Origin of the sequence: Paenibacillus sp. FSL R7-0333 (assembly GCF_038000365.1) — a bacterium.
In the GTDB taxonomy this organism is placed as follows: Bacteria; Bacillota; Bacilli; order Paenibacillales; family Paenibacillaceae; genus Paenibacillus_AQ; species Paenibacillus_AQ silagei.
Genome location: NZ_JBBOBZ010000001.1, coordinates 5,477,343 through 5,592,685 on the forward strand (window position 1 = coordinate 5,477,343; position 115,343 = coordinate 5,592,685).

The 115,343-nt window shown below is 52.2% G+C and carries 93 protein-coding genes and 1 pseudogene (2 of these 94 cut by a window edge); 30 read left to right on the forward strand and 64 right to left on the reverse strand.

The features are described from left to right. On the forward strand, nt 1–876 hold the 3' portion of the coding sequence (locus tag MKY86_RS23125; protein ID WP_076082622.1) for a sugar kinase. 78 nt of this gene lie to the left of the window's left edge; the window shows 876 of its 954 coding nt (coding positions 79–954); its start codon lies off the left edge, out of view; its stop codon occupies nt 874–876. A 459-nt stretch (nt 877–1,335) separates the two neighbouring features. On the opposite strand, the gene MKY86_RS23130 is transcribed toward MKY86_RS23125, so the two are convergent. The 5 genes from MKY86_RS23130 to MKY86_RS23150 all read right to left on the reverse strand — a co-directional run bounded on the left by MKY86_RS23130 (nt 1,336) and on the right by MKY86_RS23150 (nt 5,637). Next, on the reverse strand, nt 1,336–2,196 hold the full coding sequence (locus MKY86_RS23130; protein WP_340827831.1) for an IS3 family transposase: 861 nt from the start codon (nt 2,194–2,196) through the stop codon (nt 1,336–1,338). 11 nt (nt 2,197–2,207) lie between these two features. Further along, nucleotides 2,208–2,525: a transposase gene (locus tag MKY86_RS23135; RefSeq protein WP_076086950.1), complete on the reverse strand. Its 318-nt coding sequence runs from the start codon at nt 2,523–2,525 to the stop codon at nt 2,208–2,210. Nucleotides 2,526–2,731: 206 nt separating this feature from the next. Next, complete coding sequence (locus tag MKY86_RS23140; RefSeq protein WP_076082069.1) at nt 2,732–3,757, reverse strand: LacI family DNA-binding transcriptional regulator; 1,026 nt, start codon at nt 3,755–3,757, stop codon at nt 2,732–2,734. A gap of 192 nt (nt 3,758–3,949) precedes the next feature. After that, the gene (locus MKY86_RS23145) at nt 3,950–5,104 is read right to left on the reverse strand and encodes a hypothetical protein (protein ID WP_076082071.1); all 1,155 of its coding nucleotides are present in this window, start codon (nt 5,102–5,104) and stop codon (nt 3,950–3,952) included. Further along, complete coding sequence (locus tag MKY86_RS23150; RefSeq protein WP_076082073.1) at nt 5,101–5,637, reverse strand: RNA polymerase sigma factor; 537 nt, start codon at nt 5,635–5,637, stop codon at nt 5,101–5,103. The genes MKY86_RS23145 and MKY86_RS23150 overlap by 4 nt, the downstream gene beginning before the upstream one ends. Nucleotides 5,638–6,252: 615 nt before the next feature. On the opposite strand from MKY86_RS23150, the gene nrdI reads away from it, so the two are divergent. The 4 genes from nrdI (at nt 6,253) to MKY86_RS23170 (ending at nt 10,935) form a co-directional block, all read left to right on the forward strand. After that, complete coding sequence (nrdI, locus tag MKY86_RS23155; RefSeq protein ID WP_076082075.1) at nt 6,253–6,612, forward strand: class Ib ribonucleoside-diphosphate reductase assembly flavoprotein NrdI; 360 nt, start codon at nt 6,253–6,255, stop codon at nt 6,610–6,612. After that, the gene (gene nrdE / locus MKY86_RS23160; RefSeq protein WP_076082078.1) at nt 6,599–8,683 is read left to right on the forward strand and encodes a class 1b ribonucleoside-diphosphate reductase subunit alpha; all 2,085 of its coding nucleotides are present in this window, start codon (nt 6,599–6,601) and stop codon (nt 8,681–8,683) included. Before nrdI ends, nrdE begins: the two co-directional genes overlap by 14 nt. Nucleotides 8,684–8,719: 36 nt before the next feature. Then, the gene (nrdF, locus tag MKY86_RS23165; RefSeq protein WP_076082090.1) at nt 8,720–9,679 is read left to right on the forward strand and encodes a class 1b ribonucleoside-diphosphate reductase subunit beta; all 960 of its coding nucleotides are present in this window, start codon (nt 8,720–8,722) and stop codon (nt 9,677–9,679) included. Nucleotides 9,680–10,155: 476 nt separating this feature from the next. After that, entirely contained in the window at nt 10,156–10,935 is a 780-nt protein-coding gene (locus tag MKY86_RS23170) for an alpha/beta fold hydrolase (RefSeq protein ID WP_076082092.1), read from the forward strand. 22 nt (nt 10,936–10,957) lie between these two features. Here MKY86_RS23170 and MKY86_RS23175 read toward each other — a convergent pair whose 3' ends face one another. The 8 genes from MKY86_RS23175 to MKY86_RS23210 all read right to left on the reverse strand — a co-directional run bounded on the left by MKY86_RS23175 (nt 10,958) and on the right by MKY86_RS23210 (nt 20,589). Next, a complete protein-coding gene (locus MKY86_RS23175; RefSeq protein ID WP_076082095.1) occupies nt 10,958–11,722 on the reverse strand; it encodes an ABC transporter permease in 765 nt (254 codons plus the stop codon). Then, nucleotides 11,715–12,641 carry an ABC transporter ATP-binding protein gene (locus MKY86_RS23180; RefSeq protein WP_076082097.1) on the reverse strand — a complete coding sequence of 309 codons (927 nt, stop codon included), beginning with the start codon at nt 12,639–12,641 and terminating at the stop codon, nt 11,715–11,717. Before MKY86_RS23180 ends, MKY86_RS23175 begins: the two co-directional genes overlap by 8 nt. Nucleotides 12,642–12,721: 80 nt before the next feature. Further along, nucleotides 12,722–13,423: a response regulator transcription factor gene (locus tag MKY86_RS23185; RefSeq protein ID WP_076082099.1), complete on the reverse strand. Its 702-nt coding sequence runs from the start codon at nt 13,421–13,423 to the stop codon at nt 12,722–12,724. Further along, nucleotides 13,404–14,354 (reverse strand): sensor histidine kinase, encoded by a 951-nt coding sequence (locus MKY86_RS23190; protein WP_076082101.1) that lies wholly within the window; start codon nt 14,352–14,354, stop codon nt 13,404–13,406. The genes MKY86_RS23185 and MKY86_RS23190 overlap by 20 nt, the downstream gene beginning before the upstream one ends. A gap of 338 nt (nt 14,355–14,692) precedes the next feature. Next, on the reverse strand, nt 14,693–15,025 hold the full coding sequence (locus tag MKY86_RS23195; RefSeq protein ID WP_036732281.1) for a PASTA domain-containing protein: 333 nt from the start codon (nt 15,023–15,025) through the stop codon (nt 14,693–14,695). A gap of 637 nt (nt 15,026–15,662) precedes the next feature. Continuing rightward, on the reverse strand, nt 15,663–18,377 hold the full coding sequence (locus tag MKY86_RS23200) for a ComEC/Rec2 family competence protein (protein WP_083685530.1): 2,715 nt from the start codon (nt 18,375–18,377) through the stop codon (nt 15,663–15,665). Nucleotides 18,378–18,536: 159 nt separating this feature from the next. Further along, a complete protein-coding gene (locus tag MKY86_RS23205; RefSeq protein ID WP_076082103.1) occupies nt 18,537–19,055 on the reverse strand; it encodes a deoxycytidylate deaminase in 519 nt (172 codons plus the stop codon). Between the two features lie 631 nt (nt 19,056–19,686). Beyond that, entirely contained in the window at nt 19,687–20,589 is a 903-nt protein-coding gene (locus MKY86_RS23210; RefSeq protein WP_076082106.1) for a ComEA family DNA-binding protein, read from the reverse strand. A gap of 138 nt (nt 20,590–20,727) precedes the next feature. Between MKY86_RS23210 and comER the strand changes: the two genes are divergently transcribed. Then, nucleotides 20,728–21,579: a late competence protein ComER gene (gene comER / locus MKY86_RS23215; protein WP_076082109.1), complete on the forward strand. Its 852-nt coding sequence runs from the start codon at nt 20,728–20,730 to the stop codon at nt 21,577–21,579. Nucleotides 21,580–21,710: 131 nt separating this feature from the next. On the opposite strand, the gene leuS is transcribed toward comER, so the two are convergent. Together leuS and MKY86_RS23225 are read right to left on the reverse strand one after the other, a co-directional pair. Continuing rightward, nucleotides 21,711–24,140 (reverse strand): leucine--tRNA ligase, encoded by a 2,430-nt coding sequence (leuS, locus tag MKY86_RS23220; RefSeq protein WP_076082112.1) that lies wholly within the window; start codon nt 24,138–24,140, stop codon nt 21,711–21,713. Nucleotides 24,141–24,918: 778 nt separating this feature from the next. Beyond that, nucleotides 24,919–25,986, reverse strand: coding sequence for an AI-2E family transporter (locus MKY86_RS23225; protein WP_076082115.1), 1,068 nt, complete (start codon nt 25,984–25,986; stop codon nt 24,919–24,921). Nucleotides 25,987–26,214: 228 nt separating this feature from the next. On the opposite strand from MKY86_RS23225, the gene bglS reads away from it, so the two are divergent. Next, the gene (bglS, locus tag MKY86_RS23230) at nt 26,215–26,904 is read left to right on the forward strand and encodes a beta-glucanase (RefSeq protein ID WP_076082211.1); all 690 of its coding nucleotides are present in this window, start codon (nt 26,215–26,217) and stop codon (nt 26,902–26,904) included. 280 nt (nt 26,905–27,184) lie between these two features. On the opposite strand, the gene MKY86_RS23235 is transcribed toward bglS, so the two are convergent. Then, on the reverse strand, nt 27,185–28,765 hold the full coding sequence (locus MKY86_RS23235) for an extracellular solute-binding protein (protein ID WP_076082118.1): 1,581 nt from the start codon (nt 28,763–28,765) through the stop codon (nt 27,185–27,187). A gap of 84 nt (nt 28,766–28,849) precedes the next feature. Here MKY86_RS23235 and MKY86_RS23240 point away from each other — a divergent pair, with 84 nt between their 5' ends. Both MKY86_RS23240 and MKY86_RS23245 read left to right on the forward strand, forming a co-directional pair. Beyond that, nucleotides 28,850–30,598, forward strand: coding sequence for a sensor histidine kinase (locus MKY86_RS23240; protein ID WP_340827525.1), 1,749 nt, complete (start codon nt 28,850–28,852; stop codon nt 30,596–30,598). Next, on the forward strand, nt 30,576–32,183 hold the full coding sequence (locus MKY86_RS23245) for a response regulator (RefSeq protein WP_036732293.1): 1,608 nt from the start codon (nt 30,576–30,578) through the stop codon (nt 32,181–32,183). Before MKY86_RS23240 ends, MKY86_RS23245 begins: the two co-directional genes overlap by 23 nt. A 5-nt stretch (nt 32,184–32,188) precedes the next feature. On the opposite strand, the gene MKY86_RS23250 is transcribed toward MKY86_RS23245, so the two are convergent. The 6 genes from MKY86_RS23250 to MKY86_RS23275 form a co-directional block, all read right to left on the reverse strand. Continuing rightward, a complete protein-coding gene (locus MKY86_RS23250) occupies nt 32,189–35,161 on the reverse strand; it encodes a GH36-type glycosyl hydrolase domain-containing protein (RefSeq protein ID WP_340827526.1) in 2,973 nt (990 codons plus the stop codon). 208 nt (nt 35,162–35,369) lie between these two features. After that, nucleotides 35,370–39,923: a carbohydrate binding domain-containing protein gene (locus tag MKY86_RS23255; RefSeq protein ID WP_076082121.1), complete on the reverse strand. Its 4,554-nt coding sequence runs from the start codon at nt 39,921–39,923 to the stop codon at nt 35,370–35,372. Between the two features lie 256 nt (nt 39,924–40,179). Continuing rightward, a complete protein-coding gene (locus MKY86_RS23260) occupies nt 40,180–40,389 on the reverse strand; it encodes a hypothetical protein (RefSeq protein WP_036690502.1) in 210 nt (69 codons plus the stop codon). Between the two features lie 14 nt (nt 40,390–40,403). Further along, the gene (locus tag MKY86_RS23265; RefSeq protein WP_076082124.1) at nt 40,404–40,925 is read right to left on the reverse strand and encodes a PRC-barrel domain-containing protein; all 522 of its coding nucleotides are present in this window, start codon (nt 40,923–40,925) and stop codon (nt 40,404–40,406) included. An 89-nt stretch (nt 40,926–41,014) separates the two neighbouring features. Then, the gene (locus MKY86_RS23270; protein WP_076082126.1) at nt 41,015–42,166 is read right to left on the reverse strand and encodes a cysteine desulfurase family protein; all 1,152 of its coding nucleotides are present in this window, start codon (nt 42,164–42,166) and stop codon (nt 41,015–41,017) included. A gap of 131 nt (nt 42,167–42,297) precedes the next feature. Continuing rightward, nucleotides 42,298–42,768 (reverse strand): DUF523 domain-containing protein, encoded by a 471-nt coding sequence (locus MKY86_RS23275; RefSeq protein ID WP_036732298.1) that lies wholly within the window; start codon nt 42,766–42,768, stop codon nt 42,298–42,300. Between the two features lie 113 nt (nt 42,769–42,881). On the opposite strand from MKY86_RS23275, the gene MKY86_RS23280 reads away from it, so the two are divergent. The 3 genes from MKY86_RS23280 to MKY86_RS23290 all read left to right on the forward strand — a co-directional run bounded on the left by MKY86_RS23280 (nt 42,882) and on the right by MKY86_RS23290 (nt 46,060). Beyond that, nucleotides 42,882–43,580 (forward strand): SOS response-associated peptidase, encoded by a 699-nt coding sequence (locus MKY86_RS23280; protein ID WP_076082129.1) that lies wholly within the window; start codon nt 42,882–42,884, stop codon nt 43,578–43,580. 110 nt (nt 43,581–43,690) lie between these two features. After that, nucleotides 43,691–45,505, forward strand: coding sequence for an alpha amylase N-terminal ig-like domain-containing protein (locus MKY86_RS23285; protein WP_083685538.1), 1,815 nt, complete (start codon nt 43,691–43,693; stop codon nt 45,503–45,505). A 150-nt stretch (nt 45,506–45,655) separates the two neighbouring features. Continuing rightward, complete coding sequence (locus tag MKY86_RS23290; protein ID WP_076082141.1) at nt 45,656–46,060, forward strand: GNAT family N-acetyltransferase; 405 nt, start codon at nt 45,656–45,658, stop codon at nt 46,058–46,060. A 5-nt stretch (nt 46,061–46,065) separates the two neighbouring features. Here the strand turns inward: MKY86_RS23290 and MKY86_RS23295 are convergent, their stop codons facing one another. Genes MKY86_RS23295 through MKY86_RS23305 form a run of 3 tightly spaced genes read right to left on the reverse strand, consistent with a single transcriptional unit; the run spans nt 46,066 to nt 47,994 of the window. Then, the gene (locus tag MKY86_RS23295; protein WP_076082143.1) at nt 46,066–46,548 is read right to left on the reverse strand and encodes a hypothetical protein; all 483 of its coding nucleotides are present in this window, start codon (nt 46,546–46,548) and stop codon (nt 46,066–46,068) included. Beyond that, on the reverse strand, nt 46,545–47,804 hold the full coding sequence (locus tag MKY86_RS23300; RefSeq protein ID WP_076082145.1) for a DNA polymerase IV: 1,260 nt from the start codon (nt 47,802–47,804) through the stop codon (nt 46,545–46,547). Before MKY86_RS23300 ends, MKY86_RS23295 begins: the two co-directional genes overlap by 4 nt. Continuing rightward, nucleotides 47,797–47,994 (reverse strand): hypothetical protein, encoded by a 198-nt coding sequence (locus MKY86_RS23305; RefSeq protein ID WP_340827527.1) that lies wholly within the window; start codon nt 47,992–47,994, stop codon nt 47,797–47,799. Before MKY86_RS23305 ends, MKY86_RS23300 begins: the two co-directional genes overlap by 8 nt. Before the next feature lie 359 nt (nt 47,995–48,353). Between MKY86_RS23305 and MKY86_RS23310 the strand changes: the two genes are divergently transcribed. The 6 genes from MKY86_RS23310 to MKY86_RS23335 all read left to right on the forward strand — a co-directional run bounded on the left by MKY86_RS23310 (nt 48,354) and on the right by MKY86_RS23335 (nt 54,292). Then, on the forward strand, nt 48,354–49,238 hold the full coding sequence (locus MKY86_RS23310) for an ABC transporter ATP-binding protein (protein ID WP_076082147.1): 885 nt from the start codon (nt 48,354–48,356) through the stop codon (nt 49,236–49,238). Beyond that, nucleotides 49,222–49,833: an ABC-2 transporter permease gene (locus tag MKY86_RS23315; RefSeq protein WP_076082149.1), complete on the forward strand. Its 612-nt coding sequence runs from the start codon at nt 49,222–49,224 to the stop codon at nt 49,831–49,833. Before MKY86_RS23310 ends, MKY86_RS23315 begins: the two co-directional genes overlap by 17 nt. 49 nt (nt 49,834–49,882) lie before the next feature. After that, a complete protein-coding gene (locus MKY86_RS23320) occupies nt 49,883–50,041 on the forward strand; it encodes a hypothetical protein (RefSeq protein WP_340827528.1) in 159 nt (52 codons plus the stop codon). Between the two features lie 311 nt (nt 50,042–50,352). Beyond that, on the forward strand, nt 50,353–51,888 hold the full coding sequence (locus tag MKY86_RS23325; RefSeq protein WP_076082151.1) for a radical SAM protein: 1,536 nt from the start codon (nt 50,353–50,355) through the stop codon (nt 51,886–51,888). Further along, on the forward strand, nt 51,885–53,141 hold the full coding sequence (locus tag MKY86_RS23330; protein WP_076082153.1) for a radical SAM/SPASM domain-containing protein: 1,257 nt from the start codon (nt 51,885–51,887) through the stop codon (nt 53,139–53,141). Before MKY86_RS23325 ends, MKY86_RS23330 begins: the two co-directional genes overlap by 4 nt. Next, on the forward strand, nt 53,138–54,292 hold the full coding sequence (locus MKY86_RS23335) for a S41 family peptidase (RefSeq protein WP_076082155.1): 1,155 nt from the start codon (nt 53,138–53,140) through the stop codon (nt 54,290–54,292). The genes MKY86_RS23330 and MKY86_RS23335 overlap by 4 nt, the downstream gene beginning before the upstream one ends. 415 nt (nt 54,293–54,707) lie before the next feature. Here MKY86_RS23335 and MKY86_RS23340 read toward each other — a convergent pair whose 3' ends face one another. Continuing rightward, nucleotides 54,708–55,115, reverse strand: a complete 408-nt coding sequence (locus tag MKY86_RS23340; protein WP_143803828.1) for a hypothetical protein — start codon at nt 55,113–55,115, stop codon at nt 54,708–54,710. A gap of 227 nt (nt 55,116–55,342) precedes the next feature. Here MKY86_RS23340 and MKY86_RS23345 point away from each other — a divergent pair, with 227 nt between their 5' ends. Beyond that, a complete protein-coding gene (locus tag MKY86_RS23345) occupies nt 55,343–56,344 on the forward strand; it encodes a VanZ family protein (RefSeq protein WP_076082173.1) in 1,002 nt (333 codons plus the stop codon). Between the two features lie 147 nt (nt 56,345–56,491). On the opposite strand, the gene MKY86_RS23350 is transcribed toward MKY86_RS23345, so the two are convergent. The 6 genes from MKY86_RS23350 to MKY86_RS23375 form a co-directional block, all read right to left on the reverse strand. Further along, a complete protein-coding gene (locus MKY86_RS23350) occupies nt 56,492–56,980 on the reverse strand; it encodes a DUF4358 domain-containing protein (protein WP_076082175.1) in 489 nt (162 codons plus the stop codon). A 22-nt stretch (nt 56,981–57,002) separates the two neighbouring features. Then, nucleotides 57,003–58,151, reverse strand: coding sequence for a DHHW family protein (locus MKY86_RS23355; protein ID WP_340827529.1), 1,149 nt, complete (start codon nt 58,149–58,151; stop codon nt 57,003–57,005). Between the two features lie 114 nt (nt 58,152–58,265). Then, nucleotides 58,266–59,672 (reverse strand): MBOAT family O-acyltransferase, encoded by a 1,407-nt coding sequence (locus MKY86_RS23360; protein ID WP_076082177.1) that lies wholly within the window; start codon nt 59,670–59,672, stop codon nt 58,266–58,268. 35 nt (nt 59,673–59,707) lie between these two features. Next, on the reverse strand, nt 59,708–60,394 hold the full coding sequence (locus MKY86_RS23365) for a GDSL-type esterase/lipase family protein (protein WP_340827530.1): 687 nt from the start codon (nt 60,392–60,394) through the stop codon (nt 59,708–59,710). 171 nt (nt 60,395–60,565) lie between these two features. Continuing rightward, nucleotides 60,566–62,383, reverse strand: coding sequence for a sensor histidine kinase (locus MKY86_RS23370; protein ID WP_076082181.1), 1,818 nt, complete (start codon nt 62,381–62,383; stop codon nt 60,566–60,568). After that, nucleotides 62,380–63,057, reverse strand: coding sequence for a response regulator transcription factor (locus MKY86_RS23375; protein ID WP_076082183.1), 678 nt, complete (start codon nt 63,055–63,057; stop codon nt 62,380–62,382). Before MKY86_RS23375 ends, MKY86_RS23370 begins: the two co-directional genes overlap by 4 nt. 348 nt (nt 63,058–63,405) lie before the next feature. Between MKY86_RS23375 and MKY86_RS23380 the strand changes: the two genes are divergently transcribed. After that, complete coding sequence (locus MKY86_RS23380; protein WP_143803829.1) at nt 63,406–64,377, forward strand: hypothetical protein; 972 nt, start codon at nt 63,406–63,408, stop codon at nt 64,375–64,377. A 37-nt stretch (nt 64,378–64,414) separates the two neighbouring features. Here the strand turns inward: MKY86_RS23380 and MKY86_RS23385 are convergent, their stop codons facing one another. After that, entirely contained in the window at nt 64,415–64,666 is a 252-nt protein-coding gene (locus tag MKY86_RS23385; protein ID WP_076082198.1) for a helix-turn-helix domain-containing protein, read from the reverse strand. A 749-nt stretch (nt 64,667–65,415) separates the two neighbouring features. On the opposite strand from MKY86_RS23385, the gene MKY86_RS23390 reads away from it, so the two are divergent. Both MKY86_RS23390 and MKY86_RS23395 read left to right on the forward strand, forming a co-directional pair. Further along, nucleotides 65,416–65,664, forward strand: a complete 249-nt coding sequence (locus MKY86_RS23390) for a helix-turn-helix domain-containing protein (protein ID WP_076082200.1) — start codon at nt 65,416–65,418, stop codon at nt 65,662–65,664. A gap of 470 nt (nt 65,665–66,134) precedes the next feature. Continuing rightward, complete coding sequence (locus MKY86_RS23395; protein WP_076082202.1) at nt 66,135–66,377, forward strand: helix-turn-helix domain-containing protein; 243 nt, start codon at nt 66,135–66,137, stop codon at nt 66,375–66,377. A gap of 65 nt (nt 66,378–66,442) precedes the next feature. Here the strand turns inward: MKY86_RS23395 and cymR are convergent, their stop codons facing one another. Continuing rightward, nucleotides 66,443–66,862 carry a cysteine metabolism transcriptional regulator CymR gene (cymR, locus tag MKY86_RS23400; protein WP_036732323.1) on the reverse strand — a complete coding sequence of 140 codons (420 nt, stop codon included), beginning with the start codon at nt 66,860–66,862 and terminating at the stop codon, nt 66,443–66,445. Nucleotides 66,863–67,138: 276 nt separating this feature from the next. On the opposite strand from cymR, the gene mnmA reads away from it, so the two are divergent. Further along, a complete protein-coding gene (gene mnmA, locus MKY86_RS23405) occupies nt 67,139–68,260 on the forward strand; it encodes a tRNA 2-thiouridine(34) synthase MnmA (RefSeq protein ID WP_340827531.1) in 1,122 nt (373 codons plus the stop codon). A gap of 216 nt (nt 68,261–68,476) precedes the next feature. Here the strand turns inward: mnmA and MKY86_RS23410 are convergent, their stop codons facing one another. From MKY86_RS23410 to MKY86_RS23420, 3 genes are all read right to left on the reverse strand, one after another. Next, nucleotides 68,477–71,377 carry a glycoside hydrolase family 48 protein gene (locus tag MKY86_RS23410; protein ID WP_083685542.1) on the reverse strand — a complete coding sequence of 967 codons (2,901 nt, stop codon included), beginning with the start codon at nt 71,375–71,377 and terminating at the stop codon, nt 68,477–68,479. 30 nt (nt 71,378–71,407) lie between these two features. Continuing rightward, nucleotides 71,408–74,143, reverse strand: a complete 2,736-nt coding sequence (locus MKY86_RS23415; protein ID WP_076082207.1) for a glycoside hydrolase family 9 protein — start codon at nt 74,141–74,143, stop codon at nt 71,408–71,410. Between the two features lie 870 nt (nt 74,144–75,013). Then, entirely contained in the window at nt 75,014–76,318 is a 1,305-nt protein-coding gene (locus MKY86_RS23420) for a replication-associated recombination protein A (RefSeq protein WP_076081663.1), read from the reverse strand. A 184-nt stretch (nt 76,319–76,502) separates the two neighbouring features. Between MKY86_RS23420 and MKY86_RS34205 the strand changes: the two are divergent. Together MKY86_RS34205 and MKY86_RS23430 are read left to right on the forward strand one after the other, a co-directional pair. Further along, nucleotides 76,503–76,895: pseudogene (locus tag MKY86_RS34205) on the forward strand (IS1595 family transposase); the annotation flags it as partial. Between the two features lie 210 nt (nt 76,896–77,105). After that, on the forward strand, nt 77,106–77,576 hold the full coding sequence (locus MKY86_RS23430) for a GNAT family N-acetyltransferase (protein ID WP_076081665.1): 471 nt from the start codon (nt 77,106–77,108) through the stop codon (nt 77,574–77,576). Nucleotides 77,577–77,743: 167 nt separating this feature from the next. On the opposite strand, the gene MKY86_RS23435 is transcribed toward MKY86_RS23430, so the two are convergent. Further along, nucleotides 77,744–78,034: a CD3324 family protein gene (locus MKY86_RS23435; protein WP_036690524.1), complete on the reverse strand. Its 291-nt coding sequence runs from the start codon at nt 78,032–78,034 to the stop codon at nt 77,744–77,746. Between the two features lie 610 nt (nt 78,035–78,644). On the opposite strand from MKY86_RS23435, the gene MKY86_RS23440 reads away from it, so the two are divergent. Further along, nucleotides 78,645–80,660: a methyl-accepting chemotaxis protein gene (locus tag MKY86_RS23440; protein WP_076081666.1), complete on the forward strand. Its 2,016-nt coding sequence runs from the start codon at nt 78,645–78,647 to the stop codon at nt 80,658–80,660. A 447-nt stretch (nt 80,661–81,107) separates the two neighbouring features. Here the strand turns inward: MKY86_RS23440 and MKY86_RS23445 are convergent, their stop codons facing one another. The 10 genes from MKY86_RS23445 to MKY86_RS23490 form a co-directional block, all read right to left on the reverse strand. Next, on the reverse strand, nt 81,108–83,318 hold the full coding sequence (locus MKY86_RS23445; protein ID WP_076081667.1) for a HelD family protein: 2,211 nt from the start codon (nt 83,316–83,318) through the stop codon (nt 81,108–81,110). A 138-nt stretch (nt 83,319–83,456) separates the two neighbouring features. After that, nucleotides 83,457–84,758, reverse strand: coding sequence for an NCS2 family permease (locus MKY86_RS23450; protein WP_076081668.1), 1,302 nt, complete (start codon nt 84,756–84,758; stop codon nt 83,457–83,459). Nucleotides 84,759–84,950: 192 nt separating this feature from the next. Further along, nucleotides 84,951–85,709 (reverse strand): tRNA threonylcarbamoyladenosine dehydratase, encoded by a 759-nt coding sequence (locus MKY86_RS23455; RefSeq protein ID WP_076081669.1) that lies wholly within the window; start codon nt 85,707–85,709, stop codon nt 84,951–84,953. 76 nt (nt 85,710–85,785) lie between these two features. Then, nucleotides 85,786–87,564, reverse strand: a complete 1,779-nt coding sequence (gene aspS, locus MKY86_RS23460; protein ID WP_076081670.1) for an aspartate--tRNA ligase — start codon at nt 87,562–87,564, stop codon at nt 85,786–85,788. 50 nt (nt 87,565–87,614) lie between these two features. Continuing rightward, nucleotides 87,615–88,874: a histidine--tRNA ligase gene (gene hisS, locus MKY86_RS23465; RefSeq protein WP_076081671.1), complete on the reverse strand. Its 1,260-nt coding sequence runs from the start codon at nt 88,872–88,874 to the stop codon at nt 87,615–87,617. Between the two features lie 1,029 nt (nt 88,875–89,903). After that, the gene (locus MKY86_RS23470) at nt 89,904–90,365 is read right to left on the reverse strand and encodes a hypothetical protein (protein WP_036732344.1); all 462 of its coding nucleotides are present in this window, start codon (nt 90,363–90,365) and stop codon (nt 89,904–89,906) included. A 59-nt stretch (nt 90,366–90,424) separates the two neighbouring features. Continuing rightward, nucleotides 90,425–90,931, reverse strand: coding sequence for a type 1 glutamine amidotransferase domain-containing protein (locus MKY86_RS23475; RefSeq protein WP_036732345.1), 507 nt, complete (start codon nt 90,929–90,931; stop codon nt 90,425–90,427). A 258-nt stretch (nt 90,932–91,189) separates the two neighbouring features. Continuing rightward, nucleotides 91,190–91,345: a hypothetical protein gene (locus MKY86_RS23480; protein ID WP_340827532.1), complete on the reverse strand. Its 156-nt coding sequence runs from the start codon at nt 91,343–91,345 to the stop codon at nt 91,190–91,192. A 182-nt stretch (nt 91,346–91,527) separates the two neighbouring features. Further along, entirely contained in the window at nt 91,528–91,971 is a 444-nt protein-coding gene (gene dtd, locus MKY86_RS23485; protein ID WP_076081672.1) for a D-aminoacyl-tRNA deacylase, read from the reverse strand. Nucleotides 91,972–92,000: 29 nt separating this feature from the next. Beyond that, complete coding sequence (locus MKY86_RS23490) at nt 92,001–94,184, reverse strand: RelA/SpoT family protein (protein ID WP_036732347.1); 2,184 nt, start codon at nt 94,182–94,184, stop codon at nt 92,001–92,003. A gap of 312 nt (nt 94,185–94,496) precedes the next feature. Here MKY86_RS23490 and uraA point away from each other — a divergent pair, with 312 nt between their 5' ends. After that, a complete protein-coding gene (gene uraA / locus MKY86_RS23495) occupies nt 94,497–95,807 on the forward strand; it encodes a uracil permease (RefSeq protein WP_076081673.1) in 1,311 nt (436 codons plus the stop codon). Nucleotides 95,808–95,919: 112 nt separating this feature from the next. On the opposite strand, the gene MKY86_RS23500 is transcribed toward uraA, so the two are convergent. The 6 genes from MKY86_RS23500 to MKY86_RS23525 all read right to left on the reverse strand — a co-directional run bounded on the left by MKY86_RS23500 (nt 95,920) and on the right by MKY86_RS23525 (nt 102,667). Next, nucleotides 95,920–96,438: an adenine phosphoribosyltransferase gene (locus MKY86_RS23500; protein ID WP_036732465.1), complete on the reverse strand. Its 519-nt coding sequence runs from the start codon at nt 96,436–96,438 to the stop codon at nt 95,920–95,922. An 82-nt stretch (nt 96,439–96,520) separates the two neighbouring features. Then, on the reverse strand, nt 96,521–98,923 hold the full coding sequence (gene recJ / locus MKY86_RS23505; protein WP_076081674.1) for a single-stranded-DNA-specific exonuclease RecJ: 2,403 nt from the start codon (nt 98,921–98,923) through the stop codon (nt 96,521–96,523). Nucleotides 98,924–98,952: 29 nt separating this feature from the next. Next, entirely contained in the window at nt 98,953–99,918 is a 966-nt protein-coding gene (locus MKY86_RS23510; RefSeq protein WP_076081675.1) for a cation diffusion facilitator family transporter, read from the reverse strand. 121 nt (nt 99,919–100,039) lie between these two features. Further along, nucleotides 100,040–100,939: a protein translocase subunit SecF gene (secF, locus tag MKY86_RS23515; RefSeq protein WP_076081676.1), complete on the reverse strand. Its 900-nt coding sequence runs from the start codon at nt 100,937–100,939 to the stop codon at nt 100,040–100,042. After that, nucleotides 100,929–102,182: a protein translocase subunit SecD gene (gene secD / locus MKY86_RS23520; protein WP_076081677.1), complete on the reverse strand. Its 1,254-nt coding sequence runs from the start codon at nt 102,180–102,182 to the stop codon at nt 100,929–100,931. Before secD ends, secF begins: the two co-directional genes overlap by 11 nt. 233 nt (nt 102,183–102,415) lie before the next feature. Further along, complete coding sequence (locus tag MKY86_RS23525; RefSeq protein ID WP_036690543.1) at nt 102,416–102,667, reverse strand: post-transcriptional regulator; 252 nt, start codon at nt 102,665–102,667, stop codon at nt 102,416–102,418. 214 nt (nt 102,668–102,881) lie between these two features. Here MKY86_RS23525 and spoVB point away from each other — a divergent pair, with 214 nt between their 5' ends. Beyond that, complete coding sequence (gene spoVB / locus MKY86_RS23530) at nt 102,882–104,483, forward strand: stage V sporulation protein B (RefSeq protein ID WP_076081678.1); 1,602 nt, start codon at nt 102,882–102,884, stop codon at nt 104,481–104,483. Here the strand turns inward: spoVB and MKY86_RS23535 are convergent. Further along, nucleotides 104,480–105,289, reverse strand: coding sequence for a YetF domain-containing protein (locus MKY86_RS23535; protein ID WP_076081679.1), 810 nt, complete (start codon nt 105,287–105,289; stop codon nt 104,480–104,482). The genes spoVB and MKY86_RS23535 overlap by 4 nt on opposite strands. Before the next feature lie 200 nt (nt 105,290–105,489). Between MKY86_RS23535 and MKY86_RS23540 the strand changes: the two genes are divergently transcribed. Further along, nucleotides 105,490–105,882 carry a TIGR04086 family membrane protein gene (locus MKY86_RS23540; protein WP_076081680.1) on the forward strand — a complete coding sequence of 131 codons (393 nt, stop codon included), beginning with the start codon at nt 105,490–105,492 and terminating at the stop codon, nt 105,880–105,882. Between the two features lie 99 nt (nt 105,883–105,981). Then, a complete protein-coding gene (locus tag MKY86_RS23545; RefSeq protein ID WP_235218327.1) occupies nt 105,982–106,821 on the forward strand; it encodes a phosphatase PAP2 family protein in 840 nt (279 codons plus the stop codon). A gap of 89 nt (nt 106,822–106,910) precedes the next feature. Here MKY86_RS23545 and yajC read toward each other — a convergent pair whose 3' ends face one another. From yajC to MKY86_RS23590, 9 genes are all read right to left on the reverse strand, one after another. Continuing rightward, on the reverse strand, nt 106,911–107,225 hold the full coding sequence (gene yajC, locus MKY86_RS23550; RefSeq protein WP_036732365.1) for a preprotein translocase subunit YajC: 315 nt from the start codon (nt 107,223–107,225) through the stop codon (nt 106,911–106,913). A gap of 45 nt (nt 107,226–107,270) precedes the next feature. Then, nucleotides 107,271–108,407 carry a tRNA guanosine(34) transglycosylase Tgt gene (gene tgt / locus MKY86_RS23555; RefSeq protein WP_036690552.1) on the reverse strand — a complete coding sequence of 379 codons (1,137 nt, stop codon included), beginning with the start codon at nt 108,405–108,407 and terminating at the stop codon, nt 107,271–107,273. Between the two features lie 21 nt (nt 108,408–108,428). Further along, nucleotides 108,429–109,457, reverse strand: coding sequence for a tRNA preQ1(34) S-adenosylmethionine ribosyltransferase-isomerase QueA (gene queA, locus MKY86_RS23560; RefSeq protein WP_076081681.1), 1,029 nt, complete (start codon nt 109,455–109,457; stop codon nt 108,429–108,431). Nucleotides 109,458–109,474: 17 nt separating this feature from the next. Beyond that, the gene (locus tag MKY86_RS23565) at nt 109,475–111,577 is read right to left on the reverse strand and encodes a SpoIID/LytB domain-containing protein (RefSeq protein WP_076081682.1); all 2,103 of its coding nucleotides are present in this window, start codon (nt 111,575–111,577) and stop codon (nt 109,475–109,477) included. A gap of 95 nt (nt 111,578–111,672) precedes the next feature. Then, nucleotides 111,673–112,680, reverse strand: a complete 1,008-nt coding sequence (gene ruvB / locus MKY86_RS23570) for a Holliday junction branch migration DNA helicase RuvB (RefSeq protein WP_036732369.1) — start codon at nt 112,678–112,680, stop codon at nt 111,673–111,675. A gap of 26 nt (nt 112,681–112,706) precedes the next feature. Then, a complete protein-coding gene (gene ruvA, locus MKY86_RS23575; protein WP_076081683.1) occupies nt 112,707–113,330 on the reverse strand; it encodes a Holliday junction branch migration protein RuvA in 624 nt (207 codons plus the stop codon). After that, nucleotides 113,327–113,830 (reverse strand): crossover junction endodeoxyribonuclease RuvC, encoded by a 504-nt coding sequence (gene ruvC, locus MKY86_RS23580; RefSeq protein ID WP_036690559.1) that lies wholly within the window; start codon nt 113,828–113,830, stop codon nt 113,327–113,329. The genes ruvA and ruvC overlap by 4 nt, the downstream gene beginning before the upstream one ends. A gap of 205 nt (nt 113,831–114,035) precedes the next feature. Then, entirely contained in the window at nt 114,036–114,782 is a 747-nt protein-coding gene (locus MKY86_RS23585) for a BofC C-terminal domain-containing protein (RefSeq protein ID WP_076081684.1), read from the reverse strand. A gap of 88 nt (nt 114,783–114,870) precedes the next feature. Then, nucleotides 114,871–115,343, reverse strand: the 3' end of a protein-coding gene (locus MKY86_RS23590) for a serpin family protein (protein WP_076081685.1). It continues 769 nt past the right edge of the window; the window shows 473 of its 1,242 coding nt (coding positions 770–1,242); its start codon lies beyond the right edge, outside the window — the gene reads right to left on this strand; its stop codon occupies nt 114,871–114,873.

Sequence of the window (115,343 nt, forward strand, 5' to 3'; positions counted from 1 at the left end):
GAGGTCACTTCCTTCTCCAAGGCGCTGGCAGGTGCGGAGAGTAATGTAGCCACCGGATTATCACGCCTGGAGCATCTGACCGGTTATGTGACCAAGCTTGGCGAAGACAACTTTGGCCAGTTCATCACCTCGGCGCTGAACAAGGAGAAGATCGATACCGCGAGCATCACAACGACCAAGGAATTCTCCACGGGCATGCTGATCAAATCCAAGGTACTCACTGGAGATCCCAAGGTGGAATATTTCCGCAAAAATTCCGCCGCCTCCAAGCTGAGTCTCGCCGACTTCGATGAAGATTACTTCGCTTCCGCAGGCCATCTGCATGTGACCAGCATCTCTTCCGCACTCTCGGCTTCGTGTCACGAGTTCTCGCTGCATGCCATGGAGTTCATGAAGCAGCGCGGCAAGACCGTATCACTGGACCCGAATCTGCGCCCGACCCTGTGGCCAGACACCGAAACTATGGTTAATACGATCAACGATCTGGCTACCCGCTGCGACTGGTTCCTGCCCGGACACGGAGAAGGTAAGATTCTCACCGGTCTTGAGACTCCGGAGGAGATTGCCGGGTACTATCTGGAGCGCGGCGTATCTCTTGTAGTGATTAAGCTCGGTCCTGAGGGCGCTTACTACAAGACCTCCACGGGTGAAGAGGGTTATGTGGACGGCTTCAAGGTCGAGCAGGTTGTCGATACAGTCGGCGCCGGAGACGGCTTCGCGGTTGGGGTGATCAGCGCCATGCTGGAGAAGCTCAGCGTAGCAGAAGCCGTGAAGCGCGGCAATGCGATCGGCGCACTCGCCGTGATGTCGCCTGGCGATATGGACGGCCTTCCCACCCGCGCCCAGCTGGAGGAGTTCATGAGCGCAGGCGTATAGCCAATGAGCAGGTGCTCTGCTGCCGGCAGCGCCAGGCTTCAGCATGAACACACATTAGCACAGCAAAAAGGGTGTCCCTGAGCCGGCAGACGGCTGGGACACCCTTTTGCATATGTAGCGTGAGAAAGGTGTGGCTGAATTGCAGGTAGTACAGCATGGTTATGGCTCAGTTACAGCTCAGTTACGATAAGTCAGTTTCATCCGAGCATTGTTCCTGCGAACCGGCAAGTCGTCATTCCCAGCAGTTCGCGCGGCAGAGTACATAGTCTTGCTCAATGTACATAATCCTGCTCTCAAACTATAGACTTACGGACTGGAGAGCCGTTATTTGGGGAATTGCTAAACTATAGCAAGCCTAACGGACTCAGATGACGTTAAGCCGCACTTTTCGTGCCATCCAGCGCCCTAAATAGCAATTTAACGGCTCCTGTGCTCTTCTGTCAATAAAGTGGACGCCAATTAAACGACTGTCTGGTAGTAAAGTTGCTCAAAACGCACTGGCGACATGTATCCCAGAGTACTGTTGGAACGCTTGCGGTTGTAAAACAACTCCAAATACCAGTATAGCTTTTGGTAGGCCTCTTCCTTGGTTTTAAACTTCGGATGACTGTAGATCAACTCGCGCTTCAGAATGCTGTGGAACGCTTCTATACAAGCATTATCGTAGCAGTTGCCCCTGCGGCTCATACTCGCTTTCATGCGATAGGTTTGGAGCTGTTTCCGGTAGTCCTTGGAGGCATACTGAGATCCTCGGTCGGAGTGGTGTATCAGGTCCTTCCCAGGCTTTTTCGCCTTGTAGGCCTGCTGGAGGGCGCCTAGAACCAGATCCGTGGTCATCCGGTCACTGAGCTTCCACCCGACAATCTGTTTCGTATACAGGTCCAGAATACTCGCCAAATAGAGTTTGCCTTGACGACACGGAATGTACGTAATATCGGCCACCCATTTTTCATTTGGCCTTGTGGCCGAAAAGTCTTGCTGGAGTTCATTGGGCGCAATCGGCAGATCGTGATTCGAGTCCGTGGTCGTGACCCGGTATTTACGGGCCATACACGAACGTATCCCTTGCTCGCGCATGAAGAGGCCGACGGTACGCTCGGAGACCTTCCAGCCCTCCCTTTGGAGTTCCCGATGAATCCTTGGGCTGCCGTAGGTGCCCCCTGAATCCTGGTGATACCACCGAATACGCTGAATCAGCTTCTCTTTTCGCTCGAGTCGTACCGGCTGCTCTGCCGTACGCCATTTGTAGTACCCGCTTCGGGATACCTTGAGGACCTTGCACATCTTCTCCAATCGAAAATCCGAGCGGTGATCTTCGATAAACTGGAACCTTAGTTCTTTTCTTTGCTGAAGATGTGCAGCGCCTTTTTTAGAATGGCCAGCTCTTCTTTCAGGTCCTCGATTTCACGTTCTTTGCGGTGATTCTCCGCTTCGGCATCCTTAAGCGTCTGTTCGATCTGACGCATTTTCTCCGGGTGGTGAATGGCCTCCTGGTCGAATTGGCGGTACTGAGAGATCCATTGGTGAATCGTACTCTTGGGGATATTCAGCTCCTCACAGATATCCCCAATACTCTTGGTCTGCTCCTGCACATATTTCACCGTCTGCTTCTTGAATTCTTCATTGTATCGTTGCCGTCGTTCCCCCACATTGGACACCTTCCTTCGTTAAGCCTATTATCCAGTGTCTCTTAACGTGGCGTCCACTTTTTATTCTAATTGCACTGAGTCCGTAAAACTTACAAAACCCTTCTTTTCCGCACAATAACGTTCCCTGGGTCCGTAAAGCCGTGGATTCCTGAGCAGATTTCCTATATGTTGTCACCACGATGGACCTTTCGCCGCCCCGACCTGCTCTATTCCGGCTTAGCCGGCGGCTGCACCGACTCCCCCTGCTGCAAGGAAGGCGGGAACCTGTAGGTGATGGGCATCGCGCTGTCCGCATCGTTGATCAAAGAGAGCATGATCTTCGCCGCCTGCATCCCCATCTCGTAAGCCGGCTGGCGGATCGTTGTAATATCAGGATTATAGATCCGGGCGAATTCGGCATCGTCGATGCCGATGACCGACAACTGGCCGGGGATCGCAATGGCATTGCGGTTCGCATATTTAAGAATTTCGCCCAGCACCAGATCATTGGCGGCAAGCAGCGCTGTTGGAGGCTCGGGAAGCTGTAGCAGCTCGTCCAGTGCAGATGCGATGTCTTCGCGTGACACACTTCGCATATACGAACCCAGCAGCGGCAGACCCGCTTCCTCCATCGCTTTTTTGTACCCGCTCATTCGCTCCTTGCGCGGGGTAATCGCATGTACGCCAAGCGGCAGGGATAGAATAGCAATCGCTTCATGGCCGTGGCCGGTCAGCTCCCGGATAGCGGTCTTCACCGCCATCTCGTTATCCAGCAGCAGGCTCTGGGTCGTGATCCCGTCAACCAGCCGGTCCATGAAGACCAGCGGATATTCCGCTTCAATTAATCTAGTGTAAGGCGTAGGCTGATCTCCCGCCGGAAAAATAATCAGGCCATCCACCTGACGGGCGACCAACGTCTCCACATAAGTATTCTCCTTATCGGCATTCTCGTCCGAGTTGCAGATGATCACCTGAATCCCATGGCGCTGCAGCTCATTCTCGATCGCCCGGATACACTGGATGGATAGCGAATAATCAATATTGGCTACAATAATGCCAACCATATGCGTGCGGTTCTGCTTGAGACTGCGGGCAAGCCCGTTGGGCTGGTAATTCAACTCATCGATAACCTCGGCAATGCGGTTTTTGGTCGCCTCACTCATATACTTGAACCGTTTATTTAAAAATTGCGAGACTGTGCTTTTCGATACGCCCGCTTTCTTAGCCACATCCTCAATAGTCAGCTTCTTCATTGATCCCGCTCCACTCTTCGATATCGAACTCCAGAAGTAAACACAAATCACGTTTACTTAGAGATATTATCAAAAAGTATAGCTTTTTTTTAGTAAATTATCTATAGGGAATGGAATGAAGCAGCAGACAGAAAAAGAGAACCCCGTAGCCTCACCAGGATTCCTCTATTAGATGCTGCAAACACTGAACGCTCACTTCCCTGTCTTAGCGGGATCAATCTGCTGTCCGTGTTCCTGATAAAACCATTCATAATACCACTGCTGGCCGAGGAGCAAGACGATATCCGCTTTCCGCTTCTTACCGTTCACTTCATAAATAGCTGTCTGCTGCTGACCTTGAACGTCGATGCCGATTTTGCTGCTTATATTCTGTATCGCTCCAGTAGCAATATCGTACAGACTGCCATGAACGTCAAAACCATTCTTTTTATCATCACTGTAATATACAAGCAGCATCTCACTATTATATTTATCAAAAGCAATAAAGGATCTGTACAAGGAATATTTGTCACCTAAACTGCTTAAATCCAGCAGTTCCTGCGGGGCTACTGTTTCTCCAGCTGCGGCTGCTTTTAAATTCAAAACGGATAACTTTTCAGGTGTCATTCCTACCCCTTTACCCAAAGTGATCGTTCCGATACCCAGCACTACATAGTCCCCTCCGTCACAGATCCCCGTAAGTTCATAATAACGCTGCGAGCCGCCAGCATAAAGCGGTAAGGTATAGATCCGTTTTGCCGTTGCTTCAGATAGCTCAGACTGCCCCTTTGGAGACAGATACAATGTGTAAGGTTCCGTAGGATGGGTATATTTGGGCTTGCTGTAATTGACCATCGGCGGCGGCGGCGACCAGACAATCCCGGCGTTAGTCTCAACAGCACGCGCACGCGTCTTGTCTCTGTCCAGCGATAAGGGCATGTAATACTTCCTTCCGCCAAGCTCAAACTCTGCAGAACCAACCGGCGGGTTGTAGGCTTGCGGCGATGCGGGTGAAGCTGCGTTCTGCGTAGCCGAAGGAGATGCCGACGGCGTAACCACAGCCGCTCCCGAGCCAGGCTTAAAGACCGCTGCCAGCCTCCCTGCCGGATCAAGCCCGGCCCCTGGGCCAAACGGCCAGACCAGCGCGCCAAGCAGCAGGATGGCTGCCAGTCCGCCGAGAGCGGTCATACGGCTGAAGCGGCGGCCGCTTGTACGATGATTAGAGGATTCATGGGCAGCCTCTTCAATCCGCGCCATGAGCTGTGGCGTGAATCCCGGCTCTGTAAGCGGGTTCCGCCCGGCTTGCTTATACCAATCCTTCTCCCCGCTCATCACCTTCACTTGTTCAAGCTCTTGTCTTGTCTTCACAGGTCTTCCTCCTTCATCGCTGCTCTCACTTTCATTCTGGCCCGCCCGAGCCTGGATTTGACCGTTCCCTGCGCAATCCCAAGCAGCGCGGACAGCTCAGCGACTGACAGATCCTGCTGAATGTCCAGCACCAGCACCTCCCGGTACTTGTCCGGCAGCTCCATAATGATCTCCCAGATGCGGTTCGCGTACTGATTGCCGATAGCCTCTTGTTCTGCGGACAAGGCGCCTCCCTTATCCTGATGGCTGCCCAGAGGAACGAACCTCCGCCAGAAGCTATTGCGCCGTAAGCTGAACGCGGTGTTGCGGGTAATGGTGAGCAGCCAGGTTTTCAGAGTGGACTGCCCCCGGTACTTGCTCATGCTCTTGTAGGCCTTAAGGAATACCTCCTGGCTGATATCATTCGCCTGCTCCCGGCTGCGGGTTAAGAAAAAAGCATAATTCCATACGTCCTGGCCGTAGGTCTCCATCATCTCGCGAAGCGATACCGATGAGGCACAGGTCATGCTATACGTTAGTTCTTTACTCTGCATGTTCTCTCCCCTCTCACCTAATAAGACTCCTGCCGGCGGATATGGTTCCCTGTTATTGTAAAACTGAATATGCGGATTGCACTTTCTGCAATAGAATTGCCGATATTTTCCGTTAATCTCCATTCTATTGCATTTCCTGCATTAGAATTTGAAGAATCTGCTCCATTAGCCCCTGTTAGCTGAAATCAAGTGTACAAAATACAACAGAGCTGATTTCCTCCTGAATTTAAGGAGCATCTAATGTACGAAGTGCAATGAAATCCAGATCCCCCGAAGGCTAAACGCTTTCAAAAATCACAGCCGTTTCCCCTTCCCGCAAGCCCCTGTCTGCACCATTCCGCAGCCCCGCAAATTGCTTAAAAAAAATACTAATTAATTATAAGAGAATAGAATGCAGGCGGGGCGTGGGATTGGCGGTTTTAAGCTCTGTTTTGAGGGGACGCAGAAGTCTGTCTGTCTCTTGACTTTTCAATATATGGTATATAAAATGATTAAGCATTACTAAATATAGTGTATATAAGAGCTAAGCCCATAAATCTAGTGATTTCGCCCAAGTTCATTTGTCAAGTAGAAAGAGCTGTAGAATGGGCAACATGTTATAGGAGGTTAGGAGCCATGTTGATTGCTTACGATTCCAAGACCGGCAACGTCAGAAGATTCATTAATAAACTGAAGCTTCCGGCGGTTCAAATCGAAGAGCATATGACGATCGACGAGCCTTACGTGCTTGTTACATACACTACCGGATTTGGACAGATTCCAGCGAAGGTGTCAACATTCCTTGAACGAAACCATTCCAGGCTCAAAGGCATCGCCGCGAGCGGCAACAAAAACTGGGGTGAGCTATACGCGCACAGCGCAGACTTAATTGCACAGCGTTACAACGTACCGGTGGTCGGCAAGTTTGAATTGTCGGGAACCTTCGGGGATGTACAGCGCATAAAACAGGAGGTGGACCGGGTTGCGGCATATTGAATTGAACAACATGTTGATGAAGAGAGACGAAAGCGGCTTTTTCCAATTGGATAAGGACCAGGAAGCAGTAGCCGAGTTCATGCAGGATGTGGAGCGGCGTAGCCTGACCTTCACGGATACGAAAGCCAAGATTGATTATATGATTGCCAATGACTACTACGAGGACCTGTACGACCGCTACTCCGCTGCTGAGATGGAGGATGTCTACCGGATCGCCCATGAATATAATTTCCGCTTCCCTTCCTATATGGCGGCTTCCAAGTTCTATACCGACTATGCCGTCAAAAGCAATGACCGTAAGCAGTACCTGGAGCATTATCCGGACCGCGTAGCGGTAGTGGCTCTGCATCTGGGACGGGGTAACGTAGAGACTGCCCGTACACTGGCCCGCTCGATGATGGAACAGCGCCTGCAGCCGGCGACACCAACCTTCCTTAATGCCGGTAAAAGCCGCCGCGGCGAGATGGTCTCCTGCTTCCTGCTGGAAATGGACGACTCACTCAATTCGATCAACTATGTGCTGAACACCTGCATGCAGCTGTCGAAAATCGGGGGCGGCGTTGCCGTCAATCTGTCCAAGCTGCGCTCGCGCGGCGAGACGATTAAAGGTGTCGAGGATGCGGCCAAAGGCATCATGCCTGTCCTGAAGCTCATGGAAGACGGCTTCTCCTATGCGGACCAGATGGGTCAGCGTAAGGGTTCGGGGGCGGCTTATTATAATATTTTTGGCTGGGATGTACTGGAGTTCCTGGACAGCAAGAAGATTAACGCCGACGAACGGACACGCCTGAAGACGTTGTCTATCGGCCTGATCGTGCCTAACCGCTTCTACAAGCTCGCACAGGATAATCAGCCGCTGCATGTGTTCGCTCCTTACACGGTCTACCAGGCGTACGGTACGCATCTGGATGACATGGATCTGGACGTCATGTATGATACCCTGCTTGCCGATCCGCGCGTGAAGAAAAGAATCGCGATGAGCGCACGCGACATGTTGACCAAGATCGCCATGATCCAGCTTGAATCGGGCTATCCGTATATTATGAACAAGAGTAATGCCAATAACGCCCATGCCCTGCGTAATGTGGGCCAGATCAAGATGTCCAACCTGTGCACCGAGATTTTCCAATTGCAGGAGACTTCAGAGATTAACGACTACGGTCAGCAGGACGAGATCCGCCGCGATATCAGCTGCAACCTGGCTTCCCTCAACATTGTGAACGTGATGGAGCACGGCAAGATCCGTGAATCGGTACATGAGGGCATGCTGGCACTGACGGCTGTCAGCGATATGACAACTGTCTCCAACGCTCCAGGCGTGGCTAAGGCGAACAAAGAAATGCACTCCGTAGGTCTGGGTGTAATGAACCTGCACGGCTATTTCGCCAAGAACAAGGTGGCTTATGAGAGTGAGCAGGCCCGTGATTTCGCACGCACCTTCTTCATGACCATGAACTATCACTCGATTGAGAAAAGTATGGAGATTGCCGCTGAGACTGGCGAGACCTTCTATGGATTCGAGCAGTCCGACTATGCCAGCGGCGTGTATTTCGACCGTTATATAACTACAGACTACCGTCCGGTTACGGCAAAAGCCCAGGAACTCTTCGAAGGGATCTACATTCCTACAACTGAGGACTGGAAGCAGCTGCGTGACAAGGTGATGAAGCACGGCCTGTACCATGCTTACCGTCTGGCAATTGCGCCGACCGCAAGCATCTCGTACATCCAGAATGCGACCTCCAGCGTCATGCCGATTGTAGAGCAGATCGAAACCCGCACGTATGCTAACTCGACCACCTACTATCCGATGCCTTACCTGCGTCCGGACAATGTGTTCTACTATAAATCCGCCTACCAGATGGACCAGTTCAAGGTGATTGATCTGATTGCGGAGATTCAGCCTCATATCGACCAGGGTATCTCAACGGTTCTCCATGTGAACAGTGATGTTACAACCCGTGAGCTGGCCCGCTCTTACCTGTATGCGGCGCACAAAGGGCTGAAATCCCTGTACTACACCCGGACCAACAAATTGTCTGTCGAGGAATGCCTGGCCTGCTCCATCTAAGAGGGGCACAGGTACAGAAAGGGAGAATATACGATTATGAGCGCAATCCAAGCCGTGAACTGGAACCGTCCCGACGACGATTTCTCGCTGATGTTCTGGAACCAGAATATTATGCAGTTCTGGACCGACGACGAAATTCCATTATCCGATGACAAAATGTCCTGGCTCACGCTGAGTGAGATTGAAAAGGACTCTTATATGAAGGTGCTGGGCGGACTGACCCTGCTGGATACGATCCAGGGCGGTGTAGGGATGCCACAGATTATGGAGCATGTGGACGGCTTGCAGCGCAAGGCGGTCCTCGGCTTCATGGGCATGATGGAGCAGATTCATGCGAAGTCGTACAGCAGCATTTTCACCACACTGGCTTCCACCGAGCAGATTGACGGGATTTTCCGCTGGGTGGAGGACAATACGTTCCTGCAGTTCAAGGCCCAGACGATCTCGGAGTATTATCAAAAGATTGAGACCAAGAAAGACCTCTATCTGGCGATGTCCGCATCGGTTCTGCTGGAGAGCTACCTGTTCTATAGCGGCTTCTTCTACCCGCTCTATCTGGCCGGACAAGGCAAAATGACCTGCAGCGGCGAGATCATCGACCTGATCCTGCGTGATGAGAGCATCCACGGCGTCTATGTCGGCGTGCTGGCCCAGGAGATTTTTGAGGAGCTGTCCGAAGAAGACCAGAGCGATGTCTACGAGACCCTGGTTGGCCTGCTGCGTCTGCTCCACGCGAACGAGGAGCAATACACCGAGCAGATCTACGCACCGATCGGTCTGGTGGAGGAAGTGAAGACCTTCCTGCGCTACAATGCCAATAAGGCGATGATGAACCTCGGCCATGATCCGCTGTTCGATGAGGAAGAGATTAACCCGATCGTCCAGAACGGAATCAGCACCCACACGAAGCAGCATGACTTCTTCTCGAAGAAGGGGAATGGGTATGTGCGGGCGATGAATGTTGAGCCTTTGCGGGATGTAGATTTTAAGTTTTAAACTTGTACATTCCGATTCCGGGATAGTCGTGGCTCCAGAGAAGTTTTGGACTTCCGGCCGCTGTTAGGTTTGGATTTCCTGATTTTATACCGCTGTTCGCGGTAGAAATCCAAACCAAGCATATGCTTCCGATGCGAGCTTTCCTACGGAAAGCTTTCAGGCGGACGCTATCGCTCCTACAGTTCCAAAATTCCCTTCCACCACTCACCCTTTATTTGTAATTGACAAGTTCAATTTATTGGATTGTATGCAGAATAAGTACCCGGTCGCTTGGACAAGCTGCCGGGGCTTTTTTTGTGATACACCTTTTCAGTTCCCTCAAAGGTTCTGAATAAACATCGAAACCCAAGCTTCACTTTTCACTGAAACGGTACCGTCCCGAAAAGGAAGACAAAGCCGGTTCTACTTATGAGACCATATTGTTACTGGGACGTAGGAGTAGGAGTGGCTATTTTACAAGAAAGAGGTGTAACGGGATGGCGATACATATTCAGGAGTACGGAGACCCGGATGGGGCTTGTCTGATGGTCTTCCTGCATGGCGGGGGCGTGAGCGGGTGGATGTGGGAGAAGCAGGTGGCGGCGTTCGCCGGGTATCATTGTCTGGTCCCGGACCTGCCGGGGCACGGGTTCAGCCGGGAGGATACGGAGTTCACGATCCGCAGCAGTGCGGAGGAGCTTCTGTTGCTCATTGAGGAGCGGGCTCAGGGACGAAAGATCGTTGTCACCGGCTTCTCGCTGGGCGCACAGGTGTTGGTTCAGATGCTGGGGTTAAGACCGGAGCTGATCGATTATGCCATCATCAACAGCGCGTTAGTGCGGCCCATTCCCTCCGCCAGCAAGCTGATCGGGCCGGCGGTCAGACTGTCTTTTCCGCTGATTAAGTACAGATGGTTCGCGAAGCTACAGGCTAAGACGCTCTATCTGGGCGAGGAGTACCTGGAACGGTATGTTGAAGAGAGCCGGCAGATGGAACTGAAGACGCTGATCCGGGTGCTGGAAGAGAATATGTCGTTCCGCATTCCAGCCGGGTTCAGTGAGGCCACAGGCAAGATACTGGTTACTGTAGGTGAACGTGAGAAATCTGTCATGAAGCAATCCGCCCGGGACCTTGTAGCTGTGAATCCCCGCTGCATGAGCGTGGTGATTCCCCTGATGGGACATGGCCTCTCTCTGGCGAAGCCAGAGCTGTTCAATAAGCTGGTCGAGGCATGGATTCAGGGCGGGGAGCTGCCCGGGGAATGCAGAAGAATCTGATTCCCTCAGGCGCGAAGTGAAGCTAGTTCAGATCCTCCCTGATTTTGTAGCGGACAGCAAGATAGCTTAGTATTAGAATCGCTGCAACCGCTACTCCGAATGTATGAATAAGGTCAGCCGTGCTGCCTAGATCCTTGACCCGTACGAGCGTGTTGATCAGCAGATATTGCGTCAGATGAGTGCCTGTGAACTGATTCTCCAGCGCCCCCAGTACCATCCCGATCACATTCAGGGCCAGAACGAAGCCGGCGCTCAAGCTGATGAGCAAGTTCTTAGTCATCATAGCAATGCAGAGAACAAGCAGGGAGAACGCCCAGTGCAGCAAGAATTGGCTGGCCAGCAGAGTAATGAGCGTGCCTGGCTCCCCCATATCCGTCTGGTCAAAAAACATCCTTCTCCCGATCCCATCCGCAATTAACAGTGTCAGGAACAGCATGGCCACGAATAGGGCGAGAATCGCCATTTTGGAGAAGACGGAGTGGATTCTTGCCTGTCTCATGGAGATATAATTCTTGTGGAAGCCGGAATTCCATTCGCTCATATAGAAATAGATCGTGAATACGGCGATATAGATCAGCATCCAGGAAGGCGGCTGTGAGATCGTGTACTGGATGAAGTCTATCTCCGTTAAATTTCCGATCTGAACACCGCCTTCCTCCACAGGCTGCGCGTATTGCTTCATCATATAGATGCCGAAGATCTGAAAGGCACAGAACAAAAGCAGCAGCAAGTACATAATCTTGTTTCGCGTGAAGCGGTAAGAGTCCATTTTGAACAGATTAATCATGGCGTTCACCTGCACTTTCCGTGCGTTCCAGGAAATACTGCTCCAGGCTCTGCTTATGTCTTGAGATGGAATCTACCATTATCCCATGTTGCGCCAGCTCCTGGACGATCTGCCGGATGCGGATATGCTCGTCGTATACATACACCGTACGGCTGTCCACCACTTTATATTGTGTAATCTTCAGCTCGCGCTCCAGCACCGGGAGAGCCTCCCTGGCTTCCTCCACGCTAATCTCGATCCGTTCCTCACAGCGCTGCTGTAATTCTTCCTTGGAGATGACCTCGGCGAATTCACCCTGATGGATAATGGCATACTTGGTGGCGATTTTGGAGAGCTCCTCCAGAATGTGGCTGGAGATCAGAATCGTCAGACCCGCTGCGTTCAGCTCCAGGATGAGCTCCCTGATCTCTACAATCCCCTGCGGATCAAGCCCGTTAATCGGCTCATCCAGAATCAGCACATCGGGACTTCCAAGCAAGGCCACCGCGATCCCCAGCCGCTGCTTCATGCCCATGGAATAGCTTTTGACTTTGGCGGCATTCTTAGGGTCCAGTCCTACGAGCCTCAGCAATTTCTCTATCGTGGTAACCCTGTCACTTAGACCATATGCGATGGCGAGCAGCTTCAGGTTCTCATAGGCCGAGATGTTCGGGTATAACCCGGGCTGTTCAATCAGCACCCCCATCCGCTCGAAAAAAGACTGGTCTCCCGCCGCCGCACGGTTGAAAAAATGCAGCTCTCCCGAGGTTGGATACACGTGTCCGCTGATCATTTTGAGCAGGGTCGATTTGCCCGCCCCGTTCTTACCGATGATGCCGACAATCTCTCCTCTGTAGATTTTGAGATTGGCATTCCGTACTGCCGCTTTCGATTGGTACATCTTGGTCAGTCCGCATAGTTCAATAATGCAATCTGTCATGTCTGCCACCTCCTTACCCTAAGTTAACAGGATGAAGACTAATAGTTCGCCAACAAAAGGTTAAGAAAGTTCAAAGTTCATCATGGACTCAGCCGGAAGCCGATGCCCCAGACCGTATCGATATAGGCTTCGCTGTCGTGCGTTTTGATTTTATTGCGAATATTGCTGACATGTACCGTTATCGTCTTGTCCTCGCCCAGATAGATCTCCTCCCAGGCCAGCTCATAGAGATCCTGCTTCGTGAATACGCGGGAGGGATTCCGGACCAGCAGCTCTACAATCCGGTATTCCTGGCGGGTCAGAGCAAGCAAGCTGCCATGAATCCTAACACTGTAGGCCGTGCAGTCCAGCACCAGATTCTTATGCCTGAATTCCTTCACCGGCTCACCGGCAGCTGTCCGCTGGATATGGACATGGATGCGGGCAATCAGCTCCTCCAGCTCAAAAGGCTTGGTCACATAATCATCAGCGCCAAGCGTGAACAGATCCAGCTTATGATCCAGCTGATCCTTTGCCGAGAGGACAATTACCGGAATCCGGGACTTCAACTCCTCACGCAAACGGTGCATGAACCCTTCGCCGGACAATCCGGGCAGCATCAGGTCTAAGACAATGAGGTGGTACTCCTGCTCTGCCAGATTCAGCATCCCTTCACTGCCTGAATAGGCCCGGGTACACTGAAAGCCTGAGGCGGTAAGCCCGTCATGCAGAATTGCGTTAATATGCTCATCATCCTCAACGATGAGAATTCTTTTGCTGTTACTATTGAGAGGGATGCCCATGGGGGTGCTCCTTTCCCGCTTTTGCGAATTCGATATCAATGCTGAAGATGCCGCTGGCGGAATTGGCCTCTGCATCCCCGTTCATTTTCTCCATCAGCGCCTTCACAATCGAGAGTCCAAGACCTGAGGAATGCCGGGTACGCGACGGATCTTCTCTGTAAAAGCGGGTAAAGATCTTCTCCGTATCCACCCTGCTGCCTGGCTTAAGCCGATTAGTGAAGCGTATACACAGCATCTCCTGCCTGTCTTCAACCTCTACGGTCAACGGGCCTTCGCCGTGGATGAAATAGTTGCCGATGATATTGGTAAAGATTCGTTCCAGCGCATGGATATCCCCCATCACCCGGGGAGAACGCTCCGGCAGCCGAAGCTCAGGCTCATTCCCGGACCGGGTAAAATCATCAATGAACGTGAACAGGTTCCGCTTCAGCACCTCCACCACATCAACCGCCTGCAGCTCCAATTCATACTCGGGATTCTGCAGCTTGGTATAGAGGAACAGTTCCTCTACCAGCTTAATAATCTGCTGTATTCTCGACTGGGCAAGCGTTACGTACCGCCCCTTCTCCTGCTCCGCCTCTGTCCGCAGCGCCAGCTGAAGGTACCCATCCAGTGAAGTGAGCGGCGTGCGGATATCATGCGACAGACTGGTAATCGCCAGATTCATCTCCTGATTCTTGCGGCTGAACTGTTCTCCCATCGCTTGCTGGCGGCTTAACAGGTTATTGCACTCCCTCACCAGCCTGCCGATCTCCTTTGGCTTCAACTGGGTCGCTACCAGCTTACGGGACTCATGCTCCATAATAAAAGACAGCTGGCTGCTGATCTGACCGACCTGTCTCCGGTAGTTCAGCAGGTACACAGTCTGGGCAATCAGCAGCAGCAGCAGGAGTCCTGCCAGAACAATAAGGATACGATCAACTCCTCTCATATGGTTTTATTATATACGATTGAGAGAGGCTTAATAGTAACACAAAAAGCTACGCTTATACCCAAACTATTTGGGGTAGCGTAGCTTATTTCAATGGCCTTCATCATCCCAGCGCTAACTCATAAACAAATAGAATAATATCTCCGATCTAAACGGTATTGATGTGCTGAGTTCTGGAGATTAATAGAATCGGGTAAAACGGATTGGTACATAGAAGACAGTACTCTGGATTCAAGAGCGAATACCCCGTCCTGATGATTATTAAATAAACTCTTGTGATTCTTTTAGTGTGTTGACTTAAGGAGTTATGGCAATCCGCCATATCCAATTATAAAAATTTATTTATTATTTTTCACACTTATCGTTACAATTTCATTTTTAGCAATTTGAGTATTCTCAATAGGAGATTGGCCAGTTACTATTCCATTCTCTACAAGATAATTATTGGCATCTTCTTTTATGTTTACACGCAAATTAAGATTTTCTAATAGTGTTACGGCTTCTTGCTCAGAAAGCCCTACTAGGAATGGGACATTGGATTTTTTTGGATTTTCTCTGTAAGCAAAAACTATACTAATTGCAATAACTATAACTCCAATAGTAGTTAGCAAATAAACTCTCCTAAATCTCAAGTTAATTTCAAACGATGAAAGTAACCACTTTTTAATCATTTTTAACCTCCTTGAATATTTAGTTCTTATAGGTTTACTCAAATCTCTCCATTACCTTAAAAAGGATTTATTATTATATTTTACCCGTTGATTCGAAAGCTGTTAAATCTTCAAATGATTTTTCAATACAAAGCGTGACCCCTTTAAGCAGTCACACCATTCCACAAGGCGTAAAAATGATTTATTCCAGATCTGATGGTCAGCCGTGGACGGTAGCTACCACTACTCTTGTTAGTATGAGTTTTTCCACTAATCAAACAAGTCCAACAACTATGCAATATGGACATTTCAATACTGACAATGGACAAACTATACAGAGTTTTACTGACACATCTAACTATGCTTATGCCCATTATGCTGGTGCAACTCATATTAGATTCTTTATAACTAATTTATCGGCAGGTTCAGTTATTGTTAGTGGACAAATATCATTCTAAAAACTCAACGCGGTTTGTTTATTACGGTGCTTCAATTTTTATAAGTTTTAATATGACTGCAAGCCCCTCTCCTGAATATCGGAGAGTGGGCTTGTTTTTTGTATTCCAAATTTTATTCGATACAATTACTTGCTCAATAGCTAAAGGGAGTTGAAACAAGCATAAAGAAGTATAGTTTAAACTCTAAGGCTATTTACACACTAATTGAGCTTGTGGCGTATAGAGATTCCCTCCTTGCTCACTCTAAGCTGAATCTCCCCTTGCTGATCGGTCCGGTAGATCTCAGTATTTGCGTCAGCCAACCGGTCCAGTACACCGCCATTGGGATGCCCGTACAGGTTATTCACACCGGCTGAGATTACAGCGGTCCCGGGGTTCCAGAAAGCGAGCCAACCTGCACTGGTGGCGGTTTTGCTGCCGTGATGGGCGACCTTGAGGGCATCGATGGGTCTGCCTTGCTTAATCCCGGATTGATTTGCGGACCGCAGGATCGCTTCCTCTGCAGCCTGATCCATATCTCCTGTGAAAAGAAAGCTCCGGCCGTTCATCTCCAGCCGGAACACCACCGATTCGTGGTTCTGATCCTCCACTTCCTCTGGCAGGATCTGTCCGTCCGTGGGCGGCTCCGGCCAGAGGAAGTTCAGCCGCGCGGCCTCGTCCGGGGCCAGCGTCATACCCTGCTGCACCGGGTACAGCCGGACACCCGCGTCCAATGCGGTCGTCATCAGCTTGGTGTACGGCTCTGTGTCAACTAATGTTCCGTTGAACAGCAGCGCCGATACCGGCATCCCTTCCAGCACCGCCTGCAGCCCTCCGGCATGGTCCTGATCGCCATGCGTCAGGATAACCGCATCCAACCGGTGGATGCCCCGCTGTTTGAGGAGCGGCAGCAGCGTCTTCGCTCCGACCTCGAATGGGCTGCGGCGGATACGCCATGCCTCCCGGTTGCCGAAGCTCACGGTCCCGCCGCCGTCCACCAGGATGTGGGCTCCGCCCGGCGTGGTGATCAGGCTGCTGTCCCCCTGGCCTATATCAAGGTAGCTGATGGAACCGGAGCCGTCGCGTATAGCCTCAGCGTTATAGCCCTTATAGAGCAGAATGGTCAGGCTTACAGCGCACAATATCGCTGCGAAATTGCTCCAGCGTGCTGAACCCGATCGCGGATAGGCTTGAAAGGCCAGCGCCGCTCTTCTGCTGTTCGCAGTGGATGGCAAATCTGGCTGGTTGGTGGTGTTTCCACTTTTGCTATTGGCGTTTCTGCCGATCTTCCACCGGCCGTTTCCCGGCGGTTCCGGTCTAACCAGCTCCGCCAGCGGACGGGTCTCATCATCCATGAACTGGGGAACAAGCATGGCCTCAGTCCTCCGTTTCAACGCGTGTAACAAACCATATAACAGACCGTAATAGAGGCAGATCCACAGGAAGGAAGGCGAAGCCCAGATCAGCACCCCGGCGGTGAATCCGTTCACCCACTCTACTGCTGCGAATGTAATATTATTCAGGAACTCTGCAAGCTGCGCCGTCAGTAGTGATGCTGCATTCCATACCCTCCCAAGGAGCAATGCCAGTGTTCCCAGGGGCAGCACCAGGAAGGTGATGAAGGGAACCAGCAGCAGATTAGCAGCAACGGACAACAATGAGAATTGGTTGAAATAATAAATCGTCAGCGGAAACGAGACCAGTTGAGCAATAATCGTTACAGAGAGGCTGCTGCCCAGCCAGCCCGGTAACCGCCTGAACAGCGGCGCAGCGAGCGGTGTGTACACCATGAGTCCTGCCGTCACCAGAAAAGACAGCTGAAAGCTGACACTAAGCAGCAGATAAGGATTCCAGACCAGCATCATCAGAGCGGATGCAGCCAGAATATTTAGTCCATCCTTGAGCATACCCAGCCTTGCCGCCAGCAGGGCAATCATGCTCATGATCCCGGCGCGGATCACAGACGGTCCTGCCCCGGACAACAGCACATAGACCGGAACCAGCAGCAGGGTCACCGTCAGTGCGGTTTCTCTGGTCAAGCGGCAGCGGCGCAGAAGAACCAGGATTACTCCGACGTACACCGCTACATGCATCCCCGAAATGGCCAGGATGTGGGTGAGCCCGAGCTGCGAGAACTGTCTGAAGGTCTCCGGGTCCAGCTCCTTTTGGATGCCGATGACGAGGCCCTTCATATAACCCGCATGAGGCTCCTGAAATAAGCGGCTCATTTCTGCACCGAGCGCAGATCTTGCCTTATCATTCCAGCGGAGAATAGTGGACGGCTCCCACGAGACTTGGGGGTTAACCGTTACACTGGCTGTTCCCGTTCCTTTGAGCAGCCAGTGTATCTTTTGAGTGAGCAGATAGGCACGGTAGTCGAATCCGCCGAAGTTGCGCGCTATCTGGGGCTGTATCAATTCCCCCTCAATGACCACCCGGTCTCCCCGCTGCCACAAGGCAGCCTCAGCGATCTCATTCTCCTCCTGAAGCTTGATCTGTACAGTTACACGTTCACCTTCAGGATCACTCCCCACTGCTCCCGCTGCGGCAGACTGTTCCCCTTGCTGGTGTAGTCTGACACTGGACAGCTTCACGACAAAATCAACCCTGTCCCCGTCCCGCTCCACCGGAGAAGCAATAACGCCAGCGGCTGTTACATAAGCCTCATTCAGTTCGCTCACCGGGTGCCCCAGCGCCTTAGGCAGCAGACTCACATTGCGTACCTCGCTGTACTCCCAGTATAGGGCTGCCACGATCAGCGCTGTCACCAACACTCCAGCCGTCCTCCAGCGTATTCTGCCGCTCACCGCCCAGACTACAGGCAGCAACAGCAGCCCTGTGAGGCAGAACAGCAGACTGCGGCCAGAGAACAAACATCCTGCGGCACTTCCCGCTACCCAGCAGACCGTAAAGCTTAAGAGCGGCCTTCTGTTCATAATCATCTCTCCTTCCTAATTAGCACTAGACGCCAAAGAACCCCTGCATACGCATACAAATGCGTGTACAGAGGTTCTTCCCCTGGAGCCCGTCACTATTCTTTTCGCGGCTCGTTCAGCCAACTATGTTAAGCCCGTCAGCCCATCCGTAGATGCTGGTTATTCAGATACCGAAATCATCGTTTCCTTAGGCGGCTCGTAGTTCTCCAATTGACGGAACACGATTCCTTTGGAGGAGAGCATCGCCTGTACCTTCTCCATGTCTTTCTTGTAAGGACGCAGGTAGACAATCTCCACGATTCCGCTGTTAGCCAGCATATTGGCACAGGTCCAGCACGGCTCATCCGTAACGTAGACCGTACTGCCTTCCCGGTCGCTCCGGTCTGTGAACAGCAGCAGATTCTGCTCGGCATGGATTGTACGGATACAGCGCTGCTTTTTGACCATTGTCTCTACACCGTCTATCATCTCACGCTCGTATTGCTCAGAGACCATACAGCCTGCTTCCGAGCAGTCAGGAACGCCCATCGGCGCACCGTTATAGGCCGTACCCAGCAGCTTCTTCCCCTGCACCAGCACCGCGCCGACATGGCGGCGGGGACAGCGCGAACGGGTGGAGACCATGCAAGCAATATCCATGAAGTATGTATCCCAGTTCTTGCGGTAAGCCACAGTCATCAGTAATCTCCACTTTCTCTTCAATAGTTGTTCATTATTGTAGCATACCTGTCTGCGTTTTCACTAGGATATTGATAGCCCGCAACAACCTACATTTCGCCTATCCCTCGCTCAGATCTCCCGTCCCGCCACTTCTACACCTCATTTGCTCATCCGTAAAGTGGGGTGTGATTGCACTTCATACAGTAGAAATTGCATTCTCAGCGCCTAAGTAACGTTCTGCTGCACTCTGTACAATTGATTTTCTTATTTGTCCTCAAAAGACCTGCTTTTGTAAAATTCTAATGTACGAAGTGCAGCAGCTTCAGTTATCAGGCGGATTGTGGGCTAATCTAATGTACTGAGTGCAATTGCAGCTTACTGTGCCTCTGTCCATGCTCAGAGTATAGAGCCCGCTAAGTGGAAAAACTACAACTGTTACTGGTGAAAGCGCCGAATGTAAGCTAGTAGTTGGAAAAATGACACTTAATTTATTGCAAATTGCTGATTCAGCGCATTCAGGCTAATTTAGATGCCCTAAATCCACTTACTGTTCGTCAAGGTAGCATTTAAGATTTATTAAGTGGAGGAAATCCAACTGCTTCCCCGACAGACGGGTTGTTCGGAGACGGAGACATTCAGGACGGCGGCCTTAAAATGCCACCAGCGGCTTCAACTTCTCCAGCAGCTTGGGGCCGATGCCCTTCACCTTGCCCAATTCCTTCACGCTGCGGAAGGCTCCCTTACTGGTGCGGTAGTCGATAATCGCCTGTGCTTTCTTCTCTCCGATGCCCGGCAGATCCATAAGGGCTTTGGCATCGGCTGTATTCACATTGATCCGGCCGTCAGCCGCTGCCGGGGCTGCAGTGCCAGCGGCTCCACCAGTTCCAGCTGTTGCAGCCGCCGTTCCACTTGCACCGCCGCTTCCCGCCGCTCCTCCGGGTCCTCCTGAGTCCGCCGCACCCGCACCCGATATCCCGGCACTCGCCGCTCCAGCGCCAGCTGTTCCATCACCGGTGGCCGCACCGCCAACAACTCCGCTACCCGCCTCGCCTACGACATTCGCGCCAGCAACTCCATTACCAGTCACACTCCCGCCAGCTCCTGTCCCCACTGTTGCACCACCCGTGGCTGCGTTGCCAGTTACTCCACTACCCGCCGTACCGCCACCAGCTACCTCGCCACCTGCCTCTCCACTACCCGCCGCACCTGCAACACTCCAGACAACTGCCCCGTCCCCCACCGCACTCCCGCTAGCCACTCCATTACCCGCCACACTCCCTCCAGTTACTCCACTCCCCGCCGTACCGCCGCCAGCTACCTCGCCACCTTCCGCTCTGCTCCCTGCTGCACCAACCGTACTCCCGCCATTAGCCCCGGCGGCTGCACTGCCACCCTCACCTTCAGCCGCTACTCCCAGCGCCTGCGCCATCCCTGTGTTCAGCGTCTTCCATCCGGCGATGCCGGCGTCCTGTGCTCTATGGTCTGCGGCCCATACCAGGCTGCCGCCCAGCAGCGCGGCGGTGATGGCGCAGATGATCATTCTTTTATCCATCAGGTTGTCCTCCCTCATCGAACTGGAATTTTATTCAAAAATCCGATTAAAACCTGTCATTGGTCCAAGTCTGGTGTGCATACATTTAACGAAGAGTATCACTGTAAGCCAGCAGCATAAGAAAGGAGGTACCACAGGATGAAAGTGGGATTTATCGGAACAGGCAGCATGGGAAGTCTGCTGATCGACACCTTCCTTCGGTCGGGAGCCCTTGAGCCATGTGATGTGATGGCCAGCAACCGCAGCCCGGGCAGGCTGATGGAGCTGAAGAAGCTTCATCCCGGAATTACGATATGCTCCGGCAACATCGAAGCCGCCTCGGAGAGCGACCTGGTGTTCCTGTGTGTCAAGCCTTTGCAGTTCAAGCGGGTAACCGATGAGATCGCCCCTTATCTGCGCAGCGACCAGATCGTTGTATCGATTACAAGCCCTGTGCAGCTCTACCATCTGGAATCGGCCCTGCCCTCCAAGGTCGCCAAAATCATTCCCAGCATCACCCATTCCGTCAGAGGCGGAAGTTCGCTGTGCATCTTCGGTAGCCGATTAAATAAAAAAGACAGGCTGCTGCTGCTCCAGCTATTCTCCTGCATTGGAGTTCCTGAGGAAATTCCTGAGGGTCATACGCGGATTGCCTCAGATTTCTCCAGCTGCGGTCCGGCCTTTCTGAGCTATTTCCTGGAGCGGTGGATTGAAGCGGCTGTAGAAGCAACCGGCATCGATGAAGCCCTGGTCACCCGGCTGGCCGGTGAGATGCTGCTGGGTACAGGCAAGCTGCTGACCGAAGGCTCGTTCACCCCGCAGGAGCTGCAGGAACGGGTTGCCGTCCGCGGGGGTATTACCGCGCAAGCCCTGAATCACTTGCAGACCAGTCTGGAAGGGGTATTCGAACGCCTGATCACCACCACACACGACAAATACGATGAGGATGTGGAAAAGCTCGACGAGCTGTTCGGCCTCGGCAGCATCGCCCAGAGCCGCTTAGACCGTTAAGCCATCCTGCCCCCTGCCTTGGCCCTGTCCCCTCCCATGCTGGCAGTCGTCACGCTTCACAGGCCGCCCAAAACCAAGAAAGCCCGCAGCACGGAAACCTCCGTTGCTGCGGGCAGAATTGCGTTCTTCGCTTAACCCACTACGATATTTACCAGCTTGCCGGGAACGGCAATGATTTTGCGTACGGTTTTGCCTTCGACGGCCGCCTTCACATTCGGCAGGGCCAGGGCGTGGTCCTGCATCTCCTGCTGGCCCATATCCGCCGGAATCAGCGCGCGCTGGACGATTTTACCGTTGACCTGCACCACGATCTCAACCTCAGCATCTACGGTCCAAGCTTCATCATAGGATGGCCAGGCGACATAGCTGATGCTTCCTTCATGGCCCAGCAGCTCCCACAGCTCTTCGGCAATATGCGGTGCCAGCGGGGACAGCATCTGTACGAACTGTTCTGCCGCTTCCTTAGACAGGCTCTCCTGCTTGTAAGCGTCATTGATGAAAATCATCAGCTGGCTGATTGCCGTATTGAAACGCAGATGCTCGAAGTCTTCGGTTACCTTCTTCAGCGTCTTGTGCCAGGTGCGTTTGAATTCATCCGTGCCGCCGCCCTCTGTAATCTTCGCGCTGAGGCTGCCGTCTTCATTCACGAACAGGCGCCATACGCGGGAGAGGAAGCGGTGAATGCCTTCGACACCCTTCTCGTTCCAAGGCTTGGTGGCCTCCAGCGGCCCCATGAACATCTCATAGACGCGCAGGGTATCTGCCCCGTAGGCTTCCACGATCTCATCCGGGTTAATGACATTGCCGCGTGATTTACTCATCTTCTCATTGTTGTTCCCCAGGATCATTCCCTGGTTGACCAGCTTGTGGAACGGCTCCTTGGTATCGACTACGCCGATATCATAGAGTACCTTATGCCAGAAGCGGGCATACAGCAGGTGAAGCACTGCATGCTCGGCTCCGCCGATGTACAGGTCAACCGGCAGCCATTCCTTCTGCTTCTCCGGTGAACACAGCTCCTGATCATTGTGCGGATCAATATAACGCAGGTAGTACCAGCAGCTGCCGGCCCATTGCGGCATGGTGTTAGTCTCGCGGCGGGCTTTCATGCCAGTCTCGGGATCAATTGTCTCCACCCACTCGGTCACATTCGCCAGCGGGGATTCACCAGTGCCCGAAGGCTTGATAGCATCCACATCCGGCAGAACCAGCGGCAGCTGATCCACAGGCACAGTCTTCATCGTGCCGTCTTCCAGGTGCAGAATCGGAATCGGCTCGCCCCAGTAACGCTGGCGGCTGAACAGCCAGTCGCGCAGGCGGTAGGTTACTTTGCCCTTACCGCTGCCCTTCTCTTCCAGCCAGGCGATCATCTGAGCCATCGCTTCAGTATTGGACAGGCCGTCGAGGAATCCCGAATTGACATGCGGACCGTCACCGGAGTAGGCTTCTTCTTCGATATTGCCGCCCTGCACCACTTCGATGATGTTCAGGCCGAACTGCTTGGCGAACTCCCAGTCACGGGCATCATGGCCCGGAACGGCCATAATCGCTCCGGTTCCGTAGCCGGCCAGCACGTAGTCGGCAATCCAGATGGGCACCTGCTCGCCGTTCACCGGATTAATCGCATACGCGCCGGTGAATACACCGCTTTTCTCCTTAGCCAGATCCGTACGTTCCAGATCGCTCTTGCGGGAAGCCTTGTCGCGGTAGTCCGCAACTGCTGCCTTCTGCTCATCCGTGGTAATGACATCCACCAGCTTATGCTCCGGTGCGAGTACGCAATAGCTTGCTCCGAACAGGGTATCGGGACGGGTAGTGAACACTTCAAGCACAGCCTCATGCCCCTCAATCGCGAAGGTCACCTCAGCGCCGGTCGATTTGCCGATCCAGTTGCGCTGCATATCCTTGATGCTCTCTTCCCAGTCCAGCTCCTCCAGATCCTCCAGCAGGCGGTCGGCGTATTCGGTAATCTTCAGAATCCACTGGCGCATCGGTCTGCGGACCACGGGATGGCCGCCGCGCTCGCTTTTGCCGTCGATGACTTCTTCATTCGCAAGAACCGTTCCCAGCGCCTCACACCAGTTCACCGATACTTCGGCCACATAAGCCAGTCCACGATTGTACAGCTGGATGAAAATCCACTGCGTCCACTTGTAGTACCCCGGATCTGTCGTACTGATCTCACGGTCCCAGTCGTAGGAGAAGCCCAGCGACTTGATCTGGCGGCGGAAATTGTCAATGTTCTTGAAGGTAATGTCACGCGGATGCTGGCCGGTATCCATGGCATACTGCTCTGCCGGAAGTCCGAAGGCATCCCAGCCCATCGGGTGCAGCACGTTGTAGCCGCGCATCCGTTTGAAGCGGGACACGATGTCGGTGGCGGTATAGCCTTCCGGATGGCCTACGTGCAGCCCTGCGCCGGAAGGATACGGGAACATATCCAGGGCGTAGAATTTCGGCTTGCCTGATTCTTCAATTGTCTTGAAGGTCTTGTTCTCGTCCCAGAATTTCTGCCATTTCGGCTCGATGGTCTGGGCGCGGTATCCAATATTATCGCTCATCTTGTGCTCCTCCTTGGAGTGTTGCTGTATTAGGTAACTCTATTGTAAAAAAATACTGTAAATAAGGGTCACTGCAGAAAGTTTTGGGCTTCCGCCCGCTGTTATACTCGGATTTCTGAATTATAAGCTTCAAGGTAGAAATCCGAGTATAAAGGCGGCCACTAACGTTGCTACAGCTCCAAAATTTCTTTCCGTTCCTTTATATTTACATAAAATCTGTAATAACCAATTCACTTACCCAGTGCAACAGCAAAGCCCAAGAGCCGCCCATGATTCACTGGGCCGGGAGCCGGAGCGAGTCAACATAATCGCTCGGGCCAGCTCAGGACACGCCGTTCCCCCGGGCCAACCGCAAAAAAACCTCCCATCCCTAGCGTATAATCGCTAGGGACGAGAGGTATGAATTCCCGTGGTACCACCCTAGTTAGCGGCGGACATTCTTTGTCCGGCACTCACTTTGACACCCTGTATCGGGGGTGAGGCGACGGCGGTTCACACGCTGGTCCTCCATAGAACCTGCGGCTTGCGCCATTACTCGGAGGTGAGTTCACTGCGGTCCGTTAACCGGCTCGCACCTGGGGTGCCGGCTCTCTGCAATAACGGTCTCACGAATTAATACTCCTCTTCATCGCACTGCTATGATAACTCTTCTTATCGTAATATTCACCACATTATAACCAAAAGATACATGTACCGTCAATCCTTTCATCCGAAGTCACTGCGAAGAAGCCGCCATTGCCCACATGCCTGAAGCGGCGGGGAGAAACGGCTGCTGCTTCTATGCCGGCCTTCTGCGGATATAATAGCCGATGATATGCTGAATGACCACCTTGGCGGCAGCGAAGAAAGGAACGGCCAGAATCAGTCCGATCATTCCGGCAATCTCCCCGCCGACCAGCAGCGCGAAGATGATCAGCAGCGGATGCAGATGCAGCTTCCGCCCTACAACCTGCGGAGAGATCACGTTGCTCTCCAGCATTTGGCACAGGGTGTTCACCACCGCCACCAGCAGGACAAGGCGCCACGACAAGGTTGAGGCCATTATAATGGCCGGGGCCGCCCCCAGAAACGGACCCATATAAGGAATAATGTTGAATACCGCGACAACACAGGCGAACAGCAGCGCATAAGGCATGCCGATAATCGCATAGCCGATATAAGCGAGCACGCCGATGATGATGCAGACGAGAAACTGTCCGCGGATATAGTTGCCGAGCGCTTCATCAATGTCTTTTAACAGCATCACAATCGACTTGCGGCGCGAACGGGGCAGACAGGATACCACCATCCGTTCGAATACCTCGAAGTCCTTCAGAATATAGAACACGAGAAAAGGCACAATGAATGCGTTGAACAGCACGCCAATGGTCGAAGCGATATTATTAAGGAAGTGGGAGATGCCTTCGGCCAGGCGGTTCTCCAGCTGATAGAACCAGTTATTCATTCCCGTCTCCACCCCGGGCGGAATCAGTCTGGAATTCATGCCCTTCATCAGCCCCTGCGCGTGCAGCGTCATCTCCGGCAGATGCTCGTTCAGCTCCTCCAGCTGTTCAATGAACATAGGGATCAGATTGATCAGAATCACCGCAAGCGAGGTCAGGAACACTGCATAGATCAGCAGGACGGCTACGCTGCGCGGCATTTTTCTCCGGGAGAGCATAGTGACCACCGGATTTAGTACATATGAGATAATCATGGCGGCCAGGAACGGGGCCAGGATCGCTTTTAGAAACAGGAATACCCCATTCAGCATCGGACGGAGCAGCCAGACGAAATATAGAATAATCAGTGAGAGCAGCACGCCGATCATCCAGCGGAGCCATTTACTGCGGAACCACTCCTCCATAATCTCCCTCCTGAACGTGTACAGCCCTTAACCATCATGCATATTAGTATGTGTGGGAGGGGAATGAAATACTCTGCTCTGCAAAAAATTGGTTTTTTGTTATTTTAGTTCGCAGGTTGGTATAGTGGCCGGGTTCAAGGTTCGCTACAATCATAGTGTAAAGCGCTTACATTATTGAGGAGGGTATTGTATATGAGGAGAACGCTACACAAGCTATTCGGTGCAGGAATGACCCTGCTGCTTGCCGGTCTGCTGACAGGAGCTCCGTCCGTTTCGGCGGCCACCGTCTTTGATGAGCCACTGACCTACTTCAACCCCGCAACCTGGCAAAAAGCAGACGGCTACTCGAATGGCTCCATGTTCAACTGTACCTGGCGTGCGAATAACATCTCTTTCACCAGTGGCGGACAGCTTCGTCTCGCCCTGACCAGTCCCAGCAATAATAAATTTGACGGCGCAGAGTACCGCTCTGTGTACAAGTACGGCTACGGCAAATACGAGGTCAGTATGAAGCCGGCCAAGAACAGCGGGATTGTCTCCTCCTTCTTCACCTACACCGGGCCTTCAGACGGGACACCTTGGGACGAGATCGATATTGAGTTCCTCGGCAAGGACACCACCAAGGTCCAATTCAACTATTACACGAACGGCGTTGGCGGTCACGAGAAGATTGTCAATCTCGGCTTCGATGCTTCCCAGAGCTATCATACGTACGCCTTCGACTGGCAGCCGGGTTATATTAAATGGTATGTAGACGGGGTCTTGAAGCATACGGCCACCAGCAACATCCCCTCCCGGCCCGGTAAAATCATGATGAACCTCTGGAACGGAATCGGTGTGGATTCCTGGCTCGGTTCCTATAACGGGGCAAACCCGCTGTACGCCTATTACGATTGGCTGAAATTCACAGGCAACTAACTTGCAGGCAGGAGATGGACCCCGGCGATGCGCAAGCGGCATCCGCCGGGGTCCTTTTGTCTATGCGGATCATGGCGGCTCATCTTCAATATTTGTTATTCCAATCGCCACATTGGTATGGCGGCTGCTGCCGTCCTTCTGTACGATATATAGCAAGAATACAGCACAGGAGGAACAGATTCGGGTGGGGCCGCCGCCAGGTAAATAGGCAGAAGCACCCAAGCGTATCTACGACAAGAAACCGCCTTATTATAGAGGCGGTTTCTTGTCCCTGCGTTATTTAGCGGCTGCTGCGGTCCCAGGCATTGACTTCCATGGTTTCGGTAAGTCCGCCGTAGGTGTTCCACTTGTGCACGAATTCGTCGAATTCTTCAAGCGGGCTGTCCGCGAAGATGATTTTGATGAAGCTTTTCTGCTCCAGCTTCTTCAGCAGCTCGCCGTCACGCTTCATCGTCGCTGTCGGAGGTCCCGTGAACTGCTCCTTACGGGAAGCCTCCTTCTGGCCCAGCAGCACAGGGGCAATGTCCTTCGGAATCTCCCGGATGACCCCGGAGGGAATCCGGGCCCCGTCGAAGGTTAGCGTGTACGAGGCTACCCGGATGCCGCCCAGCGGCAGCGCCGAAGATTGGGCGCTCGGCTGGCCGCCCGCCATGGACCAGTCATAGCCCTCCGCAAGGCCATGGGCGAACTCGCCGGTCGAAGTAGCGTATGAATCGAACAAATAATTCTGATACGTAAAAAAGATTTCAGGGTGCTTCATCTGCTTATTAATCAGAATGGCCCCATTGACAGGCAGGGTCCCTCTTCTCATGGTGAGGCCGCCCGGCCCCGAAGGGATGGCAATTGCCCGGACACGCGCCTCAGCGTCACGCTTGGTCAAGGAGGACAGGGGCCAGCCGCGCATCCAATAGGGTCCGGCAATGATGCCCGCCTTGCCGGAGATGAACTGGTTCGCCGCTCCCTCTTCATCCAGCCAGGCACTGTCAGCGCTCAGATAACCGCGCTGTACCCATTGCTTCATGAGCTGGACAGCCTTCCTTGCCCCGGGCTGGATGGAGCCGTATTCCAGGGTGCCGTCACTCCGGCGGTTCCACTGCTCAGGAACCGTACCGTAGGCGCCGAACACCCAGCTGCTGTCTCCCATCCAAGTGCTGGGGCCGTTGCGGAATCCAACCGACAGACCGTAGGTATCCTTGATTCCGTTACCGTCCGGGTCCCGGTTGACGAAGGCATCCATGACCTGCTCCAGCTCATCCAGGGTCTGCGGGGCTTTCAGATGAAGCTTGTCTAGCCAATCCTGGCGGACCCAGAGCAGCGGATCGGAGTTATATTCATAATCCATAATGGGAATGGCATACCTGTGTGCGCCGCGCATGAAGGGGTTCCATGCGGAAGCATCCTCGGCAACAGCCTTCTTCCACACCTCGGACGCATGCTGCTCGAACAGGTCACCGACTTCCATGAATTGCCCTGAATCAATCAGCTCCTGGATAATAGCGGCATCTCTGGTCGTTACGATGTCGGGCATATTGCCTTTGGCCAGCTCCAGCCTCAGCTTGTTGGCGTAAGTCTCTGAGGTCCCGGAGATCGTCCAGAGATAACGGATGCGGATGCCAAGCCGCTTCTCGGCCCAGGCCGTATGTACGTTATGCTCCAGGCTCTCCCCTTTGATAAAGTTCAGATTGGGGTTCACGGAGCCTACGGTATACAGGTCTACCGGAGGATCATATTTGCCTTCCTTAACATCGAAGTAAGGGGCTGTACTCTGCGGTGAAGCGGGCGGCTGACTATATTCGGTGCTGCCCCAGGAGCAGCCCGACAACATCAGGAGCAGCAGAAACAGCGGTGAACGGACTTTCATGTAACCACCTGCTTTTCGTAGAGTTCATAATCTTATGATACACTTCTCCATATTACAGCAAATGTCTTGCAAAGGATGATCTTTATGGTGGCATGGCGTCCCAACCTGTTCATTAAAATGGTGGCAATCCTGCTCTCGCTGATTGCCGCCACACTCTTATTCTACGGATCATCCTACCGTAAGGATGTCGGAGTCATTACAAGTCAGATCAAAACCACCGACCTGAACCATCTGGAATTTCTGACCCAGCAGATGGATAACAACATCAACCAGCTGGCGGGCAGCATGTATGCCCTGCAGAGAGATCCCACCATCCGCGATTATGAGCAGATTACGCAGCTGGGCCATCTTATTGATCCCGCCCAGACGATTATGACGGTGCTGGAGAAGCTGTCCCTCCAGACCAGCTCCAGTACGTGGGAGAACCGGATTGTCTTGTACAAGCCCTTCAGCGGAGAAACCTTGGGCTCGGACTCTTCGCTGTCCTTCGATGTCTCTGTCCTGCACAAGCCGCTCCCGGCGGGCTGGGAGTATATCTCGGCGGACAGGGCCGGCGCGGAGGCAGGCTTCCGGCTGCTCTTATCGGACCCTGCCCAGGCAACAAGCCGGCCGCGCGAGGCCCAGCTGCTGATGTCCATGTATTTACCGGTCTCCAATATTGAACGGATGTTCGATGCCTACCAGTCGCAGAACACGGGGGACACCTTCCTTTACCATCCGTCATTCGGCGTCATCCTCTCGCGGAGTTCGGACCGGCAGATGGCGGAGCAAGTCACCGCGGCACTGAATATCACGGCCGGGAAGAGTACCTCCGGCATCTTCGATCTTAAGCAGGGCAGCTTCCTGGTCAGCTCGGTGCCCTCCTCGGCCATCGACTGGCAGGTTGTGCATTATTCACCGCTGAAGGAGATTCTTAAGCCGATCCGCAGCAGCCGCTCTTCCTTCCTGACAGGATCGGCTATCCTGCTGGTGATGAGCCTGCTGTTCTCCTTGCAGCTCTACCGCCAGGTGCAGCGTCCGGTGAGCCTTCTGCTGCGTTCGCTCAACCGGATGAAGGAAGGGCGCTGGTCTACCCGTATCCATACCCGGACCAACCCGGAGTTCACGCTGCTTAATGAAGAATTTAATGACATGGCCGAGAAAATTCAGTCGCTGATCGAGCAGGTCTATCTGGAGCAGCTCCGGGCCAAAGATGCCCATCTGAAGCAGCTTCAATCACAGATCAATCCGCATTTTCTGTACAACTGCCTGTTCTTCATCAAGAGCAAGGCCGCCATAGGAGATACCGAGTCCGTCGAGGCGATGGCACTCAGCTTAGGCGAATATTACCGCTATATCACCAGGGTCGATCATTCCCTCACCACCCTTCAGGATGAGCTGAAGCTGCTGGAGAATTACCTGAAGATCCAGAACCTGCGGAAGCAGCGTATCTGCTACGAGATGGATATGGAGAGCGAGCTGCTGGACCTGCACATTCCGCGGCTGCTGATTCAGCCTCTGGTAGAGAATAGTATCATTCATGGCATTGAGCGAAAAATCGGCCCGGGCTCCATCCGGATCACCGGCCGCCATACCCGGGAAGCCATTCTCATTACCGTTGAGGACAACGGCGCCGGTATGACAGAGGAAGCTATTGCCGCGCTTCAGGCGCGTATCAACGAAACTACGCGTGAGGATGGAGGCTGCGGGCTATGGAATGTCCAGCAGCGTCTCCAATTACATTACGGCGAGGCTTCCGGCCTGATGATTGCCCCTTCACCGGAAGGCGGTCTAATAACAACTCTCCGTATGGAGAAGAAAGAGGAACCTGATGCACCAAATTCTATTGGTTGACGATGAACCCTATGTGGTCGATGATCTGTCCATTTCGATTCCCTGGGCGGAGATGGGCTTCGGACAGGTCCACAAGGCTTATTCCGGGTATGAGGCGCTGGAGCTGCTCCAGCGTCATCCCATCGATATTGTAGTCACAGATATCAATATGCCGGAGCTGTCCGGCACCGAGCTGATTGCCGCCATCCGCAAGCGCTGGAAGCATATCCGGGTGGTCATGCTGACCGGCTATGCGGAGTTTGAATATGCCCGCAAGGCCATTGAGGAGCAGGCCAGTGCCTATCTGCTTAAGCCGATAGCCAATGACCAGCTGATCGCCGTCATCGGTAAGCTGCAGGAGAAGCTGCGCAGTGACTGGGAGGCCTGGTCCTCCCACCAACGGACGATGCAGACCTTCCGCGAGCATCTGCCCATTCTGCGGGACCGCCTGCTCGGGGAGCTGCTGCAGGGACGGAAGCTGCCCGGGCCGCAGCTCCAGGAGCGGCTGGACCAGTTCGACCTGCCGTTCAGGGCCGGACAGCCGGTCTGTCTGGCCGTGGTCCGCCCCGAGGAATTCTTCCGCCGCCAGGATATGCACAGCATGCTGCTGTTTGAATATGCAATCATTAATATCGCCCAGGAGCTGTTCCAGGACCGGTTCCTGATCTGGTCCTGCAAGGATGTGCATGACTATCTCGTATTCCTGCTGCAGCCCAGGGAGGATCTTGAACATGGCGGCAATCCGGGAAATGAGGTGGCCCAGGCTGCCTATCAGCTGCAGAATCATGTCAGTACCCTGATGGGAGGCGGCCTGTCCGTGGTGACCACCGGCTGGGGAGACTTCCCGGATCAGGTCTACACTCTCTATCAATCCGCCATCTCAGCCATCCGCCAGCATATCGGCAGCGAGACCGGCATCTATCTCGATACTACGGATAACAGCAGCTCCCAGCCCGTGGAGATTCTCCAGCCGCTGTATGAGCCGCCGCTGCTGTTCCACATGTTCGAAGCGAACAACTGGCAGGGCATTGAAGACAAGCTGAACGCTATCGTATCGGAGCTGATCCACAGTCCCGAGCGGTCACTGGAGCATATCCAGGAAGCCCGTCTGCACTTGGAGACGGCCTTCTATTACTTCGCCCACAAGAATAACAAGCTGCTGAGCGAGATTGTCGGCAATCCGCTGCTGGAGCAGGCTCCCTTTCAGACGCCGGACAAGCTGCGGGAGTGGGCCATGGAGGTTATCCTTCTGCTGAGAGAGCATACGGATTCCGAACGGCGGAACAGCCGGACCGTGCTGATCCGCAAGGTACATGAGTATATCAACCGCAATCTGCACTATGTCTCTCTACAGGCCATCGCCGACCATGTCCAGATGCATCCGGTCTATCTCTCCAAAATGTACAAGCTGGAGACCGGCAAGCGGATCAGCGACTACATCAGTCAGGTAAAGATGGAAAAAGCGGCGTATCTGCTTATCCATACGCCGCTCAAAATTTATGAAGTTTCCTCGGAGCTCGGGTACTCCAACGCCCATTATTTCATCAAGCTCTTCAAGGAATATGCGGGGATGACCCCGCATGAATACCGTGACCGGGCGCTGTAATTCCGTCAGCCTGCGAAGGTAAGCTCTACCTCATGGGCGAAGCCGTCATCTACGGCCGGTACCAAGCCGTCCTCCAGTACCCGGCCGTCCAGCATCAGGCGGGTTGCCCCATCCTGCATGCGGTGGAAGCCCTCCGGCTTACGGACCTGAATCCGGTAGGAAGAGCTGCCAAGCTTCAAGGTGTAGGTAAGCTCCGTCTGCTCTTCCCGCAGCACCGGACTCAGGGCTATGCCCTGCTCCGTATATTCAATACCCAGCGCTTCCATCAGCGAGAGGGTGAGCCAGGTCGAGGTGCCGCTAAGCATCGGACCGATGTTCTCACCAGTCTCGCTGTTGTTGTATTGGGTGCAGAACCGCGGATTCCCGCAGACGGCAAACGGATCATCCATCGTCTTGAACGGCATAATCCGGTCCAGCAGCCAGTAACCCAGGCGGCAGAGCTCTGCTGCCAGATCCGGGCTGGATACTTCCTTGGCCCCCTTGAACATAGCCGCAGCAGCCATCATGCAGGCATGCTTGAATACGCCGCCGTTCTCGCGGTCACCCGGGAAGTATTCATCCGATGCCGTGTGCGTGGATACCCGGCCCAGCGCCACCGGCGAGACCAGCTTCATGCCGTAAGGCGTCATCAGATGCGCCTTCATGGTGTCCAGCATCACCGCGATCTGCTCCTCATCCGCACAACCCGCCAGAATGCTCCAGCTGAACGAATTCAGGAAGTACGAGCCGTCCTTCGCCGGATCGGAGGACATCCCGTCCCCGGCAGCGCCGAGATACGTGTATTCTCCGTTCGCATAGCGGTTGAACAGCACACGGGCGAAGAAATCCCCCTTCCAAGCATGTTCCTGGATGCGTTGACGCAGCTTGGCTCCGAAGCCGGTCAGCTCATCTGCATACGCCTGCTCGCCTTTGCGGGCGGCCAGGGCGGACAATTCATCGACCGCCACCTTCAGCAGGAAGGCATTCATGACGCTCTCGGAATAATCACTCTCCAGCGAATCCCCGAAGACACCGCCGGCCTCCAGCTGCTTCCGGTAGAGTGCTTCCTTGGCCGGGCCGTTCAGGTAGGTGTCATCGAGCTTCAGACAATCGTTCCAGTCTGCGAAGTCGAGCAGCGGCAGGCCGTGGCGTCCGATCGAGATCTGTCCGGAATAGACAATAATAGCCTTTAGGGTCTCGAATACCGGCCGTTCTGTGTCCGTGCCTGCTACCGGACAAGACTCATCGAGGAACTCCGAATCTCCGGTCAGCATGACATAACGGTAGACAGCCTGGATCAGCCATAGCGCATCATCGGACCATTTGCCCGGCTCTTTGCCGGCCCAGAAGAAATTGTGATACGCATACCCCAGCTCGAAGACCATGCTGGTCCATTCTTTCAGCAGGCTCTTGACGAGGCCGCCCCGGCCCATCCCGACGAAATAATACATCGAGGCATACATATCCTGAATTTCACGGAAGCCGATCTCCCGGTAGCCCTTCTGGGTCTGACAGAAGGAACGGGAGACAAAGCTCTGGTAGAGCACCTGAAAAGGCAGATTACGGTTCACGAACTGGTCGAAATTCTCGTCCCCCGAGGATACCTGCAGGAACCTGGAGTAATTCCGCACGAACTTCAGGGATTGCGCCAAGGCTTCTTCCGCCGAGCTGCGGCTTGTGAAGCGGGCGATCAGCGCACCTACCTCTTCCTCCAGTACCGTATCGCTCCAGGATGCACCGCTCTTGTCGGAGACAAGGCCCGTCAGCTGGTCAACTGCTGCCGTGGCTCCGGCAGCAACCTGAATCTCCCCCGCTACCGCGAAGAATCCCGGCCCCTTGCGGTGCAGAATGCTGCTTAGCTTCAGCGCGCCGGATGGGCGGTGAAGCGAGCCGGTGCCGACGAACTCATTGTAGCTGACACAATATTCGCGCGGCAGCACCGGTCCGTCTTCCCCGTGGATGATCATCGTGTGGAAGCGCAGATCATGACGCCCGCCTTCCGGGTAGTAGTCAGGGCTGATTGCAGCCACGGCACCATCAGCGTCCTGCAATACGCCGCCTTGCATAATAACATTGCTATACAGCACATCCTCGAACAGAGCGCCCGGTGCTGCCGAACCGAACATGCCCGTGTACACCAGACGAAGCTGGCGGCTGCTCTCTCCATGGTTCGTAATCGTAACGCGCTGCATCTCGGTCGCCAGCGGCAGACCCTCAGCATGCGGCAGAATGAAGATGGTGCGCGTAATCTCAAGTCCGCCGGACAGGCGGTACGTGATGATGGTTACATTCTGTGAATGGCGGCAGACTGCCGATTCAATGCCTTCTCCGCCCGGATCCGCGGAATAGAAGATCTGCTTCCCGTCCTCGAACAGATAGAATTGACGGTTGGCCGGGAAGCCGTTCTCCTCCTGGCGCATATCCCAGCGGGTCGCCAGCACCTGGGTAGCCGCATGGGAACGGAAGCTGCCGCCGCCAAGGCGGTCTACCACGCTCTTCGGTGTAGTCTGGAGCGGATGAGGGAACTCCAGCCGGTTGCCCAGCAGCAGATTGACCGCGAAGTGCGGACCCGGGACGGGGGAACGCAGGTCAATGACATGCTCGCCTTCAGCGTTAAGGGCACCAGCCCAGCCCGGTGCAACCTGAAGCTGCGCCAGTGCCGCGTTTGCAGCCGCCTCCGGTATAGCTATTGCCTGTTCCTGTCTTCCGGCATGGCGGATATGCAGGGATAGTTCCGTAGCTGTATCATTCACGGTGAACAGCGCGGATGCGCCAGTCTCCTTCGGCAGCAGCGCTGCCACCTCCGGGAGCTTAAGCAGCTCCTGAATGGCAGGCAGCCGAAGCGGAAGGCCGGCAACGCCAACAGCCCCGATGCACCTGGAATCCGTGAAGACGGCGCTTAGCTGGCTGCCCTCGTCTATCCGGTCTGCGAATGCCTGTCTCAGGATATCCTCAGGTGAAGCAGCCGCTGCTCTTGCGGTATTAAATTTCAGCATCATGAATGGTTCTCCTCTTTTCCTGTTTTCTATTGGATGATACTCATTCCCTGTTATGTATACTCATTGGGACGAAGAATTGGGGAAGGTTCTGGACAAGCATGAAGAACGGTTGCCCGTTCTCCATGTAATGATTATAGAAGTGTATGCGGCCAGTCTAAATACCAAATCGTAAGCCTGAATAACAAAATCCAAAGCATGTTCAAGGTGCTTAAGGTGCAGCTGCTGTCCCGTTATTCGTGAGCACAATATCATCCACGTCCACCGTCAGATGCCCGGTGCCGCCATCCTTGATATCCCCCAGCTCGAAGGAAATGCGGCCGATGGAGGTGCTGCCTCCGGCAACATCGAATTCTACGGTATATTCCTGATATTCACTGCCCAGATCAACAATTTTGCTCGTATACCCGTGCCAGTTGTAATTGTCCACTACATCCAGCCAGCCGATGCTGATATTCATTTTGCGTTCAGCCGATGCCTTGGCCTTGAAGGTAAGTGTATAATGATTGCCTTCGTTGTAAGCGACTCCCTCATAAAAGACCTGCCGGTCCCAGGTGTTCGTTCCGGTGGAGCCCACCTTGATCTGCAGCGCTCCATTCACATTGTCGATGGCTAACTCCCCGTTGTCGGAGGAGTAGCTGCTCCAGCCCTTAAGCGGCGCCGAGAAGTCCCCGTTCGGAATCAGATTCTCCCCGTAAGCCTCACCGTCCAGCACCGGGCTTACCTGAAGCAAGGAGATATGGCTCAGGTTGACCGTGTGCGCTCCCAGCTCTTCGGTGATCTTGCCCAGACTGAACTGGAGCACCGCTGCAGGATCGGTTGCCGGGGCAGTGAACAGATATTCATAGTGTCCGCCGTCTTGGCTGAGTCTCAGCTCCTGTTCCAGATAAGGAGTCCAGTTGCCATCGTCAGTCCCGTCATGCTGAACCAGCGCTTTAATATCCCGGCCTACCGAAGCATCCGCATCGAAGCGCAGCAGATATTTCTTGCCCTGCTCTACCGGGATGCCCGCTTGCTTCACCTGTACATGCCAAGCCTCCGTTCCAGTTCCTCCGAGGCTAACCTGCAATTCTCCATACACAGCCTTCATTACAGTGCTCTTGCCCGGGTCATTGTCATCCCAGTCCTTCTTGTATAGCGTCCAGTTGTCGGTGGAAGCGTCCTTGAAGCTGCCGTTCACCACCAGCTCGCGGGACAGATCCAGCCAGGCCAGATTGTAGCCGCTGCCGCCAAGACGGATGTAATAGCTTCCCGCAGGCAGCGTAAGCGGGGCTCCAATGATCGCCCGGTAGGACTGAAGGCCTCCGGTATCGCCAACTGCCATGCTGTAGACAGATTCCGTCACCACCTTCTGCTTGCCGGCATCCAGCACTGACAGCGTTAGCTCCGAATCCGCGCGCACACTGGATACACGGGTTACCGGAACAATGCTGCCTGCCTGAGACAGTACCACTTTGTATTCCACATAGTCGCCCTTATCCATGTCCGTAATATCCTTGCCGCCTTCGCCGCTCGGAATCAGGCCGGTTCCTGAGGCTCTCCAGAACTGGTCTCCGCGCAGATGCAGGTAGTTCGTGAGCACTGGCGGATCAGTCATCCGCACTAGACGCACATTGTCAAGCTCGGTCTGTCCCGCAGCCGCGCCCAGAAGGAAGGATAACGCAGCTTCCGTGCCGGACCCGCCGGATAGCTCAATTTCTGCTGTATAGCTCTTCCACTCCGGTGTCAGAGTGAAGGTGGTTCCGTCAGGATAGACCGTCTGTCCGCCGCTGCTTGCCAGCTTAATGCCAAGCGGCTGCGCCTCGGCCGATCTCGCATCGAAGGCAAGCTGGTAGACGGCTGCCGCAGACACAGGAATTCCTGCCTGGGTCAGCATCACATCCTCCGGCGATCCTCCGGCCTTTTGCACGTCTGCCCGGAACTCCCGCTTCATCATCGGCAGGGCAAGTGTATTGGTTACACTGGCCTTCGCCGCTGCTTCCGAGCCCTGCTTAACGGCAAAGCTCCAATATCCGAGCCGTGCTTCTCCCAGATCGAAGCCTCCGTTATAGATCAGGTTGCCGTCAGCAAGCGGAGTGCGTACTACCGGCGGTGCTTCGGTCTCTACCACCCTTACATTCGCGAAGTAGGCGGATATGCTGTTCAGACCCAGATTGAACTCAAAGCGGGCATTATTGTCTGAAGCCTTCGTCATCGTAAAGCTGTACTCATACGGCTGCCAATCCGGTGTAAGCTGGAAATTGCGCTCCCCGGAATATGCCGTCCATCCGCCGCCGAATTCGGTCAGCTTGCTCATCAGCGGCCGGGCTGCGTCCGCTTTGGCATCGAAGGTTACCTTGTAGGCTTTGCCCCGCTCCAGCAGCAGCGGCTTCTGCGCAAGCTGAATGGAATAATTTTGTTTGCCAGCCTCATGGACGGCAACCTTCACCGCCTTGCCCTTATCCTGATCATCAATGACGGAGGCTGTTCCGCTCCCGCCCTCATTCTCAATTAATTCCCAATATTCCGGCTGACCCTGGGCTGCTACAGTACCCTTGAAGTCCCCGTTGTAGATCTGGTTCCCGTCTGCCAGGGCAGGACGCTGCGGGGCCGAATGCCCCGGATCGATCGGCCGCTTGCCTGTTACATCCGGCCATTGATCCAGGTTCTTGTACTTGTAGACCCTTACATAGTCCACATACATCTTATCCGACTTGAAGTCGGCCTTCGGATCGCCCGGCCAGTCGCCGCCCACGGCCAGATTCAGAATCATATAGAACGGCCGGTCAAACGGAGCAGGGTACGTATAGTAATCCGGCTGGCCTTTGGCCATCGTTCCCCAGTCACTCGTCTCAAAATACATTTCATCGTCCACATAATACCGGATCAGGCCCGGAAGCCATTCCAGCGTGAAGTCGTGATAATCATCCGCGAAGGTCTGGCCCTCCGGCAGTACATAGGTTTTGGTCTGGGACGCGTGCGGAATGTCGTAGTGAATCGAGCCATGGACCGTTCTTGGATAAAGATCCGCCTCTGCCTTGCCGGCAACCGGTCCCGTCAATTCCATAATGTCCATCTCGCCGCTTCCCGGCCAAGGTCCATACTGCGTCTCGTCATCGATTGGCATCATCCAGATGGCTGGCCACATGCCCTGCTGAACCGGCAGCTTGGCCCGCACGGTGAATTTGCCGTAGGTCCAGTCGCCCTTCATCTTCGAGGTCAGCTTGGCTGAAGTATAATTTTTCCCGCCGTAAGCCTGCTTCCGGGCTTCCAGCTCCAGTACGCTCTGCCCGCTCTCTGTCGTAAGGGAAGCGTTGTCCGGGTGATAATATTCCAGCTCGTTATTGTACACCGTGCCGGTATCCTGTACATTCCATTTGCCCTCATCAATGGCCTGGCCGTCGAATTCGTCATTCCAGACCAGCTCCCATGGATTGTTCTGGGTTGGCGGAGTCGGGGCCGGTGTTGGGGTTGGCGTGGCAGCAGGCACCGCTGTCGGCACCGGCGTCGCTGGTGAAGATGTTGAGGTTGGCACTGGTGTGTCACCGCCGCCATTTCCGCCGCCCGCTTGGGCTGGGGCAGCAGTAGCCTTGGCACTTGCCTGCGCTGTAGCTCCCGTGCCGGACAAGTCCCGGAGCGTCTCGCCGGTCTTGAGCGCCTGGCCGTTGAGCAGCACACGGTCCGCCTTGTTCTCAAGCCGGCCGATCTGCCCACGGCTCACGATCTCTGAACCTGCAGCGCCTGCGCCGATGAGCACAGTCTCTGCGCGTGAGCCCGCTCCGATCTCCACCTTCGCCGGCTTAAGCAATTCGATGCGCGCTGCGGTGCTGCCGTCCTCCAGTACCATCCTTACCAGGGTGGTAAGCTTATTCAGCTTGATCTGTCCCAGGGTAGATTGGCGGAACACCACCGAATGGTCGCCCCCTCCTGAGATATGTGCCGTTCCCTGCACCTTGATGTCTGAGAAGGCAGCTTCCCCTTCCCCTGCTCCGGCTGTTACGTAGAGATTGCCGCTGACGGTTCCGTCTTCGAGCTGTACATTCGCCCGGTTGACAATCACATTGCCGGACACCGCTCCAAGCTTCTGGCTTCCCTCGCCGGAGCTGATCCACCCGACCATCCGGCTCAGCAGCTCGGCCAGCTCGGCCCGGGTCATCTGCGCCTGCGGATTCAGTTTGCCGTCTGCATCGCCGCGCAGGTAACCGGCGTCCAGCATCGCACTCACGGCTTCCCGGGCATAGCTGCTGACCGCTGCCGCATCAGACTGCGCAGCCAGCGCACCCGGGGAGCCCGCCTCCAGCGTGAACGCCCGGCTCAGCATGGTTACAGCTTCCTGGCGGGTGACAGCCGCTCCCGGCTGGAACCGGCCGTCCGCGTAGCCTTGAATAACGCCTGCGGCATTCACGCGGCTTACATCCTTGCCATACCAGGAAGAAGCGCTTACATCACTGAATACAGTGCTGCCCGAATCCGCATAACGGAACACGCGGCTGATGATGGCGGCCATCTCTGCCCTTGAGACCGCTTGTCCCGGTCTGAATTGTCCTGCCTCGTCCCCCTGCAGAATTCCTGCGGCTGACAGCCTGTTCACTGCGGCCGAAGCCCAGTGCTGCTTCATATCGGTGAACCCTGCCGCCCGGGCTGCATCTGCCTGTCCTGTACTTGCAGACAGCCTGTCTGCGTCTTTCCCGTTATCTGCCTGCGCTATTCCTGTAGTTCCCGGAAGCTGAATCCCTGACAGCAGCAATCCGGCTATCAGAAGCTTGGATATTCCTTTGCGGTACATCTGAACATTCCCCCTCGTGTAGAACCTTGTTGAATTCTGGCCCTGTGCCAGTCGATTTCAGTATAGGGTCCGTGTCCCGGAGACGACATACCAATTCCTTAGCCCGCATAACAAAGATGCAACTTTCGTAGTGTTGTTTTCCCCATTGTTCTTGGAGACAGCAAAATGCCCAAATACCGGACGGCTTCAAGAGCCGCCCGGTATTTGGGCACGGCGAATCTATGTAACTGTTAGCCGGTTATGAATCAGGCAATGCTCAAGAGGAGGCGTGGATTTGCGGGAAATCCTGTGCAACCTCTTCACCCGAGAACAGATCGTCAAGCGAGCTGAGCGTGCCATCCTCTTCAACCTGATACACCGACATTTTCTCGCCGTTGACCGTTAGTTCGATGAAACAGCCCCAGCAATAGAACTGGTGGGAGCCGATCTTGCCGATATCCTTGGAGTTGCAGTTTGGACACTTCATATAATACATTCCACCTATCCGTTAACAATATTAATGGCATTTTGGAGCCGTTCTTCACTCATCGCAGGAACCAGTACAGAATCCTCTCCGATAGTCATCTCTTCAGAACAAGGCAGCCATTTGCGGCCTTCGATCAAATCAGTTACAAGCCCGTCACTGATTTCCAGCGCTACTATTGTGTTTCCCAACTTTTGGTCAAAATAAACATCCGATATTCGCCCAAGCACCGTTCCCGATGCTGTAAGCACCTGCCTGTCCTTCAATTTGTTCTTTCCCAAGAGGAAAGTATAGGATATATGGTCAGCGTCGACCTTAATAATCGACTCTTTATTGCGGATCATGACAGCATCTTCGCCATAAGCGGCAATATTATCCCATGCCACAACTTTCACATGACTAGAGAAAAAAGATTTGCTTTCCAGTTCAATACCCGTAATATTCCAGTTTGAATCCAGTCCGATATCGATTATTTCACCGACTTCCGTACCCTCTTCAACTTCATACACAGTGAGGCCAATCATATCTTGAAGCTTCATGGTATCCCAAATCCCCTCACCTTAAATATTGCATACGGGTTCCCATGAGCCGGAGTGCCTCTTAAACGGCTGCCAGAATGCACGGACGCCTAGTCTCTTGTACGCAGCCGGCTCAAAACGGTTCCAACTTTCTGGGCAACAACCTGCATTTCTTCATTAGTATTACCCAAACCTGTACTAAAGCGAATCGCAGAGTTCAAAAGTTCTTCCGGAAGCTTCATCGCCCGGAGGACATGCGAGATTTCCAGAGATCCTGATGTACAGGCCGACCCGCTGGCCGCCGCAATCTGTTCCATATCCAGATTCATCAGCAGCACATCTGTCCCGGCTCCGGGAAAGCTGATATTCAGAATTCCAGGCACCGTATGCTGTTCATTTCCGTTGACGACATATCTCTCTGCTCCGACCTGCTTGTCCAGCTCCTCCAGCAGTGTTCTGCGGAGCTCCAGAGCCTGCTCATGATGACCCGGCAGCCCTTGTACAACCAGTTCAACGGCTCTGGCGAACCCGGCGGTATGAGCCAAACTCTCCGTGCCCGCCCGCCGGCCGCGCTCCTGAAGTCCGCCATGCTGTCTTGGCATAAGCGGCGCCCCCCGCCGGACGTACAAGCCTCCAATCCCCTGCGGACCTCCGATCTTGTGGGCCGAGAAGCTCATATAGTCAACCGGCAGGTCGCGGAGCACCAGGGGCAGCGTTCCCAGAGCTTGTACAGCATCTACATGCACAAGCACACCCCGTTCAGCCGCTAATCTGCCAATCTCTTCTATAGGCTGTACAGTTCCCACTTCATTATTCACATACATTATGCTAATCAGTACTGTATCCTCGCGCAAAGCCGATTCTACATCCTCCAGAGAGACACGGCCGGTAGCATCGACAGGAAGATAGGTGACCTCGAAGCCCTGCCCCGCAAGCTCCGCGCAGGTATGCAGCACTGCATGATGCTCAATCGCTGTAGTAATGATATGTCTACCCTTGGAAGCAGAAGCATAGGCTGCCCCGAACAGGGCGAGATTATCGCTCTCCGTGCCGCCGCTTGTGAACACCCACTCCTCAGGGGAACAGCCCAAAAAGCCCGCGATTCTATCGCGCGCCCCATTTATAATTCTCTTGGCAGACCGTCCGAACTGGTGCACACTGGACGCATTGCCGTACTCGTTCAACAGCATATGATACATAACCGCTGCCACCTCCGGATGAACCGGTGTTGAGGCGGCGTGGTCCAAATAGATGGGTTTCATAACGAAATTCTCCGCTTCTTGAAATTCAGGATTTTCTTACAGGACTACTAGATTATACTGCTGAACTGCCTGTTTTACCACCTGTTAATAAACACAATATTGTAACATTTGTCCATGGTGGGCGCTCCCGATCAGCCCTCTAATTCCGGCAACCGCGCGGCAAGCTGCTCCTCGGAGATCACTTCAATACCATGCAGCCGCAAGAGAGCTGTGGTCACGCCTTCTCCGGGGATTTTCCCGCCCGCAAATTCTCCGTTATAGATCCTGGAGCTACCGCAGGAAGGGCTGTTCTCTTTAAGGACAACAAGCGTGGCAGCTAAGCTGCGTGCCTGCTCCAGCGCGGCATGCGCGCCTTCTATATACATTGCGGTTACATCATTCCCTGTTCTGTCAACCACCCGGGCCTGCCCCTCCAGCACATCTCTGCCGCTGCCGCCTATAATCTCTGCCGGTTCTCTCGGGGTAGAGAAGCCGCCCAGCAGCTCGGGGCATACTGCAACCGCCTGCCGGCTGTCCAGCAATTGCCGGATGCCCTGCTCCAGACAATCGGTTCCATTATATCTGACCTTCATTCCTGCCAGGCAGGAGCTTACGATAATCATGTGCTGCCGTCCCCCTTCGCAATCTTCAGTCTCATCTTATATAATTCTAATATAATGCTAAGACAAGCTGTTCGGTCTGTAAACCGTTAACTACCCAGGGAGGCATAGATAAAATGTGCGGAAGATATACGATTACGGTAACGCTGGAGGAGCTGATCGCCAAGTATTTCATCCGGGAGCATCCGCTCATCCAATATGCGCCAAGGTATAACGCGGCTCCGATGCAGCATATTGCTGCGGTTATTCATGACGGCACACAGAATAAGCTCGGAGAACTCCGCTGGGGGCTGCTCCCTTCCTGGTCCAAGGAGGACAAGAACGCTGCCAAGCTGATCAATGCACGCAGTGAGACGCTGCTGGAAAAGGCTTCGTTCAAAGGGCTGGTGGCCTCCCGCCGCTGTGTGATTCCCGCAGACGGCTTCTATGACTGGAAGACCCTGGAAGGCGGCAAGCAGCCGATGCGGATCACGATGCGGGACGGTAAGCTGTTCTCCATGGCTGCACTGTATGATATCTGGACCAGTCCGGACGGCGGCAGAATCTCTACCTGCACGATCATCACCACCACCCCGAACACTCTCATGAAAGACATCCATGACCGGATGCCGGTCATTCTGGATGCAGACGGGGAAGCGCAGTGGCTGGAGCGCAGCAACCGGAATATTCCCGACCTGATGAAGCTGCTGCGGCCTTACGATGCCGAGCAGATGATGGCTTATCCCGTCTCCCCAGCCGTGGGCAATGCTCGGAGTGACTACCCGGAGCTGATCCGCAGAGCCGGGCCGGAGCCGGTGCAGGGCACCCTATTTTGACTGCTGCCTGGTGAAATATCTGCTGTTTGAAACCTCCGGTCCCAGGGTATTAACTAAAGCTCAACCCTCATAATATCCATCCACAATACGTATCCCAGGAGGAATTTCATATGGCTCCCAGCAGACAAGCAGTGTCCTTAAGCTCATCCGGCGCCTCCATCGAGCTGGAATGTCTCTATCATTCAACGCAGGGGCGATGGGCGTATGCCTATAACAAGGACACCTTCCATTTAAGAATACGCAGCAAAAAAAACAACGTAGACCGGGTATTTGCCCTGATCGGCGACAAATACGACTGGGAGCAGCATCATCAGGAGCTGGGTATGCGCAAGGTGGCTACCGACAGCTTCTTCGATTACTGGGAAGCAGAGATCTTTCCCGAATTCAAACGCTTCTCCTATGGCTTCCGGCTGGAAACCGACCAGGAAACCGTATGGATGCTAGAATCCGGCTTCTTTACAGACGGGCTGCCCGAGCCTGCCGGAGGCTACTACGAAATGCCTTACCTTCATGAGGCCGACCTGCTCCAGGTTCCCGAATGGGCGAAATCTGCGGTCTTCTATCAGATTATGCCGGACCGGTTCGCTAACGGAGATCCGGCGAATGACCCCGAAGGGACACTCGAATGGGGGGCACCGCCTACTTACGACAGCTATTTTGGCGGAGACCTGCAGGGGATGATTGACCATCTGGATTATATTGCCGAGCTTGGCGTAACGGCGCTGTATCTGACCCCGGTCTTCCAGGCTCCCAGCAACCATAAATATGACACCGTTGACTACGGAACGATCGATGCAAACTTCGGGGATCTCAATAAGCTTAAGCAGCTGGTGGACCTTGCTCATTCCAAAGGACTTAAGGTGGTCCTCGATGCTGTCTTCAATCATACCAGCTCTGAGTTCGCACCGTTCAAGGATGTGCTGGAGCATGGAGCGGATTCCAAATACGCAGGCTGGTTCCATGTCCATGATTATCCCGTTCAGGTGCTAGACGGCAAGGCCAACTATGATACCTTCGGCTTCTTCAGCGGAATGCCCAAGCTCAACACTGCCCATCCGGAAGCCAGAGATTATCTGCTGGATATCACCAAATTCTGGCTCAAGGAGGTACACATCGACGGCTGGCGGCTTGATGTAGCCAATGAGGTGGACCATGTGTTCTGGCGGGATTTCCGCAAGGCGGTCAAGGAGATTAACCCGGAAGCGTTCATCATCGGCGAGGTGTGGAGCGACTCCCTCAGCTGGCTGCAGGGCGACCAGTTCGATTCGGTAATGAACTATCCCTTCTCTGACCGGCTCCTGAAGTTCTTCGGCGCGGACAACGACATGGACGCGGACACCTTCGCCGCGCAGATCTACGGGCTGCTTATGCGTTATCCCCGGCAGGCGAATGAGGTGCTGTTCAATCTCCTGGCGAGCCATGATACCCCGCGGGTGCTGAACCGTCTTGGCGGGGACAAGCAGCGGCTGAAGCTGGCGCTCGCCTTCCTGTTCACCTTCACCGGTACGCCATGCATCTTCTATGGGGATGAAATCGGGCTTGACGGAGAGGATGACCCGGACTGCCGCAAATGCATGATCTGGGAAGAGGACCGGCAGGACCGGGAGCTGCTGCGCTTTTATCAGAGCCTCATTGCCCTGCGCAAAGAGCACGAGGTGCTGCGCACCGGCCAGTTCCGCTTCCTGCGGAGTGATCCGGGCAGCCGGGCCCTAGTGTATGAACGCTGGAATGAGCACACCCGCTTCACGATCTGGATGAATAACTCCACTGAACCGCTGACCCTGCAGCAATCGCTGAGTGACGGTGCTTGGCGGGATGCCTTCAGCGGCGAGCCGGCCAAGATGAACGGAGACCTAATCCGTATGACGCTGAAGCCGCTGGAATACCGGATCTTGTATAGCGGACAAGCAGGCAGCGAAGCTTGAGAACTATTATAGGATAGACAAAAACAAGCCCCGGGAAGGGGCTTGTTTTATTTATAGCTGTTTGTTACCCTGTACCGGGCCTCAAGAGGTAGTATACTGCTGTAAGGATCATCACTTTTCACACATTATATAATGACAGGAGAATGTCTCATGAACATCAGAACCGCAACCGAAGCGGATTATGATTACCTCGCAAGCCGTGACCCTCATGTCCTGAATTCACTGCTCCTCTCCAAAATAAACCAGCAGGAGATTTACATCCTGAGCGAGGGTAGCTTGAACATAGGCTGGCTGCGGTTCGGGTATTTCTGGGACCAGATCCCCTTCATGAATCTGCTGTGGCTCGATGAGCCTTACCGCAGAGCGGGCTTCGGCAGACAAGCAGTGCTGCACTGGGAGCAGGCTATGCAGGCCATGGGCCATAAGCAGGTCATGACCTCCTCGATGGCTAATGAAGACGCCCAGCATTTCTACCGGAAATTAGGCTATCGCGACTCCGGCTGCCTGCTGCCGGACAATGAGCCGCTGGAGATTTTTTTCACCAAAGTGCTGTAGCCTGGTCATGACGTGGCCCCCTGCTGACTGCGCAGCAAGTCCCGGAGCTCTGCCGTATACCGGGTCAGCCGCAGGCTGATCTCTGTGCGCATCACATCCCGGGTGAGTCCGAAGCGTTCCTGATAGCCCCGGCAAAAAATTTTGTAATACACCAGGAACTCCTCCTGCTCATCGGGCACCACCCGGATATTGCGCTGCTTCAGCTCCTTCTGCAGCCGGTGGGTATCATCCATAATGCGCTGCTGGATCGCCTGGCCGGCAATCATAGAAGCCCGCTGGAGAATGCTGCCGGACAGCTCTAGCTCGCGCAGGCTTTTGCTGACCATGGTGTCCAGGTAAGGGAGCAGGATGAGGTCACGCACCATCGTCCGTTCCTCGACCGTAATCATTCTTCGCACCTCTCCCCCCTGCTTCTGTTCATACTGCTGAACATGCTCTGTCATAAGCATCTTGGATTTCCAGCGTTCGTTGCCGTCCAGCTTGCTCATTTGTAATGTCCTCCGATCTGCTCGGCCCGCTCCAGGGCAACCGCAGATTCCAGCAGCGAAGAGGCGCGGATCAGAGCCTGGCTGCCATACCGGGTCTTGATCTGGTCAATCGCCTGTTCCCTGCCCAGCGTCCGGATACGGTCATCGAACAGGGTCAGCTGCATCACGCGGTCATCCGTTAATTCGGAGATGGTGATCGACAGACGGCTTAGCGGCATCCCGGTCCAGTGGTCCACGAACAAGCGGTACGCCACTGCCGCCACCTCATGGGTCAGCGCGGACGGCTCCGGCAGTGTCGTCTGCCGGCTATACGAATTCGAAGTGTTGCCGTCCGTCTCGACTACCGCAACAGACACCACCGAGCCCATGTACCGGTATTTGCGCGCCCGCTGGCAGACCTCAATCACCAGCTCCAGCAGCACCACCTCAATCTCCTCCAGCCGGGTATACAGATTCCAGCGCAGCGCCTTTCCGTGGCCCACGGACTTCATCTGGTGGCGTATGCCGGTAACAACCGGACTGGGATCGATACCGTGTGCGGTCTGCCAATAATATTCCGCCTGGATATCGCTCTGCTTGCCCATGGTCCTGCGCATCCGCTGCTTGAACTCCCCCAGCTCCATCCGGGCAATGTCTCCAATTGTTGTAATTCCCATACGGTAAAAGTTCCGGGTCATCCGCCCGGCCACCATAAACATCTCATGCACTGGACGCGGCCACAGCTCGGTGTCCAGATTATCGTAATCCAGCCGGAACGTGCCGCCCGGCTGCTTTTTGGCGAAGTTGTTGGCCATTTTGGCGAGGATTTTGGACGGGCCGATGCCCACCCGGGTCCACACCCCCGTGGATAACAGGACATGCTGCTGGATGGAGTGAATCAGCTCCGGCAGATCCCCTCCGAACGCGCGCAAGGAGCCAGTCACATCCAGGAACTGCTCATCGATACTGAATGCCTCCACCAGATCGGTATATACTTGGTAGATCTCGGAAATGAGGAGGGAGACCGTAATGTAGGTCCCCATCCGCGGCCGGATGACTACGAGCTCCGGGCATTTCGTCAGGGCTTCCCCCACGCGCGAGGCGGTGGTCACCCCGCGGGATTTGGCCAGCGGACAGGCCGCCAGCACAATCCCGTTCATCCGCGTGGGATCGCCGACCGCCACAGGCTGATCCGCATATTCGGGATGGGCCGCCTTCTCGACGCTGGCATAGAAGGACTGGCAGTCGGAGAGCAGAATTATCCGCTCTCTAGGCATACCGTTGCCCCCGTACCGGGCGCCACGACAGAATATTGGCCGTCAGGAATACACGGGGCTGGCCGGTGCTCAGACAGGTAGCCCGAATCCGGCCGTCCCGCATCCCGCGCACCTCAATCTTCCGCTGCGTAATCCGGCCTGCCTTGTCCAGATATATCATTTCTATAGTTTGGCCGATGCTCATCTTCATGATTAATCGCCTCCGGGTGAGTGGGAACATCTGTTTGTATTATATCCAAACAAATGTTCTCTAATCAATCATGAGTATATTCCTTGAATCCCATAATTATGTATATTGATTTAGTGCAATAAAATAACTACAGAGGCATCTATTTTTCCATGCTTTCGACAATATTAGCCTCTCCGTTTTAGTTAAATAATTATTTTGCTCCTTAATCAAAGGGGAAAAAACCAAAAAAATCACATATTATAGAAAATAAAGTGATTTTGTTACAAAAAACAAACATATAAATCCACCTATTGATAAATTTTAGGATAGTGCTATTATAACCCTTGTGGTTAGTTTCTAAATTTTAGGAGGCTTTAAATTTGAATAATATTCTAAAAATTGAGCATTTAACCAAATCGTACCCCTCCTTTCTACTGGATAATATTAACTTCCAGTTGAAGGAGGGCACAATTACTGGTTTTGTAGGTGCTAATGGCGCCGGTAAAACTACAACGCTGCACTCCATATTAAACATTATAAATTACAATTCTGGATCAGTATTATTTAAGGGAGAACAACTGACCAAAGAAAGAAATGACTTAAAAACCAGTATCGGATATATGGGAAGTTACAACAAATTTTACGAGAACGTTAAACTCAAAGTTATATCTAAATTTGTAAGTGAGGTTTATAAGAATACTTGGGATAAGCAGTATTATCAATATTTAGTTACTGAGCTTTTCGAATTAGATACTAATAAAAAAATAAAAGAACTTTCCAAAGGGATGCAAGCAAAGTTCTCACTTTCTTTAGCCTTGAGCCATCATCCAGACTTATTAATTCTTGACGAACCTACATCTGGTTTAGATCCTTTTGCACGTGATGCTTTGCTGGATATTCTGTACGATTTAAACAAGGATAAGAATACTACTATTCTCTTCTCCTCTCATATTACCGAGGATATTGAAAAGATTGCTCATGACGTTATTTTTATTGATAACGGTAAATTGCTTCTTCAAGCATCTAAGGAGCAGCTAAGAGCTACCTACAAAAAAGCAGAAGTATCCAAAATCCAGGGAAATATTATTAATCAACCTCACATACGTAATAAAGACTTCCTTATTTTCGAAAGGGACACAGCTTTAAATCTTCCAGAGTCGTCACTTGAAAACGCTCGAATTGATGATGTTCTTCAATTTTTAAAAATGACTAATTGCAAAAGTTCCTTAACAGAAGGAGGTCATGTAAGTGTTGTCAGTGATTAAAAAAGACATTCTAATTAACACAAAATTTGTAATTTTCACCTTGCTCTATTCATTATTTGTGCCCATCCTGCTAAGTGCAGATACAGACAAACCGTATTGGATGATCAGTGTCCTGCTCCCGCTAATGAACGTAGGATTTACAGTTGGCAAGGCTATTTACGTAGAAGACAGCGAAGAAGTTCAAGTGTTTTTGAAGTCGTTGCCCCTAAAGTATTCCACAGTTGTTTTAAGTAAATACGTGCAAGTAGCTGCAATCCTTCTATTGACATATGTTTATGCCATTTTAGTTGAATTCTTCTACACAAATAATCTTAGGACAGTTATTCTTGGTAACATGTTCTCCCTGTTTGTATATTTGGTTTATTTTGCCGTATACCTATATCTTTATTACAAAAAAAATTATTTCTATGCTCAAAATTCAATCTATTTTCTTCTCGTTTTAGGATTTGCATTGTATTTTTTATTCCACAATATTCTCAAGATAAACATAAATTTGAAAACAATCAATATTGAATGGTTAGCTGTAATAGATATAGTTGGCATCTTATTGTTTATTATCAGCTACCGTTTCTCACTTAAAGAGGAACGCAATTAGCCATAATCTTTCTTCGTTATAAGAGTATCATTGGGGAAACAAAGAGAGGATGATGATTGTGAAGGTAATGAATAAGGAAGTGCTTTTTCTTGAAGAAGAGCAACAAGAAGTTGGAGGCTGGATTACTTGCATCGTAGGATGCGGCTCCATCTGTCTTTACACTGGCGGCTTAGGAACTGAAATTGCTGCAGTAGCTTCGGTAGTTTAAATACTTACTATTCATTTAACAAGGAGGGATATACCGTGAAACTCTTAAACGAAATAACAATAGTTGATAACTCCGAAGAAATCGGCGGGGCCTGGGGTTGTGTTTTAGCTTGCGGAGGGACTTGCCTGCTCACAGGTTCATTAGGATCTGCATTCGGAGCGGCATTTGCCCTGACCTAATTTAAATAAGTATTAAAAGTATTAAAATATCCCCCAATGGTATTTTTATATAAATAAATTAAAGGAACAATATATCCTAAATAAGATATTGTTCCTTTATTTCTATTCAAATAGAATGGAGTGAATCAGCAAATGATAACCAATGAATTACATAAATTGTCTCTAATAGATTTCGAGACTTCAAGAAACCACTATATTATGGATAGTGAGACAAGCAAAGTGGTTATGGTGGATACAACTCTAAGATATATTATTCATCATTTTTATGAGAAATCAAAAGAAGAGCTTTATAAGTTTTTAAGTACAACTTATCCTTCAGAAATAGATTCATTTGAATCACAGTACAGATATGCGCAAAGTCTGATAGATATGGGACTGTTCTATAAGAGAGAAACTTCTAAAAGTACCATTATAGAAAAGGCTATTCAAAATGAATATTATTTTAAAGGCAATGTGTCTCAATTGGTTTTAGTAGTAACCGAAAAATGTAATTTAAGATGTGAATACTGTATTTACTCAGACAAATATCCAAAAGAAATTGGTTACACCAACGAAGAAATGAGCCTAGAAACTGCAAAAAGGGCTGTAGACATTTTTTTTGATATACATGCTGAAAGAAAACTACATGGGTTGAAAAGAACTCCTGGGATTTGTTTTTATGGCGGCGAGCCTTTCTTAAACTTTCCTTTAATTAAAGAAGTGGTCGAATATGTAAAACAAATTGATAACGAAACAATTTTTTACATCACAACAAATGGGACTCTGTTAAATTCTGAAATTATTGATTTTTTAACCGAGAATAATATACTCATCACATTCAGTTTGGACGGTTTTAAAGAAAATCACGATCGAAATCGTGTCTATGAAAATGGACGTCCTACATTTGACACTATTATAAACAACATTAATAAGCTTCAAAATAGAAAAAAAGAGTTAGGTATTGAAAGAGTAATTAGTTTTAATTGCTGTTACGATTTTTATACTGATTTATCTAAAACTGTAGATTTCTTTATGAGTCATTACGATTTATTCAATCCCTTTTTTATTCATTACAATCAAATTAATCCTTTTGAAACCGAATATTTTGATTGGTGCAGTGAACAAGAACTTTCTAATCCCAATTGGCCATTCTTACACAATAACTTAGAAAATTCATTACGAGAAATTAATGAGAATATATACGAAACAGGTGTGCAAAGCGAAAAATATATGGAAATTGTCAGTATGCTATTATTAAGCGAGTTTGCTTTCGTCATTCGCGATCAAGAGGAACGAAGCTTTTTAAAAAATTGTTGTGTACCCACAAGTAAGCTAGCGGTATCTCCAGATGGAACCATTACTTTCTGTGAGAAAATGTGCAAAAAACTTCCTATAGGAAACATTAAAGAAGGGATTGATTGGGAGGAGGTTAGTCGTTTAACAAAGAAATTAGGAGATTTCTTTTCAAACGAAAAGTGCTCATCTTGCCCTGTTCGTGCTATGTGTGATGCCTGCTTCATGTATATGAACGAAGATGGTTCCATTAATCCAGAGTATTGTGAAAAGAAACTTAAGACTTTTCCTAAAATCCTATCTAACCTATACTCTCATTTAGAAGAAGGAGTGGATTATGTAGGTATTTATAAAAAGAAGCAAGAATTTTCCGCGTTAAAGGAGACTCTAATATGAATACACAGTATTTTAGACTTCATCCCTTCTGTTATCTAGTTAGCGAGATTTCTAATAACTGTCTTTATGATACTTACAGTGGGAGAATGATTGAGTTGACTTCACAAAACACAATCATAATAAAAAAGTATGAGAGCAATCAACCTGTTGAAAGCCAAGATATGGATTTTTTAAATGAACTAGTGGCATTTAATGTGGGAGGTTTTTATAAAAACCCACCTTTTATTGAACCTTTCATAAATGACTATAAACAATTAAAAGATACTATGTTTCCAAATAATTTTTATTTGGCGCGAATGTTCATTAGTTTAACAGGTGAATGTAACTATAACTGTATATTTTGCTCCAAAGACGATCCTTTATATCGAAAAACAGGTTGCAAAAGATGGCCTTTAAGTGCTGAAAAGTCCTTAGAAAAAGAAGATTGGTATAACCAAATTAAATCTTTCAAAAAACTAGGCGGACAGGAAATTCATTTTATTGGCGGAGAGCCTTTACTAAAGAAAGAGTTGCTAATTGATTTAATTAGTTATTCAGAACTGATTGATATCAATCAGTTCGTAATTTACACAAACGGCAGCTTAATCGACCAAGAACTTTTGGCATTCTTCGAAGAACATCATGTGAAGGTAAAACTGCAATTATTTTCTTTAACTGAAGAGGCCAACAAAAGATTTTGTGGAACAGAAACCGAAAAAAGCAACTATATTCAGCTTATAGATAACCTTCTATTGCACGGATTAAATGTGCAGTTAGTTATTTTGGTCTCTAAGTACAATGAGAACGACATTGAGACAATGATAGAGTTGTTAAATAAACAATACTCTAACAAAATAAAAGTTTCCCTTGAGTTCATATATCCCAAGCCTGCTAACCTCCACTACTCAATAAAATGGAAAGAATATATGTACAACCGTAACCTAAGCTTTGGTAAAGTTTCTGCTGAGAAAGTAAAGCATTTGAAGTCACATAATGAATGTCTATATGGACAAATTGCAGTTACTGAGACCGGAGATGTCTTGCCCTGTCCAATGATGAGAGACTTACCTTTAGGTAATGTTAAACTTTCGAGTTTGATACATATTCTTAATAATTCAGAATATGAGAAATATGCTGAAACTAGTAAGAATGACATTGAAAAGTGTAGTAGCTGTTCTTTTCGTTATAACTGTTCGGATTGCAGAGCGCTAGAACGTTCAGCCCAGAATAGGTTTGAGAGTTTAGAATATTGCTTAATGGAAGTGATTGAATGAATACAATCACTTTGTACAATGAGGTTACAAGGATTATTGGTGAGGAATACTTTTTTCTTACTCCAGAACAAGAAGATAGCTGGACCAGATTAAAAAAAGACTATGAGAAAGTAATTTTGAATGTGCATAACACTCAATTTTTTTTCCAACTAATGGATGATATGCTAATAGAATTGCATGATCCTCATACACGATTTCAATACAAGAAAAAGGATATTTTTGTCTATCTTATTCATTTTGAATGGTTTGGAAATAAGATGTTTGTTATTGATGACTCAAAAGAAAAAAAGACAGCATTCCAGGTTTTAAATGTAAACAAAAAAGATATTGGCGATATATTTGAGCAGTATGAAAACAAATTTATAGCGTACCCAAGGGCAATTATTAAGCAAGAAATTATTAAAGACATTATAAGCAGCCCGTTGCCAGAAGTATTAGAAATGGTTGTTTCTGATCAAAATGATTTCCCAAAAATAATAACATTTGAACCAACAAACAGCCGTGACTTTCAAAAAGCAAAGCTTCAATCAGAACATATAATTCAAAACATTAAGCCAGTAATATTTAAAACTGTAAATACATCAACACTATATGTACAGTTGATCTCATTTAGCATTAAAAATGTAGATCAGCACATTCTTGAAAACAGGGATAAATTTGATAAGTATAAAAGCGTGATACTCGACATAAGAAATAACAGTGGAGGATATATAAGAGAAGCAATGGCAGCGGCATCCATGTTTTTGCCCAATAATCTTACATTGGACTATAGCGTATGGTCTAAGAATAATACTTTTTCTCCATTAATAGAAGGAAGAAAACAAATAGACTTAAGTAATAAAACTGTCTGTATGCTATTTAATGAGAGTACAATGAGCTCTGCAGAATTCATTTTTATCAAAAGCTTAACTCTGGCTTATCCTAATATTGTAACAGTGGGCTCTAAAAGTGCTGGACTGGCAGGACAGGCTAAGGTTTTTCATATACCCAATCATGAGGCAACGCTGCAGATAACCACCAAAAGGTATATGGATGACAAAAATGAAGAAATAATAAAAGGTATTACTCCTGACATAGAGGTTCTACCTTGTTTGCAAGATTATTTAGAAGGAATCGATACTCAATTAATCAACTGTCTTGACAAAATGTAAAATGGCCAATAAAGGTGAGTTTATAATGAATACATTAAAGAGGTTTTCCCCTTATGTCGTAGGTATTATCATATTCAGTCTCATCTATTGTCATCAGAATCACGTAGATAATATAAAGGAAGTATTACAAATTAAGCATTTAAAATTTATTTTTGCTTTCTTTCTCTTACAATGCCTTATATATGTGTTTAGAGAACACATCATTAAAAAAAGAAAGTAATTTTATAATGGGTGCAGTAGTAGTGAAGAATGTCCGCTCAATCTATTGAGTCAAGCTACAAAAGACCAAAAACAAAGAGCAACCAATCTCTGGTAACGACAGGATGGTTGCTCTTTTGCCCCATTGCAATTAAAAAATGAGAAGGAATTATCTTAACTCGTAAAAAGACACTTCTGGGTTAGACCCTTTGCTCTTTTACCCAGTCGAAACGCCTGAATAGGTCACGGGTCCGGTAATGCTGGCCGTATTGAGCAGAATATTGGTGCTGTTATTGGCTGCCCCCAAAGAATAGGCATGATAACCGCCTGGAACATTTAAATCCAAATAAGAGATCGTAACCGGCTGTATTGCGAGTAGAGCGAGTCCGCTTGCTCCTACATTAAAAATCGGCTGGCCATCCCGGTATAACGTAAAAACTACATTCGGGATGCCAAGCGTAGTCTGAAAGCCAATGGTTGCATTCAGCAGAACATCCCCGTTTGTAACGGTAGCTATTCCAAACTCCGCCAATATTTGATTTTGGCCCGGCGAGAGAATTGGAATGGACAAGGTCTGAGTGCCTGTAGATGCTGTACTCCGTCCTACATCAATAACTTGTGCCACGATCAAGCCACCTCCCTTCCTGTAATCTAGTAATAGATTATGTATGGAAGACAATTCCAGATTGGATGAATGGCAAGTACGATTAACACATTAAGGTGTGATGATAGAAGTTACTGAGGACTGCACTGTTACCCCCGCCTTGCTTGGACCAACGAGGATAGCATATACTTCCTATGTTGTCCCCTGCAAGGGACACTACCATAACCGATAAAGCGAGGTCACACATCATGTTTCAAGGCAAGACGAGGACCGCCGCCTGGATCGGCTTAGGTCTCTACACGGTCCTCACCTTATTTTTCTTGTTTGTCGGCTTCAACCGCTCATCGGCTCTGCTCGAGACGGGCCTCAGGTATCGCTTGGCTTTTGACGGCATTCCGTTGCATTTTCCGGGCGGGGGTTATTCGGAGCTTTGGGTCTTCAGCCTGGGTAACTATCTGGCCTTCGTACCGTTCGGGCTATTCATTCCGCTACTGGTCCGCTCCCGGTTCCTGCCGTTCCTCTTGGTCTTCATAGCAGCCATCACCGGGGTAGAGCTGATTCAGATGGTGACCCATTTGGGTGCGTTCGACATTAACGACATCGTCGTTAATACGCTCGGTGCAGCTGTCGGCTACGGCGCCCAGCGGCTGATCCGCCGCGACCGGTGGGCGCCAATAGGTATGCTCAAGCTCCTGTCCTCAGGCGCGGTCTTGACACTACTCGTCTACTCCGCCGTGAGCGGTATCAATTATTATCTGGAGCATGGCCGCGGGGAGATCAGGGCGCTGGATCAGCTCCCTGTTGAACGTGGTAAAATACAGTGGGAACAAAGGCTCAACAGCTTCACTATGGCCCAAGAACAGATCGAACCAGCTATCAATCTGTACAGCCCTGATCATCCGGGACTCCACGAGTTCTCACTGCGCCTGGATGGACAGTATAAGGAGTTAACCGGGAATTTCGGCGTCCCTGACGATGCTATCCCTGCTAAGGGCAGCGGCACCGGCAGCGTCATAATCAGCGCCGACGGAGAAGAGATTTATTCCCTGGATGTGAATATCGCACCGGGAGAGAATCAGCCGCTGTCTTTTCAGGTTAGAGTTGAAGGCAGACAAGAGCTGATCATCACAATCAATACCGAGGCTGCCGACCCTCGAACCCATGCGGTGTTGTGGGACCTTACGCTCGTGGAGGCCAATGCCGGACAAAAGCTGGCAGCGCGGCTTCACCGGTTGCTCGGCGGGGGATAAAATAAATAGGCCCGCTAGCCAAATTGTTCCTGCAGATAGTTATCGGGAATACGAAGGGGCTCGTGTAACGTCTGGTTTGGAAGCTTAGGCGTGACCCTTCCAAGCCGTGGATGGCCCGAGGGGGTCTTTTTCATATAGTGTAAGGGATCATTTAAGCGCTTCGTTAAACGCGCTTTCGATTTGCTCCGCATCCTTGGAGACCGTGAACAAAATATAACGGCCCTTGACCTTTAATATATGCTTTTCGACGAGGTAAAATTGCTCGGGGCGGTAGTCTTTCAGCTTGACTTTTTGAGCCTCGATTCTTTCCATGATCTTTTCCTTAACGCTGTCCGCTTGATCCTCTTGTTTCACTCTGATCACGGCCAGTTCATTCGCTTCGACGTTCGATTCTGCTGTATACAGCACAAAATCCTGAACTTCATCTGCATTAAGCTGATAGAGCTTCTTAAGCCTGCTCATATCCCCCTTGTCCATAGCTTCCATAGAAGCCGCTTGCTTGATACGCTCTTCAATGGTATGGACTGGAACGTCTTTGGCATCTTCTTTCTTACTGGAGCATCCGATCAAGATGCCACATAAAATCATGACGGCAGACAGGACAACCACGTATTTAATTTTCTGTCCAGTAAGCATGGTTACTGACCTCCTTTTTGGATTATTCCACAGAATCCGCTAATGCTTTAATGGATGGATCTTCAAAAAATGTCGTCATATTATACAAAATCAGCATGTCACGGATTTGCCGTTCTTCCATAAGTTTCAGTACATCCCCCTCATAATATCTGAGGTCTATCACATCAATTTCGCTAAAATGCAATGTTAAAAAAGGGATCAGGCTGTTTGCATATGAATCTTTAACAATAAGCAGCCTTCGACCTTCCGTATGGCCGGTTGTTATGCGGATCAAGCCATGATTCCCATTGAAAAAAACAGTGTATTTATCCTTCTTGGTGAGGTTTTCCATAGCGTACATCGAATCCGCACTTTGCTGTTCGTGGGCGTACTCCACGGAAACGGTCTCCGGTACCTTTGGATAATACAGCTCAATAGCATCCGGCCGTATGTGCCTGAATCCGCTTTTCGAATACAAAGATCCATAGAACTGACTAGTGACTTGACGGATGTTGAAATCATCTTCGTTCCTGGGTGTAAAACCCATGGGCGCGCCCAGCTCCCGATAGGCAAGGAAAGCGCCTTGGGTCGTCCAGTGATGGTCTGTTCTATAATAGACCGGTTGCTCCTTGTTCGCCTCCAGCGCGGGGGAAACATCGACACACTGAATGTCCCCGAGATCAGAATCCTTGATCTTGTCCCAATAGCCCCTCTCATCCCCACCGGAAGCATAAGGCGGCAATTTATCCTCAAGTATGGAAGCTGCCGTCGGCACGAGCATCATATATTTGCGCAGACCAGGCGTAGCCTGATCAAAGGCTTGAATGGCTTTCAGCTTGTCTGCCAAATCCTCATGTCCGGGAGGAGTGAATTTTTGAATTAAGTACCCGTCCTTGCCGAGGTAGACCCCGTTGCTCTCTTTTTTCCCCAATCCCTGGTCCGCATCGGATTTCAGTCCAATCCAAAAGTCTCTCTCCATAAACTGGTCCGATAGATACGCTTCAAATTCTGAAGCAAACTTGCCTGAGCCTAAGGCTTGAAGCGAGAAGTTCGGGAACTGCTGCAGCATCCGGTTCTCTGATTCGGAAAATACCTTTGCCGGGGTCAAAACGTTGACAACCAATACCGCCCCGGTAAACATCAGCAGTACAATGGCGAGTGCGCGATAATAGACCTGGTCGTACTTCTTCAAAGATAATCACCTCCACAAGTGGAAACGGCTCTGCCGTCCTTTCAGGGACGGCACACGTTTCAGCGAGAAATAGAAGGATAAGTTATCGTGTGAAACAGATAAATTCTTCTATTTTTAAAAACGAAAGTATAAGAATGGATTGTACGTTGCATTGACCAGATAGGCTGTTGAGGCCACGATAAAGATGAAGTAGATGGCGGAAGCGGCAAGCGTGCCGAAACGGGCAAACCTGGTTCTGAACCGGGTCAGTGCTCTGCCGGGAAACGGCGTGGCACAAACCGCCAAGATAAGCAGCAGCAGGGCATTCGTCGACACATCGTAGAGCGCCCGGTTGTCCACGAATCCACTGGCCCCGGCGCCAAACATCGTTCCGATGAAGGTCATGGCTGCGGGCAAATGTTCAAATTCGAAAAATACCCAGCCGATGATCACGACAATCAGGGTGTAGGCATGGCTTATAAAGACCGGCAAGCGCTGAAGCTGCTTCAGGAGAATTAGCTTTTCAAGTGTGACAAAAAGACCGAAATATAAACCCCAAATGATAAAATTCCAGCTCGCTCCATGCCATAATCCGGTTATAAACCATACCACCGCCAAGTTTCGGAGCTGTTTCAGCTTACCTGCACGGTTCCCGCCAAGCGGAATGTAGATATACTCACGGAACCAGGCACCGAGCGAAATATGCCACCTCAGCCAGAATTCCGTAATACTCCTGGAGATATAAGGATAGTTGAAGTTCTCCATAAATTCGAACCCGATCATTTTCCCCAAACCGCGCGCCATATCCGAATATCCGCTAAAATCAAAATAGATTTGAAACGTAAAGGCGATAATGCCGAGCCATGCGGAGAGAACCGACAGCTCCACCGCAGGCACCGCTTTGACGCTTGTCCACAGCAAACCGATATTGTTGGCAAGCAATACTTTTTTAGCAAGTCCCCTAATAAATAGTTCCGCCCCTTCACCAAAACGCTCCAACGTCACCGTGCGGTTAGCAAGCTGCCCCGCAATATCTCCGTATTTAACGATCGGTCCCGCCACAAGCTGCGGAAACATCGTTACGTAGGCGCCGAAGGCGATCAGATTCTTCTGAACAGCCACCTTCCTGCGGTAAACATCAATGATGTAAGACATCGTCTGGAACGTGTAGAACGATATGCCCACCGGAAGCGGAAGATCTGCTGCCTGCAAATGCAGGTTAAAGAGCGAATTGATATTATTGAACACGAAGCCCGCGTATTTAAAGAAGCCAAGAATCCCCAGGCTGCCCATCATGGACAGGATCAACACTCCGCGTGCAATCACTTTACGATGCCTGTATCTATCGATCAGAACCCCGTTCACATAGTCGAATACCGTCGAGAAGATCATCAGGAAAATGTAGACGGGCTCGCCCCATGCATAGAAGATCAGGCTTGCGGCGAGCAGAACAGCATTTCTAATCCTCATGGGCGAGATATAGTATATCAGCAGGGTGACCGGCAGAAAGAGGAATAGAAAGATAAGGCTGCTAAAAACCAATCCCCGTCACCTCCAGAGCTTCACCTGGCTGCATGTTAGTTCACCCGGCCCTTCAGCAAATCGAGCATACGCGTATAAAATTCCGGTTTAAAATGAATGCCGTCCGAACTATAGAGATGGGTGCTGTCCGCGAATATGGAGGATAAATCGGCAAACCCGATCTGCTTCTTGCCTGCCAGCTCTTGTAATCCCTGGTTGTAATCGTCGATATTTTTGTAGCGTGGTTCCACTTTCTCCGCTTCTGCCGTAACCGGCGTAACCGGTAACACCGTTATGGATGCCTCCGGAAGCTTCTCCCTGATACTGTCGATCAATTGGGCGTAGAACTTCAGTGAATACTGCTTGGGGTTATCGGTAATTTGCGGCGGCAACAGGATATCATCGGACCCCAGCATGATAAATACATACTGCGGATTCCGCTCTGCCAGCTTGTCCACATCTCCACCTGCAAGAGATAGCTCGGTAGTCTTTCCGGCACCTGCTACTACATTGAACTCGTCCAAAATGTCATGGTAGGATAGCGCCTCTGTAATCGAATCCCCCAGAAATACGCTGTTCTTAAATATCGTTTTATAGGAAGTAGAGTTTGGCTGCTCCGAGGGAGCTGTTTCATTGACCTGTGGCTGAGATGTCACGTTTTGCGGATTTTGCCCGCTCCCGCATGCTGCCAGGGTGAGTGCAGTACTGCCTATAACTAGCGTTGAAATGATTTTTTTTAACATGAACATGGTCCTCTCTTTATTTAAAATTAGGTAAAGATAGTAAGGCTCTTGCCCCTCTCTGATAGAAAGAATAACAGGGAGAGATGCAGAACAAGTGCAGAGCAAATCAATACTGTATCAAAAAAGAACAAAAAAAGCGCAGAACCGAGGTCCGCACTTTTTTCTGTATTTCTACGCTTTTTTATTCAATTGAAAATAAAACATTACTCCATCGGAGGTATTGTTCACGCCGTAAGGCACACCGTGCATCTCCAAAATTTTCTTGGATATGGCAAGACCCAGCCCCGTCCCACCGGTCGACCGGTGGCGGGAGGTGTCACCGCGATAGAAACGGTCCCATATTCTCCCCAACTGCTCGTCCGGGATATGGGCACCTTTATTTTCGATGCAAATTTGAATGGTGTCCCTCTTTTCCGAAGCGGTTACGAATATAGATTCTTGCTCCGGCGTATAGAAAATCGCGTTGGTAAGGAAATTGACGATGACCTGCTCTATACGACGCTCATTGCCCTCGACTTCGGCAGGGATCAGCGAAGTGTGGAGAAGCAACTGCCTGGCTGCAAAATCCGGCGTTAATTTCGCGCATACCCGGTTGATGACAACATCGATATAAAACGAACCAGTGTCCATTTTATACGTACCGGATTCATATTTTGCCAATTCCAGCATATCCGTGATCAGCAGATTCATCCGGCCGACCTCGTCTTCCATTGCCGCAAAATAATGCTCCCGCTTATGGCTGGCAACCCCGTCATGCAAAATGGCCAGGCAGCTCTGAATGACGCTGAGTGGAGTCTTCAGCTCATGGGATACGCCGGATATAAATTCTTTCCGCGTATGCTCCAGCTGCTTTTCCTTCTCGATGTCCTGCTCAAGCTGGAGAATATGGGAGTGCAGGCGCTCGGATAGCTCGTTAATGCTGCCCGACAAGTCTCCGATTTCATCCTTCGTTGTGACGGGAATTGTCTCCGAAAAATCGAGGTCTGCCATTTGCCGGGTGGTACGGTTGATACGCAGCAACGGCCGGGCAATCTGACGGGAGTAGTAGAACGATGCGAGCAGTGCGAGCAGCAAGGTCACAATAATGATGTACACGTAGTAGTCTTTGATGATGCCTACAGCTTCATTCACAGGCTGCAGCGATGTCATTGCGAACAGGTATGTGGGATTTCCGTCGCGGTCCCGGGTGCGGTCCACGAAAATTTTGTAGTTCACGTGATTTTCTTCAACATCTACGATCTGCTTTGCGTTCGTGACATCCTTAAAGTCGCCGTACAATAGATCCGCCTGGAAAGCTTTGATACGGTCCAGAAACAAGTGATTGGTGTAACGCGAGACTCCCGCCCCTTCCGGCACCCGAACTTTTGTAATGGTTCCCTTGACCAGAAAGGTGGAATATTTCTCGCGATATTGGGCCGCGTTCGTTTGTTCGAGGACCTCGTACTCTTTGCTCACCATCTGATGATTCTCCAGCCGGCTCTCGTCTCTCAGATTGGCACTGTTCCTTCCCATCCGCTGGATTACAGGCTGGTTGTTCATGATCAAGCCTTCTATAGCGATCGTTCCCCCTTCTTCAATCCAGGGAGTGAGGAACGTTTGATTGCTGCTGAAGTCCTCTACGTTGATGAAACTGTATAGAGGTACGGTTATCGTTGTGTCAGAAAGCGCAGATTCTTCCGAACGGTCCAGCTTAATTTCCATGAAGAAATCGCCGGCATACTTTATATTTCCGCGGGTGTCCAAAGCCGTGATCCAGGTATTATGCTTTTGAAAAAAGTCCTGCTCCAGCCTGGCCATCTCCTGCGTGTTCGAGGCATGCTTCAGGTAGTCCTGCTCATAAGCCTGAACCGCCGCGTTAACATCCTTCATTTTTTGATGAACATAAAACTGTTTGAAAAATACGGTTTGCAGGATAAAAATAACGGCGATCAGGAACAGGCACAACCCCGCTGTCAACAGGAACAGTTTTAGAACAATCCCCCTCTTCATAGCTCTTCCTCAAATTTATATCCTGAACGCACAACCGTAACAATCTGCCTGGCATGCTCCCCCAGCTTGGAACGCAAATTGCGGATATGACTGTTAACCGTACGATCATCGCCCGCGAAATCATATCCCCAAATTTTCGTAATCAGCTGCTCTCTGCTGATAATGATCCCTTTGTTTTGCAACAGATAGGCTAATATTTCGAATTCCGTATGCGTTAAATCAGAGCTGGTGCCGTCAATCGAAACGGTACGGGAGGGAAAATGAATCGAAATGCCTCCGCCGGACAACGTGTCGCTCTCATGCCCGCCGGTATGCCTGCTCTCAAGCAGCCGCTTTACCCGTGCCAGCAGAATCAGAGGGCGGTAAGGCTTGGTCACGTAGTCGTCGGCGCCAAGCTCGAACCCAAGCAACGTATCGTCCTCATCCGAACGGGCCGTCAATATGATAATCGGCACATTCGATGTCTTGCGGATTCGCCTGCACACAGACCATCCATCCAGTTCAGGCAACATGATATCCAGTAAAATCAGGTCAACCTCATGCTCCTGAAATAACGAGATCGCCTGCTTCCCGTCAATGGCTTCAATCACGCGATACCCCTCTTCCAGCAGATAATCCTTCATGATTTCCCGTAAAATATTCTCATCTTCCACAATCAATATTGTTTTTGACATGTCATAACCTCACCTTTGTTGTAGAACCAGGAACGCAACACTCATACAACTACCAAAGTACACCATATAGGTTACCCTATACAGATAAAGATCATATGCAGATGAACTGCAGATTGAGTGAATGTAGCAGGATGTACTGTCATTCCGGAGGATAGGAAGTCGGTTTGAAAAATAATTGCACTGGTGGAGTTATTGAGCCGGTGCTGGTGATCCAGTCGCCGGGGACCATTAAAAAATTGCCGGAAGAGCCGCTGCTCCCTGGGTGGGAGAACATAATACCATAGTAAATATTCCCCAATTCTGATAAAGTAGATTTTGATATATGTATCAGAATTAGGGGGAAAGCAATTGAAAAAACAACTTTTTTTCTGCATCATCATAACGACAGTAATTCTTTCAGGATGCAGTAACTCAAAAAATAATAATTCAGAGGACACAGGAGCATCTCCGACCCCTACAGAGTCCGCAACATCGTCCATCCCTTCCACTTCTCCAACCAACTCACCCGAGCCGCAAAAAGAGCTTTCTGATTCGGAAAACTTGGCACTTGAATATGTGAGTACTTTCTTAAATGGGTCAGATATTGAAGCGAAAAAGAAATTTGTTTCTGATAAAATTCACCCAGATGTTAAAGCAATTTTCCAGATGGCAGAATCAACTGAAACCCCAGAAGATAACAAACTTAAGAATGCAACGGTCATTGAGTCGGAAGATTACACCGATTCCGCAGGCGGAAAAGATAAGCTTATTTTAATTCAAGGTGAGAAACCATCAAACTCTAAAAGTGAACTAGTCATTCTCATTAAGGATGATAAAATTGGCTGGGGCTACTCCTCATCCGACAAGGAAAAAGCAGCGTTTAATGAGATCAGAAAGCTCTTCAAAGAGCCTGCGCCTGATGCTTCTGACTCGGGCAATGTTTCTTCTACCTCAGAACAATCTCCTAAAAGTATGCTGACCGACATCAGAAACTTTGTGGTTTCTGACATTTGGAATGTTGGCTTTGTTGATATAAGCTCATATATTAGTAGTGGAACAAGTAGTACAGGTGAAAGTCTGGATATAGATTTTACAATCGAACAATTAGGGAAAGCAATGAATAAAAAGGCAGAATATGATGCCTACATAAGTGGCCTGGATACAAAATATGATTCGATAAAGAAAATATGGATAAAACTTTCAGGTGAAATTGATCGGATGTATAAACAAATTCAGGATATTCCACCGAAAGCAAACGATACAAATTCTAAACTTGATACAGGAATTTTCAAACAATACTTGAACGCGTTTACTGATGAAGTGGATAACCTGACTAAATAATGCTTAGGTAAACTATATGATAATTCAGCCCTGCCGACTAGTATGGTCCGCAGGGCTGTTCAGAATTCCAAGCCATCATTGCTGCCGATTGTTCATCGACTGCATTCAGGCCAACGGTCATATCCAGGGCAACTGCGACTTTCATCACTGTTTCGATGGATGGAACTGAAGAAGAATTCTCTAACCTTGCCACCTGAGCTTGAGTTATTCCGGCTCGTTCAGCAACCTGAGCTTGTGTGAGACCCAAAGACTTACGTCTGTTGGTGATCTGTACTACCAATTTCGCCATCTCACTGATCACTTTTTTTTCATACTCAGACTTATAGTCTGGTTCTTTTTTGTTTTATCAACCAACATGTCAATTGTATTAGTTGTTCTAGCTTATACAGGTCTAATTAGCGAAGTAGCCGGTCTTCAATGGGAGGAGATTGAGTTCAAAAAACGAACATTGATTATTTGCCTCCAACCCGCGTGTAGGGTTGCCTGAGATCCAGGCCAGTATCGGTAACACTTTTCAACAATCCCTTTGAAATCAACGGGTTTCAGTCCCCTATTAAATATAAAAATCTCATTGCCTATATCTACAGGAAGCTACGAAAAATGAGTTAAAGCCTTACTACAAAGCATTTTACGGGTAACAAAACACAGCAAAAGAGCCGCCCGGGATTATGGCTTGAGGGGTCTTCGTCTGCAATATCAAAAAGGCGGCATGAAAAAAGCACGCCCTTGTTTTGGAAAGACTTATAGTTTCGGGAAAGTCCCATCCTTCGGAAACGCTGTATCATATGACTTTTTTATATCTGCCTTCAGCTTCTCATAAAGCGGCTTTACTTCTTCCGGTGCACCTGCCTTCAGATTGACAGTATCATTTCATTGCCAAAGGTAACCCAAGGCATCAGCTTGGGGGGAACATATAGTTGCACTACAGCCCAGCCTCCTTCAGCTTGCGTCCCAATATTTAGTTTACATTCGTTATACAAAACACTATATTCTTATAAGAAGTTGATGATAATCAAGACAAGGAGTGGTGAACGGGTAATGAAGCCATTTAAAGACCAGCAGGAAATGAAAGAGTGGGTCTCAGAGAATATTCTCTTCACCTCAGAAGCCATGGAGATTATGAACTGCTCACGGCAGAACCTTCACCATTTTGTTCAGAAGGGCCGGCTGCTGCCTATCAAAACGGCGGGCCGGGAACGTCTATTCCTTCGCACTGATGTGTTAGCATTACAAGAATCTGTCAGTTCCTACAATCGCAAAGCTAAAGCAGAAAAAACCGATGATTAAGTCGGTTTTTTCGCTTAAACAACTATAAAACATAAAATATGCGAAAGACAAGGAATGAAGAACGACGGGATGAAACGAGTTGCAAAGATCGTGCTTTTGGGTGCCACCATTAGCGGATTGCCTCAATCATCAACCTGATCACTGCTCTGATTCATTAACTCAGAGACCCAGCGGGAGTAGCAAGACTCCCAGTAGGTTCCAGCGTCAAGGATCGTTCTTCTCTTCTTGATTATACCACGAAAGAATCAGTTCAAGCCTACCCTCCGATCAATGGACAGGACAAATCCAAATATATACTTTACAAACGTTAATTGAATTGGAATAATTAACATATAGCATATAAATCTAAGGCTTAAAGGAGCTGTCAACATGACCAAAAAGACGTATGAAACTATAGTCTATACTTCCTTCACCTTCAGCGTCATTGCTCTGCTGCTCACCGTAGTTACTTTAGTAAAGGTAGCCTGGTAATGTACACCTTCAACAGCAAAAAAGAACTGGCCGAATGGATCTCCCGTGAAGTCTGCGGTGTCTCGGAAGCGATGGAGATCCTGGAATCCTCCCGGCAAAATATTCACGGCTTCGTAAAGAACGGGAAGTTGAAGCCGGTGAAGGAGACAAGCCGCGAACGCTTATTCTTCCGCTCTGATCTGTTAGAGCGCAAGGAAGCGGCCAAGGCGTACCATACGAAGAAGGATAAGCCCGGTGAATAAGCTCAATCAGTTGTAATAGATAAAAGACCCTTCAAAGCCGGATGGCTTGAGGGGTCTTTCCGTTTTTAGATGTAGAACATGTAATTATCCGCCTGGCTCTCTTCCTTGAAGTTAATCAGGTCGGACAAGGTGGTGGAGTCCAGCACATCGGCGATGCTGTCGCGGATGCGCAGCCAGAGGTCGCGCTTGGCCGGGTCGTCTTCTTCGGTGAAGTCTACCGGGGAGATCGGGCCTTCCAGGACGCGGATGATATCTCCGGCGGTAATGGTGTTGGTCTCGCGGGACAGAATATAACCGCCGTAGGCTCCGCGGATGCTCTTCACCAGGCCTGCATTGCGCAGCGGAGCGATGAGCTGCTCAAGGTAATGCTCGGAGAGTCCGTTTTTCTCGGCGATGCTCTTAAGTGATGTAGGCCCCTCGCCGAATTTCAGGGCAAGCTCCATCATAATGGTTAATCCGTAACGTCCTTTGGTTGAGATTTTCAAAGGGGCACCTCTTTCGGTTTAGTTGCATATCAATGTATTCCGATGTCTGCTCTCAGCTTATGTTATCATATCTATGGACACATTTGAAACAGCAAACGGCAATAATTCACGATTTTGTTCTCCACTGGTGGACAAATTGTCAATTTCGGACCGTTTTTCGCTATATTTCATAGCAGCAGTGTCCTCGTTTGGGGTAGACAGGTATGGTATAATACACAATGAGCCGGGTGTTCAGTGAGAACGCCGGTATTTTGTGTACAGAAAATGGTGATCACGATGACAAAAGCTAATCAGGATATCCGGGTCGTCGTCGGGATGTCGGGCGGAGTGGATTCCTCTGTTACAGCGCTGCTGCTGAAGCAGCAGGGATATGACGTCATCGGCATCTTCATGAAGAATTGGGATGATACCGACGAGTTCGGCGTATGTACGGCCGAGACCGATGCCGAGGATGTGCGCCGCGTCTGCGAGCAGATCGATATTCCTTACTATACCGTTAATTTCGAGAAGGAATACTTTGATAAAGTCTTTTCCTATTTCCTTGAAGAATATAAGGCTGGCCGGACCCCGAATCCGGATGTGATGTGCAACCGCGAGATCAAGTTCGGCGAATTCCTGAACAAAGCACTGCAGCTTGGCGCAGATTATGTCGCTACGGGGCATTACGCGCGGGTCGTGGAAGAAGACGGCCTGTTCAAGCTGCTGCGCGGCGTGGACAACAACAAGGACCAGACGTATTTCCTCAATGCGCTGAACCAGTACCAGCTCTCGAAGGCCATGTTCCCGATCGGACATCTGCCGAAACCGGAGGTGCGGAGAATTGCCGAGGAAGCCGGACTCTATACCGCGAAGAAAAAGGATAGCACCGGCGTCTGCTTCATCGGAGAACGCAATTTCCGTGAATTCCTCAGCCAATACCTGCCTGCACAGTCAGGCAATATGGTCGATATCGCTACGGGCGAAGTGAAGGGCCGCCATGACGGCCTCATGTACTACACGCTGGGCCAGCGCCAGGGGCTTGGTATCGGGGGCTCCGGTACAGGCGAACCCTGGTTCGTGGCCGAGAAGGATCTGGCCAGCAATACCCTGTATGTGGTGCAAGGTGAGAAGCACATCAGCCTGTATTCAACCAGTCTTATAGCTTCAGGGGTGAACTGGATCGATCCGGACACTCTTGGCGATACGCCGCTGAAGTGCACCGCCAAGTTCCGCTACCGCCAGCCGGATCAGGGAGTTACGCTGACGAAGCAGGCTGATGGAACCGTCCATGTGGCCTTTGATGTTCAGCAGAAGGCGATTACGCCAGGACAAGCCGTGGTCTTCTATCTGGGCGAGACCTGTCTTGGCGGCGGAACCATCGAGACGGCCGACAAAGTCGCGCCACTGGCGCAGGTCTGATTGCACCCCAGCCAAGGGGCTACCCTTATAAAGAAAACACCCTAGTATGTGAACAGTGTTGGTGCCTAGCCCATTGTGTTCGGTTTTTCGCATACATGTTTCTTATTTCGCTTAAAAAAGAACCTTCAACACCACAGTGCGTGGAGTTGAAGGTTCTTTGTCTTTGATTAATCAGAATACAGAGTCACGCCGGGACTGGCTTACCGGACGGCAGCCTTATTGCGGCTGAACGCCCCAGACCAGCACACCGTTCAGATACAGCGGCACCCGGTTCCAGTCTGTGAAAGACGTTTTGGTTGCATCATAGGAGTAATCGTCCGCCTCATTGTAATTGCTCCAGTCGGTCTTGTTAATGCGCAGTTGAATCTCGCCGGTATTCGCACCCGGAGCAAGACTGCCCGCGCCCGCACTAAAGGAAATCTCCACATAGTGGTCCGCTCCTGTAACTGCAGGCTCAAGCTTCACGAAGCTGCCCAGCACATTGCTGCCGCCGAGAGCCGCATAATCGACATTGAACTGCTGTGCCCGCTCGCCGTCAATCGTGTAGTAATACCGGACCTTAACCTTGCTGAGGTCTACCGCTGTGGTCCCGTTATTGACAATCCGCAGCTGCGGACGGAACTGCGGGTCTGTGGCGTTCGTATCCGTTGTACGGTATTGAACGACCAGATTCCCTACGGCAGGCGTAGCGGTTGGTGCAACTGGCGGTGTAGCCGTTGGCACTGTTGTCGGCGTAGCGGTTGGCACTGTTGTCGGTGTAGCTGTCGGTGCGACTGTCGGTGTGGCTGTTGGCACTGTTGTCGGTGTAGCTGTTGGCGCAATTGTCGGTGTGGCTGTTGGTGTTGCCGACGGTGTTGCCGTCGGTGTAGTCGTCGGCGTTGGCGTTGGGCCGCTGCCGTTATTGATCAAGCGGTCATATTCGGCATAGGCTGTAGCCATGTCCACTTGTGACCAGAAGCGGTGGTAGGTGAACTCAGGTGCACCGTTGTCCCAGGTCTTGGTTGTTTTGTTGTACGAGCTATTGTACTTACCTTCCAGATAACTCCACTTGGGATCATTTTTGATATCTGGATACACATCGGTGTAGCTCGCATACACTCCATTACCGCCCTTGGCCGGATCGGAAGGTACAGTAGCGTTGCCCGGTATGGTATTTCCTTGGCCGAAGGTACCGCTCCAGCCTGCTGGGAAGTATACCTCTTTGGTGAAGAACCGGAAATAATCCGCACGCTTCTCAAGTGTCGTAATGCCCACTCCGTCATTGTAGCCCCAAGCCGTATCCAGCAAGGATTTGGCCAATTGTGAAGCGGTTCCGCCGAGCGCAGTATTGCTGCCATGCTCCGCTTTATTCCCTGCGGCAAAGAAGGTGAGCGCTTTAATGTAACTGCCCAGCACGCCGCTATCCTGTCCCGGATCTTTGGTCACTGCGTTCAGGCCGCTATTGCCGTTAAAAGAGCTGAACCCGCTCCAGGTATCCGGCTGTCCGTGCCACTCTACATTGCCCGGAATCCAGAACTCGCCGGGTGCGGATACGGTGGCAACCTGCGGATCATCTCCGCCCAGAATCCGGTTTCCTTGCTGATCCAGATAATAGCCGGCGGCATCCGTTACCGGACGGCTGCCCGCAAAGGCATAATCTGTAGACCAGTCAATCCAGTTCTCAATGGCCCGTTTGGCCATTTTGAAATTAGCCGAGGTGGTGTCCCCGCTGGAAGCCAGGATATAATACAGCTCTGCTACCCGTTCCATGCTCCAGGACTGCATCCCGAACCAGTTGTTGGATGGCGGGTCATGATAGACAGGAGCCTCGTCGTAGGCCATGCCGTAGAAGGTGCTTGTTCCTGCCGGATAAGCGCTGTAGGAGCCGTTATAGCTATTGGTCGCACCGCCTGCAATAGCCCCTTCAGAGGATTGCAGCCAGTTGTAGAATTCCAGCTGGCGGGTCAGCGATTTGCCCCAGTCCGTTCCGGCTGTTGCCGAAGACGGAATCAGCCCTCCGGCTGCGGTCGACAGCGCATAGGCTGCAACCACATTCTGATACCCCTGGTGCGCATGGCTGGCGCCTATTCTCCAGGCCCAGTCTCCGCCGGTTCCCAGGCCGCCGCCCCAGGCCGTATACCAGGCCAGCAGATACTGGCTGGAATCCTTGCCCGTTCCCGCTTCAGGCGTACCGTCAGCGGCACTGCCGACCTTCTGGAAATACTTGTCGTACATGCCATAACGCAGGAAGTCACCCATTTTCTTGGCTTTGTTCAGATAGACCGTATTCGTATAGCCAAGGTCCTTGGCCCAGTACATGGCCTGCACAGCCCGCGCATCCGCATCCGTAGCATTCGTGTACCGCCATTGTGCGGAAGGTGCGCTATTTTCCTTGGTGAACAGGGTCATGAAGCCTTCATTGGCTTTGCCGAACGTCTTGTTATCCTGTGAAGGGTGGCCTACGGCCTCCCAGACCGATTCCTGCACTCCGCGCTGGAAGGTGTTCACATAGCTGGCGGTGTGCGTAGGGTTAAGCAGATTGCCGAAGCCATACCAGTTGTCCACATCCACCAGCCAGTGCATCAGATAGGTCTGGTTATTGCCATAGGTGGCCTTCAGCTCTGCATCGAGCGGGTCCTTCCCCGGGGTATACTTGCCGTTCAGTGCGCTTGGATACTGATCCGGCTGAGGGAGCTCCGAGGCGTAGGTGGCCGGGCTGTTCGGGTTGTAGCTGCTCATGGTCGGCTGCTCCTGCACGCCGTCGCCTTCATTGACCGGAATGATGTATTTCTCCATGTTGTCCCAGGCCGCTTCGAGCTTGCTCCAGTCTCCGGTGTTATGGCCGTACAGCACCTCAAGCCACATCCAGTAGCTATAGGCCTCGGAGGTTGTCATATGCCCATAGTTGGGCGCCTCGCTAAGCAGGGTCTCCACTGAGTGATACGGGATGCCTTCAGCCGAGAAATAGCCGCTGGCCGGGTTTTTCAACTGGTCATACAATTGCAGGAATCTGGTCTTCTCCACCGATGCCGCCTTGGCGGTTCCCGGATGGAAATTGATGATCCCGCTGGTGAGAGACAAGGTGAGCACAGCACTCAGCGCGATAGAAAGCGGTTTCTTAAATGAACTTAGCTTCATCATTTCGGCATACTTCCTCTCTGGTATGGTTTAGGGTTCGAGGCCCCAGACAAGCGTTCCTGCACGGTACAGCGTGACTTTGTTCCAATCCGCGAAGGTCGCTTGAGTACCCCCATAGGAATAGTCGTTGCTCTCATTGTAGGCTGTCCAATCGGACTTGTTGAAGCGTACTTGAATCTCCCCGCTGTCTGCCCCCGGAGCCAGGCTGCCTGCTCCTGCCGCAAAAGAAATCTCCAGATAAGAGTCGGCCAGGGTAACAGGTGTACTAAGCTTCCCGAAGGTTCCGCTCACGTTGCCGCTGCCGACCTGGGCATAGTCACAGTGGAATTCCTGCGGCTTGTCCCCGTCCACGGTGTAATAATAGCGCAGCTTCAGACCGCTGAGCGGAATGGCCTCGGTTCCCGTATTGACAATCCGGAACTGGCTGCGGATCTGGGAATCCCCGGGGCTCGTGTCATTGGTGCGGTACTGCACATGCAGAGCGCCGGCAGGCACAGTAATCTCGCGCGGCTTGGCAGTCACCTGGGCAGACGCTGTACTCTCGCCTACACTGTTCGTTGCAGTCACCACATAATAATAGTCCACACCATTGGTCAGCCCGCTGTCATTATAGACTGCTGCGGTTGCCGTACCCACTGTAGTGTACGGTCCGCCGCTCACCAGAGAGCGCTTGACTGTATACTTGGTTGCACCGCTGACTGCGTTCCAGCTCAAGGCTACGCTGGCATTGCCGGCTACAGCCTGAAGGCCGGACGGACGGGCCGGAACCTGCGGTTCACCTGGGGTCCCGCCGCCGGAAGGCAGCTCTCCGTACACTTTGACACCTGCATCGTATACCGGGATATAAGGATTTTTCGTTGCCGAGGAAGCATTCGCAGCCACTCCCTTGAAGGAGAAGTCATTGCTGTTGTCCCAGAAGGTAGTATTCAGCGGTCCGGCAATCCGGAACTGTACTTCCTTGCGGTAAGCAGACTGTCCGCCCGGATAGATCGGGGTGCCGGAGAAATCTACTTTGGTATAGTAGATATGGTTCGCTGCATCGTAAGGCAGCAGCTGCGAGACGGTGGCTCCCTGGTTATAGCCGCCTGCCTTGACGGTGATATCGCCAGGGCCATATCCTGCGGCAACAGCTTCACTGATGTCCAGATAGTAGTTGAAGGACAGCTGGCTGCTGGAACGGGCAGGCCATGCCGAACGGTTATTGAGAACCGCGCGGATCTCCACAAAATTGCTGCCGCTGGCATTCACAGAAGTCTCCGTGAACATCTCATCCTCACGCGTTTCGGCCGGCGGGAAGTTCGCAAGCGGGCTCTGCCCCTGCCCGTGGAGCATCATCATCCGGGCCAGAGAGCCGGTAAAGGCTGAATTGTAATCGGTTGCAACTTCATTTGAGACATAATCGCTGATCGCATCGGTGTAAGCATCGGTCTTGGAGGGTCCGCCAACGAGTGCGCCGTAGAGCACATGCCGGTGGTTGGCCGGAGTGGTCTGGCTGTCGCTCCAGGAGCCGTGTGAGGTGCGGTGGTGAGGATGCTCAGGTGCATTCGCGCCGAAGCCGATGACATAGCTGCTATTACGCGGATTATCGCCCAGCATATAATTAATCTGGCGCTCTGCGAAGGCCTGGGCGGTATTTTTTTTCACCGGATCAGTAACCCAGTCTGCATAGACAAAAGCAAGAAAAGCATGGTTGGCTGCATACCGCAGCGCCCCCCATTGATCCAGATGGGCCAGCCCGCCTGGAGTATACGCTACCCGGTCAGAGGTGCCGTTCACCCCGGTCGTCCAGAACTGCATATTGCGTTCCGTGGACTGGATGAACTTCGGGTCCTCGGTGATGCGGGACAGCAGGAGCTGCGCACCATAATGCTTGTCATCCCAGGATTGGGTCCATTGGTAGCCCCAGTCACCAGCCTGGTTGGTGCCCCACAGATCACTGGCGGCAATCGCCTTATCGAGATAGGTCTGCTCACCGGTCGCCAGGTATAGCCAGATACCGCCCCAGCTTAACTCATCCGCGTAACTACTCCACGAATTGTAATACTGCTTGGCGTCAGTGATAGTATCGGAGTAAGCTCCCCGGTACGTATCGGCAAAATTGTATAATTGCTTGGCATGCAGCAGGAGCTTGTCCGCATAAGCGGCATCTGAATCCCTGAAAATAATGGAAGCCGAGGCAAGGGCGGCGGCAGTCTCACCAGCCAGATCCGAGCCGGGATGTGCAGCATCAATCTTGTAAGCCGGGCGCGCCATAGGCATGACCTCCGCCGGTCCCCACCAGTTATGGTCCGCCGTGCCGTTACCCACCTGGCCCCACAACTCATTCGGTGCAGTATGCGCTTTCACAAAATAGTCTGTGGCCCAGCGGATATTGTCCAGAATCTCATCCAGCTGCCCGGACTGCACATAACCATCCTTGTATTCATAGACCGACCATGCCAGCATAGTCGCGGTGTACGCCATCGGAAATCCGAATTTGACATGATCCCCTGCGTCATACCAGCCACCCGTCAGGTCATGGCCGACATCGGCACCATCCTGCAGCCCCGAGTCGCCTCTCCATTCCACGCGGTTGTCCGCCGGCAGCTCACCCGAACGCTGTGCCTCGTAGAAATAGATCGATTTCTGCAGTGCCTCTGCATAATTAAATCCGGCGGTTGCCGCTTCGGTGACAGACGGGCGGACAGCCGTCCCTGAACCAATAGTGAAGGCTAACATCAGGCTTAGTGAAGCGATACAGCCGGTCTTCCGTTTACGTTGACTCATCCTTACTCATCTCCCTTCGTTTTCTTGCTTGTTCAGTCCGTCAGGACTCAGGCACGCACAAATACCTCCCCAGTGTCCATAATTAGACATAGTATTTGAGCACGTTCCATTTACCACCTCCATATTACAAATTAAGGTAAAATACCCCTACCTACACATATACCACATACAGTAAATTAATTCTATATATTTACATTATATTTTTCTGAGAATACCGGTTTTTTGTCAAAATATTTCCATTTCCATCATATTTATCGTTCAGCGTCAGCCATTGGTGGTGAGAATGTAGGAGTAAAATACAAAAGCCGAATCGCCCTGAGGAGTGCGCTTGTGCTTCTCGTTGGCCCGTTTGTCCCACGTTTGCTGAATTCAGGGGCATTAGTGCTCCTCATTCGCTCGTTTGGCCCACGTTTGCTGAATTCAGGGGCACTAGTGCTCCTCATAACTCAGTTTGCCACCTTCGGCTGGACCAGAGGGATTTTTCCCTTTCATTTGCTCATACGGCCTACTTTCAGCCGATTCAGTGGGATTTATCCCTCTCATTTCCTACCTGCAGCCCACTTTCCACCGTATCAGAGGGATTTATCCCTTTCATTTGCTCATACATCCCGCTTCCAGCCGATTCAGAGGGATTTTTCCCTTTCATTTTTGACCTCCACCTTCCAGCCGACATTCGGCTAGGTAAATCATCCAGCGAAGCCTGAACATTCAGCACACACTGCCAAACGAGCACACCCCGCCCTTTACCCAGAAGCCTACAACGTCAAAAAGAGCAGCCTCCTCCAGTTATGGAGAATGGCTGCTCTCTGTTTGTAAAATGTACAGTTTGTTTGTTGGTTGGAGCAGACAGAGCGAGTTTTCTTCGAAGCCCTATTGTCCGCGCCGCAGCTGCTGGTTATGGCGGATCTTCGCCTCGTTGCCCTGCTCGGTGGCCTGATAGAAGACCTTGCGGGAGATTGCCTTCGGCAGATAGTCCTGCTTCACATAATGGCCGGGGAAATTATGCGGGTACTGGTAGCCCTCATGGCCCAGCTGGGCCGCACCTTTATAGTGTGTATCCCGCAAATGCAGCGGCACCTCAGCCGACTTCAGATCCTCCAGACTGTTCATGACGTTGGCGATAGCGGTCACTACCCCGTCTGATTTTGGGCTCTCTACAGCGAACAGAATCGCCTGCGCGATATTCAGCTTCGCCTCCGGCCAGCCGTTATTGCGGTAGGCATCCAGCGCGCTGACCGCCTGGACCATCGCCTGCGGGTTGGCCAGGCCGATATCCTCGCTGCTGGCCGCAATTAATCTGCGGATGAAGGTCATAGGGTCCATTCCCAGCTTCTCCACCGCGTAGAGGAACCAGAACAGGGCGGCGTCACTGGAGCCGCGGATGCTTTTGTGAAAAGCGGACAGCACATCGTACTGCGTCGACTCGTCCGCTTTGACAATCGGGCGGCGGATCGATTCCTCCGCCACCGCAAGCGTAATGTGCACGCTGCCGTCACGCTCCGGCGCCGTAGTCATCGCCGCCAGCTCCAGCGCATTCAAGGCCCGGCGGATATCGCCGTTCGCCATCGCGGCGATATGCAGCAGCGCGTCTTCGTCTGCCTTCAGGTCCATGAAGCCGAGGCCCCGCTGATCGTCAGCAAGCGCCCGCTTCATCGCAATCAGGCTATGCCCGCTGGTCAGGGACTCCAGCTGGAACAAGGTCGAGCGGCTCATCAAGGCCCCGTTCACATAGTGGAACGGATTCTCCGTTGTCGCACCGATGAAGGTAATCGTGCCCTTCTCCACGGCCGGCAGCAGCGCATCCTGGCGGGAGCTGTTGAAGCGGTGTACCTCGTCCAGGAACAGAATCGTCTTCGAGCCGTACAGCGCCTTATTGCTCTGTGCGCGTTCAATGACCTCCCGCACATCCTTCACCGAAGCCTCCACCGCATTCAGCCGCACGAATTCACCTTGGGTGTGATGCGATATGATATGGGCCAGAGTGGTTTTGCCGCAGCCCGGAGGCCCGTACAGCAGGATAGAAGAGACCTGGTCCGCTTCAATCGCTCTGCGCAGCAGCTTGCCCTTGCCTACAATATGCTCTTGTCCGATATATTCATCCAGATTGCCGGGCCGCATCCGGTCTGCCAGCAGCCGTCCGCTCCCGTTGTCTTCACCCTGCGAGAATAAATCCATCCTTACACTTCCTTGCTATCATCTAAGATTTCAATAGAATACATACACTTCTCCTATCATACCATACCTGTCCCGAACGCAAGTAGAAACGGCTTTGCCGTCCTTTTACAGGACGGTACCGTTTCAGCGAGAAATAGAAGGATAAGTTATCGTGTGAAACATATAAATTCTATTATTTTTGGCTTGCAAAAATCACTCAGTCGTACGCTTCGGAAAATACATAATTAAAACACGTACTGGAGAGGTCAAACGGCAACGTTACCGCTGTAAATCCTGCCGTCAAACGTTTTATTTATCGAATGCATGATTGAGGGTTTTTCGCTGAGGAAAATGTGCCGAGTTGCTGTGTGATGAGGTAACACACGTAACCTTGTTTTACTGGCGGCATAAGATACTTGCTGCACTAAAACAAATTCCAACCGAAACATTTCAGGGAATCGTTGAAATGGACGAAACCTACTTCTTATACTCCGAAAAAGGCAGAAAGGACATCTCCGAACGTACGCCCCGAAAGCGAGGCGGCAAATCTAAGTATCGAGGCATCAGCAATGACCAAGTATGCGTAATGGTATCGCGACAAAGTATTTACAGCATTATCTGGCTTGGTTCCAACATTTAGACAGCAAGGAATACGAGAATACAATGTCGAATAAGAAACACATGTTGGTCAATTCTTGCTTGTTTACAGTAACGGACATGAACACCAAACTTCGATGTTCAGCGTATTCTTTCTGAATATATTGAAAGGTAGTTCTACTCTAAAAAAGTTAAGAAAGGAAGTGAACTAATGAATATTCGAAAGGCTACGATTGAAGAGCAGTTAACTCTGCAAAACTTACTTCAATTTTATATGTACGATTTTACTGAATACACTGAGGTCGATACTCTATCTAATGGTCTTTACCAAGGGATGCCAGATTTTAATTTGTATTGGAATGAGCCACAAAGTCGCCATCCTTTTTTAATAATGGTTAGTGATAAAATCGCTGGATTTGCCTTCGTGAAAAACAAAGAAACTGGTAAAGATATTCATATCCTGTCACATTTCTTTATATTGAGAAAGTACAGAATGAATGGATTGGGTACAGCGGCAGCCAAACAACTATTTACCCTCTTTAAAGGTAATTGGGAACTCTACCAACTTGAGAAGAATATACCAGCACAAAAATTTTGGCTAAGGGTTATTTCTGAAATTACTGATGGCAATTTTGTAGATGAATTTGAGAATGGAAGAAGATATCAATTCTTTTCTGTATAGAGGCAAATTAGCATTTTTTATACGCCCTTCCATGAGCGGCTTTCCTTTTATCGAAAAATCAACATTATAATTTAACATAGCCTTATTTTTAAAAAGAGCATGCCCCCGCCGCCACCGGCGGGAGCCATGCTCTTTGTTCTATAATTAGAACTCATATACGTTCTAGACTAGCGGTTCATCGCCAGCCGCGTTTGCCGCATTTTTGAAATGATCTTGCGGATGCTTTCTTCGGATAAGTGATATCTCTTCTGCAGCTCGTTCACCGAGCAGCCGCTGCTGTGACTACAGAAGATCTCTTCGTTGCGGGCAGCAATCTCTTGCCGGGAGCCGCTGTTCTCGCCCCATCTTACCCGTTCTTCCGCTTTCTTCGGGATGTATAACAGCTCACCCTGTATGTAACCCTGCAGCTCTTCGAGCAGCCCCGGGGGGAGCACATCCTTTCCATTGACGTAACTCACGTTCAATTTCCTCCTTCAACAGGTGTATTCTGTTCAGTCCGATCACTGTACTGTTCTGAATAATCATTCCACCTGCCTCCTTTCTTCTCCTCAAATTTGGTAAATCACCTAAATTCATTATATTAAACCCTACGGTTATCGTCTACATTCATTATGGATCAGCGGTCTGTCAGTGGTTGGTCAGTGTCATTCTTTATATTGTAGTAACCGGAATTACATATCCGCTCGTGTTCGCTCATTATACATAAGGAGGCCTCGCGGCCTCCCGTTTAACAGGTCTCCGTCTTAGACGGAAACCACCTCGTATTCTGAAAACATATCTTCAGCCTCCTTCCAGAAGTAATCTTGCCCGGCCGGACACTTATTATTAAGCCACAGGCCGCCCCGGGTTACAAGTTCAAGAATAGTTATAATCGTTCTCCACCTGAAGGCTGGCACGCGAACTCTTTTGGAAAGAGGGAGAATTGCAGAAATATTGGAGTACATTTTTTGACGAAAAACTAATTATTTAGTCGATCCCTGTCGAAATATATATTAAAATATCTAGTTACTTCGAGATATGGAAATAAATTTTAACGTCCATCCATTCAGAAATTCAGGAGGAACTTCCATGCCAACACCGAAAAACCCCCTAAAGCGCCTATTCCGTATCACGAAGCTCAGAACTGAACTGATGCTGCTTATCATTACAGCCATTGTACTGCCCTCGCTGGCTCTGGTGGCCATATCGACACAAACCTCAGAATCGGCTCTGCGCTCCAAAATGGAAGACACCACACGCTCCAGCATCCACCTCCTGGATAAAACACTGTCGCAGCTGATTCTGCTGGAGAGCGCCGGAGTGAATGAGCTGGCATACGAGATGAGCAGCGCGGGGCTAACGAACCATTCTCCACAGCTGCGCAAGCTGATCGACAACTTCAAGCTGGAGCATCCTGAGGTAGATATCGTGGCGATAGGCAACGAGGACGGGAAATACATGTTCGCGCCGGATTCCAAGCTGGACAATTATGATCCCCGCATACGCGACTGGTACATAGATGCACTTAAGACCCCGGAGACAACATCGGTGATCGATCCCATCTTCTCCAAAGTAACGAACAGCTACATTCTGCCGATCTCCAAGGCTTTTCCGGACGGCAAGGGGGCTGTTACGATCAGCATCAGCATGAAGGAGCTTATGGAGCTGGCGAAGAATGTCAGTCTGGGCGATAGCGGATATGTCTTCATCCTGGACGGCAATAACAAGGTGATCTATCACCCTGCCATGGAGATTGCATCGGAAGCCACAGGCGCAATGACAGCAGGAATTAAGCAAGGACCGGCGGGTAAAATCTCCTACAAGGATGCTGCAGCCGATACGCAAATGGACGGATACTACATTACCAATGAGCTGACCGGCTTCACCTTGGCCGGAGTGCTTCCAGAGAGTGAATATACGAAGGCGGTCTACCCGATTCTGTACAAATCAGCTATCGTTCTCGTGGTTGCGCTGCTGCTTGCTGCAGTAATTACCTTCCTGATTATCCGCCGGATTACCGGGCCGGTAGAACGCCTGAACCGTTCGGCCAAGCGGGTAAGCGAAGGGTATCTGGATGAATTCGTCCAGACCAGCCGCAGGGACGAGATCGGTCAGCTTGCCGGCAATTATAATGAAATGGTCTCTTCGCTGCGCACCATGGTGCAGGAGGTTGCCGAGACCTCCGGCCAGCTCGCCGCTGCCAGTGAACAGCTCACAGCCAGCACGGCCGAGAACAGCAAGGCAGTCGAGTATGTGACGGAGCTGGTGGAGGAATCCACCCGGGGCGTAGAGACCCAGGCGTATGCTTCCGCCGAAGTCGCTACAACGATGGAGGAGATGTCCACCGGCATCCAGAAAATCGCTTCCGCTTCAGAGGCGATTGTGAGCGCCGCTATACTTACGGAAACGGATGTCTCGACCGGCAGCTCCAGAATGCAGGAGGTGGGGGAGCAGATGAAAACGATCCGCGAATCGGTACAGCAGTCCGGCACCCTGATCGCTGAGCTTAACGGCTTAAGCACCAGAGTGGCTGAGACCAGCACGGCGATCTCCGCCATTGCCAAGCAGACCAATCTCCTGTCGCTGAATGCCGGCATCGAGGCGGCCCGGGCCGGTGAACACGGCCGGGGCTTCGCCGTAGTGGCGGGTGAAGTGCGCAAGCTCTCGGAGGCTACGAATAGCAGTGCCGGGCAGATTCAGGAGACCATCTCCGAGATGGTGGGCCTGATCGCCAGTGCTTATGATGTGATGAAGCATAAGGTGGCAGAGGATGTGGAGCAGGGCATGGCGCTTACTCTGGAGGCGGGCGAAGCCTTCCGGCAGATTGAGCAGTCCACCCGGCAGGTCGGCGAGCAGATCCATGAGGTGTCGGCCATTACGGAGCAAATGTCGGCCAGCAGCTCCCAAGTAGCCGCCTCCGTCCAGGAGATGGCCACCATCGCCCGGGCGGCGCTCGACTCCTTCCAGAGCGTAACCGCAGCTACCGAGGAGCAGCTTGCTTCGATGGAGGAGATCACCTCCTCCGCGGCGGGACTCTCCGGCATGGCTGCGGATATGCAGGGACAGGTGGAGCGTTTCCAGTTCGATGCGAAGAATAAGGCTTAATCATACAGAACCGCCCACAATGCAAAGCAGCGATCCTCCAATAAAGGAGAATCGCTGCTTTTTGTCTTCCATCAGGGCAACTCCGCCGGCCGTTACGGACTGAGTAGCGCTTATTTCGGATAAAGGTCATGATTTGGCAAAGTTACGGACACCATGGCCCTTATCAGCCGATATTCGGTTCATAAGCATCGATTGCTGAGACAATAAAGGCGCTACGGTCCGTTACAGCCCAAAAAGTGGCGTTTTCCTGAGAATAAGGGCGCTACGGTCCGTAAAGAGCCCGACTTGCCTTTGCGCTTATTGACGCATCGGTGGTTCGGCGGTTTTGGCGGCGCATCGGCGGTTCGGCGGATCTGTTTCGCCAAACCGCCGGAGCTGTTGTACCGGATCGTAGACGGATTGCCGCTGGTTCGGTTTCCGGGACCGCTTGACGCTGTCTCTCTCGGCCTATTGTACCTCTGGCTCCGGCCAGCCGGAGACGCTCTCCTCTGCGTTCAGTTGAACGTAAGGCGGCAATTCGCCGCCCCGCAGCAGCCACAGCTCATGCAGGGCACGTGTGCAGCCCACATACAGCAGCTTCGCATCCCAGGCCGCCGCTCCATAATGGGCGCTGTCTGCGTCTGCCAGAATGACGGCATCGAACTCCAGTCCCTTGGACAAGTAGACGGGCAGGATCGACAAGCCGCCGAGATATTCCGTGATGCTGCCGTCAATTAGATGAAGATCCTCGAACTGCGTTGCGAGCTCAGCGTACAGTAGAGAGGCTTCCCGCAGGCTGCGGGTCAATACCGCCACCGTGCGGTATTCGCGCCCGGAGAGCTGCGCCAGCGCGCTCTTGACCGCGCTGAGCCGCTGGTCCGCCGATGCAGCAGCCGCCGCTCCCGGCAGCACATCCTCCTCATAGGAGATCAGCCGCACAGGATTCCCGCTGCGGAAGACCGGCACAGCCAGCAGCTCGCTGCCGACGCCCGTGGACAGAATGCCGTTAGCGAACTCAATAATTTCCATCGTTGAGCGGTAGCTTCGGGTAAGTGCATGGTATGCAGTGTGTTCTTCGGCGAACAGCGTCTGCATCTCTCTCCAGGCATGCACTCCCTTGTAGGCGTGAATGCCTTGCGACAGGTCACCCAGAATGGTGAAGGAATGCCCCTTCACATACAGATCCAGTACGGCAATTTGGAACGGGGAGAAATCCTGCGCTTCATCGATCACGATATGGTCAAAGCGCACAGTACCTTCGTTACCGTTTAGAAGATAATGGATATAGAGCAGCGGAGGAAGATCCTCCTCGCGCAGAATCCCCTTCTTCAGCTCTTTGACGGTCTCCTTCAGCACGGATGGCGGAATCTCCTCCGGTGCTGCCGCCGGCCAGTCCTCCGGCACTTTCGCCGCCCGGAAGATCTGCTTATAGATGGCGAGCGGCTCGTATTTCGGCCACTTGGCGCTGTAGGCCTTCTCGCGGGCCGCGCCCTTCTTCTTGCGCTCCTTCAGCGCCGCCGCTGAAGGGCTCTTCTTCAGCTCCATCTCGATCCAGCGGTGAAGCCTTGCCATCACCCGCTCCTTGCGCTTCGCCGGAGGATACGGTGCGTATTCCTCATTGTGCCAGCGCAGAATCACCTGGCAGCTCAGCACCGCCCCGTCCCAAGGGCTGAAATCACCCTCCGGCACAGCACTGGTCTCCAGCAGCTTGACGCTGGATTCAATGACGCTCATCAGCACCGTTGAGCCTTTGAAGCGCCCGGGGGTCTCCTCCGTGATGACCGGCATCGCTCCCGCCGTCTCGAACCAGCGGCTCATGACCTCCGAAGCATCCTGCTCCGGCAAGTCCACACCCAGCACCTCTGCCGCCCAGTCCGGGAACGTGCTCTGGGCAATATTGCCGACGCCCAGCTCCGGCAGCACATCTGAAATATAGTCCAGGAACATGCGGTTCGGGGCGAAAATAATCATTTTCTCCGCCGAGACCTGCTCCTTGTATTGATACAATAAGAACGCCAGCCGGTGCAGCGCAACGGTGGTCTTACCGCTTCCTGCGACCCCTTGGATGATCAGCGCCGTGTTCTTGGCCGCCCGGATAATCTTGTCCTGCTCCTCCTGGATCGTGGAGACGATATCCCGCAGCCGGTTATCCTTGTTCTCCCCCAGCCGGTAGACCAGGAATTCATCCGATACCGCCGGTGCGTCGCTGTCACGGTTATACGTATCCGCCACCCGCTCCAGGATCTGCTTGCGAATCACCACGTTGCGCTTGAGATAGACCAGCCCTTCAATCAGCCCGTCCGGCGCTTCATACGAGGCGGCTTCTGTTCCTCCGGTAAAAGAATAAAACAGGCTTGCCACCGGTGCCCGCCAGTCAATGACAAGCGGACGGTCGCTTACCTGCTCGCGGTCTACGCCGATTTTGCCGATATAGAGTGCCTTGCGGTCTTCCTCATCATTGCCCTGAAAATCAAGCCGTCCGAAATAAGGCTCCTGCCTAAGCTTGGCAAGATCTTTGCGCCTCTGCTCCCTTGAATCCTCCAACACCTGTTCGGTATAATCGTGTCCCGTGTACACTGGTGTCGAGCGCAGCCGCTCAAGGGTGGAATCAATCTCTGTCAGCACGTGGTTCAGCCTGTCTTCTTCCTCTTGATAGGCACTTTGAAAGTTGTCTTCCAATTTCAGTTACCTCCTAAAAGTTGTGTGAGCTGTCCATCATAACACAGCAGAGCGGGGAAAGCCATATTTTTCAAACTGCTGTCCACGCGGAGGACAAGCGGATGAGAGAAGGGGTGCTTCCCCCTTCCCCCTTTGCCGTTAGCCCATCAGCGCATGCAGCACGAAGTTCGCGATGAACAGTCCGGCAATACCATACAAGGCAGGAGGAACCTCCTTGCCTTTGCCGGAAGCCAGCTTCACCAGCGGATAGGTGATGAAGCCAAACGCCATGCCGTCCACGATGCTGTAGGTGAAGGGAATCATCACCATGACCAGGAAGGCCGGGAACAGCTCCGTCATGTCGCCGAGATCCATCTCGCGCACACTCTGCACCATCAGCCCGCCGATCACGATCAGAATCGGCGCAATCGCACTGTCCGGCACATAAGCCAGCAGCGGGATGAACAGGAAGGTCGCGCCGAACAGCAGGCCGGTGACGAGTGAGGTTAAGCCGGAGCGGCCCCCTGCCGCAATCCCGGCGGTGGATTCGGCAGCGGCGACTACCGGGCTGCTGCCGAACAGACCTGCCGCGATGTTGGCGAGCGAGAGCGCCCGCAGACTGCTTTTGAAGCGTTCCGGGCGTCCTGCCATCAGCGTCTGGGAAGCGATCAGGCCGATATTCTCAAACACCACAATCAGCAGCAGCAGGAAAACGGCAATCCAGAAGACGAGGCTGACGAATCCGCTCCAGTCCATACTGGCGAACACGCTGCCGTAACCGCTGAACACATGTCCCGGCTCGGTATTCTTCGGCGCATGAGCGGCCCCCAGCAGATAGGCGAGCCCTGTGCCGACGAGCATACTGATCAGCAGACCGCCGCGTGTGCCGCGGATGAACAGCACCAGCGCCAGCAGCAGCGTCACCACCGAGGTAATGACCGCAGGATCACTGAAATGCCCGATGGCGACGAAGGTGGTGGCGTGGGCAATGACAATCCCGCTTTTTTGCAGGCCGATGAAGGTCAGGAACAGCCCGATGCCAACTGTGATCGCATGCTGCAGATTATGGGGAATCGCGTCGCTAAGAATGCGGTAGAGCGAGGTGAAGGCCACAATGGCAAACAGCACCCCGGTCACCACTACCACGGCCAGCGCCTCACGCCAGTCCAGCTTCATGGAATGCACCAGCGTATAGGTGAAAAAGGCATTGATCCCCATACCCGGGACCACGATAATCGGCGTTTTGCCGCCAAACGCCATGAGCAGGCAGCCTGTGACCGCTGTCAGCAGCGTGGCAACCATCCCGGCCCGCAGCGGCATGCCTGCATCGGCCAGGATCGCCGCGTTAACCATTACAATATATACCGAAGCGAAATACGACAGGATGCCGGCCGCCCATTCCTGCTTCCAGTTGTCGCCCGGCTCCATTCCCACGCTATTCCGCCAAATATTCGATTTCATGTAACAACCTCCACTTAAGTTCTTCTCATAGGATGTCAAATATCTCTCCACAAAACATACCGTAAAAATATCCCCACAAAGTGAGGGTTTGCTTCGATGTTTACTCAGGTACTTTGCGGGGGCCCCAAAACATACCGTAATAAAAGGGCATATAGCCGGAAGCCGGCTACACACCCTTTTACCTGATAGAATTCATTCAAATGTTATGCCGCCCGTTTCGAGCAAATCCCGTACCGTTACACTGACCATAATCAGGCCGACTACAGGGGGGACAAAAGAAGTACTGGCCGGAGGCTGCTTCGCCTTGCGCCGGTCCGGCGCATTCGCAGGCACAATCTGCTCCGTCACATCTTCGCGCGGCTTCACAGGCTTCTCGGTGGAGAAGACCACCTTCACACCCTTCTTGATGCCTTCCTTACGCAGTCTGGTGCGGATCACCCGGGCAATCGGGTCCATGGTAGTCTTGGAGATGTCGGCGACCTGGAAGCGGGTCGGGTCCATCTTGTTGGCCGCTCCCATGCTGGAGATCAGCGGGATCTTCCGGGCCAGACATTCCTTGATCAGGTGAATCTTATAGATAATCGTATCCGAAGCGTCAATCACATAGTCCAGCTTGTATTTGAACAGCTCCTCATACGTCTCTTCGGTATAGAACATATTCAGCGCAATCGCTTCGCAGTCCGGATTAATCAGCTTGATGCGGTCCACCATCAGATCGGTTTTGTTCTGGCCGATGGTCGTGGTCAGCGCATGGAGCTGGCGGTTGATGTTGGTAATATCGACCGAATCCTTATCAATCAGGATAATGCGGCCGATTCCGGTCCGGGCCAACGCTTCCGCTGCCATAGCGCCAACTCCGCCGATCCCCAGCACAGCTACTGTGCTGTTCTTCATAATCTCCAGGCCCTCCGGCCCGATCGCCAGCTCCGTACGCGAGAACTGATTCAGCATGATGTCAGCCTCCTTGGGCAAGGCTTCCGGGACGTCACTATGCTCTCCTGGTGCGCCCCGTCAGTCCATAGTTGATTTATTTCTTTTCTTTTTCCGGTTTCGGTGCCAGCTTGATGTGCAGCTGCTCCAGCTGTCCCGCATCCACCGGGGACGGGGCATCCATCAGCAGGTCCGTTGCACTTGCCGTCTTAGGGAAGGCAATGGTCTCACGCAGATTCGTGCGGCCCGCCAGCAGCATAATCAGACGGTCGAAGCCAAACGCGATGCCGCCATGCGGAGGCGTGCCGTATTCAAAGGCATCCATCAGATAGCCGAATTTCTCATAGGCCAGCTCCTGCGAGAAGCCGAGTGCATTGAACATTTTCTCCTGAACGTCACGCTTGTAGATACGCTGGGAACCGCCGCCCACCTCGTAGCCGTTCAGCACCAGGTCATACGCCTGTGCGCGGATGGCGCCAGGATCGGTATCGAAGAGATGCAGGTCTTCGTCCATCGGACGTGTGAACGGGTGATGCTCAGCCACATAACGCTTCTGGTCCTCATCGTAGCCGAGAAGCGGGAATTCCGTTACCCAGGCGAATTTGAACACACTGTCGTCGATCAGACCAAGCTGGCGGCCGATCTTCAGACGTAAGGCGCCAAGTACATCGGCTACCACCTTCTTGGTATCAGCAGAGAAGAGCAGCAAGTCACCATCCTCGGCACCTGTGCGCTCCTTCACGGCAGCGATTTCTTCCTCGGAGAAGAACTTCACAATCGGTCCCTTGAACTCGCCGTCTTTGACCTGAATCCAGGCCAGACCCTTGGCGCCGTAGCGTGCAGCGTATGGTCCAAGATCGTCAATCTCCTTACGTGTCCAGGTGCCGCAGCCCTTGGCGTTCAGACATTTCACTTCTCCGCCCTTCTCGATCACGGAAGCGAATACCTTCACGCCGCTCTCAGCAACGATATCATTCATCTCTACCAGCTCCAGGCCAAATCGCAGGTCCGGCTTGTCCGAGCCGTATTTGCCGATCGCTTCGGCATAGGTCAGCCGCTGGAACGGTGCGGATACCTCAACCCCAACCGTCTCCTTGAGCAGGCGCTGCATGAGCTTCTCCATCATCGACAGCAGCTCATCCTGCGGCATGAACGAGGTCTCAATATCGAACTGCGTGAATTCCGGCTGGCGGTCAGCGCGCAGGTCCTCATCACGGAAGCAGCGGGCCATCTGGTAATAACGCTCGATACCGCCGACCATCAGCAGCTGCTTGTAGATCTGCGGTGACTGCGGAAGCGCGAAGAATTCCCCTTCATGCACACGGCTTGGCACGAGATAGTCACGTGCGCCTTCCGGCGAGCTTTTGGTCAGGATCGGCGTTTCTACATCAATGAAGCCTTCGTTGTCCAGGAAATCGCGGAAGATCTTCGCAGCCTTGGAACGGAGCAGCAGCGTCTTGTGCATCTCCGGACGGCGCAGATCCAGGTAACGGTATTTCATACGCAGGGATTCGTCTACTTCCACTCCGTCTTCGATGAAGAATGGAGGCGTCTTGGCCGCATTCAGCACTTCGATGTCTGTAATCTGTACTTCGATCTCACCGGTCGGCAGGTTGCGGTTAACGGTCTCCTCATCGCGCTTAACCACCGTACCTGTCACGGACAGCACGTATTCACTGCGGACCTTATCGGCAATCTGCAGCGCTTCTCCGGAATAGTCAGGGTTGAATACAATTTGTACAATCCCTGTCCGGTCGCGCAGATCAATGAACAGCACCCCTCCAAGGTCACGGCGGGTCTGCACCCAACCGTTCAATGTTACTGTCTCACCGATACTTGCTGTCGTTAATTGTCCACAGTTATGGCTTCTGGTCATCTTTTATCCTACCCCTTCATGATTAAAATTACATATGCTTGCCTTTTCGCCTAATTCTGAATCAGCGCCTCTGCCAGTTCGTCCAGCTTCACAGTCCGCTGCTCGCCGGTCTCCATCGACTTCAGTGCGATGACGCCGCTATTCAGCTCGTCTTCACCAAGAATCGCCGTATAACGGGCTGACATACGGTCCGCCGACTTCATCTGCGCCTTCATCTTGCGTCCCAGGTAATCGCGCTCCGCAGAGAATCCAAGACTGCGCAGACGGAACAGCTGCTTCGTGATCTCCAGATCTGCCGCTTCACCTAATGCGACGAAGTACACATCCAGCGGCTTCGCCGCTTCCAGCGCCACACCCTGATTCTCCAGAATCAGCAGAATCCGCTCCAGGCCAATCCCGAACCCGATGCCCGGTTGATCCGGCCCGCCGATCTCCTCGACCAGACCGTTGTACCGGCCGCCGCCGCCCACCGTGTCGATAGAGCCAATGCCTGCCGCTTTATACTCAAACGCTGTATGCGTGTAATAATCAAGGCCGCGCACCAGGCGGGGGTTGATGCTGTACTCCACACCCATCACATCCAGATGCCCCTTCACCTTCGTAAAATGCTCTGTACACTCTTCATCCAGGCTGTCCAGAATAGAAGGTGCACCGCCGAACTTGTCCTGATCAACCTTGCAGTCCAGCACGCGCAGCGGGTTGCGTTCCATCCGCCGCTGGCAGTCGCTGCACAGGCTCTCTCTCATCGGTCTCAGGAAATCCAGCAGCTTCTCGCGGTAAGCCGCACGGCTCGGCGCATTGCCGACCGAGTTCAGCTCTACCCGCACATCCTTCAGCCCCAGATCAATGTAGAACTGGTATCCAAGCGAGATGACTTCAGCATCAATCGCCGGGTCCACCGCGCCGAACGCTTCGATGCCGAACTGATGGAACTGGCGGTATCTGCCGGCCTGCGGACGTTCATAACGGAACATCGGTCCGATATAATACAACTTGCTGACATCCGGCTCCCCGTACAACTTGTTCTGGACATACGCGCGTACCACGCCTGCTGTCCCTTCGGGACGAAGCGCCAGATCGCGGTCGCCCTTATCCTTGAAGGTATACATCTCACCTTCTACAATATCCGTTGTTTCGCCGACTCCGCGCTCGAACAGCCCGGTGTGCTCGAACAGCGGGGTGCGGATCTCCCGGTAATTGAAGCGGCGGCACAGCTCTCTGGCCTTAGCCTCCACAACCTGCCATTTCTCTACTGCACCCGGCAGCACATCCTGTGTACCTGTTGGTTTCTCAAATCTTTCTTTAGCCACAGTCTATCCCTCCTGAAAATAACCCCTTAAAACAGCAAAAAACCCCTCATCCCTGTTCAATTACAAACAGGGACGAGGGATTATCATAACCAATAATTCACCCGTGGTACCACCCACATTCCGGGCTTAGCAACTTGCTCTGCGTAAGCTCCGCTCTAAGCGGTTAACGCCCGCCTACGCGCAATCGGCTACTGACTGTAGGCAACCCTGCTGCCTGCGTTCGCCGTGCGTTCTCGGGGAGGTCATTCGTCCGTTCATCAACAGAATCCTTACAGCCTTGCGGATCAGCGTGCGGTCCTCCTTACCTGGACGACAGCCATGATCTGCGGGATTCCTCTCTGGGGTTGTGGGTTACGGATTACTTGGTCCCGTCATCAAAACAATATAAACTTACCTATACTGTTAGATTCTACTGAACCACTGCGCTAAAGTCAAGGATTGAATAAAATAAGCTGTCACCAGTCAGCGTTCCTTCAGCCAAGTGGACTGAAATACCGCTATTGGGGCAAAAACTCCTCATTCTCAGCTTAAGCGGACTCAGATTCCGCTATGCACCTACATATGCCTCGTTATCCGCTCAAATCAGCCTAATAACGGAATGTCAGTCCGCGTCTGCCGCAAAAAAACAGTTTGTGGACAAATAGGCGCTTCTCAGTCCGCTTCATTACTTCACTCTAATGACACTCCATGTTGCTTGAAATCTCCCCAAAAATAAAAAAGTGACCTGCAGCCGATTGCTGCAGGTCCATCATCATATATTATAAAAAAGGGGGTCATGCTTCTATTATAAACACGCTATATTAAGGAATCATGAATGTAGTGTTACAGTTGCATTACAGAAAAGAAAGCGTTTCACCAAGCCGTCCAAATTCCCGCTGTCATGCTAATCCATAGGTTACACCATCCCCCAGCTCCTGTCTATATCTATGACGCTGTCCTCGCCTTTTATTCTGCATATAAAACAGCTCCAGCCTCTCCATAACGGAGGGCTGGAGCTGAAATGTATACCGGCGGGAACCGCGGTCCCTTTTAATCAAAAATCTCCACATAGGCCTGCTTGCCGCGCAGAACCTCTACAACCTCGTTGTAATGATTCTCGGCTACCTTGAGATCCATCACATAATGCAAGTGCTCCAGGTCACTGCTTGTCAGCTCTTCCCCTCTATGCACTTCGCCCTCCGTGCGTACTTCATCGGCGCGTACTTCATCCGTACGTTTCAGATCATCCTCTGCCGCAACTGCCGGGACAATGGCCGCCCCGGACCCCATACCTGTTGCACCTCCGGCAGCGTAAACACCTCCGGCACCTGTTGAAGCGGTATTGGTGGAGCCCAGCGGTATTAGAATGTTGCGCCGGTTATTTACTCCATTATCCAAAGGGTCCGTTAAAGCCGATACCTCAATCCCCTCTACACCGTAAGGAATCAAAGAAGTCTTAGCACCTTCCGCTGCATCTTCTGTACTGAAATAGGCTTGGATTCTTCTAGTCATTGTAAATCCCTCCCATAAAGTTGTATTATGCCAAACGGGTTATGCATGTATTTCTTGTATTACAACACCTTAAGCAGCTCACGCACAAAAGCGGGCTCATCCTTGGGTGTGCGTGAAGTAATGTAATTGCCGTCTACGACGACCTCTTCATCCTTGAACTCCGCACCGGCATTGATCAGATCATCCTTCAGCGGCGGATAGGAGGTAAGTGTGCGGCCTTGCAGCAATTCAGCGCTGATCAGAATCTGCGGGCCGTGGCAGATCGCGGCAATCGGCTTGCCTGCACGGTCAGCATCCTTCACGAATTGCAAAATATCCGGGTCAAGACGAAGATTCTCCGGCGAAGATCCGCCCGGAATGACTATCGCATCATACTCTGCAGCCGTGACCTCGCTGATCGCTTTATCGGCGGCATAGGATACGCTTCCTTTTTTGCCGAGCAGGGTCTCATTTTTCTTCAGACCGATGATTTCTGCCTGATGTCCTGCCTGCAGAACTTCTTCGTAAGGAACCTTCATTTCAGAATCTTCAAAGTCATTGGCGAGTAGAAAAGCTACTTTACTCATGAGATCCATATCTCCTCTCTAGGGCTGCTGTCGTCTCGTCAATCTATTACCCTCATTCCCCCGTTTTATAACGAAGCCTAAGCATTTCCCGTAAATTCTGTACCGTCCCTAATGCCTACGCGCCAAGTGGAAACGACTTTGCCGTCCTTTTACAGGACGGTACCGTTTAAGCGAGAAATAGAAGGATAATGGATAGCGTGAAACCTATACATTCTTATATTTTCAAAAAAATCCACTCCCCGCATACCTTCGCTCCAGTTAGGTACGCGGCAAAAGACCGCGGCCTCTACGCTGGAGTCCCTGCGGTTCCTTCGGGTCCCCGGCTTCCTTGGCTGTCACTGAGGCTTCGGTCATCGACCCGGCCACGTGGGCCTGAATCATGTTCCACATCCATGCTTTTGGTGCTTGTCTCATTCTGCTTGCTCCCCGCACTTGAATAATGGTGCATCATTCATAGTCTATCCAGCCAGGGCTGCTGCTATCCCGCTTGGTTAACTAGAAGCAAAAAGACCCCACCTTGTGGAGTCCCGTGATGTATCTTATCAAGTGGAAACGGCTTTGCCGTCCTTTAAAGCGGCGTCTGCCCGGCTCTAATCCTAACCCTTGCTGTCCAGCAGCAGCGTAACCGGTCCCCAGTTGGTCAGGGCGACATCCATCATCGCTCCGAACACGCCGGTCTCAACCTGTAGCCCTCCGGCACGCAGCATCTGGTTGAAGTAGTCGTAGAGCCGCTCTGCCTCAGCCGGAGCCGCTGCCGCCATGAAGTTAGGGCGTCTGCCCTTGCGGCAGTCCCCGTACAGTGTGAATTGGGAGACGGACAGAATGGCCCCGCCGGCCTCTGTCACACTATGGTTCATTTTACCGGCATCATCCTCGAAAATCCGCAGTCCGGCAACCTTGTCAGCCAAATACTTGGCATCCTTCTCTGTATCCTCATGGGTTACGCCGACAAGCAGCATCAGGCCCTCTCCAATCGCTCCGGTCACTGCACCGTCCACCGTCACACTGGAGTTCTTGCAGCGCTGTACAACGACTCTCATCTCATCCTTCAGCTCCTTGCCTTAGGGACCTATTGCATAATACGGTTAACGGTATACACATCCTTGACCCGCTTCACTTTGTCGACCACAGACTGCAGGTGATCGGTATTGCGGATCAAAATTGTCATATGGATCATCGCCATCTTGTTCTTGTCGGAGCGCCCCGTGACCGCTGAAATATTGGTCTTGCTCTCCGATACCGCCTGCAGCACCTCATTCAGCAGCCCGTTGCGGTCGTGGCCGGTAATCTCAATATCGACGCTGTAATTAGCCTCCATACTGCCTTCCCACTCCACTTCAATCACGCGGGCTGCTTCCTCCCCGTCCATCTCGTTCGGAATGTTCGGACAATCCTCACGGTGCACCGATACGCCCCGTCCACGGGTCACATATCCGATGATATCGTCGCCCGGCACAGGATTACAACATCGTGCGAAGCGTACCAGCAGATTGTCGATTCCCTTGACACGGACCCCGTTAGTCGGCTGGTTGCGCTTCTCTCCGCTGGATTTGATCGCCTTCATCTCGGAGGTAAGCTCCAGATGGCCTGCGGCCTCCTCCTGGTCCTTACGCAGCTTCTCAGTCAGCTTGGAAGCAATCTGCGCTGCGGTAATCCCGCCGAAGCCGACCGCTGACAGCATATCCTCCACATCATTGAAGGCGAACTTCTTGGCAGCCTCGGACAATTTGTCCTCCGTCAGCCAGTCAGAGACCTCCACGTTCAGGCGCTTCAGCTCGCGTTCGATGGCCTCCCGGCCCTTCTCCACGTTCTCCTCGCGCTTCTCCTTCTTGAACCACTGCTTGATCTTGCTCCGCGCATGTGAGGACTGGGCAATCTTCAGCCAATCGCGGCTTGGACCGTAAGAATTCTTCGAAGTCAGAATCTCCACGATATCCCCGGTCTTCAGCTTATGGTCAAGCGGAACAATACGCCCGTTCACCTTGGAGCCGATTGTCCGGTTCCCGACCTCGGTATGAATGCGGAACGCGAAATCCAGCGGCACCGAGCCGGCAGGCAGCTCCACTACCTCACCCTTAGGCGTGAATACGAAGACCAGATCAGAGAAAAAGTCCATCTTCAGCGATTCTACAAATTCTTCGGCATCCTTGGCTTCGTGCTGAAGCTCCAGAATCTCGCGGAAGAACGGCATCCGGTTCTCGGGATTGACGTTGTTGTTGCTGCTGCCTTCCTTATACGCCCAGTGGGCGGCGATCCCGAATTCGGCCGTGCGGTGCATCTCCCAGGTGCGGATCTGAACCTCCGTCGGCTCTCCTCCCGGACCTACTACGGTTGTATGCAAAGACTGATACATGTTCGCCTTGGGCATAGCAATATAGTCCTTGAAACGGCCAGGCATCGGCTTCCAAAGCGTATGAATAATGCCCAAAGTGGCATAACAATCCTTAATATTGTCGACGATAATGCGGATAGCCAGCAGATCATAGATCTCGTTGAACTGCTTGTTCTTCGTGTTCATCTTGTTATAGACACTGTAGATATGCTTCGGGCGTCCCGAGAGATCGCCTTCGATGCCCATTTCATCGAGCTTGGCGCGGATGCGGCCGATGACACTGTCAATGAACTGCTCGCGTTCTGCCCGCTTCTTGTGTACAAGATTCGCAATCCGGTAGTACTGCTGCGGGTTCAGGTAACGGAGTGCAATATCCTCCATCTCCCACTTGATCGCAGAGATCCCCAGCCGGTCCGCAATGGGACAAAAGATCTCCAGCGTCTCATAAGAAATCCGGCGCTGACTCTCTTCAGACTGGTATTTGAGCGTACGCATATTATGCAGACGGTCCGCCAGCTTAATCACGATCACCCGGATATCCTGGGCCATAGCGATGAACATCTTGCGGTAGTTCTCGTTCTGCTGCTCTTCCTTGGAGCGGAAGCGGATGCGTTCCAGCTTGGTCAGGCCGTCCACCAGCATGGCGCAGGTATCGCCAAATTTCGTGCGGATCTGCTCCAGGGACACCGTCGTATCTTCCACAACATCATGCAGCAGCGCAGCAATGATGGATATGACATCCATTTGCATATTGACGACAATATCTGCGACCGCCAGCGGATGCAGAATGTATGGCTCCCCCGACTTCCGTACCTGCCCGTGATGAGCCTGATCGGCGAATTCATAAGCTTCACGGATGCGGAGAAGATCTTTTTCTTTTATATAGGCGCCAGCCTTTTCGGTTAGTTGCTCTATGCCCATTCTCGTCGTATCCGTTTCCCTTCTATAATAAAATGAACCTGCAAGCATGCAGAATTTGCAGGTTCCATACGTTCCCGGCTGCATTGCGCTCAGGTTAAAGTTGTCTATAATTATGACGCTTACGAAGGATTCCGTCAACACTTGCCATAGCGTGGTATTCCTGTCAGGGAAAGGGTCAAGAAAAGACAATTTTGTGGCACGGATAAAAATGTTGTTGTAAAAACCCGCTGTTCTATTTAATCTAGTAAAGGCGGTTTTTTAAAAGATAAGAATTGTCAAATCAAATTAGATCAGAAAGAGAAGTGAACTCCATTGCAACGCGAAATTCAAGTTAACGAAAGACTCCCTTGGGGCCCGGGCTTCCTCCTGAGTCTTCAGCATCTGTTCGCCATGTTCGGCAGCACCGTGCTTGTTCCCAACCTGTTCGGGGTAGATCCCGGCATGATCCTGCTGATGAACGGTATCGGCACCTTGCTCTACATTCTAATCTGCCGCGGCAAAATCCCCGCCTATTTGGGTTCAAGCTTTGCCTTCATCTCTCCGGTGCTGCTTGTGCTGAAAGAGCATGCCGGCGATCATGAGCGCGGATATTCGCTTGCACTGGGCGCTTTTATCGTGACTGGTGTTATCTTCATTCTTGTGGCCTTAATTGTACGTTATGCCGGTACCGGCTGGATTGATATTGTATTCCCTCCGGCAGTTATGGGAGCGATAGTTGCCACGATTGGACTGGAGCTTGTGCCTGTAGCCGCACGGATGGCCGGACTGATTGCTCCAGATGGTGTGGCCACCGCCGACTGGACGCCTGACGGCAAAGCCATTACCCTGTCGCTCGTCACGCTTGGTGTTACCGTGCTCGGCTCCGTGCTGTTCCGCGGCTTCCCCAAAATCATTCATATCCTCATCGGTATTGTTACCGGTTATGTACTCGCTTATATCTTGGGTGAGGTGAATACTGGTGCCATCTCTCAAGCAAGCTTCCTCTCGCATCCCACGATCATTACCCCATCCTTCAACTGGCAGGTCATTCTGACTATTATTCCTGTATCGCTTGTGGTCATTGTGGAGCATATCGGCCATTTGCTGGTCACCAGCAATATCGTGGGCAAGGATCTGACCAAGGACCCGGGACTGGACCGCTCACTGATGGGTAACGGGATTTCAACAGTACTCTCCGGGTTCCTGGGTTCTACGCCTAATACAACCTATGGTGAGAATATCGGCGTTATGGCTCTGACCAAGGTGTACTCGGTATATGTTATCGCGGGGGCTGCTGTAATCGCCATCGTGCTGTCGTTCTCCGGAACGTTCTCCTCGGTCATTGCCAACATTCCGCTGCCGGTTATGGGCGGTGTATCCCTGCTGCTGTTCGGTGTTATTGCGGCGTCGGGTCTGCGTATCTTCGTTGAACAGAAAGTCGATTTCTCCAAAGCCACCAACATGATTCTGGCTACGCTCGTCCTGGTGGTCGGCATCAGCGGCATTTCGCTGAAGCTTGGCGGTGTAGAGCTGAAAGGCATGGCACTGGCGACTATCGTCGGTATGGTGCTCGCCCTGCTCTTCAAGCTGATCGAGGTTCTGGGCCTGTCCAATGAACAGGAAGCTGACAAATCGGCACATTAAATAACCCACATCTGTTATTATCCACCCAGCACATCAACAAAAAGCGGACTGCTGTCTTCATTCGACAGCAGTCCGCTTTATATTTCCCGGGAAAAGTTGCCGGGCACGACGATTAATCCTCGTAAGTCAACAAGGTAACCACTTCAATATCCGACAGCTTGTCCCGTCCGGCCAGAGCCGTCAGCTCGATCAGGAATGCAGCGCCGACCACTTGTCCGCCAAGCTGTTCCACCAGGTTTACTGACGTAGCAATCGTCCCTCCGGTAGCCAGCAGATCATCCGCAATCAGCACCTTCTGGCCGGGCTTGATCGCATCGGTATGCACAGCGAGGGTATCCTTGCCGTATTCCAGATCATAGCCCACTTCGATTGTCTCATAAGGAAGCTTGCCGCTTTTGCGGATCGGCACGAAGCCTACACCCAGCGCATAAGCCAGCGGTGCGCCCACTACAAAGCCGCGCGCCTCCGGTCCGGCAATGACATCGATCTCCAGGTGGGCCACGAGAGCTTTAAGCTCATCGATGGCTGCACGGTACGCAGCGCCGTCCTTCAGCAGTGTAGTAATATCTTTGAAGCTGATTCCAGCCTGGGGGAAATCCGGAATTACGCGAATATTGTTTTTGAAATCCAACATCATCATCTCCTAAAAGTAAGCGGGGATCACCCCCGCTGAAGTTACTCAAACCAAATGACCGTGACAGCATGTGTAGCTGTTATGAGGCCCCTAAACGCCGTGACAGCATGAATTCCTGCAATTCACTGCGGCTGCCTTCCATGAAATACTGCTCCATCTCCGCCGTCTTGCCCAGTCTGACGAAATGCTCTGATGTGCTCAGACTCTTGGAGGCAGGCTGCGGGACAAAGGTGATCTTGCCGCCGCTGCGCTCAATGAAGTCAAGCTCATCGAACACATCCAGCATTCTGCTCACCATACGCACACCAAGCGCCGACTGGCGGCTGAGCCGCAGCAGCACTTCTTGCTCAGGAGTTGGAGATGCAGCGATTGCGGCAATCCATTGATATAACGATTTGAAATGATCACGGGTAGGAACCTGCAGCCGGTCACGCCCGTCACGGATCGAATGCAGCAGGGCAATGTTCTCCGCCCCCGGAAAAGCAGTGAACAGTGCTTCCAGCTGCTCCGGAGACTCCGGCATATCAAGCACACAGAGCAGTGACAGTCCCTCTTCGTCACGCGTGCCCTCCGGCTGATGTACAGCCGAGATCCCGGCAGACTCATCGTATACCCAGAGGGACATGTCCTTCAGATCACGCAGCGGCGTTGTCCGGCTGTTCTGGAAGACCGCTGCACTCCGGCCGGGATTGCTGCCGCTATAGGTGCGGAGCAGCTCCTGAATATGCGCCGCCTGCTTGACGGCATCGGCCGCGCCGCGCAGATCGAACAGCTGCGCCTTCGGCACCGCAAGATCCTGCAGCATCAGCTGAGGCTTGCGCGAGCCGTTCCATTCATTGACGGACAGCTCTGCCAGAACATCCACCACTGTACCGTCCGGAAGCAGATCCGCCAGCGGCCCCTTGCCGAAGGCTACAGCTTCAATCGTCAGCTTGTCCTGCTGGAGCACAAGCTTCAGGTGCTTGCCCTCCTGACCCATCTTCCGTGTCTCCTTCACAACTGCTCCGCGCAGAATGAATCTCGGCAGCGGATTGGCCATGCCGAACGGCGCAAGCCGCTCCAGCTCAAGCGCAGCCTGGAGGGTCAGATCGGCAATGGATACCTCACCATCCGCAGCTGTAACAGCTACGAAGTCCTCCGGTGTCAGAACAGACGCAGCATAGCTATTGAGCGCCGCATCGAAGGCTTCCAGCTTGTCCTGCGGCAGACTCATCCCGGCAGCGGCCGGATGTCCTCCGAAGTGGTCCATCAATTCGGCGCATGAGGATAAGGCTGCATAGATATCCAGGCCCGGGATGGAACGGGCAGAGCCCTTGCACATCCCGGTCTCCGGATGAATGTCCAGAATAATAACCGGACGGTAATACCGCTCGAGCAGCTTGGAGGCCACAATGCCGACTACGCCGACATTCCAGCCCTGGTCCGCCAGCACTATAATATCCGGCAGTCCGCTCCGGCTGATTCTCTCCTCCAGCTTGGCTGTGGCTTCGGTGACAATTCGCTCGACAACCAGTTGGCGTTCCTTGTTCAGCAGATCCAGCTCTCCGGCAAATTGCTCAGCTTCTGCCGCATCTTCCGTGGTCAGCAGTGTAACCGCCCGGCCAGCATGATCCAGTCTTCCGCTGGCATTAATACGCGGCGCCATCCCGAAGGCGATATTCACCGCACTGACGGTGTTCATCGCAATACCGCCCACCGAGAGCAGCGCACGGATGCCCGGAAACGACGAATTCCGCATGCTGCTGAGGCCTCTGCGCACCAGACTGCGGTTCTCGCCCAGCAGCGGCATCAGATCAGCAACGGTACCTATAGCAGCAATCTCACACCATTCCTCAGGCACTTCACTGCCAAGGAGCGCCTCAGCCAGCTTGTAAGCCACCCCTACTCCAGCCAGACCCTTGAAGGGATACGGGCAGTCCGGCAGCTTCGGGTTAATCAGGGCATACGCCTCGGGCAGCAGCTCCGGCGGCTCATGATGATCCGTGACAATAACATCAATGCCCAGCTCCGAGGCATAGGCAATCTGATGATAGGCACTGATACCAGTATCAACCGTAATGACGAGAGATACACCCTGCTGGACCGCCCAGTCCAGCGCATGATTATGCAGTCCATAGCCTTCATTGGAGCGATGGGGAATATAAATATCAAAAGAGGCCCCAAGATGACGCAGAAGGTAGATCATCAGCGCAGTGCTGGAAACCCCGTCCGCATCATAATCACCATACACCAGAATATGCTCTTCCTCTTGCAGTGCCTTCTGTATCCGCGGCACCGCTTCAGCCATTCCTTTGAGCAGGAATGGATCATGTCTATCTTCCGCTCCTGAATCCATGAATACCCGTGCCTTGTCGGCGGTATCCATCCCTCTTTGCACCAGCAGTGAAGAAAGGAGCGGAGAAATAGAAAGGCTCCGGGCCAGTTCCGAAATACGCTCGGAATCGGCTGCCGGAGATTGCCAGCTTGTTTTAGAATGAAGCAATAAAGTTCACCTTTCTCTCACCTTGCAGACTACTGAAGCAGCGTGGGAATATCATTGTCCACAAGCTCGTGATTGCTTTTATAAGGATAACCCGGATCATACGGCACAACATCCATATGAACCTCGCCTACATGAACGAACCGGTGCTGCAGCAGCTTGCGGGCACATTCTGAAATATCCTGGGCCTCCATCACGCTGATCCGCGGATTCACACTAATCTTCACATGCAGATTCACATAACTGCCTTCCTCCAACGCCCGGAGCTGCTCCACCCGGATGACTCCATGCACCCGCTGAACCGTCTCAATGAAGCTGGCTGCTTCCTCGGAAGGAAGCTCCTGAATCTTCTTGCTGTATACAGAGGAAGCAATTAACGAATAGCCTTTGCGGAGAATCAGACATCCGGTCAGCAGAGCTGCAATGGGGTCCATGTAGAGCAGAGGATGCCAGTTCAAGTATCCTCCAGTTATGGCCAGGGCAATTCCGATAAATACCGTTATAGAGGTGTACAGGCTGAACCGGTGGCTATCGGCATAAGCAGCATGACTGCCGTCACCCTTTTTTTTGAAATAACGGTACTGGTATTGAAATACAGCCTCTTTGAACACAATGCACAGCAGGACAGCAACAAGCGCTGACTCCTCCGGTGCCGACAGATGTCCCCTTGTCAAATCACGGATAGCCGAGAAAGCAACCTGCAGCCCGCCCATAATAATCAGCACAGAGAACAGAATAGCCGCCATCGGCTCCTTGCTTCCTTGCGCAGCCTGGCCGCGTTTCGCTGAGCCTTCTGCCTTGTGGCTCTGCTTCAGGTTCCACGGAATCACCCCCGCCAGTCTGGCAGCGGCATCTGCTCCGGAATAGATTGCATCCCCCAACAATGCCTTGCTGCCTGACAGATAACCGATACTACCCTTGGCTAGAGCGAGTAGAACATCACTAAGGATTCCGGTCCAGGCAACAGTTTGTTTACGGGGTAATGGTTTGTCATTCATAACGAGGCCCTCCTTACCACTAGCAGGTAAACTCATGATGATGAAATCAAGCAAGACGCCCTGACCCGAAGATTCCGAAAAGCCGCGTCGCTACAGACGCGGCTTACAGAATAACCGGGTGTTAGGCTTTGGCCGGGGTCTTCGCAGCAGGCTTCTGGTTCTTTTTCAGGAGCAGCCAGAGCGGACTTGCGATGAAGATCGATGAATAGGCTCCGAAGAGCAGACCGATAACCATAGCAAGCGAGAACATACGGATCGACTCCCCGCCCATAATCAGCAGGAAGAATGCGGCAATAAATACGGTGAAGGCTGTATAAAGAGAACGCATGAGTGTCTGCATTACACTTTTGTTAACCAGGTGCTTCAGATCCTCATACGACTTCTGCTTGCCGAAGCGCAGATTCTCGCGTATCCGGTCAAAGATAACGATGGTATCGTTAATCGAGTAACCGATAATGGTCAGCACCGCGACAATGAAGGTGATGTCTACCTCCAGACGGAAGATCGAGAAGACCGCCACTACCATAAATGCGTCATGAAGCAGCGCCACAATGGAAGCCAGCGCAAAACGCCATTCAAAACGGATACTTACATAGATGATAATCCCGATACTGGATAGCAGCACGGAATAGATCGCATTGCGGGCCAGTTCCTTAGCCATCTCAGTATCTACGGTATTGATTTCAAAAGACGCCTTGTCATCAATCTTGTTGATTGACTTCTTGAGGGTCTCACTTTGTGCATCACTCAGCTCTTGATCATAGCGGATGTTGACCCGCTTGTCGCCGATGGTAACGGTTGGTTCATGCTCGATGCCCGCATCCTTCAGAGCCGGCTGCAGCTCAGCCAGCGTGACACTCTTAGAGAGCGCTACGTCCACATTGGACCCGGCCTTGAAGTCAACGCTGTAGTTCAGGCCGAAGGTTGCCAGGAAGACGAGCCCCGCCACAGTAAGGGCAATCGAGAAGATATAGAAGAATTTACTTAAATGTACGAAATCAAGCTCTTTCTTAAAGCGCACTGATGTCACTCTCCTTTACCCCAAATTGCTTCGGCTTTTTGAGTGCGCCGGCTTTAACCAGCACAGTCAGCAGCCAGTGGGCAAAATAAAGGTTTGTTACAATACTAAGTACAATTTCCACGATCAGAATCAGTGCGAAGCCTTTAACCGCACCCGTACCGAAGGCGAACATGACAGCCGCTACGATAATAGTGGTTACATTCGCATCCATAACTGTACGGAAGGAGGTCTTGTTCCCTGCTTTGACGGAAGACATAATGCCCTTCCCGCTGCGCATTTCTTCCCTGATCCGTTCATTGGTAATGATATTGGCATCGACGGCCATCCCTATACCGAGGATGAACGCGGCGATCCCGGGAAGGGTCAGTGTAAAGTCTGCCAGGACAAATACCAGAATCAGCAGCCAGGTGTGCAGGATCAGCGCAAAGCTGGCCAGTACGCCCGGAAGACGGTACATAAGCAGCATGAAGATCAAAATAATCACAGAACCGACAATCCCGGCTCTGACGGTCTCATCCAAGGATTGCTTACCCAGTGTAGCCCCTACGCTCTGGGAATATTTCTCTGTCAGCTTCAGCGGCAAAGCACCGAGGTTGATTGTATCGGCAATCTCGCGGGCTTCATCCAGTGTATATCCCCCGGAGATCGAAGCCTTACCATCGGTCAGGACAGCTCGTACCGTTGGAGGCGAAGATAACAGGTTCTCATCCAGATAGATGGCGAGTTCCTTACCCAGCAGGCGCTCGGTAATCTCTGCGAATTTCTTCTTGTCTTTGATGGAGATGCTGATTTCGGGCCGGTTCAGTTGATCGCGTTGAACCTCTGCCGCACCTTCAACAAAGTCACTGCCTACCAGCTCAATCTTGCTGTACACCCCGGGAGCATCCCCTTCATTGGCACTGCGGAAGGTCAGAACTGCGGGTTCTTTCATTTTCTTGCGGACCTCTGCTTCGTCGGTTACACCTGCGATCTTCAGACGGATGCGGTCCGTACCTTCGGTGGTCACCTCAGGCTCGCTGGTTCCGAGTGCATTCGCCCGCTTCTCGAGGCTCTCTGCAGTCTTCTGCAGCGAAGCGCGGGTCAGAGTTCCTCCCGTATCCATTGGCTCGGCGTGGTACAGAATTTCGAATCCGCCCTTGAGGTCAAGACCCAGACGGACTCTGTCCAGCAGCCCGGGAGTAGTAAATACCATGACGCCCGTTAGAACGACCACGGTAATGATAAAGCTCAACATTCTCTTCATGCTCTAGCTAGTTCCCCTTTCATTACATCAATATTCCTATTATAGCTACGTGCGAAATGACCGTCAATTCAGAAGGAATGACGGTGTCTTGATTCACACAAAGAAACGGCAGGTTCTGCTGCAAAGCGAAGATACCTCCGTTTGATAGGACAAGTCTGAACACTCTTTACTTACTTTACTGCTTCCTGTACCCGTTTGCAAAAGAAAATCGTTCCTTTTGACAAATCCCCCCGTTAATTCAATCCCCGGTAGGCCGCCAAGGTCAGATAAGTCATATAACTGCCTGACTTGAGTGAATAAATGTCATTGACCAGCCTGTGCAGGGGAGGTCTTCCCTCCTTGGCATAATTGCGGCTGATGCAATCCCAAATATCCTTACCGGTCACATATTCATAGCCGAGGAGCCGGAATTCCTCCGCTTTGCTGATGCACATGGCTTCGATATCTTCACTAAGCTCGTCATATCTCCATTGTTCCGATTCCACGTGCAGGCACCTCCAAAGATTCCTCATTTACGTATGCTCAGTGGTACGTATTCGACCCTGCGCTCACACTTTCCTGCTTAAGACCAAAAAACTTGTCTACAGAATGCTTGTCATGCAGCGCACCTGTACCGGCATATCCTTATACAAGCCTGGCTTGGTTATGGCGGTAATTCACCTGCAGTTTCATGTCATATGTAGGAAGAAGGAGTGCCCTGTGAGGAAACAGACCTTTATACAAGGAACGATCATCCTGCTGCTCGCCGGTATCATTAACCGGATGCTTGGCTTCATTCCCCGGATTGCCCTGCCCCGGATCATCGGCGCTGAGGGGGTGGGTCTGTATCAGCTCGGATACCCGTTTTTCATTGTGCTCATTACGGTAATTACGGGGGGAATCCCGCTGGCGATTGCCAAGCTGGTTGCCGAAGCCGAAGGAGAGAACCGCCCGGAGCAGTCGCGTAAAATCCTGCAAACCGGCCTCGCTCTCAGCCTGTCGCTGGGCATTGTGTTCACCTTCGTCGCCCTGTTCAGCGCCTCCTGGGTATCCAGCGTTCTTCTGACAGACCAGCGTGTCTATTATACCTTCGTCAGCATGACCCCCATGATCGCCATCGTCGCCGTTTCATCCATCTACCGGGGATACTTTCAAGGCAGGCAGAACATGATTCCCTCGGCCTTCTCCTCCGTGCTGGAATCGGTCATCCGGATCTTCTTCATGCTGTGGTTCTCCTGGATGCTGCTGCCGAAGGGCATCGCCTTTGCGGCTGCGGGTGCTATGCTTGGCGTGACTGTGGGGGAGATCGCCGGAATGCTGGCCCTGCTGGGGCAATATTATTTTAACGACAAAAAAGACAGGTCTGAACTCCCGCCAAACGTGGAACCTATGGTTCAGGATACGCAGGGCAGTGCCGGACGCGAACCCGCGCAGACGACTACACCTGTCTTCAAGCGTCTCATCGGCATTTCAATACCGGTAACTGCCGGACGACTGATCGGCTCATTCTCTTACCTTCTGGAATCGATTATTACCGTGCGCAGCCTCGCGCTCGCCGGAATCGCAGCCGCCGCTGCAACCGCACAATATGGTTCCTTGCAGGGAATGGTGATTCCGCTGCTGCTGCTGCCGGGTGTGCTCAGCTCCTCGCTGGCCGTCTCCCTTGTCCCTTCCTTATCCGAGGCCGCCGCCCGCAACGATTTGCCCACGATTCACAAAAGAATGCACCAGGCCCTGCGGCTAGCCATGGTGACCGGTGCCCCGTTTGCTGCTGTTATGTATATTCTTGCCGTACCGCTCTGTACGCTAATGTACGGCAATGCGGCGGATACGGCCCCTATGCTTAGGATGATGGCCCCGTTCGCTGTGTTTCTCTATGTCCAGGCCCCGCTGCAGGCTGCCCTTCAGGCCATGGACCGCCCAGGCAAGGCACTGATCAATACGCTGATAGGAGCCGTTGTCAAAATTCTGCTGATTCTCCTGCTGGCCTCCCGGCCCGAGTACGGCATTCTGGGCGCCATCATCGCCATTATGGTCAACAGCTTACTTGTCACGCTTCTGCACGGCTACAGTGTAGTCAAGCTCACCGCCATGTCCTTGCGCTGGTCGGACCCGCTCAAAATCCTGGCCGCTACGGTCATCATGGCCGCCGGGATGTCGTATGTCTATACTTCTGTTCCAATCTCACAGTCGCAGTGGATACAATTCTTAGCTGCTGCTGCCTGCGGCATGGCCATCTATCTGAGCATCTGCCTGTTATCGGGGCTGATCTCCAGGCGTGACCTGGAACGGGTGCCCTTTTTCAGACGCTGGCGCAGTTAGGTTGGCTTCCCCTTATCCGGGCTGATCGGGGCAATATAGAGTTCTCCCTTATGATCCACGGAGCACAGGAAAACATCCCGGAAATCAGAGACACCCTTCTGCCGGATCTGGGTTCTAAGCCAGAACCGGTTCTTGCCGATCATCTCAAGATTTCCGTCCTGCACCTTCCCGTCCATAATCAGCGGAATCGGCAGTCCTTCATAACGGATCTTATGCTTCGGCAGCTTCACCGAAGCAGAGTCACCGCCGGATGATTCAGCATCGCCGGAGTCCTTCTGGCTATCGCCGTTATTCTCCTTCCGCTCTGCGCCGGAGCTGCTGTTGCCCGACTGATTGGATGAGGTGACGTTGGCATTCTTCTCAATCACCGTTAACTGCCCGCTTGTCTCCAGGATAGCGAACTCCACATCTGCCGGACTGACAATATTCTGCCCGCGGAGCTGCAGCAGCAGATCATCAATATTATACCGCTGCCTGCGCATTTCGCCCCGGTGAATCTTCCCGTCCGAGATCAGAATGCTGGGCCTGCCATCCACCATTAAGCGCAGTTTCCGGCTCTTCAAGCTGAGCTGTGCGACCAGCACTTGAATCAGCACCAGGGTCGCCATAGGAACAACACCATCATAAATAGGCCGCTCGATATCCTCAATCACAAAGACACCGATCTCGGCAATCATGATGGAAATGGTCAGGTCAAATACAGACAGCTTGCCGATTTCACGTTTGCCCATGATGCGCATGCTCAGGAAAATGAAGATATACATCAGCACGGTCAGAAAGATATGGGTCGTAATATGCTGGAACATATTCTCTTCGCTCCCCTTCCGCTACTCCCCCATACTGGCGGATTAATGTACCCCTATTCTGACCTGACCGTAAAGGGAACATTCGGAAAGCTGCTGATTAATTACTGGTAAAAGTCATACCGCCTATTCTTGTACTATTGGGGCAAGCCTCCCCATACAATAATTAGTATCCGGTTAACAAACTTTTAGGGGGTTTTACCATGTCTCTGATCAGGCGTCTATTCTCATGGAAAATATCTAGTCCGGTATTATCGGGTTTAATCCGCTCGTTCCTGTGGATGATGCTGGGTGCGTTCATCCTCTCCCTCCTGCTCTGGGGCAGCGGACTGCAGGAACAGGACCTCACTATGTACACCTACATTGTGCACGGCGTCGCTGCCGCATTCGGAGGCTTGACCGCAGGCAGCAGGGCCGTCCGCAGAGGTTGGTACCAAGGAGCACTCACAGGCATGTTATACGGACTGGCTGTACTGCTGATCGGATTTTTGGCGCTTGACAGTTCACCGGGGGGAATGGACTTCCTGTGGGTTCTGGCGGCTGCAGGCATTAGCGCACTAGGAGGAATGTTTGGAGTTAATTTACAGAAAACCTAATTAATATAATTTTCGAAAATTGAAACCTTCCCTTGAAAATATGGTACACTACCTATGTCTGACTTCATATGAGCGATTATCAAGGAGGCTTCGAATGCTTTGCTGTATCAGTCCATGAATCTTGTAGTTGTATATACCGTTGCCATTGTTGTGATCTTAATCTGGATCGGCGCACGGCGCAATCCGCTGATGGCCTTAGTTGAAATCGGGAGAGAGCTGCTGAGATCCTATAAATTCACACTCATTATTATAGGCATGTTCAGCATTCTTGCCCTGAATAAATATGAGCTGCAGATCGAAGAAAAGATGCGGCTGACCGCAGATTACACAGGTTTTATCTTCGGCCTGGAGGGGCATTTCGTCCGGATGGTTCAAGAGCTGTTCTACGCTCCCTGGCTGACACCGGTGATTGTCTTCTTCTATATCTTCATGCTGCAGGCCGTGCTGGCAGCCTCACTGGGGATCTATCTGCTGGACAAAAACCGTGTGATTCTCTATGCGACCTGCTACACCATTATTTTAACCTATGCTATCGCTATTCCGTTCTATCTGTACTTTCCGGTCAATGAGGTGTGGTCCTATGCGCCTGCCGGGGTTCGGTTCATCATGCTGGATGTTTTCCCGAAGTTTGAACAGGAATACCGGCCGCTATCCGGCCTCAATAACTGCTTCCCGAGCCTACATACCGCTATCTCCGTATCCATGGCTCTGCTCGCTTACCGCTCAGGCAACCGCCGCTGGATGGTGATCAGTACAATCTCAGCCGTTATTATCGTGTTTGGAATCTTCTATCTCGGCATTCACTGGCTGACCGACATGATTGGCGGCACCCTGCTGGCTGTACTGTCCACGGCTATCGCCGTACCGCTTGCCAAGCTTACCCTGCGCAGCGGGGAACAGGGCTTGAGAGTGCGGGGCCGGGTCACCAATACACGTTAAGGCCCTCAATTCCGTATATGACGTATAAAAAAATCGGCGTTCTCTCGTAAGAGAAACGCCGATTTTTATGTAATTTAGCAGAGAGACTATTACATCTTGTCTTCTACTTCCACAACTGCGTGACTGATCGAGCCCCGGTCAAACGTCAATCGGGTTACATCATTAACCCGCAGAATAACGATGTCATCCGAAATCTCCATGATCGTTCCGTGCAGACCGCCGATGGTAACTACCTTATCGCCCTTCTTCAGCGCTTTGAGCATTCCGTTGCGTGCCTTGGTCTTCTTCTGCTGCGGACGAATCAGCAGGAAGTAGAACACAACAAACATCAGTACAAACGGACCTACCAGACCCAGTATGCTGCCTCCGCCGCCTGTACCTGCTGCCATATAAAACTGTGACATATCATTTCCCCCCTTTCAAGAATAAACATGAACACTCCGTACTCTCTAGAAGCCTTTTAGATTATCATATAATCCGTATTGTGCAAAAAACTCATCGCGAAAATCAAGCAGCCGATCTTCCATGATGGCTTCACGCACTTTACGCATCAATTCCAGCAGGAAGTGTAAGTTATGGTACGTTGTCAGCCGCAAGCCGAAGGTTTCGTCGGCCTTAATCAGATGACGCAGATAAGCACGGGAATAGTTCCGGCAGGTGTAACAGGTACACTCCGGGTCCAGCGGCCCGAAATCACGGGCATACTGGGCGTTACGCACGACGAGTCTCCCCTGACTGGTCATTGTTGTTCCATTACGGGCAATACGGGTAGGCAGAACGCAGTCGAACATGTCTATTCCGCGGATTGACCCTTCCAGCAGCGCATCCGGTGAACCTACGCCCATCAAATAGCGCGGTTTCCCTTGCGGCAGCAGCGGAACCGTGTAATCCAGCACTTCATACATAAGCTGCTTGGACTCTCCGACGCTGAGTCCCCCAATAGCATACCCCGGGAAATCCATGGAAGTCAAATCAGCCGCGCTCTGGCGGCGGAGATCCTCATGCATGCCTCCCTGTACGATAGCGAACAGTCCCTGGTCATTCGGACGGGCATGGCTTTTGAGGCAGCGTTCGGCCCAGCGGGTGGTACGTTCGAGCGATTTCTTCACATACTCATATTCAGCCGGATAAGGCGGGCATTCATCGAAGGCCATCATAATATCGGAACCGAGCGCATTCTGGATCTCCATAGCGACTTCGGGAGACAGAAACTTCTTGTCTCCGTTCAGATGGGAGCGGAAATGAACCCCTTCTTCGGTGATCTTACGCATGTCGCTCAGGGAGAATACCTGGAAGCCGCCGCTGTCGGTCAAGATCGGGCGGTCCCAGTTCATGAACTTATGCAGGCCGCCCGCTTCGCCGATGATCTCATGACCCGGACGAAGGAACAGATGGTACGTATTACTCAGAATAATCTGTGCTTCCATCTGCTTAAGCTCTTCAGGACTCATCGTCTTGACAGTAGCCTGGGTGCCCACCGGCATGAAGGTCGGTGTCTCAATAATTCCGTGCGGGGTGTGGACTCTTCCGAGCCGTGCCCCGGATTGCTTACAGGTCTTAATGTGTTCGTAAGTGATTGCTGCCATTGGTTTAACCCTTCCTCTTGCTTAATAAATGAACATTGCATCGCCAAAGCTGAAGAACCGGTACTGCTGCTTAATCGCTTCTTCATATGCGGCGAGAATCAGCTCCCGGCCAGCCAAAGCGCTTACCAGCATGACCAAGGTTGACTTGGGCAGATGGAAATTGGTGATCAGTGCATTAACGACAGTAAATTCATAACCCGGATAGATAAAAATATCCGTCCAGCCGCTGCAAGCCTCAATCGGCCTGCCCTGGCATTGTCTGCCTACGGTCTCCAGGGTCCGGCATGAGGTTGTGCCTACAGCTATTATTCTTCCGCCCCTTGCTCTGGCTTCATTAAGCACATCCGCCGCTGCCTGGGACAGCTCGAAATATTCGGCATGCATGACATGCTCTTCCACAGTCTCGACAGACATGGGACGGAAGGTCCCGAGACCAACATGAAGTGTGACATAGACGATATTCACACCGATGGCTGCAATCTGCTCCAGCAGCTCGGTGGTGAAATGCAGTCCGGCTGTCGGCGCTGCCGCCGAGCCTTCATGCCGGGCATACACGGTCTGATACCGCTCACGGTCATCCAGAGCTTCCTTGATATAAGGAGGAAGCGGCATGGAGCCGAGCCTGTCCAGAATCTCCTGGAAAATCCCCTGATAGATAAAGCGGAGTGTCCGCCCGCCCATATCTGCTTCATCTTCAATCACGGCACGAAGCTCTTCACTGAATACAATGACCGCGCCGGTCTTCAGCTTCTTGCCGGGCTTCACCAGCGCCTCCCAGCGGTCCCCTTCGAGATTCTTAAGCAGCAGGACCTCCGCCTTGGCTCCGGTATCTTCCTTGACTCCGAACAGTCTGGCGGGAATAACCCGTGTATCATTAAGTACAAGCGTATCGCCCGGGCGGAACTGCCCCAGTATATCCGTGAAATGACCGTGGTCCAGTTGCCCGTTCTCCTTGTCTACCAGCAGCAGTCTGGATGAACTGCGGTCGGCAAGCGGAGTCTGTGCAATCAGCTCCTCCGGCAGATTGAAATCATAAAGTTCAACATTCATAATAGGACCTTCATTCCTTAATTCTTAATTATAGTAACGTTATTAAAATAGTGTTGCAATATTTGCTTATAATCATACCCTTTGTCGGCCATTCCCTTCACGCCCCATTGAGACATGCCGAGTCCGTGCCCGTAACCCCAGCCGATGAAATAGAAGCCCGGACTGCCGGTCACGACTCTTGCGGTCTGATCCGCGCCCATCACGACCGTACCGCTGCCGCTGGACGTCACTTGGCCCGAGGCAGACAGCACTCCGGCCGAGCTGGTGCTGCCGATAGCAGCTGTAGAGCCATCAGCGCCTAATACAGTATAACTTCCGGCAGGTACAATATCAAACAAGGTGCTAGGCAATCCCCCGAAGGAGGAACGGAACAGATCCGGGTACTTCACCTGCAGGATCTGGCCGTTCGCCTTGACCTCCACTGCTCTTCCTGATGGCCCGCGCCGGGTAACCTCCAGAGTGGTTATAGAAGAGGGCAGAGTGCCGCTGGTCTTGCCGGCCAGGCTCTTCAGCAGTTCGGCTGAAGAATACGGACCTTTGATCCAGCTGTAGCTGCCGGATTCATAGACCTGATTCAGCACTACGGCGTTCTGTCCGGGATTTAGCTTGCCTGCCGGAGCAGCACTGCTGTCAACGACAGGCAGCGGCCGGATATTCACATCCTTGGCAGTGGCTGTGGCAATGGGGAGCCCTGCGGCTGTCTTGCTGCCTGTTAATTTGATGTTATCTTCCCGGGCATAGCCGGAGACGCCGCTGTCCAGCAGTACATAGTACCACTTCTTAGCAGAGCCCACCGCAGCCACATCCTCTGCGCTGGCCACACTGGCATAGTTGCCGCCGCTGTTCCATACTTCCGACGGGTCAGCCGTAACGCCGCCGCTGTTCGAGGAGAATACCGCCTCTACGACCTTGCCGCCGCTCTGCAGCACTTCACCTGCAGTGGCATCGACCGCCTTGATGATTGTGGGTGCTTCTGCACCGATTCCGTTATAGACCTGACTGAGCGTTGTATCCACCACATTGGCAACATCGAAGCGGTTCCCTTGGGACAGCGCGTAGCTGCGCGCGGCTACAGCCTGGGCCTTCAGCGCTTCCTCCGGCCAGCCGGAGGATACCTCTCCCCCCACTACCGCATACAGATATTGCTCCAGCGGAACCACGTTAATGACAGACAATGAACCATTCAGATTGCCAAGCTCCATATCGCCGCGATAGATCCGCTTGGATCGCTCGGTTAGCATAATTCCCTTCTCATTGCCGGACAAGATGAACTTTGCGTCACTTCCGGATAACAGATAATGAAAGGCCTGGACTTCGCTGTTGAAATCGAGCCCTGCGTCCATACGGATCATTACTCCGGGTGCACCCGGAGCCACAGGCGTTAGAGCAAGCTGAGGAAGCAGCGCAGCTGCCGAAGCAGAGACCGCCGCAAGCTCGCTGTCACTTGACGCCTCGCCTACCCATACCTCGGTACGCGCACTGCCGCCCTCACCGGATATGAATACCGGCCAGGCATCTAAGCCGGCAGTGGTCAGGCTGCCCACTACCGCCTGGGCTTCCTCGAGTGTAGCGTAGGAGCCCGCAGACAGATGCTTGGTTCCGGCCACCGCAGGGGTCTGCCCCTCAGGAATTGCCAGACCGGCCTTGAGGACTGCGTTCAGCCCGTTATTGGCTGCACTCTCACTGGCATAGCCTCCAGTGTATAGCTGATATACCTTGGCTCCGCCTCTCGCAGCCATAAAAATCTGCGGCTTATTGGAAGAAGACTGGAGCTTCTTCGCCGCATCCGCAGCGGTCTGCCAGCTTGGCGTCTCCAGCACCTTCACCCGGTACCCGTCCAGACTGACACGGACCTTGTTCTGGGCCGGAACCGACAATAACGGGCTGCCGCCGGCTGCCGGAAGCAGGCTGAAGCTCTGCTCGGACTGCAGGGTTACCAGCGGTACGGTAGATTTATATTTGCTGCCAATATCGGCATACAGTGCAACCCGGATCGACCCGCCGGAATCGGCGCGGGCGTGATCTGCCGGAATGAGCAGACTGCCTGCTGCAAGCAATGCAGCCAGCGCCCCCCGGCCCAGCAGCCCGATTCCTGTTGTTGTCCACTTCGCAAGTTTCATTGTAGGCCTCCTAAAAAGTATTAATGATACATCCACTTCGGTTTGTAGCCCAAACAATACGTAAGATGTTGTACTATGGGCAGGATTCTCAGTAATCAGTTCTGCTGCGGGGGAAGCGGAAGGCCAAGATGATGATACGCTGCAGGCGTAACAATGCGCCCGCGAGGCGTGCGCTGCAGGAAACCGATCTGCAGCAGATAGGGCTCGTATACATCCTCAATGGTCTGGCTCTCTTCACCTATCGTAGCGGCGATGGTATCCAGTCCGACAGGCCCGCCCCGGAAGGAGCTGATCATGGATTGCAGCATCTTATGGTCGATGCTGTCCAGTCCCCGGGGGTCCACCTGGAGCATCTTCAGCGATTCAGCAGCAATCTCCGGGGTGATGATTCCGTCGCCCCGGACCTGGGCATAATCGCGTACCCGCTTCAGAAGACGGTTGGCAATCCGCGGTGTCCCCCGGGCCCGCAGGGCAATCTCTTCCGCTGCATCGCCCAGAATCTCGATGCCCAGCAGTTCAGCGTTGCGCGCCACGATGAAGCTCAGTTCATCGATGGTGTAATACTCCAGCCGGCTGACCACTCCGAATCGGTCACGCAGCGGAGCAGACAGCAGTCCCGCACGTGTCGTCGCCCCAATAAGCGTGAAGGGCGGCAGGTCCAGCCGGACCGACCGTGCGCTTGGCCCCTTGCCGATCATGATATCCAGCGCGAAATCCTCCATCGCCGGATACATGACCTCCTCCACCGTCCGGTGCAGACGGTGAATCTCGTCAATGAACAGCACATCGCCTTCCTGAAGGTTCGTCAGCAGTGCTGCCAGATCGCCGGGCCGTTCAATCGCCGGACCGGAGGTGGTCCGCAGATTGACACCCAGCTCGTTGGCAATAATATTGGCCAGCGTCGTCTTGCCGAGACCCGGAGGCCCGTACAGCAGGACATGATCCAGTGCTTCACTGCGCATCTTGGCCGCTTCTATATATATTTTCAGGTTCTCTTTCACCTGGTTCTGGCCGATATATTCACCCAGATAACGGGGACGCAGACTTAATTCCACCGCCTGCTCGTCCATCATCAGATTAGCCGATATAATCCGGTCATCCATTCTTCCTCACTCCGTTCTTCAGGGACCTATTTGGCGGTATACAGCAGCCCCAGCGCCTTCTTCATCAGCACATCCACCGGTCCGGTATCCGTGCCTTCCTGCTTCATCTTCAGATGCACCCTGTCCAGCTCGGCATCGGTGTAACCGAGCGCCTTCAGCGCATCCCTGGCTTCTTCCCACGGCAGCGCCTCTGCCTTGCTCTGCGCTTCAGCCGCTACTGCGAACAATCCCGTCTGCAGAGCTGCCCCGCCGAAGCCGTCCAGCTTGTCCTTCAGATCCAGAATCATCCGCTGCGCCGTCTTCTTGCCGATCCCCGGCAGCTTCGTCAGGAAGGTGATATTCTCCTGATAGATGGCCGCGATCAGCTGGTCCGGCGTTCCGCCGGTCAGAATGCCCAGCGCAACGCGCGGGCCGATGCCGGTTACCTCAATCAGCTTGCGGAACAGGCGCTGCTCCTCGCGTGAAGGGAATCCGAACAGAAGCGTAGCATCCTCGCGGGTCTGATAATGAATGAACACAGTCACCGGACCCTCAGTCTTGGCAAAAGCGTACGGATTCGGGCAGAATACCCGGTACCCCACGCCCTGCACATCCAGCACAACGTATTCCGGCTCCAAATGTGCAACCGGTCCTCTAAGAAAATCTATCATTTTCGCAATACCTCATTTAATTTGGAATTAAGACTCACGGAATGGGCATGGCATACCGCCACCGCCAGCGCATCCGCCACATCATCGGGCTTCGGCACAGCCGTCAGCTTCAGCAGCAGCTTAACCATCTCCTGCACCTGCTTCTTCTCCGCCTTGCCGTAACCGACTACAGCCTGCTTCACCATCATCGGGGTGTATTCTGCCACCGGAAGCCCGCGCTGCACGGCTGCCAGAATCAGCACCCCGCGTGCCTGCGCCACCGGTAAGGCTGTAGTCACATTGCGGCTGAAGAACAGCTTCTCTACCGCTACTGCGTCCGGCTTATATTTATCAATCAGCTGCACCATGCCTTCATAGACATGCAGCAGACGCTCTTCTTCCGGGGTATGTGCCTCTGTCTGGATGCAGCCGTATTGGACCGGTGTTAATTTGTTGCCGACCTTATCGACAAAGCCAAAACCGACAATCGCCAGCCCCGGATCAATCCCCAAAATGCGCAAAGTCCTTCTCTCTCCTCTATGCCCGGGCGGATACTCCGGCCCTAAAGCGAACATATGTATTCCTTCCACCCATTATAGCAAAAAAAATTCCCCGGGAGACAAAAAGTTTGTCCCCGGGGAAATGAAACATGCATAACACAACAAAGACCCGCAGGCCACCTGCGCGCCCGCGAGTCCTCATGCTGCTAACTCTATAGTCTCTCCCTCACTCCGCATGCATCACCTGTTCAGAGGAATCACGAGCATAGTCGCTGAAGGTGGAGAGCACGCTGTTGTACTCCTCCAGATCCTGCACCCGGATGCCCTGATGAAGCTGCTCCCAGATGCCCTTGGGCAGAGAGGATTTGATGGAGCCCATGTCCATCTGGAAAAAGGTCTTCATGACCCTCTCCGCCTCGGGCGGGCCTTGGAACAAGGTCAGATTGCCCTGCTCGTCCACCCCGAAGTAGGCTTCTTTTTTGGTCAGCGGCGACAGATCATTGACCCGCTGCTCCAGCCATAGGTCCCCTTCCCGGCTGAGCCAGCCGCTCCAGCCCGCATGCCGGACAATCAGCTCGCTAAGCTGAGCCGGAGTCTGCTTGCCGGGCAGGGTCTGCACCTCTTCACCAGCTACATAGAGGGTCTTAAGATGCACCGTTCTGCTGATGGCTTCCTTGTCCACAGCCTTCAGCAGCTCTTGACTGTTCATCACGGCGGCATCCTCTTCAGCATCATCGTCTGTATGGTTATATACGGCGGCTACAGCCGGTAAGCTGCTTCCGGGTTCCAGATTCTGCACTGCGCTTCCGCTCAGGAATGACGAAGATTTAAGCAGCGTACTGATTTCTTCCGGAACCTGCATGCCGCGCCAGGCGAGCAACGTCAGCACGAGGCATGCCGCACCAACCCAGGGAGCTTTTTTCCAGCGTCTCCACCGCCGCCACAGTTGTTTTTTCAGGCGAAAAGCATTCACGTTAATCCCTTCATTCTGGTTTTTTCCTATTGTGACCTGTGAAGGGATCATTTATGCGTAAATGCTTGAAATTCATCCCAGCATGGATTCAATCCGTACGCTGGGGATTCTCAATGGCCCCAAGGAACAGCACGACTCCGCTCTGCGTGTCCCGGATCATGAACAGGAAGGGCCGATTGACGTTCATTTCAAAGGGCGGGTCTACAGGGGGCGCCGATCCGGCACGCATAGCAATTACAGTGGAAGCCGCTGCCTCCGTTCCCCGCTCGTTCACATCAATATAGGTTTTGTGGATGACCTGTCCAAAATAGATCGGGCTGTCCAGATCCGCCATAAGGGAGAAATCACCCCGGTTCGGATCAAAAGCAAGCTTCACCCCCAGCGCCTGCAGCGCCTTGGAGAGCTCTGTGCCATAGCTGGCCGTGAACCTTGGCAGCAGCAGCGTCCCCCGGGAACTGGAGAAACCCTTATCCAGCAGCAGAGTCCCCTGCTCCAGTTGACCCACAAGCTCCGCGAGAGAAGATTGCTCACCCGGAAGGACCACTACCATCTCCAGCTCTC

Bases quoted from the DNA above. Each gene is read 5' to 3' on its own strand.
- MKY86_RS23335 (WP_076082155.1), top strand. From the start codon at position 53,138: ATGAATACAATCACTTTGTACAATGAGGTTACAAGGATTATTGGTGAG.
- MKY86_RS23385 (WP_076082198.1), bottom strand. From the start codon at position 64,666: ATGGCGAAATTGGTAGTACAGATCACCAACAGACGTAAGTCTTTGGGT.
- MKY86_RS23345 (WP_076082173.1), top strand. From the start codon at position 55,343: ATGTTTCAAGGCAAGACGAGGACCGCCGCCTGGATCGGCTTAGGTCTC.
- MKY86_RS23205 (WP_076082103.1), bottom strand. From the start codon at position 19,055: ATGACTGTGGCTTACCGCAAGAACTGGGATACATACTTCATGGATATT.
- MKY86_RS23420 (WP_076081663.1), bottom strand. From the start codon at position 76,318: ATGGATTTATTCTCGCAGGGTGAAGACAACGGGAGCGGACGGCTGCTG.
- MKY86_RS23150 (WP_076082073.1), bottom strand. From the start codon at position 5,637: ATGCAGAGTAAAGAACTAACGTATAGCATGACCTGTGCCTCATCGGTA.
- ruvA (WP_076081683.1), bottom strand. From the start codon at position 113,330: ATGATAGATTTTCTTAGAGGACCGGTTGCACATTTGGAGCCGGAATAC.
- MKY86_RS23295 (WP_076082143.1), bottom strand. From the start codon at position 46,548: ATGAGCAAGCTGGACGGCAACGAACGCTGGAAATCCAAGATGCTTATG.
- ruvB (WP_036732369.1), bottom strand. From the start codon at position 112,680: ATGGATGACCGGATTATATCGGCTAATCTGATGATGGACGAGCAGGCG.
- MKY86_RS23395 (WP_076082202.1), top strand. From the start codon at position 66,135: ATGTACACCTTCAACAGCAAAAAAGAACTGGCCGAATGGATCTCCCGT.
- nrdI (WP_076082075.1), top strand. From the start codon at position 6,253: ATGTTGATTGCTTACGATTCCAAGACCGGCAACGTCAGAAGATTCATT.
- MKY86_RS23470 (WP_036732344.1), bottom strand. From the start codon at position 90,365: ATGACTAGAAGAATCCAAGCCTATTTCAGTACAGAAGATGCAGCGGAA.
- MKY86_RS23455 (WP_076081669.1), bottom strand. From the start codon at position 85,709: ATGCTGAATCAGTTCTCGCGTACGGAGCTGGCGATCGGGCCGGAGGGC.
- MKY86_RS23265 (WP_076082124.1), bottom strand. From the start codon at position 40,925: ATGAAGCTTCAAGATATGATTGGCCTCACTGTGTATGAAGTTGAAGAG.
- MKY86_RS23260 (WP_036690502.1), bottom strand. From the start codon at position 40,389: ATGAAGTGTCCAAACTGCAACTCCAAGGATATCGGCAAGATCGGCTCC.
- MKY86_RS23475 (WP_036732345.1), bottom strand. From the start codon at position 90,931: ATGAGTAAAGTAGCTTTTCTACTCGCCAATGACTTTGAAGATTCTGAA.
- MKY86_RS23565 (WP_076081682.1), bottom strand. From the start codon at position 111,577: ATGAAACTTGCGAAGTGGACAACAACAGGAATCGGGCTGCTGGGCCGG.
- MKY86_RS23240 (WP_340827525.1), top strand. From the start codon at position 28,850: ATGGTGGCATGGCGTCCCAACCTGTTCATTAAAATGGTGGCAATCCTG.
- MKY86_RS23480 (WP_340827532.1), bottom strand. From the start codon at position 91,345: ATGAGACAAGCACCAAAAGCATGGATGTGGAACATGATTCAGGCCCAC.
- MKY86_RS23170 (WP_076082092.1), top strand. From the start codon at position 10,156: ATGGCGATACATATTCAGGAGTACGGAGACCCGGATGGGGCTTGTCTG.
- tgt (WP_036690552.1), bottom strand. From the start codon at position 108,407: ATGGCAGCAATCACTTACGAACACATTAAGACCTGTAAGCAATCCGGG.
- aspS (WP_076081670.1), bottom strand. From the start codon at position 87,564: ATGACCAGAAGCCATAACTGTGGACAATTAACGACAGCAAGTATCGGT.
- MKY86_RS23210 (WP_076082106.1), bottom strand. From the start codon at position 20,589: ATGGATAAAAGAATGATCATCTGCGCCATCACCGCCGCGCTGCTGGGC.
- MKY86_RS23350 (WP_076082175.1), bottom strand. From the start codon at position 56,980: ATGCTTACTGGACAGAAAATTAAATACGTGGTTGTCCTGTCTGCCGTC.
- MKY86_RS23440 (WP_076081666.1), top strand. From the start codon at position 78,645: ATGCCAACACCGAAAAACCCCCTAAAGCGCCTATTCCGTATCACGAAG.
- MKY86_RS23190 (WP_076082101.1), bottom strand. From the start codon at position 14,354: ATGAGAGGAGTTGATCGTATCCTTATTGTTCTGGCAGGACTCCTGCTG.
- MKY86_RS23450 (WP_076081668.1), bottom strand. From the start codon at position 84,758: ATGAAATCGAATATTTGGCGGAATAGCGTGGGAATGGAGCCGGGCGAC.
- yajC (WP_036732365.1), bottom strand. From the start codon at position 107,225: ATGTCACAGTTTTATATGGCAGCAGGTACAGGCGGCGGAGGCAGCATA.
- MKY86_RS23285 (WP_083685538.1), top strand. From the start codon at position 43,691: ATGGCTCCCAGCAGACAAGCAGTGTCCTTAAGCTCATCCGGCGCCTCC.
- queA (WP_076081681.1), bottom strand. From the start codon at position 109,457: ATGAATGTTGAACTTTATGATTTCAATCTGCCGGAGGAGCTGATTGCA.
- MKY86_RS23490 (WP_036732347.1), bottom strand. From the start codon at position 94,184: ATGGGCATAGAGCAACTAACCGAAAAGGCTGGCGCCTATATAAAAGAA.
- mnmA (WP_340827531.1), top strand. From the start codon at position 67,139: ATGACAAAAGCTAATCAGGATATCCGGGTCGTCGTCGGGATGTCGGGC.
- MKY86_RS23195 (WP_036732281.1), bottom strand. From the start codon at position 15,025: ATGATTAAAAAGTGGTTACTTTCATCGTTTGAAATTAACTTGAGATTT.
- MKY86_RS23390 (WP_076082200.1), top strand. From the start codon at position 65,416: ATGAAGCCATTTAAAGACCAGCAGGAAATGAAAGAGTGGGTCTCAGAG.
- MKY86_RS23200 (WP_083685530.1), bottom strand. From the start codon at position 18,377: ATGAACAGAAGGCCGCTCTTAAGCTTTACGGTCTGCTGGGTAGCGGGA.
- secD (WP_076081677.1), bottom strand. From the start codon at position 102,182: ATGAAGAGAATGTTGAGCTTTATCATTACCGTGGTCGTTCTAACGGGC.
- MKY86_RS23290 (WP_076082141.1), top strand. From the start codon at position 45,656: ATGAACATCAGAACCGCAACCGAAGCGGATTATGATTACCTCGCAAGC.
- MKY86_RS23535 (WP_076081679.1), bottom strand. From the start codon at position 105,289: ATGTTCCAGCATATTACGACCCATATCTTTCTGACCGTGCTGATGTAT.
- dtd (WP_076081672.1), bottom strand. From the start codon at position 91,971: ATGAGAGTCGTTGTACAGCGCTGCAAGAACTCCAGTGTGACGGTGGAC.
- MKY86_RS23305 (WP_340827527.1), bottom strand. From the start codon at position 47,994: ATGAAGATGAGCATCGGCCAAACTATAGAAATGATATATCTGGACAAG.
- MKY86_RS23330 (WP_076082153.1), top strand. From the start codon at position 51,885: ATGAATACACAGTATTTTAGACTTCATCCCTTCTGTTATCTAGTTAGC.
- MKY86_RS23540 (WP_076081680.1), top strand. From the start codon at position 105,490: ATGTCTCTGATCAGGCGTCTATTCTCATGGAAAATATCTAGTCCGGTA.
- bglS (WP_076082211.1), top strand. From the start codon at position 26,215: ATGACCCTGCTGCTTGCCGGTCTGCTGACAGGAGCTCCGTCCGTTTCG.
- MKY86_RS23365 (WP_340827530.1), bottom strand. From the start codon at position 60,394: ATGTTAAAAAAAATCATTTCAACGCTAGTTATAGGCAGTACTGCACTC.
- comER (WP_076082109.1), top strand. From the start codon at position 20,728: ATGAAAGTGGGATTTATCGGAACAGGCAGCATGGGAAGTCTGCTGATC.
- MKY86_RS23370 (WP_076082181.1), bottom strand. From the start codon at position 62,383: ATGAAGAGGGGGATTGTTCTAAAACTGTTCCTGTTGACAGCGGGGTTG.
- MKY86_RS23185 (WP_076082099.1), bottom strand. From the start codon at position 13,423: ATGGGCATCCCTCTCAATAGTAACAGCAAAAGAATTCTCATCGTTGAG.
- MKY86_RS23410 (WP_083685542.1), bottom strand. From the start codon at position 71,377: ATGAAGCTAAGTTCATTTAAGAAACCGCTTTCTATCGCGCTGAGTGCT.
- leuS (WP_076082112.1), bottom strand. From the start codon at position 24,140: ATGAGCGATAATATTGGATACCGCGCCCAGACCATCGAGCCGAAATGG.
- MKY86_RS23225 (WP_076082115.1), bottom strand. From the start codon at position 25,986: ATGGAGGAGTGGTTCCGCAGTAAATGGCTCCGCTGGATGATCGGCGTG.
- MKY86_RS23415 (WP_076082207.1), bottom strand. From the start codon at position 74,143: ATGAGTCAACGTAAACGGAAGACCGGCTGTATCGCTTCACTAAGCCTG.
- MKY86_RS23245 (WP_036732293.1), top strand. From the start codon at position 30,576: ATGCACCAAATTCTATTGGTTGACGATGAACCCTATGTGGTCGATGAT.
- MKY86_RS23180 (WP_076082097.1), bottom strand. From the start codon at position 12,641: ATGACAGATTGCATTATTGAACTATGCGGACTGACCAAGATGTACCAA.
- MKY86_RS23235 (WP_076082118.1), bottom strand. From the start codon at position 28,765: ATGAAAGTCCGTTCACCGCTGTTTCTGCTGCTCCTGATGTTGTCGGGC.
- MKY86_RS23300 (WP_076082145.1), bottom strand. From the start codon at position 47,804: ATGCCTAGAGAGCGGATAATTCTGCTCTCCGACTGCCAGTCCTTCTAT.
- MKY86_RS23270 (WP_076082126.1), bottom strand. From the start codon at position 42,166: ATGAAACCCATCTATTTGGACCACGCCGCCTCAACACCGGTTCATCCG.
- MKY86_RS23250 (WP_340827526.1), bottom strand. From the start codon at position 35,161: ATGATGCTGAAATTTAATACCGCAAGAGCAGCGGCTGCTTCACCTGAG.
- MKY86_RS23320 (WP_340827528.1), top strand. From the start codon at position 49,883: ATGATGATTGTGAAGGTAATGAATAAGGAAGTGCTTTTTCTTGAAGAA.
- MKY86_RS23430 (WP_076081665.1), top strand. From the start codon at position 77,106: ATGAATATTCGAAAGGCTACGATTGAAGAGCAGTTAACTCTGCAAAAC.
- MKY86_RS23280 (WP_076082129.1), top strand. From the start codon at position 42,882: ATGTGCGGAAGATATACGATTACGGTAACGCTGGAGGAGCTGATCGCC.
- nrdF (WP_076082090.1), top strand. From the start codon at position 8,720: ATGAGCGCAATCCAAGCCGTGAACTGGAACCGTCCCGACGACGATTTC.
- MKY86_RS23375 (WP_076082183.1), bottom strand. From the start codon at position 63,057: ATGTCAAAAACAATATTGATTGTGGAAGATGAGAATATTTTACGGGAA.
- MKY86_RS23255 (WP_076082121.1), bottom strand. From the start codon at position 39,923: ATGTACCGCAAAGGAATATCCAAGCTTCTGATAGCCGGATTGCTGCTG.
- MKY86_RS23510 (WP_076081675.1), bottom strand. From the start codon at position 99,918: ATGAATGACAAACCATTACCCCGTAAACAAACTGTTGCCTGGACCGGA.
- MKY86_RS23175 (WP_076082095.1), bottom strand. From the start codon at position 11,722: ATGATTAATCTGTTCAAAATGGACTCTTACCGCTTCACGCGAAACAAG.
- MKY86_RS23275 (WP_036732298.1), bottom strand. From the start codon at position 42,768: ATGATTATCGTAAGCTCCTGCCTGGCAGGAATGAAGGTCAGATATAAT.
- MKY86_RS23140 (WP_076082069.1), bottom strand. From the start codon at position 3,757: ATGAAGAAGCTGACTATTGAGGATGTGGCTAAGAAAGCGGGCGTATCG.
- MKY86_RS23325 (WP_076082151.1), top strand. From the start codon at position 50,353: ATGATAACCAATGAATTACATAAATTGTCTCTAATAGATTTCGAGACT.